The organism is Shewanella mangrovisoli (assembly GCF_019457635.1).
GTDB lineage: Bacteria > Pseudomonadota > Gammaproteobacteria > Enterobacterales > Shewanellaceae > Shewanella > Shewanella mangrovisoli.
In genome coordinates this window covers 288358-403700 of the sequence record NZ_CP080412.1, presented here as the reverse complement: position 1 = coordinate 403700, position 115343 = coordinate 288358, and the positions used below count along the sequence as shown (strand labels likewise).

The window sequence follows — 115343 nt, the reverse complement described above, 5'->3', positions numbered from 1 at the left end:
CATAAAAACGGTTCATCAGAATACGGTCAATCCCCGCTGCATTCATGCTGGGTTCGAGCATAAAGTCATTATTGCCAAACTGCACCGCAACCTTATCTGCCCCGACTTTGGTGGCTAAATAGTTGGCATTGAGCAAGGCCTGATACAAGGTATCGGCGGCGGCCTCGTTGGTCATTCCCGCCAATTGCACCACTTTAGGCGCCACGGGAGCGCGCGCCTCGGCCGACTCGACCACAGAAAATGAGGATTGAGACTCTGGGGTGGAAGATGAGGTGGCCGCGCAGGCAGTTAATCCCAAAATGGCGGTAATGATAACGGCTAATTTCATGCTAGCTCCTGTCGCTTTATCCAAGCCCACATGGCTTGGATCTCGAGTGTGACGGCAAGTGAGAGTATGTCACTATTCAGCGAATGCCCACCATCGACAATGGTATGAATTTGTATCCTAGGGTTGTCGATTTTTGCCAAAAATGCGGCTAATAAACGTGCCGGACAGACAGCATCCTGCGTGCCTTGTAATAGCAGGGTACGCGTTGTGACTTGCGATGTCACCCGCTGTAATACTCTGAACATATTGAAGTAATCGTTTTTTGCGTAGTGCAGCTCGATTTGAGCCAAGGCCAATAGCGGCGCAGCAAGCCGCTTCGGCAAGCCTGTTGGTACGCCCGCTAAGGTTAATTCCCATTGGATCCAACGGCGGGCAAATTCATGACGGGTTGCTTCATCTTGGGCGTTAAATCCTAGCTGATAGTGCGTAAATAAATCCGCCAAACCAATAGAAGGTGCAGCAAATTCACGGTAAGCCTGCGGATATAACTGCGCTGCACCCGAGGATGCATAAAGCCATTCAATACCCGCCTTGGAGGGAATAAACACTGCCCACAGCACTTGGGCAATCACTCGATGGGGAAATAAACCACTGTAAATTAAGGCTAAGGTAGCGCCAAATGAGCCCCCCGCGAGGCACCAACGCTCTATGCCTAAGTGAATTCGAATCGCCTCAATATCGCTGATAAGTCCATTTAAATGATTATGCTCCAACTCGCCAGTAGGCAGTGATTGCCCCGCACCACGTTGATCTAACAGTAAAATCCAGTAGTGCTCGGGGTTAAATAAACTCACTTCACTGACCGAAGCTCCCGCCCCTGGACCGCCATGCAAATACAGCAGCGGAATACCCTGCGGATTACCATATTGGGCAAGATGCAACTGCTGCCCATTGCCCATCATCAACCAATCACGGCGGATAAAAGGAGCAAGCTGATGGGCGTCAGTGATCATAGGTGGGATAAGGCTCGTTGAATGTCTTGGTGGATGACAACTTGGCTACGGCTTATCCAGTGTAGTCGATTGCGGCGCGTTTGCGGCAAGTTCACCCGTCGTATCAACCTCTTGGCTTGATTGGGCAGATATGGTTTCGGGCTTCACGGTGGGTGTATCCTGCGCCGCTAAGGGCTCACCATCGAGATTGGTTTCATTAATATCGCTGCTGGACTCATAGTCCAAATACTCAGGCATGGCCGCGGTAATTTCGGCGCCAAGCAGCACTATCATCCAAGATAAATAGACCCAAACGAACAGAATAGGAATGGTCGCCAATGCGCCGTAAATGGCCTCATAACTTGGGAATTTAGTCACATACAGCGCAAAGCCCTTTTTCCCCAACTCGAATAACAAGGCTGCCACGACAGCACCCAATAGTGCGTGCCAAAACTTCACCTTCTGATTCGGCACCACCATATAGAGCAGTAAGAACGCTGCCACCGAAAACAGCATAGGCAAACGTTCGATAAATAACGGCATAACCCCAGATAAGGTATTGCCCTCAAACAGTTTTAACGACACTACATAGGAGGTCGCGACTAGGCTTGCGCCCACCAGCACTGGGCCTAAGGTAATCACCATCCAATACATGGAAAAGGCCACGACTACAGAACGTTTTTCCTTAGTTCGCCAGATATTATTCAGCGACTTATCGATGGCGGAGATCAACATAATCGCCACCACCACGAGAGCCGCGATCCCCACGGCCGTGCCCTTAGAGGCATTGCCAACAAATTCATTGATATAGACTTGTACCGTATTGCCCGCCGCGGGCAGAAAATTCTCGTAAACGAAGGCTTCGATTTGGCCACGGATCCCCTTAAACACAGGGAAAGCCGACAACATGGACATAGTCACAGCCACCATAGGCACAAGGGATAACAGGGTGACATAGGCCAAGTGGCCGGCGCGAATATTGATTTGATCTTCCACTAAACGCTGACGTAAATGCAGCAGGAAGCGCCAGATCCCGAGGAATAAGACTTGAATTTGTGCCAGTTCTATCTTCTTAGTCACGGGTTTCTCTTGATTCTGTTGGTATTGACTCGTTATCTTCGTACAATAAACACTTAATTTACAAGTCTAAGGAGTGAATTGATGTCACAACAAGGATCTGCGGGCAACGTTATCGCCGCTATCGCCAGTCTGTTCTTTCCCGGCCTAGGTCAACTGGTACAGGGACGAATTATGGCTGCATTGCTGTTTTTCGTGGTCACTGTGGTTGGCTATGCCCTCTGGTGGTTAGTGGTCCCAGCGGTAATTGGTGCTATCTTTCACCTCTGGAGCATTATCGATGCGGCGCGTTTTAAGGCCGACTAACTTCATCTGACTCAGTGACGGAATACCCAATGAAAAGATTGATCACCTCTAGCCTGATAGCCGCAACGCTATTGCTGACGGGCTGCCAGAGCGCCTATTACGGCGCCATGGAAAAAGTGGGCTACCACAAGCGCGACATTATGGTCGACAGAGTGAAAGCCGCAAAAGAATCCCAAGAGGATGCCCAAAAAGAGTTCAGCTCAGCACTCGAGGAGATGCAAGCCCTGCTCAACCACGATGGTGGCAACCTCGAAAAGGCCTATAACAAGGCCAAAGATGAATACGAGTCAGCCCAAAGTGCCGCCGATGACGTGAGTAATCGCATCAATAAAGTCGAAGATGTCGCCGAGGCGCTATTCGATGAATGGCAAGCCGAAATCGGCGAGATCAGCAAAGCCAGCCTGCGCCGCAACAGTGAAACCAAGCTCAAGGAAACCCGCCGTTCCTACGAGCAACTGATGAAAACCATGCGCCGCGCCGAATCTAAAATGCCACCCATCCTTACCGCCATGAAAGACAACATGCTGTATTTAAAGCATAACTTGAATGCGCAAGCGATTGGCGCGATTAAAGGGGAATTTGCAAGCTTACAGACGGATATTTCAGGCCTAATCAAAGAGATGAACAAGTCGATCAACGAGTCGACCAAGTTTATCGAGGCCCTCGAAAACTCGAAAGGTTAACGCTCGCCGTCATCTTACCTTGTCAGCCTCAAAGGCTGGCAAGGTCGATACTCTCTTTAACCTTTCACAACTTCTACTGTTTGCCGCTTGCTTTACCACGACTGCCATTCTTATTCAGCGCCATCGCTTCCGCTTTATTCAACTCGATAAAATCCCCTAATCTCGCTGATTTTTTTTCATTCTCAGTACGCTATTGATACTTTATGGCATACTTGTTAGCTCAACGTTAATCAAGAGAATCTGTATGGGCCGAGCGACATGGATGGGTTTACTCACATTGGGAGCATTGCTGCTCATCTGCGTGACATTCACGACCAAGGCCGCAACGGCAGAGATATCCTGGCAGGATAATACGACCAGTCTCACCGACTTTCCGATGAGCTATTTTGTCGATACCTCGGAAAACATGCCCTTTACTGAAGTCACGCAGCAAACCTTTATCGACTCCAGCAATCGCGTATCCCTTGGCACAGCCGCCATCAAAACCTGGGCAAAAATCCCCTTAGTAAATACCAGCGATAGCCCACAAACCCTTTATCTACACCATCCCTACGCCTATCACAATCGCCAGGTTGGCCTCTATGAAACAGTCGAGGGGCAGGAGACGCAGCGCCGAATACTCGACCTCGACGACCCTAGCACCTATGGCTGGCTCTATGGCGGTGCGGCAGTATTTGAAGTCACACTCGCGCCACTGCAAAAGAAAACCCTATACGTCGAGAGCGTGTCCTTTTCACACCAATGGTTCTCAATCGATTTATACAACAAGGAACAATCCCAACGGGAATTGCTCGGCAGTTTTACCGATATCGCCGTGATGGTGGGCATGCTGCTGGCGCTGATTATCTACAACCTATTGTTATTTATGTATTCCCGCCAGCGGGACAATCTGTTTTACGCCTGTTACTTAATCTCAGGCGGGATCTGGATTGCCCTCTCCTACGGGCTGGTCGCCGAAGTATTCGCGTTTTACGGCTCAGCTAGCCTGTATTGGCACCTTACCCTGATGACCATGCCCATCTTTTTGATTTTGTTTATGATGGATATTTTCGAGACTCGGCAACATTATCGCTTCGAGCATTATGCCCTCGTCTTTGTGCTCGCCCTGTTAGTGGCCGAATTTTGTTACGGCGTGGTGGATATCGTTGGTGCGCTGCGCTATTCCAGCAGCTTGGCTGCCTTGATGATGTTAACTACCCTCTCGGTCACGATTTCGCTGGTGATAAAACGACATCCCATCGCGAAATACTTTCTCCTCGGTCATTGTCTTTTCGTCGGTTTTAGTGGTCTTGCGGTGATGTTTTACAAAGGCCGCGCCGAGTTTAGCTATCTCTCAAGCCACGGTGTCGGCGTGGGCATTATGCTAGAAGCGCTAGTGCTTGCCCTTATCATCGCCTATCGCATCCGTCTGCTCGAAGAAATTAAAGCGTCGCAGGAAGAGCTTAAATATCAAGCGGCGACTGATTCACTCACTCATTTGTTTAATCGCCGTCATTTCCACAAAGAAGCGCAGCGGATCTTCATGCAGGCGAGCGTGACACAACAACCCATGGCGGTGATTATCTGTGATATCGACCTGTTCAAACGAGTAAACGACAAATACGGCCACCTGATGGGCGATCAGGTCATTATCGATATTGCCACCACCCTCAAACAGCATGCGCGTAAATGTGACATAGTGGCGCGCTACGGCGGCGAAGAATTTATTATGCTGCTACATGACGTGTCCCTCACCGAGGCACACCAGTGCGCCGAACGCATTCGCAGCGCCGTAGCCGAGTTAAGCTTTATAGCCGAGACGCAAGAAGTGTTTACTGTCACCCTCAGTCTTGGGGTGGCGGCCGTTGATTTTGCCCATCCCCTAGAGCATGCCATCAAGCTGGCGGACGATGCCCTGTATCGTGCTAAACATCAGGGCCGTAACAATGTGCAATCCAGTGAAATCAATCTATTAGAGATGCAGGAAGGCATAAACTAACACGGCAAACCAAAGCGAGTGCCATCTCCTACTCTACAAAATCGACTCGGTCTATAGGGTGCTGTGTCGGCTTTGTGAGCTATAACTCGCTTTTACCACGGCATACTGTAAATATCGGATCTGCCGCACAATTTCGCTTTAGGCTCAAAAACTTATCCAACGAAAGCCACTCAGATGGAATACGTGTATTCTATTTGCAGTATTAACATGACTTTTATTGAATCTCTTACCCTGATGCTGGCCCTGATGTATATCGCATCCTTAAGTTATTGGAGCGGTAAAAAATGGGGCGCCGTTGCCACCTTACTCTTAAGTGTTGGCGCCGTAGCGATTAGCCTCTACTGGCCTTTGGCGCTCGCCCTAGCCATTGCCTTGCCGTTGTGCCTGATAGCCAACAAGTTCGCCCCTGAGGAATTAAAGGGCGAGATAAAAATCAACACCCTGCGCGAAGGCTGTCAGCATCTGCTCGCGCTCTCGCTGTTTATCGTCGCCATCCAATACTGCATCAATGCTATCCAGCTTAAACAAGGCATAGTGCCTTGGTTGATGCGCCCCGATGTCGCCGACGCCTTCTTGCCTATCGCGGGCGGAATTGAATTAAAAGCCATTTTGGCGCTCAACCTGTGGGACCAAACGCACCCTGCCGCAGCCGTCATGCTCTTCGCCGTGCTGCTCACGGGCTTACTCTGCAAACGCGCCTTTTGTGGCTGGGCCTGCCCATTAGGGCTTGCCGGCGAATACCTCTACGCCTTGCGCAAACGCTTTATCAAAGCAGAACTTGCGCCACCCGCATGGTTAGACTGGCCACTGCGGATGCTGAAATACTTATTGCTGCTGGGGCTGTTTTACATCGTCATCGGTATGCCTAGCGAATCGATCCCCTATTATCTACAGGGTAACTACCACAAGATTGCCGACCTTAAGATGGCGCTGTTTTTTGTCACGCCAGGGCTCATTACCTTAGCCTGCTTTGCTCTTATCCTCGCCTTAGCTGCGTGGCGTCGCCAAGGTTTTTGCCGCTACTTGTGTCCCTATGGTGCCATGCTTGGGATCTTAAGTTTTGCCAGCCCACTCAAGATCCGTCGCGATACTCAGCATTGCCTGATCGAAGCCAAAGGCATGAAATGCGATAAATGCACCCGCGCCTGCCCAGCCAACATCATAGTGCACACCAAAACCACGGTACGCAGCGACGAATGCCAAGCCTGTATGCGCTGTGTGGCCACTTGCCCTAAATCGGCGGCGCTCGGTTTTGGCCTCAAGTCGGGCCACAGAGTTAGCCATAAGGGCTTGTTAGTCCTGTTATTATTGGCACTCTTTGCCCTGCCGCTGGGCGCCTATTTATCCGGGTTCTGGCATAGCCAAACACCGGATAGTATCCGCATGGAGCTTATCCAAGTGATTGACCGCGTGGGCCATTAACTCTCTGATTTATTGATAAATAGATATAAAAAAGGTGCAGTCCAAGCTGCACCTTTTATGTTCACGCTAAGCTTAAGCACAAGAGATTAGGCAAGGTCGAACCTATCGGCATTCATCACCTTAGTCCAAGCGGCCACAAAGTCATGCACAAACTTTTCTTTGGCATCATCCTGCGCATATACCTCGGCATAAGAGCGCAAAATCGAGTTAGAGCCAAACACCAGATCGACGCGGGTTGCGGTCCACTTCACTGCGCCAGTTTTACGCTCGACTATCTCATAAAGGTTGCTGCCCGCAGGCTTCCAGTTGTAGGCCATGTCGGTGAGATTCACAAAGAAATCATTGCTTAACACACCCACTTTGTCGGTAAACACACCGTGACGCGTGCCGCCATAGTTAGTGCCTAACACCCGCATACCCCCAATCAGCACAGTCATCTCATGGGCGGTTAACCCCATCAATTGAGTGCGATCGAGCATCATCTCCTCGGGCTGAACCACATAATCCTTTTTCTGCCAATTGCGATACGCATCGTGCAAGGGCTCGAGTACGGCAAAGGATTCCACATCTGTCATTTCCTGCGTCGCATCGCCACGGCCGGGGATAAAGGGCACTGTGATTTTGACTCCCGCAGCGTGGGCAGCCTTTTCAATCGCTGCGGCGCCGCCTAGTACGATTAAGTCGGCAATGCTGACTTTTTTACTTAGGCTTGCCTGCAGCTCAGTCAATACTTTAAGCACCTTTTGCAGCCGCTCGGGTTCGTTGGCCTGCCAATCCTTTTGCGGTGCTAAGCGGATCCGCGCGCCATTGGCGCCACCACGGAAATCCGAGCAGCGGAAGGTGCGGGCACTGTCCCACGCCGTTGCCACTAACTCGGATACGCTGAGCCCCGAGGCTAATAATTTCGCCTTCAGCTCAACAATCTCACTGGCATCTAAACGGTAATCGACGCTTGGGATGGGGTCTTGCCAAAGCAAATCCTCATTCGGCACTTCTGGCCCCAAGTAGCGGCTCTTAGGCCCGAGATCGCGGTGGGTTAACTTAAACCAAGCGCGAGCGAACACCTCGGAGAAATAGGCGGGGTCTTGATAAAACTTCTCGGAGATTTTGCGATACTCAGGATCCATCTTCATCGCCATATCCGCATCCGTCATGATGGGATTAAACTTGCGATTCGGATCGCCCACAGAAACAACTTTATCTTCCTCTTTGATATTTATGGGTTCCCACTGTGAGGCGCCTGCTGGGCTTTTTTTCAATTCCCAGTCGTAATTTAACAGTAAGTGAAAATAACCGTTATCCCACTGGGTGGGATGAGTTGTCCAAGCGCCTTCGAGGCCACTGGTCACGGCATTCGCACCCGTGCCCGGGCCTTTTTTATTGAGCCAGCCCAAACCTTGGGCCTCAAGTTCTTCGCCCTCAGGCTCGGGGCCAAGATCCTGCGCCTTACCATTACCATGGCACTTACCGACAGTGTGGCCGCCGGCGGTTAAGGCCACGGTTTCCTCATCATTCATCGCCATTCGCGCAAAGGTGACACGCACATCTTGGGCGGTACGCAGGGGATCGGGTTTGCCATCGACCCCTTCAGGATTCACATAGATCAGCCCCATCATCACGGCAGCCAAAGGGTTTTCAAGGTCGCGCTCGCCAGAATAACGACTGTTGGGATTTTCCGTCGGCGCTAACCATTGTTTTTCAGAGCCCCAATAAATGTCCTTCTCGGGATGCCAGATATCCTCTCGGCCACCGGCGAATCCATAGGTTTTTAAGCCCATAGACTCGTAGGCCACATTGCCCGCGAGGATCATTAAATCCGCCCACGAGAGCTTGTTGCCGTATTTTTTCTTAATCGGCCAGAGTAAACGGCGCGCCTTGTCCAAGTTGGCGTTATCGGGCCAGCTATTGAGTGGCGCAAAGCGTTGATTGCCCGCTCCCGCGCCGCCACGGCCATCGGCAACTCTGTAGGTTCCAGCCGAGTGCCATGCCATACGGATCATCAGGCCGCCATAGTGTCCCCAGTCGGCGGGCCACCAATCTTGGCTATCGGTCATTAAAGCATTGAGGTCGCGCTTCACCGCGGCGAGATCTAAGCTGTTGAAGGCGTCGCGATAGTTAAACTTAGGATCCATAGGATCCGTCTTCTTATCGTGCTGGTGCAAAATATCGAGATTAAGTGCCTTAGGCCACCAGTCCATATTGTTGCTGGCGACCGCTGAATTCGCCCCATGCATCACGGGGCATTTACCTTGGGAGCTTTGCGTCTTGTCCATTGAATATTCCTTTCCTTAGCTTGCACTAACGGGAGTAGCGCGCCCTAAAACTCTTGCTAGACACACTACGGTCGAAACGAGAGCCTTCACAGTTTGCCAAGGCTTATTGGCAATCTTGTGACAGCAAAAAAGACAAATTTAGTAACAAAGACAATGCCATCACTAGGGATTGGCCTAACCATTAACCCTAGGCTAGATTCAACAAAACACAATCGAAATCGGTCAAAAGTCGCTATTTTGTGAACCAGTTCAGGATTAAAAATTAGCCAATTGAGGATAACAAAAATAGCAACAATGAACAAAAAAGCCGCTAAACGAGTTAGCGGCTTAATTTGATTGAGCGCTTTGAACGATTAGTTGAGCGTCTCCAACTCGCCGTTACGCCAAGGTTCAATCACAACCTTAATATGTGGATTCGGTTTCATTAATTGCTTGAATGCCCCCGATACCCCATCCATGCCCACTTTACCCGTGAGCAGCTTACTCCAAGGAATAGTGCCCTGGGCTAATTCCGCTAAACAGGCAGCAAATTCATCTGGCTGATAGTAGTAAGAGAAACGCATATCCAGCTCTTTCACTGTGGCATAGGCGTAGTTGATATTCGCTTCTGCGGTGTGAATACCCGTCACAACGATAGTTGCCTTAGCTGGCGCACGCTTCACAAAGCCTTCGATCAACTTGTGAATACCCACGCATTCGAAAATCACCACACGATGGCCTGCGGCAACTTCGGCGGCATAGGCGACTTCGTCCTGCTCACCTGGGTTAACAGTGTGAGTCGCACCAAATTCACGGGCTAATTGCAGTTTTTCGCCCTGTAGGTCGGCCGCAATAATATTGCGTACTCCGCGTAGATGCAGTGCAGAAATGGCTGCTAAACCAATTGGGCCACAACCCACCACTAATGCCGTATCTTCTGCGCCGACGTTCCCCCGATTTACGGCATGTAACCCTACGGCTAAGGGTTCGGTTAGCGCCACGGCTTCTGGTGGTAAATGGTCAGGCACAGGGATTAACAGCGCTTCATCGAGAATAAAGTACTCTGAATAGGCCCCATTAATACCGGGAGTCACCCCCACACCCGCACAATTTTGGCTCATCAGAATGGGAACAGACGTCACCCGAGTGCCAAGCGCTAAGGCTTGTTGGGTCTGTGGACCAAACTCGACAATTTCAGCACAAAACTCGTGACCTAACATCACTGGAGCGTGGTTATCAATCCCCTCAGGCATTACCCCGAGTTTACGATAGAAATCGAACACTTCGTTGTAGTGGCGGGTAATGTGAATATCTGAGCCACAGATCCCACAGGCGAGACTACGTACTAACACTTGGCCGGCCTGTGGCTTAGGCAGTTCAACCTGTTGCAGGCTGACTTCACCATCCTGCATCACTATTGCCTTCATTGTGGGTGCATTCATCATGCTCATTACGGGATCCTTATTCAGCATCGCTCATGCGCGCTAACGCACCGGGTTTGATGTAACGCGGCTTAATTCCCTGCGCTTTTGCAGCCGCCAAGAGCGCCTGCTCAATCCAGCCTGCATCCATAATAAACATGAAGTTACCATCGGCATCGAAGTTAACGTTCACCCCAGTAATCACCATCACCCCATCGGCACCTTCAGAATCCGCTGGGCAATGGAAAGTGTGGATAGAACCGCCTGGCTCATACAAGTAGCTGCCCGCGGTTTGCGGTTGGTCTGGGTATTCAAGGTAGTTCCAACGACCCGCTAAGGTATAGAAATGCACCACACCCGTGTGGAAATGCTTAGGTAAGGTAATACCCGGCTTAAACTTAGCGCGGATCACCCAAACCCCGTTTTCAGGGTCTAAAAATAATGGGTACACATCAACGCCCGGCAGCGCATCTTTGATGATCTGCTCTTCGTTGGTATTGAGGGTTAATAAAAAGTCTTGATGATTAATCACTTCTGGTAGAGCCATGTTTGCATTCCTCATTGTTGTTATTGTGTTTTTGGTCGAGCGACCACTACCCCAGCAGTGGATATTTAAAATTTTCAAAGCCGTCGGAGGCGTTCACTGTGCAGCCATTGATGCAGTTTGCCTCGTCACTGACGAGAAACGCCACCACATCGGCAATCTCATTCGGTTGGGTAAATTCTTGACGCATTTGCTCTTTACGAATGTGTTCCCACAACCCGAGCGCCTCGTACTGACGCAGCATAGGCGTGTCGACACGGCCCGGCGCCACGGCGCAAACCCGCACACCAAGGGGCGCCAATTCAAGCGCGGCGCATTTGGTCATCATGTCGACGGCGGCTTTACTGACGTTGTAGGTGAAGGTCATTTCTGAGGCGATCTGCGCGTAAACCGACGAAGTATTTAAAATCACGCCCCGAGTACCTTGGGCTTGGAATTGACGGCCACCGGCGAGGATGCCGTGGTACACGCCTTTTTGGTTTACATTGGTGACAGGTTCAAAATCATTAATAGGATCATGCTGTAACAGCGGCTTAGCCAAGCCTATGCCGGCATTATTGATCAGAATATCGAGCTGACCGAACTGGTCAGCCGCATGCTTGACCATGGCTTCAACTTGCTTGTAGTCGGTCACATCGACGCTAAAAATCACCAACTTATCGGCGGGAAAATCGCTAAATACTTTGAGCGCCTCGGCCGACAGATCGGCGGCAACAACGCGAGCCCCCTCGGCGAGTAGTTTACGGATGATAGCTTGCCCTATGCCCCCGGCAGCCCCCGTCACCACAGCGGTTTTATTCAGTAAACGCATAGCTGTCCTCTTTTTATATTTATCAACTTCATTATTAAGACGTTGTTAATTTAGATGGTTAATTGCACATCTTCTTGACTTATTACGAGCCAAATTTGATATATTGCGAGTCTTATAACAAAGTGAACTAAGCGTCCCATGTACCTAGTCCGAAGTGGTGCCGTTGCTCAATTCGAGCAACTGGTCCTAGAATTGGGGGAAAACCCCATAGAAATGATCCATCAGGCTGGATTGCGTCAGGCGCAGTTTCGCGATCCCAACACCTATATCGCTTATCCGCGGCTAGCCGAGTTATTGGAAATTGCCGCTCAGCGCTGCCAGCACCCCTTGTTTGGGTTAATGTTGGCCCAGCGACAGACTTTGCATGTATTGGGTGATTTACCTATGCTGGTTTCCCGCGCGGCCACTGTGGCCGATGCGCTGGCCCGCGTGAATGACTATCTGTATCTGCACGCCTCCGGCGTATCATTACAACTGCAATCTCAGGGTGAGATTGTCCGCCTTGCACTATCGATGAATGTTCACAGCCCTAGGGGCATAGAACAACTGATGCAAATGAGCGTGGCGCAACTGGCGATGTTTGTCTCGAGCCTGCTGAATATCAATATCAGCAACATTCCTTTGTATTTATGCCAGAACAAACCCAGCGAACTGGAATCTCAGCGCCTTTCCCACTCGCTGCGTTTTCGCGAGCCCTTTAATGGCGTAGTGCTTAAAAGCTCACAACTCTTGGGGCGTAACTATCACGATGAAGAGGCGCTTAACCGCCATCTCCAGTCGCACCTGCAATATTTACAGAGCCGCTACCCCGACAACCTTGCCGACCAAGCACGGGACTTAATCCATCGGCTGCTGCCCACGGGAGAATGCTGCATCGAACGGGTATCGACGGCGCTGGGTTTACACGAACGCACCCTACAAACGAGGCTGCAAGAGACGGGGCAAAGCTATCGACAATTACTACAGGATGTTCGGCAAAATATCGCCCAACAGCAACTCAGCTACGGCACGCAAACCATCACCGAACTCGCACTGCAACTCGGTTATGCCGAAGTCGCCGTGTTTAGTCGCCACTTTAAAACTTGGACAGGATTGTCCCCAAAACAATGGCAACAACAGTATCGTAAGGGGCGAATTGAGGATTGAAGGCTGATAAAAAAGCCCCGCTAAGTTGCCTTAGCGGGGCTTTATTCACGGTGTAGTCACTTTACGCGACGACACAACCACCATTAGCCGCGGCTAGCGCGCTTACGGTCGTTTTCAGTTAAGTGTTTCTTACGAACACGGATGCTCTTAGGTGTTACTTCAACTAATTCGTCATCATCGATAAACTCAAGAGCTTGCTCAAGAGTTAAAGTGATTGGCGTAGTCAGTACTTGAGCTTCGTCAGTACCAGAAGCACGCATGTTAGTTAGCTGCTTACCTTTCAGACAGTTAACTGTCAGGTCGTTAGAACGTGAGTGGATACCCACAACTTGACCTTCGTAAACTTCGGCAGCGTGGCCAATAAACAGACGACCGCGATCCTGCAGACCGAACAGTGCGAATGTTAGCGCCTTACCAGTCGCGTTAGAGATCAATACGCCGTTCGCGCGTTGACCGATATCGCCACCTTTGTGCGGGCCGTAGTGATCGAATGAGTGGTAAATCAGACCAGTACCAGAAGTTGCAGTTAAGAACTCAGTTTGGAAACCGATTAAACCACGGCTTGGGATGATAAAGTCAACGCGCACACGGCCTTTACCGTCAAGCTGCATGTCTTTCATCTCAGCCTTACGTACACCCAGCTTCTCGATGACAGTACCTTGATGCTCTTCTTCAACGTCAACGGTCAGAGTTTCGTATGGCTCACACAGTTCGCCATCGATGGTTTTTAAGATTACTTCTGGACGAGAAACCGCTAATTCGTAACCTTCACGACGCATGTTTTCGATCAGGATAGATAAGTGTAATTCACCACGGCCAGATACCGCGAAACGGTCTGGGCTGTCGGTTTCTTCAACACGCAGTGCCACGTTGTGCACTAATTCTTGTTGCAGACGCTCAAGAATGTTACGTGAAGTCACGTACTTACCTTCTTTACCTGCGAAAGGTGAAGTGTTGACTTGGAAAGTCATGGTCAGTGTTGGTTCGTCAACTGACAGTGGTGGCAGCGCTTCAACATTACCTGCGGCACACACAGTGTCAGAAATCTTCAGCTCACCTAAACCGGTAATCGCTACGATGTCGCCAGCGTTTGCTACGTCAACTTCGGTACGCTCTAAGCCCATGTAACCTAATACTTGGCCCATTTTACCGTTACGAGTCTTACCATCGGCGCCGATCACGGTCACTTGTTGGTTAGTCTTGATGCTACCACGCTTGATGCGGCCAACACCGATAACACCCACGTATGAGTTGTAATCGAGCTGAGAAATTTGCATCTGGAATGGACCTTCAGCGTCAGCTGCAGGTGAAGATACTTTTTCAACGATAGTTTGGAACAGTGGCGTCATATCTGTGCCAACTTCATCCGGATCTAAGGTTGCGAAGCCGTTTAACGCAGAAGCGTAAACCACTGGGAAATCTAATTGCTCGTCAGTCGCACCTAAGTTGTCGAACAGGTCGAATACTTGGTCGATAACCCAATCAGGGCGAGCACCAGGACGGTCAATCTTGTTGATAACAACGATTGGCTTTAAGCCTTGGGCAAACGCTTTCTTGGTTACGAAGCGAGTCTGTGGCATTGGACCGTCAACGGCGTCAACCAGCAGTAATACTGAGTCCACCATAGACAGTACGCGCTCAACCTCACCACCGAAGTCGGCGTGGCCAGGGGTGTCTACGATGTTAATGCGGTAGTCGTTCCACTTGATGGCAGTATTCTTTGCCAGAATCGTGATCCCACGTTCCTTTTCAAGATCGTTGGAGTCCATCACCCGCTCAGTAGCTTCTCCCCGGGTTGCAAGGGTTCCTGATTGCGACAGCAGCTTGTCAACCAGGGTCGTTTTGCCATGGTCAACGTGCGCAATAATGGCGATGTTACGTAAATTCTCTAGCACGGATAAACCTCTTACCATCAAACAAAAATAGGGATATTTCAATATTCGTTATAGCAATCTACGTTGAGTCGCCATAAAAAAGCGTGACATTCTACTCCAGAGCGGCCTCGCCGCACAGGATTATTTTTGAACACTTATAAAACAATTTTTTGAGCACTGTGCTCAAAAGGTACTCTCTCGCCCGAGTCAAATAGCCTAAATGCACCGTTAATGCGCAGGCAATTCGCCAGTTTATCTTGTCATCAACTAAGCTAAGCAGCTGAATTCACTGTTTTTCACTCTGCGCTACTTTTGCCGCTCGGCCCAAAGCCGCCATAAGTATAGTCAATCCACGCCATCAAGCCGTGACGCGCCAGAGTGAGCAGCGAAATAAGCCCGGCTGGCGCCATTTAGCGATTTCAGCGGATAACTTTGGCCTCAGTTTCAACAAACTCTATTCCCCATTGCGAACAACGATTTTAATGCTTTGATAATTAAAAGTTATTCAATATATCCAACCATAACTGTCTCGCGAAAAACAGCTTAGGTTGCCACAGTTTTGTGACATTATTGCGTGCGATTGAAATAGTGAGCTTGCACGGTTATCTCACCTCACTAATGTGCTAGATTCATGTGCTTTGTTTGGTTTCGAACGCTGTCAAAAGCCAGAATTGAGATATCAATCCAGCTTGTCCATGAGCTTAATGGGCCGACGAGTTCGGGATAAATGGGCGTAGCGAGATTGCACTCAAATACCGTGCACTAAAATGGTGTTGTAACGGTGCGCACCAAAATGGATTAATGCACCAAAATGCCACATACAAACGCACCAATATAGTGCAGAACTGAGTAAATTGTTGTGTACTAAAATATATAGCCTTTTATTATCAACATCTTAAATTGTTGGCATAGATATCGCTATATAGCTTGTAAGTTTGGCTCAAGCGCGACTTGAGTTAAAAGATTATAGAAGGGACATCCCTTTACCCTACCGGAGACTTGAGAATGTCAGTTGAATCAGTTTTAAAGCAACTTGAAGAATTAGAAGTTAAGTTTGTTGATTTACGTTTTACCGACACCAAAGGTAAAGAGCAGCACGTATCTATTCCTGCTCATCAGGTAGACGCTGATTTCTTCGAAGACGGCAAAATGTTTGACGGTTCGTCAATCGCTGGCTGGAAAGGCATTAACGAATCAGACATGGTACTGATGCCAGACCCAACCACGTTTGTATTAGACCCATTCACCGAAGAAACCACTGCACTGATCCGCTGTGACATTCTCGAGCCAGGCACTATGACTGGTTATGACCGCGACCCACGTTCTATCGCGAAAAAAGCGGAAGAATACTTACGCTCTACCGGTATCGCTGACACTGTATTAGTTGGACCAGAACCAGAATTCTTCCTGTTCGACGACGTACGTTTCGGTACTGACATGTCTGGTTGTTTCGTGAAAATCGACGCTAAAGAAGCGGCATGGAACTCTGGCACTAGCTACGAAGGTGGTAACACTGGTCACCGTCCATTCGTGAAAGGCGGTTACTTCCCAGTAGCTCCTGTTGACTCATCACAAGACTTACGTAGCGCTATGTGTTTAGTGCTCGAAGAAATGGGTCAAGTCGTTGAAGCTCACCACCATGAAGTGGCGACTGCGGGTCAAAACGAAATCGCAACTCGCTTCAACACTCTGACTAAGAAAGCGGACGAAATCCAAATTCTGAAGTACGTAGTACACAACATGGCTCACGCCTACGGTAAGACTGCGACTTTCATGCCTAAGCCAATCGTTGGCGACAACGGTAGCGGTATGCACGTTCACCAATCTCTGTCTAAAGACGGTGTGAACCTGTTCGCAGGCGACAAATACGCTGGTTTAAGTGAAACTGCACTGTACTACATCGGTGGTATCATCAAGCACGCTCGCGCGCTGAACGCTTTCACTAACCCAAGCACTAACTCTTACAAGCGTTTAGTGCCACACTTCGAAGCGCCAGTGATGTTAGCTTACTCAGCACGTAACCGCAGCGCTTCAATCCGTATTCCAGTTGTACCAAGCCCTAAAGGCCGTCGTATCGAAACTCGCTTCCCAGATCCACATGCAAACCCATACTTAGGTTTCGCAGCACTGCTGATGGCGGGTATCGACGGTATCCAAAACAAGATCCATCCAGGCGAAGCTATGGATAAAGACTTGTACGATCTGCCAGCGGAAGAAGCGGCTGAAATCCCACAAGTAGCGACTTCATTAGAAAACGCACTTGAGAACCTGCAAGCTGACCACGAGTTCTTAACTCGCGGCGGTGTATTCAGCGAAGATTTCATCCAATCTTATATTGCACTGAAATCTGCAGAAGCTGAGCGTGTAAGCCGTACAACTCACCCATTAGAGTTCGAGATGTACTACAGCCTGTAATGGCTAACGGCATCGATTAGCTGCACAACATCTAGCAGCCCCGACAGTCTTCTGTCGGGGCTTTTTTATCTCTATCGCTCTGTGATTCCTAATTATTCCCCCTGCATATTCGACACCTCTACATATAAACCCTAACCTCTCGCTGTTATTTGTCCATTTGTTATCGACTGGTGATGTAGGACGCGTAAAAAGTAAAGGCTTTGTAAATTCAATTAAGAACGATTCTTGATTACAACTATAATAATGCGTCTTTTTTGGAGCCAAACACGGAATACTCTCCATTCATATTCAGTTAGCGCATTGAATTCAAAACATTAAAAACGCTTTCTGGGTCGCGAGAAAATGTCACCACAGTGCTGTCCTTTTGGCTTCTCATGTACCTGTTGTTTTGATGGAGAATGCTATGCCTAAGTCTATGGGGCCGATAAGCCTAGTCGCCGCCGCAGTTATCTGCCAACTGGGGCTTATTAATGTGGCAACAGCCACTGAAAACGAGATGGAGCGCATGGTGGTCTCCGCAACCCGTTCACCGACCCAAATCAGCGATCTCTCCAGCACTGTGTGGATCATTGATGAAGCCAGCATTCGCGAGCAAACCGATAGCGGCAAAGGGATTAAGGAAATGCTCGCCGCCTTAGTGCCGTCGATGGATGTGTCCAGCCAAGGGCGCACCAACTTTGGCCAGAATATTCGCGGCCGCGCCATGGTGGTATTAATCGATGGCGTGTCGATGAACACCTCCCGCAGCATTAGCCGTCAGCTAGACAGTATCGATCCATTCAATATTGCGCGCATCGAAGTACTGGCTGGCGCGTCGGCTATCTATGGTGGTGGCGCACTGGGCGGTGCCATTAATATCGTCACTAAAAAAGCGGCGGACAGCAGTGATACCTTCGAAGCCGAAGCAGGATTTAAGTCCGGCTTTAATAGCAGTGATGATTTAGATTATCGCACCGCGCTGGCGGTTACCGGGGGCAGCGATTCTGTTAAGGGGCGCTTCAGCGCCGCTTGGCAGGAAAACGGCCAGTGGTTTGATGGCAGTGACAATCCTGTGATGCTGGATATTTCCCAAACCGGAATGCAGTACACCCAAGGTTATGATTTGATGGCGAATATGGATTGGCAGCTTGCCAATGACGCCAGCCTCAGCGCCATGGCGCAATACTATCGAAATGGTTCAGACGAAGAACATGGCCTGTATATGGGTGAGAACTTCTCCGGTGTCACGGGCGATGCCTCAGTGCTGGAAACCCGTAAAGGATTGGACGCTGACCGCAGCCCCGCCACCGAGCGCACTTTACTGAATCTGTCCTACTCCCAGGATGAGTTTCTGGGTCAAACCCTGTATTTACAAGGCTTTTATCGCAAAGAGAATCTGGATTTCCACCCGTTCCCCTATGTCAATGAAACCAGCGGCGTCTACAACTTCTCAGCATCGGCCCAAAACACCAGCATCTATGGTTTGAAGGCGGTCGTTGAATCCAAACCCGTCGATAGCCTCACACTCACTTGGGGACTAGATTGGGATAAAGAAAGTTTTGATTCGAACCAAATGAGCTTCGACCTCGATGCTGCCAACCAACACGGCGGCTTAGTGATGCGCGAGCTGTTCACTACCGGCCGTTATGTCGACTTTACCGTCGAGTCTATTGCGGCATTTATCCAAAGCAGTTGGGAGATGAATAGCTTTTTGGTGCTAAACGCTGGCTATCGTTATCAACACATGGAAAACAGTGTTGATGATTTTATCGGTTATAACCAACAGGTGGCGATCGCCTCTGGCAAAGCCACGGGAGCCGATGCCATTAAAGGCGGCAGCACCGACTATAACATAGGCTTAGTCAACCTCGGCTTGGTGGCCAAGTTAAGCCAAGACCAACAACTCTGGCTTGCCTATTCCCAAGGCTTTGAACTGCCAGACCTATCGAAATACTATGGCCGCGGCACCTACAAGGCCGATGCCGACGGTTACTTACAGCTGCAAAACAGCATCAATATCAATGATACTCGCCTTGATGGGATCAAGACCGACTCCATGGAACTGGGATGGCGTTATCTTGCAGACCGTTGGCAGGCGCAGGCCAGCGTCTACTACGCCGTGTCTGACAAGGTCATTGAGGTTAACAGCAAAGATCTGACCATCAATGTCAAAGACCAAGATAAACGCAGCTATGGCCTAGAGGCACAACTGAACTTTGACATCAGCTCCGACTGGCAAATCGGCACCAACCTGCATTTGGTGCGCAGTGAAGTGAAGGATGAGAATAATTGGGTCGATGAAACCGTCACTTACGCCTCACCCTCTAAAGCCACTGCCTTTATTGGCTGGCGCGGCGAGACACAGAAGATCCGTTTACAGGCAGAGCACAGTTTTAGCGCCGAATCTGACTATCGCTTCAAAACCAATGATGGCCTAGCGAGTGAGCTTGATAGCTACACGACGCTGGATTTACTGGGCTCTATCGATTTACCCGTCGGTACCCTGAGCTACGGCATCGAAAACCTGCTCGATAAAGACTACAGCACCCTATGGGGCCAACGAGCGGTGTACTTCTACAGCCCGACCTACGGTCCTGAGTCTATGTTCGACTACCACGGCCGTGGCCGCACCTTTGCCCTCAATTATCAACTAAGCTGGTGATAACAGGCTAAAAGGTATCAATCACTTGCGTTCAGTCTTCCGCTAAGGTGGTTGAGTAATAGCAAATGCCACAAACAAAAAACGGTCCCCAAGTGGACCGTTTTTTTATGCTGATACATGCAGGATCAAGCTGATTATCTGCAACGACCAAGGCGTGAACCCGTGGTAGTGATTTTGTCGCAATCTTTTTTGGTGACTTTCTTCTCGGCGCTGCTTGCCACCGTCGAATCGGCGTCAGTATCACTGACCGATGCGCAGCCACTCAAACCTAATACGGCAACGGGTAACAGTATCGCAATCCATTTTTTTAGCATTTTATTCATCCTGATTAACTGGTGATATTGGCCTTGGGTATTTGCATGTAACCCAGAGTGCGTAAGCTAATCAATAAACGCTCGTGGCACAACGCAATAGAGGAGCCAATCAAGGTAAATACACCTTTCTACTGACGTGCATTCGCCGTGGCTAATACGTCTCAACAGAAGCTGTCGCGTTAACAAGAGCCGCATCGTCCGAAATCAGATGAAGAAAAGACTCAAGCACGCTGGTTACCCGTTAGCCCACAACCAAGCCAAAGCCAAAAAACAGTTTATTTCCAATCCCTTCTTGCACTTATGTGAATGACTCGCTAGCTTGAACATGTCCATGCTGCATGATTGATCCCTTTCATTTGGGCGCTCCTAATGACTCACCGAAACAATGATAAAAATAACAATAGGCGCTTAGCTATGTGGCAAAAACTCAAACCCTATCAAGACTCTATTGTGCTGCTCAGCGCATTATTACTCGGCGGCATTATCGGCATCTATTGGCCATCCTTGGCACTCAAGCTCAAGCCATTAGGGCAAATCTTTTTAAATCTGTTGTTTATGATTATCGTGCCCTTAGTGGCGATCAGCGTAACTTCGTCGATAGCCCGCATGACGGACTTAAAAAAGCTCGGGGCAATTTTAGTGTCGATTATGGGCGTCTCGATTCTGATGGCGATTATTCCCGCCGTCGGCATCACCTTACTGGCACTGATGTTTGATCCAGCCCAAGGTGTTACTCTCGATCTTAATCAAACCATTAGCGACACCTCGGGGAAGATGGATTTTGTGGCGCTGCTGACCACCAATGACTTTTCTGGATTGCTCTCCAAATCCAATATCTTGGCGCTTATCATCATGTCGGTGATTGCCGGCATCGCCATAGGTCAATCGGGTGAAGATGGCCGTAAAGTCTCGGCACTGCTCGACAGTTTTAATACCGTCATCATGAAGATTGTCAGCATTATTATGCTGGCTGCCCCCGTCGGCCTTGGCGCTTACTTTGCCTCCACCATGGCGAGTCAAGATCCACAGCTTGTGGTGACCTTTGCCCGCGCCGTGGGATTATTTTTAGTGGCCTGCTTTATCTACCTTACCGTCGGCTCCACCTTTTATGCCTGGCTTGGCGGCGGCATGCACGGGATTAGACAATTTTGGCGCCACGCCCTAGAACCCGCAGTGACCGCATTAGGCACCACTTCCTCCCTCGCGACGCTGCCCGTCACCTTAAGGGCGGCGCTGAAGATGGGGATAAAACCCGAAATCGCCGATATCAGCCTGCCGCTGCTGGTGAATTTAAATAAGGGCGGCGCATCCATTATCACCGCCTTGAAGATTGTATTTATTTACTCTCTGCTCGGTTTAGATTTTACGGTCGATGTGTTTATGGTGACCATACTCATTTCCGTCCTGTCCGCCTTCATCATTGGCGGCGTGCCGGGCGGCGCCTTCCTTGGGGAGATTTTTATCGTCACCACCTTAGGGTTACCGATGGAAACCATCCCCATTTTAGTGGTGATAGGCGCCATTACCGACGCACCTTCCACCGTTATAAACGTCGTCCATGACCTGAATGCCAGCCAGATTGTTGAACGCCTCAACCGCAAACGGATTGAGTCATAACAGGGCAATTGCCGAATAATTGACAACGAAACTCATCTGATTAGAATGCCAAACCATTGAAACAGAGCACATTTGTGCCGAGTAAAATCCGCTATGCTGCCACAGTAGCAGAATGCTGAGTCGATCAAACGAGTCTGCCACATGGAAGCAATGCGGTTTTTTATACATAAACAATGGAGTGGTTATGCGTTGGTTGGCTTGGTTAGTTGTGTGCGGGCATCTCACCGGATGCGCAGCGGTAACGTCGAGAATGGGAGCAGATTCAACCTGGGGTCACTCTTTTTCGAGTGTGCAAACGGCTGTCGATAATGGCGAGGAGTGTGTGGTGATATCCGCGATATCCGCTCCGCCTCTGCTGCTGTTTACTATCCCACTGACACTGGTGGATATGGGCGGCTCACTGGTAGTCGATGCAGTGTTGCTACCCGTCGATTTGGCAATTACCCCAAGCAATCCAGAGCTTCGCACCCCGCGGTCTATGTTCTGTCGCTATAACTACAGCATTTAAACACACCCATAAATGACCTTAGCCTCAACCAGTGAGGCTAAGGGTTAATGTCCCATCGACATCGGGGACAACAAGATCGCCTTAGCGCACCCCATTCATAGCCGCTTCGAGCAAGCCCTGTTCAATCCATTAACGATGGGCTTTTATCACCTCCAGCAACTTCGCGATATCGGCCTCATCGTTATAGATATGCGGCGATACGCGTATTCCTAAACTGCGGGCATCGACACTGATATTCGCCTCCGCCAACGCCGCCATGATGGGTGCTTGGCGCTCGCCAAATTGTAGGATCAAGGTGCCACTGCGTTTATCGGCTTCCCGTGGCGAGACCAACTCACATTCCAGTGTTTGGACGACCGTCTCCATCAACTGCAAGTTATGTTCACGCATCGCCAGTGAACCAATATTGGCAAAATATTGAATGCTGTGAGCAGCAATGGCATAGGGCGCGATAGAAGGCGTACCGCCCCAAAACCGCAGCGCAGTTGGGTGATAGCGGAAATCATGGATATCAAACTCGAAGGGGTTTTCATGGCTAAACCAACCCACATCCTGCGGCTGACACTGGGGCAAAATCGCCGGATTGACCCACAGATACGCAGCACCGGGGCCAGAGCATAACCATTTCACACTCGAACCAATCATAAAATCTGGCTGTAGCTTGGCTAAATCCAGCGGCAAAATCCCAGCCGATTGCGCTACATCCACGAGACTCAAGCAGCCACGCTCACGGGCAAGGGGAATGATCTGCGCCAATGGCGCCTGCTGACCCGTATTGGAATAGGCATGGCTAACAAAGACTAAATCGACATCGGCACAAATATGCGCGTCCCACACATTGGGGTCGGTGACATCTAAGCCCTTGGGAATAAAGCGCAATTCACAACTTGCGGGCAATGCCTTTTTCAGGGCAAACCCCATGCTGGGAAAATCAATCTCGCTCATCAGCACCACGGCGCCATCACGATTTAATCTATCCAGTGACATCACCAACTTGGTCAAGGCGCTCGATAGATTTACCTGCGGGCAAAAGTCCTGCGGCTGACCATTGAATAGGCTCGCCAGCGCCGCGGTAAAGTTATCGATGACGCCCAACCATTGGCCCCATGGCTCGCGGCCAGACTCTTGCCAAGGCGCAAAAAACGCCTGCTTAAACGCCTGTTCGGTCGATTTGAGTGGTCGTCCCACCGAATGGTTAAGCAGATAACCAGGGCCTGCGAGGCAAAAGTCCTGTTTTACATTTAGCAGCATGGCCTTACCTTAAACTGTCTTTGAGTTTTTTCAGATCGTAATAACGGGTGCGAATATCGTTGCGTAATACCGCGGCGCGCCTGTCCCTTAAACGCTCGAGGGAGCCAAGCAGCACATGCAATGGTGGGCCACTGGCGGTGACCTTGGCTAAATGTTGCTGCTCCATATTCACCGAAGGCTCGGCAATGTATTTAGTCACCAACTCATTGTGGTGTTGAATGGCGGTTTCGCCATGTAATTCACAAACTTCGATAAACAGCTTGAGATTTTCTTGATACCAATCCTGCTGCACGCAGGCCTTTGACTGTAAAAAATCATCCATCAAATTCGGGCGGCGCATACACTCCCGCAGGATTTGTTGGTCCTCTGGCATCATGTATAAAAACTTATCCACCAGCATTTGCGAATAGGCCGATTCGTTTGCAAAACAGAGACCTAGGGTTAAATCGATGACGTTAATCCCGGCAAAGTCGCCAGCATTGGCGCCGCGATATACCACAGAGCCAACTCGATAGGGTTTGTAATAGGGACGCACACAATAGAAAAAGCGGTCGGTATCTAAACGTTTGAATAACTGCTGATTTGACTCAATCACATCCTGCAATGCCTGCTTGGCGACCCGCAGTAAATCGTGGCTAATCGGATGAGAAATCCCCAAGGGCTGAATTTTTAATAAGGCATCGCTGGCACGCTTATAGGCCAAAATGCCCTTAGTGTTGTAATCCACAAACAGCTTCTCGTCGGGCAGATCGGTAAAGCGTTTGTAGATACCATTGTGGGCACGGTTATGGGTGGTCAAATGAGCAGTAGCAAAGCGTGGCGTCACGCCGATGGAGGCGCCGATATGCATAGCGAGCGCCGAAGCTTCTACCAGTGGCGAAGTGGTTTCCCGTGTCGGTTCGGTAATTTCATGGCGACGACAGGCGGCCATATACAGGCCGACATTCCCCAACAGGTCGAAGGCACTGTCAAACCCTTCATCGGTATTGCCTTCATCGAGCAGCGCCTTAATCAGTTCGCGCCCTTCACTTTCTAGTGTTTGTTTAGGCTCGGTGCCGATATCTTGCACATTGGCACGATCGCTCTGCTGGTAATAAAGCTGTTCGAGCTGGGAATTGAGTTCCACAAAGCGACTGCGGATCCACTCATCGAAGGCTTCGGTGTTATAGGTGGCAGGTTTCACTTGGACATCCTTGGAAATTGTTATGGTTATTTTTACCGGAGCAAGTACTGATAGACGCGTTTTTACTTGGCGACTGGCGTCTTTAGCGTATCCGAGTTAACAAGAATGCAACTTCTGCTCGCGCGTTTCTAGCGCTAGCTCAAATTTATGAAAAATCCAATGCCACTTTTTATTTACACCTTGCGCCAGCGCAAGTTCTCAAATCCATTCCCCTCGCACAATAGCGCCAAATACAGCTAGTTCTAATGCAAATCGCGCGGCAGGTTCCGCAGGGGTGAGTCAAATGATTTTAATGGAGTTTATTGTCGTACTCGGCTGTTTACTGCTCGGTACCCGTTACGGTGGTATGGGGCTCGGGTTGATAAGTGGTATTGGCTTATTTTTACTGACATTTGTGTTTGGTCTCGCCCCCGGACAACCGCCAGTACAAGTGATGCTCACCATTCTTGCGGTGATAGGCTGCGCCTCAGTACTGCAAACCGCAGGCGGTTTAAATGTGATGATGCAGTTTGCCGAGCGGTTACTGCGCCGCCACCCACAATACATCACCATTCTGGCGCCGCTCACCACCTGGACCTTAACCTTTTTATGCGGAACCGGCCACGTGGTTTACACCATGTTCCCGATCATCTCTGATATCGCCCTGAAGAAAAACATTCGTCCAGAACGCCCGATGGCGGTGGCCTCGGTCGCCTCGCAAATGGCGATTTGTGCCTCTCCGGTGTCGGTCGCCGTGGTTTCCATGGTATCGATTTTGGCGGCGCAGCACGGCGTCGGCCATGCCTATAGCATGCTGGAAATTTTAATGGTGTCCGTACCCGCTTCCCTTTGCGGCGTGTTAGTGGCGGCACTCTGGAGTCTGCGTCGTGGTAAAGATTTAGATAAGGACGAAGAGTTTCAGGCGCGAATTAAAGATCCCGAACAAAGGGCATTTATCTACGACAAGAGCGAGACTCTGCTGGATCAAACCTTTCCGAAGGAAGCCTATTGGGCAACGGGGATCTTCTTTACCGCTATCGCCGCCGTGGTGTTACTCGGCTCCTTTAGCGAACTGCGGCCTGTGTTTGAGGTAAAGGGCAAGTTGGCGCCGCTGTCGATGAACTTAGTGATCCAGATGATGATGTTGATCGCAGGGGCTTTTATCTTAATGAGCTGCAAAGTCAAACCCACAGAAATTGCCAATGGCCCAGTGTTTAAGGCTGGCATGGTGGCGATTTTCTCGGTATTTGGCGTAGCTTGGATGAGTGATACTTACTTTATCAGCCATATGGATGTACTGAAGGAAAACCTCTCCCATGTGGTGCAAAACCAACCTTGGACCTATGCCTTAGTGCTGTTTTTAATCTCAAAACTGGTCAACAGCCAAGCGGCGGCGCTCACGGCTATCGCGCCCATGGGCTTGGCTTTAGGCGTCGATCCTAAGCTATTGATTGCCTTTTTACCCGCGAGCTATGGTTACTTTGTGCTACCTACTTATCCGAGCGATTTGGCCTGCATCGGCTTCGACCGAACTGGCACCACCAAAATTGGCAAGTTCATCATTAACCACAGCTTTATTATTCCGGGATTGATCGGTGTGGGCACAGCATCGACCGTTGGTTATCTGCTGGCGACCACCTTACTGTAAGCACGGTTTGAAGCGATAAAACACATAAGGCCGATAATGTGAAAGCATTATCGGCCTTATTATTGATATGAAAGAAAAAACTAGGCGCGATACATGGCGAGAAACATACGGATATTGGCATCGATAATATCTTGTTGGTACTCGTCATGGCTTTTCATATGGAACAATTTAGGCCAAAAGGCGAATGCCTTAAACATGCCCCAAAATTGAGTGGCCGCTAGAGGAATATTATCGATTTTTAATGCCTTATGGGCCACGGCTCCGGCAAGCCACGCCTCTAATCCACCCTCTTGCTTGGCCAATCGTTCCATGGCCTCGGTCGCTTGGATGGGTGAACGAATAAACTCAGCCATCACCACCCTTGCCACGCGCAGGAAATCCGGTTGCTGATACAGCTCCCAGCAGCGGCGAGCGATATGTTGCAATTGAGACTCGAGGCTTTGCTCGGGATTAAATGCCAAGGTGGCCGCTTCTTTGGTGCGTGCCCACAGGTCACTTGTTGTCGCCTCGAATAACACTTCTTTGCTGGGGAAATGATTGTAAACGGTGCGCTTGGAGACATTGGCACGCTGGGCAATTCTATCCATGCTGGCGCCGGCAAAACCATTGACCATAAATTCTTCCTGTGACGCGTCGAGGATCGCTAAACGCTTCAGTTGGGAATGTGTCAGTTTTCCTGCTTTTTCTGCCATTGCGGTACGCCATCAAAATATTTGCCGATATTTTACACTATTGAGTTTACTTTTGTACAACCATGAGTAAACTACACTGTGTAGTTTACTTTTATCAAGTTTACAATGCGACTCAAAATCACCTTGGCCCTACTGCTACTCGGGAGCGTTATTATGACCTTAGATCCCAATATCATTGAAATTAGCCCATCAGAGGATCAACGCTTTCGTAATGAAGCGCCAAATACTCACAGTGGTGAAGGTAATTTACCAGCCATTTTATGGCGTTATGTCACTGAACGTATTCCCGACAAGAGTCCAAACCAGCCGCTACCGATTCAGCCCATGCGGCTGCCTGCCACGGCTGATGACACACTTATGTTGTATAAAATCAGCCACTCGACCGTGCTGTTACAGCTGAACGGCCAGTATTGGTTAACCGATCCTGTGTTTTCGAAGCGAGCCTCCCCCAGCCAATGGTTTGGTCCAAAACGCTTCCATACTCTGCCGATTGAGCTCGAAAACATTCCAGCGCTCGCAGGGATAATCTTGTCCCACGATCATTACGATCACTTAGACAAGCAGAGCGTGTTGGCACTCGCCGCGCGCACTCAAAAATTTATTGTGCCACTGGGCGTCGATAAGCATCTTATTGGTTGGGGCATTCCTAAGGAAAAAATTGTCGCCCTCAACTGGTGGCAAGCAACCGAGCACCAAGGTGTGCGCTTTACCGCCACCCCAGCGCAACATTTCTCGGGCCGTGGACTTAGGGATAAGAATCAAACCCTGTGGGCCTCTTGGGCCATTCAATCCCCTGAATTAAACATCTTTTTCAGTGGTGACTCTGGATATTTTGATGGCTTTAAAAAGATTGGCGATAAACTTGGCCCCTTCGACCTCACTTTAGTCGAAACTGGCGCCTACGATGAGATGTGGGCCGATATCCATATGCAACCTGAGCAATCGCTACGGGCGCATTTAGATCTTCAAGGTCAATACCTTATCCCAATCCACAACAGCAGTTTCGACCTAGCGCTGCACAGTTGGTATGAACCCTTAGAGCGAATTGCCGCGGCAGCGAAAGCCTATGCAGTCCCCCTGCTGACCCCTGAGTTTGGTCAAGGGATTAACCTCAATGAGTTAGCCCACAGCCCAGCGCTCAACCAAGGGTGGTGGAAGTCATACTTACCCAAGGACAGGCCCGAGTTTGAAGTGGTTCCAGTCAAACTTGCCTCCAACAAATAATCATAGCCGATACCTCCTTAGCGGTGCTTAACCATTGCGCCGCTAGGGATCTCTCCACCAATAGCCCAACGAAAGTATTAAGCTCCCTGCAAACCGCCAGTACGCCTAGACGTTTTTAGCGACATCAGCATACAATCCGACCTTGTATCCTGCTGAATCAATTTATCTTTTGAGAATGTCGTACTAAAGATGGTGAAAGGTTTTCGTTTATTGCTACTCACAGTGAGCCTAGTCTGCGGCTTGGGTTATCTCGGCTACCACGGGCTGACTCGTTATAACTTAAATACCGACTACCAAGTGGGTGATGTGCTCGACTCACTCAATGGCGTTGAGATTTATTATAACGGCGGCGTCAACACTAATGAGGGGCGAAACCTCTCCCTCGACGGCTATAACCTAGGTATCAAATACCAATGCGTAGAGTTCGTTAAACGTTACTTTTACCTGCGTTATCAGCACAAAATGCCCGACAGTTTTGGTCACGCCAAAGACTTCTTCAATGACCTGTTGCCCGATGCGAGCTGGAATGAAAAACGCGCCCTGCGGCAATATACCAATGGCAGCCAAAGCAAGCCGATGGCCGATGATTTACTGGTATTCGCGCCATGGATGTTTAATCCCTACGGCCATGTCGCCATTATCGCCAACGTCACAGAAACCAGTATCGAAATTGCCCAGCAAAATCCCGGCCCTTTTGCACCGTCACGGGAGGTTTTTCCCTTAGTGCAACGTGAAGGACTATGGTATATCGATGCCCCGCGCACCAAGGGTTGGTTACGCAGGGAAGCTCCTGCTGCCACGATTATGGAGGGAAGTACTGAGGAGAATGTGGAGGCAAATATCCAAGTTAACCAACAAGCTATTCCCCTTAAACTGTGAATGTCGTAGAGGTAAAAATGAGACTACTCGACTGGCTAAAACGACACTTCGGCACTAAGGCGGATACGGACTCACAGGCTGCGGATCTTCAAGCAATTTTTAGCAAAGCACTAGCGCCAAGCCTATCTTTACCCAGCCAGCAAGCTTATCCCATCGTCACCTCCGCCATGCAACCCGGCCTAGCCGCTTATCAAGTCCATTGTTTGTTGAACAAGCCAGATAAACAACGACTCGATGCCTTGCTCAGCGACACAGGATTTGAGCCAGAAGCCAGTTACGATGTGGTATTTAGTGGCGTCTTGCACCATGCCCAAGGGCCGAGCCATGTTTTTCTACATCAATATGCTGATTTTGCAGGGATCTGCGTACTACTGATCAGCAATGATATCTTGCTGCTGCAACAACTAATCGCCTTTAAGGCCGCGCCACCAGCTCCGTGGGAAAGCTTTCCCGAGGTCGCCCCTGATACGCTCGGCAGTCTGCAGGGCAATATTGAGTTTTGGTGCGATACGTTTTGGCGGCCTTACTGGTTATCACTCAGTGAGGCCGAGCGCAGCCAGTATCCCGCTAATTGGCGCGAATTCAGTGAGTTTCACTAACAGCGTTATACCGAGGTCAAAATGAAGCTCAAATTCATCACTCTTGTTATCGCACTTTTTATCCTCGCCGGATGTTTAGTGCCAGAACAGCCCGTCATCCCAGTCAAAGGCGCTAGCAATAAGGATTGGAATAGCCAAACCTTTTGGTATGAACCCTGGGGCAGCTCAGGCACCCACAAAGGCATTGATATTTTTGCCGCAGCCAATACGCCCGTAATCGCGCCAACGCCACTGTTACTGCTGTATAAAGGGGAGTTTTTTAAGGGTGGCAAAGTGATCGTCGGACTCGGCCCAAAATGGCAAATCCACTATTTTGCCCACCTCGATAGCATTAACACATCGGCAGGTTTATTTGCTGGGCGCGGGGATGTGCTCGGCACCGTCGGCACCACGGGGAACGCCCAAGGCAAACCACCCCATTTGCACTATTCCATTGTCAGCCTATTGCCTAGACCTTGGCTGATAGACACTTCCACCCAAGGATATAAGAAGGCGTTTTACTTAAATCCAATCGACTATTTAGACCCTAAGTAGAGGGTTGGTCGGTTAAGCATTCTCGTTAGCGACGAGCTCTGCGGATTGTTCAATGGGTTGTGTCATCTCGGTTTCTGCCGCGATGGCCTGTGCTGCACGCTCGGCTTTAGAAACATATTTAGGCTTATTGCTGCTATGCAACTTAGCATTGGCTTTTTTCGCCTTCTGTTTAAGCGTTTCGTTAATCTTCTTTTTGCGGTTCATATGGGCACCAAGGCGAGAAAAAGGTCGCCATTATAAGCTTCCTTCGACGCGGCAACAAATCGGGGCTCAGCCTACAAACAAACCCTCAATCTAAATGCACCTATTTGTTAGCCGAATCACAACTCCTAAAAATTGCCACTTTTCCCACGCATTTTATTTACAACTCGACTAGACAAGCCCAATTCACTTCCTTAAAATCGGCGACAATAAAAATCGTTATCATTTGCAATGTTGTTTAACGGAATAGTCTGATGCCAAGGATATCGGTGTAGCAAATTCACTCGCCCTTAGCAGGAAGTTATATGACGTTCAAAACCTCGTTTGTTGCCCTCGCCGTCTTTGCGGCCCTCACCCAGTCCGCCGTCGCTCAAGAAGCCCCTGATACGGGAACGAATAAGAATAAAGACATCGAAAAGATCACTGTCACCGCGAGTCGCATGGATAAATCGCCAAGCTCTATCCCTAATACAGTGACTATTATCGACCGCGTGCAACTCGAAGAGCAGTTCCGCACCACTAAAGATTTGTCGACCATTATCGGTAACTTAGCACCTAGCTTTTCACCCAGCCGTCAGAAGATGAGCAACACGGGCGAAACCCTGCGTGGCCGTCCGCCCTTAATCATGATCGATGGTGTACCCCAATCCAACCCACTGCGTAGTGGTGGCCGTTCGGGGCAAACTATCGATCCTGCGATGATCGAGCGTATCGAAATTATTCACGGCGCCAATGCGATGCACGGCTTAGGCGCGCAGGGCGGTATCATCAACTACATCACCAAAAAACCAACGGGCGATAACCAGCACGTGGTTAGCTTCGATGCCACTGTGCCCGATTCGCTCAAATCTAACGGTGTGAGTTTTGGTGCCAGCTATGCGTTTTCGGGCGAATCCGATCTGATCGATATGTTGGGTTCGGTGAGCTATCGCAATAACGGCGTGTACTACGATGCAAATCACGATGTGATTGGTGTGGACACAACGCAAGGCGAGTCCATGGACAGCCAGAGCAAGGACTTCTTTATCAAACTCGGCCACAACTTTGCCGAGTCGCGCTTAGAGCTGATGGTTAACCATTACAACATGGAGAACAATGGCGATTGGATGCCAGTGAAAGGCGATATCACCACAGGCAAGCCCACGGGCGCAATCGAAGAAAAACAACCTTGGGAAGCGGCGAACAACCAAGTCACGACGACTAGCCTCACTTACACCCACGAGAACATTGCCGGCCAACAGCTGAGTGTCCAGCTATTCAATCAGGACTTCGAGGCAGTGTATGGCGGTGGCTGTAACAAGACCTTCTACGATCCTGCATTGGCAAACAACAGTAATTTAGTGCAATGCGAAGGCCCTAAAGGTGAGAGCTGGTACTATGAGCAATCGCGCAACTCTTCGGTCAAATGGGGCTTAAAGACCTCGTTGATTGCTAAAAATATTGCTGATACGGGTATTGATGCCGCCTACGGTATCGACCTGTTCCGCGATACCACAGAGCAGGCTTTAGTGCAGACGGGTTTATCGTGGGTGCCTGAAAGCACCTATGACAACTTCGCACCTTATTTGCAGTTAGATTATGATTTAATTACCGATCTTACCCTATCGACCGGCGTACGCTACGAGCACGCTAAGCTCAATGTCGATGACTACAAGACGCTCTACGGCGCGGGAAATAAAGAAATCCAAGGGGGCGAAGCAAGTTTCGACGAGACCCTATTCAACATAGGTATCTCCTACAAGATCACTCCAGATATCCGCGTTTACACTAGCTATAACCAAGGCTTTGGTATGCCTGATATCGGCCGTATTCTACGCGACGGTAACAGCTTCCCTGGAGCAAACCCAAGTATCAGCGACTCCCTATCCCTTGCACCTATTGTGACGGATAACGTGGAGTTTGGCGCCGATTACCAAGGTGAATACTTAAGCGCAAAAATTTCGTACTACCGCTCAGCCACCGATTACGGCGCCCGTTTAGCCTTAAACAGCGATGGCTTCTACGACGTTAAACGTGAGAAGAGCGTGATCGATGGTATCGAAGCCAATATCACCGCTTACCTGACCAGCAACGACGATCTGGGCATGAATCTGGCGATCCAGCGCGGTGAATACGATTCGAATGATGACAACAAAACAGATACCGATCTCGATGGTGCCAACATTTCACCGAATCGTATCAACCTGTTCTGGACCCATAATTTCGATAACGAGATGTCGACGCGCGTACAGGCAAACTACTTTATGGACCGTGACTTCGAAGATGCCACAGGCGAGAAATATGCCGAGTTTGATGGCTACACGACTGTCGATGCGTCATTCTCTATGCCGCTCTACACTGGCACCTTAACCTTAGGCGTGCAAAACCTGTTTAATAAGGATTATTTCAACTACTACTCACAAACCATGGGTACAAATGATCGTTATTTCAAAGGCATGGGCCGCACTGCGACTATCGGCTATACAGTGGCATTCTAATTAGTACGCTAAATTTACCGTATAAAAAAGCGCAACCTAGGTTGCGCTTTTTTATTGGATTACTGGAATCACTAATCTTTAGTGACCACCCAGAGGGCGTGTAATAAACCGGGAAGCCAGAAAAATAAACACAGCACAATGTTAATTAATAGGTCTTTGCCTGCGCCCGCCTTTAAAAATACCGCAACGGGTGGCAAGAGAATCGCAATAATAACTAAAAGTAATTTGTTGGTATCCATAACGAGCTTGCTCCTATACAAGGAAAATCATCACACTGCTAACTTCGCAGGAAGACTCAGGATTTGCAAATATTTTATCCCGCAACACACGCATTCAATGCTAACACGACGCAACAAAACTAATCCTTAGAAGGCCAGTCGAGCGAGTCTGGCTCACGCCACGCAGCCAATGCCGCGCTTACCGTCTCCTCTGCAAACGCCTCACCCTGCTCAGGCATATCGAGATACGCATAATCCTGCCAGTGACCATCCTCATGTTGATAGCGAAAATGCAGACAATAGGCGTGCAGATAACAGCGGTCGGCGACATCCGAGCCATAGAGGGCATCGCCTAAAATGGGTACCCCAAGGCTAGCAAGCGCGACCCGTAACTGATGGGTTTTACCCGAGTGGGGTTTGAGTAAATAAAGCCTAAGCCCTTCGCCAACACTGGTGGAGAAGAATTGGGTTATCGCAGGATTTTCTTTGGTTCGCATCAACTTAAACATGCTGCGGCGGGATTTAGCCATATCGCCAATCACCCAGCCTTGCTTCTTCTTCGGCTTACCTTTCGCGAGCGCAAGATAGTATTTCTGCACTTGATGGGCGCTAAAAAGCTCAGTCAACTGCCGCGCCGCCGCTGGATGTTTGGCTAACAGTAACAGCCCTGAAGTCGGCGTATCGAGCCGATGCACGGCAAAGAGTTTTATCCCTAAATCCTGCTCCAGCTGCGCAACGACACCCGCAGTGCCATCTTGACTGTGAAAATGCACATTCGGCGATTTAGAAATAACAAGAAAATCAGCCTCATCGGCGATGATTCGGTACATGGGGTTCTCAACACTGTCACGCGGATATAGGCCTAAAACTGAATGGTCACCACTAGGCCCGGATGATTATCCGAAAGAGTAATTTGCGCATTGTGCCGCGACATAATCGCTTTGACCATAGATAATCCTAAACCCGTGCCCTGCAAATGCCGGCTTGGGTCGAGACGCACTAATCGCTCAAACACCCTTTCCTTGCTGTCATCGGGGATCCCTGGGCCGTTATCGCAAATCTTAATTTGGGCGCCGGATTGAATAATATCGATGCGAGCGCCTTGGCCTGAGTATTTCATCGCATTGTCAACCAAGTTATATAGGGCTTGGAACAACAAGTACTTGTCACCATAAATCTTATGATCCGATAGGAGCGACAGACTCAAGGTTTGCTCATTCGACTCGGCAACCGCGTCGGCCATGTCCAACAAATCGGTACATAGCTGTGCCAAACTCAGCTCCTGCAAGTCTAAGGTTTGCTGCCCTTCCTCGATGCGTGTCAGCGAGAGCATGGCATCGAAGGTTGCAAGACAGTGGTCGAGCTCTTCGGTCAAAATAGCGCACCCTTCGCTGATTTCCTCGGGGGATTTGGCCGCTAATTCCTCAAGACCAATGCGAATATGGGATAGGGGCGTCCGCAAATCGTGGGCAATATTATCTGTCACCCCGCGCACTGCCATCAGGTTATTCTCAAGAATATCCAGCACGTTATTAAACTGCAGCGCCAACATATCGAACTCGTCCTGACGCCAACTGAGCGGCAGACGCGTATCGTAATGCCCCCGCTCAATTTGCTCACTCAAGCGGTTGTACTGCACTAAGCGGCGCAAAATCGCCTTAGAAAACAAATAGCCCAATGCCAAGGTTAACACTATGGTCAACATCACAGCCGTGGCCGCCGCACTGATAAATTTATCAATCAAGGTGGCTAAGTTATCGGTACGGGTGGCGATGAGCACAGGGCCATAGCGGGTCATCACTAGGCCGCCGGTAAGGATATGCAGCTTATCAGGGCCGCCAGTTAAAATCGGGAAATCCCGAGTTTGCGGCAGCATGGGCATGCCTTCAGGCATAAAGCTTAAGGCACCAACCATGTCATAACTGTTGCGCCAAGCGATGAGCGCAGTCTGCGGATCGGCTGCACGAATTTGCGCCGCAAAACTACGACGGTCCACAGTAAGAGCAAGCTGCTGATAGCGTTGGGTTTCTGACTCGAGATACTGAGTCACTTGGTACTGCTGTTCGATAATGAGTTGCCGATAAAGGGCAAACAGCAAAGCACCTATGATCACAGTCACTAAGGTCGAGAAGATAATAGTGATGCGCCAGGCGCTGCTTTGGTAAGGCTTAATGCCTTTGGCGTAAGCGATAACCCGCTCCCCTTACGGTTTCAATCAATTCACCGTGGCCTAACTCTTCAAACTTACGGCGTAACTTGGCGATATGCACGTCGATCACATTGGTACGGGGATCGAAGTGATAATCCCATACTGCTTCGAATAATAGTGTGCGGCTAATGACCTGATTAGCGTGTTCCATCAGATACTTAAGCAGTTGGAATTCTTTGGGTTGCAGCATTAAATCGTGACCATCTAAAGTCACATTGCGGGTGAGCAGCTCCATTTTTAAGCCGCCGACCACTAAATCAGTGGTAATAGGGATGGATTGACCCCGTTGCATCAACTTTTCGGCGCGCACGAGCAGCTCCGAAAAGGCAAAGGGCTTAGTCATATAATCATCGCCACCCGCACGCAGGCCTTTCACCCTTTCATCCACATGGGCCAGCGCCGACAGGATAAGCACAGGGGTTTGGTTACCCGTGGCTCTGAGGGCGGCCAGCAGTTTCAAACCATCGAGTTGGGGCAACATGCGGTCGAGAATCAAGAGGTCATACTGACCACTGGTGGCTTGCAGCAGGCCTTGATGCCCGTCGCTGGCGGTCTCAATATTATGCCCCTGCTCAAGAAATCCTTTAACGATGTAGTCGATCGTTGTCGCATCATCTTCAACTAAAAGTATTTTCATCTGTATGCTGCGCTCCCCTGTCTTCACTTAGCGGTGATGCTCAGTGTTAATCCCACTTAAGTAAAGGTAGTTGCCGTAAATTTTCAATATCGAATGCCAATTTATACTTACCAGTATCATCCAGCAACTTTAACTCTAAGTAGCTGATACCTAAGTCATGATCTAACTTCGCATCGGTCAAAAAGGCCTTATGGTCCTTAGTCGCCATCGCAATAATGCCGGAAAAAGTTTGATGCTTAGTGCTGATAAGGCGTGCGGCCTCCACTTCGCCAACATCGTCGGCGGTGACTTTACCCGCTTTTTGTTTCAATAACTTACCATCTCGCGCCCGATATTCGAAACGGGTAATCGCATTCGCCAGCGGATTAATCAACTCAAATTGGTAGACCAACTCACCTTCCTGCATTTCCATTTCAAACTCGGCAATCACGCCAGGAAAATCCTTCTCAATTTGCTGCATCACACTTAACGGCGGCAGATATTCACCGCTCGAAAGCATCGAATACATGCTCTGGGCTGCGGTGGCAATCCCAGATACCAACATGAATCCTAGCAACCATAGTCTCATGGCTCCTCCATAAAAATCGGCTAAGTTTGTATCTTATGAGACAATCAGTTAGATGTCGATGGCGTGCAAAAACCCCATCGTTTTTATCCCTGTTTGCCCATGATGGCGCCTAGTTCATCACCCATGTGGATTGCTCAATCCGATTGATTCAGGCTCGGCAAGCACTGACGAATGTATTGAGTTTACCTAATACCTACTGAAACACCGATGGAAACAAGATTAAGCTTTGATCATCTAGGGATTTTGCCGCATGACATTTACCGTAAAAAAACCATCATTTAGCCATTTAAAATCACACTAAATGAATTTCAGCAGGTATTTTAGCGCATCTGTGTCGTCAAAAAGTACGATTGGCAATGCAATCCAGTTGTTCTAGAGTCAACTAAAAGGCCATTTGAATCGGAGTGCATATGAAACCAATTACACGCTGGATTAGCTTAAGCTTGCTACTGGTAGCAGCATTAAGCGCTTACGCCTATGGCAATGCTACCGGTGCAATTACGTTCATATTATTTGGCATGCTGCTGGAAGGAACATTTTGGATTGCTAGGTAAAAAACGTCATTAACTTACTCTAAAATATGAATTTGTTCAGATTTGAGCGCAACCGTAGTTTGCATTCCTTTAGTTAAGCCAAGTTTCTGCGCGAGATGGAGCGACACTTCCGTATTAAGTTGCAACTCAGTCCCAGTGGCATAACAGACCACCCGTACCGACTCGCCCATCACCAGCAAGGAGTCGATGGTGACATCTAACTTATTAAAACTGCGGCATAAACGTCCATTTGAGATGGCGTTAAATCTGATGCCTTGATTCGGGATCACCCAACGCACTTTACTGCCCACACTGCGGTCTTTGCCAAAATCACTGGCGATCAGCTGCTCGCCAAATTTGAGCCAAGTAATGTCCTTAGTACGGTCTTGGAACACCACTTCGCCATCGAAAATATTTCTTAAGCCCATCTGCCGCGCAACCGCCTCGTTACGTGGACGCGATAACACCTCAAACGGCGCGCCCTGCTGCAACATCTGACCTTGGCTAATCAAGATCATCGAATCGGCCAGCAACAGCGCTTCATTTAAATCGTGGGTCACCATAATCACGGGGCAAAGCAGCTGCTCTTTTAGGCGAGCAAGTTCGAGGTATAAACGCTCGCGGGTTTCTCTGTCCACCGCCGAAAAGGGCTCATCGAGTAACAACACTGACGGTTCACGGGCAAGGGCGCGGGCAAGCGCAACCCGTTGCCGCTGACCGCCAGAGAGGTGCATAGGCAGTCTATCGGGTAAACCATGCAGATTGACCCGCTCTAACCAGTCCTTCGCCCTAGCAACACGCTCCGATTTGGGAATATGGTCAAGCCCTGCAACCACGTTCTCGAGCGCGGTGAGATTAGGAAAAAGCCCAAAATGCTGTGGCATGTAGCCGATATGGCGCTGCTGCGGCGTGAGTGCGGTGCGGCTTTTATTGTCGAACCATGGCGTTTCACCAAACACAATGCTGCCCGCATCGGGATGATTCAGTCCTGCGATCATCCTCAGTAACGTTGTCTTACCGCCACCCGAAGGCCCGACGACTGCCAGCACCTCACCCGCCTTACAGCTAAATTCGGCGCTCAGTTTAATATGCTTATGGTTTTGGATCTGGCAATGCAGATCAGCGATGATTTGCGCCACGCTGACCTCCTAAACGCCGCGATAAACTGGTGGTGAGCGCCAATGCGGTAATCGCAAATAACAACAGCACCAATGACATAGTGCCTGCTGCGCCAAAATCGAAGGCCTGAACACTGTCGTAGATGGAAATCGAGATAGTTTTGGTCTCGCCGGCAATATTCCCGCCCATCATCAACACTACCCCAAACTCACCGAGTACATGGGAGAAACACAGCACTAAGGCGGTCAATACCCCAGGCCAAACCATAGGCAATTCAATTTTCAGCAGAATTTTAAGTTTGCTCATGCCGCAACAGGCCGCAGCATCGCGCACATCGTGGGGAACAGCCTCAAAGGCGCGTTGTATCGGTTGCAACGCAAAGGGAATATTCACCAGCACGGACGCCAGCACTAACCCCGAGAAATGAAATACTAGTTGCTGCCCGGTTAGGCGCTCTAACCATTGCCCTAACCAGCTTTGGCTGCCCAGCCCCACCAGCAAGTAATAGCCAATCACAGTCGGCGGCAAGACTAAGGGCACCATGATGAAGGCCTCAACCCAAGACTTACCCACAAACTGACGATAGGCTAAGGCTCGCCCCGCCAGAATCGCCAGCGGGATCAACACCAATACCGTGATGCTACTGAGCTTGACCGATAACCAGAGTGCCTGCCAATCCATGTCTGGCCCTACCGAGCGGGTAGACCAAATCCGTATTGCAGGAATACGGCTCTAGCGGCATCAGATTGAAGATATTGATAAAAGCGCTCCGCTGTTGCTCCCGCTTTGGGCATCAAGGCCATGCGTTGATTGAGTGGACCATGCAATTCTTCGGGCAAGGCAATCGCCTGACCTAAGGCCTTAAACTGTGGCGCTAAGGCAAGGGATAACGGAATAATCCCGCCTTGAGTGGAGCCACTCACGGCAAATTGCGCCGCTTGGGAAGCATTTTCACCCAAGATTAACTTAGTTTGTAGACCGTCCCACAAACCTAATTTTTGCAGGAGTTCGCGAGCGCGCTCCCCATAAGGCGCATGTTCAGGGTTTGCAATCGCAAAGCGCTCCAACTTGCCTGCGGCGAGCAAGTTTTTTACGCCATTCAGCTCGGCATCTAAGGTTAAGGGAGACTTATTTGGAGCCACTAAGGATAGGCGACCGACCGCGTATTGCACTCCAGCATCGCGAGTAAAGCCAGCTTTGTGCAGCTCATGGATATAACGCTCATCGGCGCTGAGCAAGAGTTCAAACGGCGCACCATGTTGAATTTGCGCCACAAAATTACCCGACGAGCCATAGGATACTCGCACCTTAAGCCCGGTTTCGGCGCTGAAGTTTTTAACAATATCATCGAGGGCAAACTTGATATTGGCGGCGGCCGCAATAGCAGGCACAGTCTCGGCGCGGCTAACGGCAGGCATCAAAGCGACACAGCACGACAAGCCGAGAGCAAATACTAAACTCCAGATTTTGCCTAACCCTGTCACACTGTGCATAAACTCACCCTCCCCCTCACTCTCGCCTACTACTGACTTAGTCTTACGTTAGTCTTTGTGTTGCCACAATTGCGCCGCTTGCTCATCGGCGTCCTTGGCTTCGACCCAATTCTTACCTTTATCCCCGGCTTCTAATTTCCAGAAAGGGGCTTTGGTTTTCAAAAAGTCGATTAAGAATTCGCAGGCCGCAAACGCCGCCTTACGATGGGCACTGGTGACGCCGATAAACACAATTTGCTCACCCAAAGCCATAGTACCGACACGGTGGATAACAGTGACTTTATTGAGCGGCCAACGCTCACGCGCCTCGGCCACAATTTGCTCGAGCACACGCTCCGTCATGCCGGGATAGTGCTCTAAGGTCAGGTCGGTCACCACTGAGCCGTCGTTAAAATCGCGCACCTTGCCCACAAAGGTGACAACGGCGCCATCGCTATTGTCTTGGGCTAATTGGTGATACTCATCGGCCACATTAAAATCGACGGTTTGCACCCGCACATTTGGCAGTAAACGCATATCAACCTCCGGTCACAGGCGGGAAGAAGGCGACTTCATCACCATCACTCACTCGGGTATCCCACTGGCTGATAGTTTGATTCACCGCCACCAGCAATTTGTCCGAGGCTAACACTTTGGCCCATTTATCGTCGGTGGCCGCGAGTGTTGCGCGTAATCCTTCTGCGGTTTGTGTCTGCTCACTCGCTTCAACACTCAGTTGGGCAGTCCCTAAAAGCTCACGAACTTGGGCAAAAAACAACACGTTAATCATATTCTTATCTCGCTTTACGTTATTCAGCTTTAAAGTGTCCCGACTTGCCGCCGCGTTTTTCGAGCAGGCGCACCTGTGAAATCACCATGTCTTTCTGCACGGCTTTGCACATGTCGTAAATCGTCAGCGCTGCGACAGAGGCCGCCGTGAGCGCCTCCATTTCGACACCAGTTTTGCCGGATAATTTACACAGGCTAGTGATGCGCACGCGATTATGTTCAGGCTGAGCCTCGAGCTCGACTTCGACCTTAGTTAGCATTAGTGGATGGCATAACGGAATTAAATCTGAAGTCTTTTTCGCCGCTTGGATCCCCGCGATACGCGCGGTGGCGAACACATCGCCCTTATGGTGGCTGCCGCTCATGATCATCTCGAGTGTCGTGCTCGCCATCTCAATAAAGGCTTCGGCGCGGGCCTCGCGTTCGGTCACGGCTTTCTCGGTCACATCGACCATATGGGCATTGCCGTCGGCGTTAATATGGGTAAATACATTGCTCATTGAAGCGATCCTTTAAACTGATGCCAAATTCAAGCATAGGGAAGTTGAGCTCCATCGCGAAATCTAACTTAATGAAAGATAACGCGATAAGCAGACTAAAACCTAAGTTAGATTAACCGCCAATCGAGGCCAGATGTTGCGTCACGCCAGTAATGCCCTGATGCAGATAATGAGTTTCCTTCTTCTGCGCCAGTTGACCGTGTAACCGCTCGATTAATTCCGCTTGCTGACTCGGGTGTTGCAGTAGATCACGCAAATCGATGCCAGACTCGGTAAAGAGGCATAAGTGCAACTTACCCTTGGCCGAGACCCGCAAGCGATTACAGCTCGCGCAGAAGTTAGTGGCGTAGGGCATGATCAAGCCGATACGGCCCTTAAAGTCACTGTGGCTGAAGTTTTGCGCAGGGCCATCGTCGGCACGGGGCGTATCTAATTGCCAGCCCTCAGCTTGCAGTTGCGCTTTGATATCGGCCCCCGCCAAATGGTGAGCTTGGAAATACTCGCGGCCAAGGCCAGTTTCCATCAGCTCAATAAAACGCAGATCGATGGGCGTGTGCTTAATCCAATTCAAAAAACGCGGTAAATCTTTATCGTTCATCCCCTTGAGCAATACCGCATTGACCTTGACGCGCTCAAAACCCGCAGATAAGGCGGCATCGATACCACGCATCACCTCGTCGAACTTATTCTCGCCAGTGATCTGGTAAAACATCTTAGGATCTAAGCTGTCTACCGACACATTGATACGGCGTAGTCCCGCGTCGAACCACTCTTGGGCATGCTTCTCGAGCCTATACCCATTAGTGGTAGTGGCTACGGTATGAATACGAGGATTGTCGGCGACCACTCGAATGATATCGGTAAAATCTTTACGCAGCGTGGGTTCGCCGCCAGTAATACGGATTTTTTGAGTGCCAACCTGGCTAAATGCGGACACAAGGTTTTCTATCTCACTGAGAGATAAAAACTGTTGTTTGCCATTCGGATGATAACCATCGGGGAGGCAATAACTGCATTTGAAGTTACAAACGTCAGTGACTGACATTCGTAAGTAATGAAATTTACGACCAAAATTGTCTTGCAATTGAGACATGATCACCTTTCCAAGTGTGGGAGGCGAGTGCATTTCTTTACTCACCCCAGTGGCCTTATTACCACGGCTACACCCCCATATCTGTCGACTTAGGTAGGCAAGCTCGGAGAACCGTCATTCGTGATTATAAGCCGAAAGTACTGCCTAGCTATACCCCTAAACAGGTATTTCTTGATCCGCTTCAAGTGAGCGTGAACAATCTGTGACAGTGCTCACCCAAAGATTTGTCATTCTTTAGGCTAAACAGCCCGCTTAGCCCCTGTGCCCTGCGATGATTTTGAGGTAAGGTGGACATCAGCAATAAAACGCCCGTTTACAAACAAACTACAACACCCGGTAAAAATCGGGGATATGCGAAGGAAGAGGTGAACTGATGGAACGCGAATCAATGGAATTCGATGTTGTTATCGTCGGCGCAGGCCCAGCTGGCTTGGCCACTGCGTGTCGATTGATGCAGATATCACAGAGTTCAGGTAAAGAGATTACCGTCTGCGTGGTAGAAAAAGGCTCCGAAGTGGGTGCGCACATTCTATCTGGTGCCGTATTCGAACCACGTGTGTTAGATGAGCTCTTCAGCGACTGGCGCGATTCAGGCGCTCCCGTCACCACAGCCGTGACCCACGATGAAATCTATCTGCTCAATTCCGCCACCGACAGCAAGCTGATGCCCAATGCGTTTGTGCCTAAAACCATGCACAACGAAGGCAACTATATTGTCAGCGTAGGTAACCTCTGCCGTTGGCTCGCAACCCGCGCCGAAGCGCTCGGCGTAGAAATCTTCCCAGGCTTTGCTGCCAGCGAATTACTCTTCAATGAAGATAACAGCGTGAAGGGTATCCTGATTGGTGACATGGGCGTCGGTGCCGACGGCCAACCGAAAGACAGCTTTATGCCCGGCATGGAACTGCACGCTAAATATACTGTGTTCTCAGAAGGTTGCCGTGGTCACTTAGGTAAACAGCTGATCGCGAAATACCACTTAGATAATGGCAAGACACCACAGCATTACGGCCTAGGCTTTAAGGAAATCTGGAAAGTCCCCGCCGAACAACACGAGCAGGGTAAAGTGGTGCACACAGGTGGTTGGCCATTAACCGATGGCGCATCGGGTGGCGGCTTCCTCTACCATATGGAAGACAACCAAATTGCCGTGGGTCTGATTATCGACCTCAACTACAAGAATCCCCATTTAAGCCCGTTCGATGAGTTCCAACGTTATAAGACTCACCCAGTTATCGCCAAATACTTAACCGGCGGCGAGCGTTTGACCTATGGTGCTCGCGCAATCACTAAGGGCGGCCTGAACTCACTGCCCAAGATGAGTTTCCCCGGCGGTCTGTTGATTGGTTGCGATGCGGGGACCTTAAACTTTGCCAAGATCAAAGGCACACACACCGCCATGAAGAGCGGTATTGTCGCGGCTGAAACCTTGGCCAAAGCGATGCTGGCCGAGGTTGAAGGCGGTAAAGATCTGGATTGTTTCCAAACCCATCTGGAAGAAAGCTGGTTACACGAAGAGTTGTATAAGTCGCGCAACTTTGGCCCAGCAATGCACAAGTTTGGCACTTTCCTCGGCGGCGCATTTAACTACGTAGATCAAAACTGGTTCGGCGGTAAGTTCCCCATCACTCTGCGTGATGAACACCCAGACTATGCACAAATGGCTCCAGTCAGCGCCTACAACAAGATTGATTACCCCAAACCCGATGGCAAACTCAGCTTCGATAAGCTCTCTTCAGTCTACCTGTCGAGCACTTATCATGAGGAAGACCAGCCTTGCCATCTGCGCTTAAAAGATAACAGCATCCCGCTCGGGATAAACCTGACGCAATTTAACGAGCCAGCCCAGCGTTACTGCCCTGCTGGCGTGTACGAAATCGTTGAAGAAGCAGGCCAGCCTAAGTTTGTGATCAATGCGCAAAACTGCATCCACTGCAAAACCTGCGACATTAAAGACCCTAGCCAAAATATTACTTGGGTCACGCCCGAGGGCGGCGGTGGTCCAAACTACCCGAATATGTAACTTAAACGGAATAAGGCGCTCATTGAGCGCCTTATTTTTGCTTGCCTTCACGCCACACTTTGGTCACAATTGCGCCATAAAAATCACATGCTTCAAATCAGCAACTCATTTCCATCTATACTCTACATAACAAGATCTACCGCAAGAGCAACAGGTTAGGCCCAATAAATGTCTTGTACGCTGTTTTATTCGGCATTCGACCTAAACAAAGGTTAACTTTTAACATTTCTGTCCGATACTTGTTATTGGCTAGAAAACGTCGACCGATATTTCTAAACGTCTAACACAGGCATATTGATATTTATGATATTGAATAACCTTACTATTAAGCAGAAAATCCTGCTGACAGTGACATTTGCTGTGCTGCTGTCGACCATACTCGTGGGCGTCCTCAGCCAACGTAGTGCGAAAAGCGTGGTACAGCAGCGTATGCTCGGGTCGGAAATGCCCAGCCTAATGATGCAGATCCGCAATAAGATTGAGCTAGATATTTCGAGCTTAATGAATGCCGCCGAACAACTCGCCAGCAGTCGTATGTTACTGCAATGGCTTGAAAACGGTCGTCCACAAGAGCAAGAGCCCCAAGTCGTTGCCCAGCTGAAGGACATCACCCGCCAATATCATTTGGCCCAAGCCTCCTACGCCGATAGACAAACCGCCGCCTACTACACTCAGGATGGTTTTTTACGTGTACTCACCCCAGCGCAGGATGGTTGGTTTTTCGGTTATCGCGACAGCGGCCAAGAGCGGATGCTTAACGTGTTTACCGAAGCCAATGGCGAGGTAAAACTCTTTATCAACTATCAGCAACCTAATGGCCGCGGACTCGTTGGCCTCGCCAAATCCCTCGATGATATGGTGCGTCTACTGGGTTCCTTTAAGATTGAAGAAACCGGCTTTGTTTACTTAGTCGATGCCAAAGGTGAGGTAAAGCTGCATCCCGACGCCAGTCAAATTGGCAAGAGCAGCCTCAAGAGCTTGTACTCGAGTGCGAATATCAGCTCATTGCTCAATCGTAGTGACTTCAACCTGATCGATACCCAAATCCAAGGTGAAAACACCTTCGTAGCCAGCAGCTATATTCCCTCCATGGATTGGTATCTCGTGGCACAAGTGCCCGAAGCCGAAGTGTTCGCCCTACTGACGGATGCCGCCTACCAGATCTTAATTTGGACCTTAATCATTGCTGCGGGCTTTATCATGCTGGCGATTGTGGTGGCTGGTTCAGTAAGCCGCCCTATCGCACAAGTCGCGGCCATGTTCCGTGATATCGGTGAAGGAGAAGGCGATTTACGTCAGCGCCTCCCCGTTAAAGGCGAAGATGAAATTGCCCAGCTGGCGCAAGGGTTTAATAGCTTTATCAGCAAAATCCAAGACTCTGTGATTGAAGTTGCACAGACCAGCGAACAACTCGGCTTCTCGGCGAAGGATGTGTCGAATCAGGCGCAGCAAACCCTTGAAGACAGCCATGAGCAAAAAGATCGCACTATGATGGTTGTGACCGCCATCAATGAGATGGGCGCAACGGTGAATGAAATCGCCAGCAATGCCGCCCAAGCAGCTGTTGCGGCGAAGGATGCAGATACTGAATCCAATAGCGGCCAAGTGGTGGTGACCCGTGCCCGGGATACCATCAATCAGCTCTCCCAAGATGTGGAACAAGTCGGTGAAGTGATTGAATCCCTTGCGACTCATACCAAGTCTATCGGCGGCATTCTCGATGTGATCCGCGCGATTTCGGAGCAAACCAACCTGTTAGCCCTCAACGCCGCGATTGAAGCCGCCCGTGCCGGTGAAGCGGGGCGAGGCTTTGCCGTGGTAGCCGATGAAGTCCGTAATCTGGCATCGCGCACCGCCGCATCCACCAACGAAGTCCAAGGTATGATCGACAAGTTGCAATCCGAGGCCAGCCGAGCGGTGAATGCCATGGCCCAAAGCCGTGCGCGCTCCCACGAAGGGGTGGCCGCCGTCGATGAGGCGAGCCAATCTCTGGTAGGCATTAGCGACCGTATTGGCCTGATCAGCGATATGAACATTCAAGTAGCAGCGGCGACGGAAGAACAATCAACCGTAGTGGAAGACATCAACCGTAACGTGACCGAAATTAACGAAATCACCCAGCGCACCGCCAGTACGGCACAGGCTGCGGCACAGGCGAGCTTAGCGCTAAATCAACTCGCCCACCGCTTAGACACCTTAGTGGCGAAGTTTAAGGTGTAAGCCCGAGATAGATTGAAACCAAACAAAAACGCCTTAGCGAGTTCTCCCTAAGGCGTTTTTTTATTACTCAGCGTAAAAAGCAATTAGTTATCGGAAAGGAACTTAATCGTCAGCGGATAACGATACACTTGCCCTTCACTCGCCTTAATGATCCCAAGGATAGTGCAAACTAAGTCGAGAATACCGAGGATAATCAAAAAGATAAACCCAATGCCCACAAAGGCTAACAGCCCGCTGATAATCACATAGATCAACAGGCTTAATTTAAAGTTCAAGCAACTACGGCCGCATTGGTCGACAAAAGCCGACTCTTCACGCTTCATCAACCACATAATCAGTGGTCCGAGAATCGAGCCTAATGGCACTAAATAACCGATTAAACTAGAGGCATACACCAGTAAGCCAAAATCTCTTTCACTCTTAGTCACTGACTCTATCATTACACTTTCCCTGTATTATCGTTTGAAAAATAAAGTTTATTTACCTTTTGGCCCATACAAGCGCATCTGCCAATCTTCGACTTGTTGTGTCGCTAAGCGACGCTGCAGGCTATTCACCCAGCTTTGTGCCAACCCTTCACAGGAGGCGAGTCTATCATAGGCTTTGGCATCGTATTCGGGTGAGAAGTACAGCGCCATGGCCTCGGCGACACTGATATCGGTTTTACGCTCGACTAATTCTATCCTGTCGTTTAGATGAATCACACCAGGGGTTAATACTCTGTAAAACCAACCGCATAGCTGACTCTGCTGCATGGCAAGGGCAAAGTCTCTATGTCCAAATTGCAGGTTCAATTTAAAGCAAGGTGAGCGCGGCTGAGTCACCTGCACTGTGACGGCACCGATTTGCAGGATATCGCCGATATTGACCTCGGTTTCATTCAAACCAACAGTGCTGATGTTTTCACCCATGCTCGGCGCATCTTCGAGTTGGGTGATTAAATCCCAGCGACGGTACTGACCATAATGCTCACGGGGGAAATGATGCAGCACTCGGTCGAGCCCGCCATGGTGCTTAGGGTCAGCCTGCGCATCGCCTTCGACACGGTCGACATTCACTCGTAACTGCTGCGCCGATTTTTTACCGTCGATACCAGTAGAAACACCGTCAATCTCTTGCAGAACCGCCCCTAAATACAAACCCGATAATCTATTTACCAACAAGGTCGACATTTGTTACTCCTACATCATCGCTATCCTTCACCTACCTCTGCCCGAACTGCTCAGTCACTCAAACGCGGCAGTGAGCCCAAACAATCCCATTGGCAGATTCGGCCATCATAACAGCATACTACTGATTGAGAACCACTTGATTGCGCCCCGCTTCTTTCGCCTGATACAGGGCGAGATCCGCTCGCTTAATCAAATCTTCCGCAGGCTCGAGTTTCTGGTATTCGGCAACTCCAATACTCACAGTAATAGCAATGTGCACGCCATTCACTTTAAGCTCCCGTTGGGAGATTAAATCGCGAAATTGTTCTGCCAGTTCAGCAGCCTGACTTAAATCCTGCTCTGGCACTAATATCAAGAATTCCTCACCGCCCCAACGACACAGCACATCCTGGGTTTTTAGTTGACTCCTTAGTAGGTTAGCCACTGTTTTTAATACTAAGTCACCAATGCTATGACCATAGCTATCGTTTACTTTCTTAAAATGATCGATATCGACAAGCAGAATGGAAATCGGTGCTTGGGATAACTTGGCCTTCTCTAATGCCTGATGGAAATACTCTTCAAACACCTGGCGATTAGCGGCGCCAGTGAGTTTATCGGTTGAAGCCATGACCTCAAGTTTGCGCTGATAACGACCTAAGGTCATGTTTGAAATAAGTAAAATCCCAATCGTCACCAGTAAACTTAAGGCTAAGTTACCCCAAAAGGTATTGAGCAGCTCTTGCTCCTGCGGCGCATCCTCCTGCTCAACGATAAGATACCATTTAAATTCAGGTACCAAACGGCTGTTCAAATAAGCGGTTTTACCGTTGCGTTGGTAACTAAAGGCCGCACTCGGACTGGTTAAAATCCGCGTAGCGAGTTGCTCAAGCCCAGCGCTGGTTTGCAGTGAATCGGCACCATCATACTCATCGCCATGGAGCGTGACACGACCTTGTCTATCGGTGAAGAACACCCGACGGTTGTAGCGCTTCTGATAGAGTTCAATCAATGCCTTGACCTTCTCAACCGCAAGGCCAACGCCAGTAACGCCAATAAACTTCCCTTCAAAATCAAATACTTTATAGTTCACAAATACGGTTGTCTTAGTGCGATCCGCGGTGTCTGAATCGATATTGATTTCGTAATGCTCTGACTCAGGTAAAGAACGTACGCGAAAATACCAGGCATCATTTGGGTCGATATCTTGGATTTTCTTCAATATGCCCGTCGAATGGTAATAGTTGCGACTCTGCTCAGAGACAAAAAAGCTGGTGACTGTATCGTATTTTTCTTGAATTTCTTTGAGGTAACGGACCAGTTTTTCGGGGTCTTGCTCGTGATTCAACATCCAGTCACGCACAAAGGTATCCTGCGCCATCAGCGAGGAAATAAAGATGGGGCGCAGCAGATCCTGTTGAATTTCTGAATAAATATTATCGCTGGTTAGGGGTAAAGTATTGCTCTCAATCTGCTGACTCAAGGAGTCGTGGGCCACTTTATAACTAATGCCACTGGTGACTAAAAAGGCCACCAGCAACAGCACTGACAGTAGCCAAATAAACTTCTTTTTATCATTCCAAACGTGATTGCCCATTTCCAACTCCAACAACGGCAGGCTTATTATTTTATTTCAACGAGATGCGTTGTCTGAATGTTAACGTAATCCCTTGCCGACCGCACAATATTTCCACAATATGAACGTTCGGTAACGGAATAACATTATTCGAGCTAAAAAAATGCCCCGTTGGGGAAACGGGGCAAACATGCGAACCAACAAATGGGAGAAAAGCACAAGAAAACGTTAAGGGACAAGAGCTATTCGTCACTGAGCACACTCTATCAAGCCCAGATGACAGAAAGATGACTCCCTTTAATTCCCTGCTATTTATCGCCCAACTTATGCTTCTAAATACTGCTTCAATGCATCGCCTGGGATAGAACTGTTGGTGGCCACAGCAAATGCCGCCCAAGTCGCACCTTCGGCCATGGCTTGGGTAATGGTTTTTCCCGCGCATAATCCATGAATAAGCCCTGCGGCATAGGCATCTCCCGCCCCAGTGGTATCGACAACCTCAGCAGGCACAGCCGGGACATGCTGTACATCATCTCGGGTATACACCTTAGCGCCACGCACACCGTCGGTGACGACAAAATAACGTAATGATTCTCCGCCAATGCTTACGCCGTAATCCCAAGATGCGACATCACAGCGGCCTTGCATATCACTCACGGAAGCTAGCAACACGTGGCAAGGACGAGGTCTGTCATCCTTCGCTAGTTGCGCGATCACAAGGCAGTGATCCAGTGCGGTTTTCGCCCAACTAACCGTGCCCTCCGCCGAAGTATTAAAATACAGCGCATCCCAATGTTGCCATTTAGGCGGCACGGATAACTCAAAAATAGGCCGCTGCGGACGAATGATGGTGCGCTCACCATCGGGTGTCATCACCAATAACATTTCACAGGTATTTCCCGCGCGGCGCTGCACTAAACGACAATCGAGCCCTTGAGTACTCGCTTCAGCGATGACCCAGTCGCCCATTTCATCCCGCCCGACTTGGCTCACGAGGGCAACCCTATGGCCCGCCCATACCAGTCCAAGCCCAGTATTGGCGCCACCACCACCGAGCCTTTGTCCGCCATCTTGATAATGAAAGCGACCGCCTGTTTTCAATGGTTTATCAAGGATCAACACTCGGTCACAGTTAAGATTGGCCACCAGCAAAATATTTGCCATGACAGAACTCCATAATGAAAGAACAGACCGCACTAAATCTAGGCGAAGACTCGGTTAAAAGAGCCCTCAATCTAGACCAAAACACAGGATGGCACAATCTCATCAGCCAATAAGCCGTACCAGCGCATGACAGCTTAAACAGGCTTTGGCTGTAAGACTTTGACTATAATCAAATTCAGTAAAGGAACACTGAAACACTAATAAGCTCAAACAAACAAAATATAAGCACATGAAAAATAATAAAAATATTTATTAAAATATCTATTTCAGAGGCTAAGTCATAAAAATGTCATCAAGATTCAACCTTTTCTTAGATTTGCAAAAGGTTAAACTGGTGCTTCAAGGATGAAAAACTGAAGGAATTTGTATGCTAATGGAATGGCTACATAGGGACATTGATGGTGAAGAACAACTCCGCCGCTATCGCGAATGCTTAGAGGAATTTAACGAGTTGGAATTTCATGATGCGTATGTCGCGAAGATCCAGCATGAATATCAGTTATTAAAGGCGTTATTTGAGGAGCAGTCGGTTCAACACTTTGAGCCTAACTGCTCCGAAAAGTAGGATTGACGTTAATCGACCATCTTAAAGGGTGAAAGCGAGGTAAACTTTACATCCAGTTGCCAATCTTGGATCACCATTTCCGAAGGTTGCCAACTGTCGTCCACCCATTCGTAAATGAGGCCAGGATCTTCCTCTGCGTTCACCAATAAACGACGACCATCTTTTAACACAACCGTATAATCAAGCCCTTGAGCATCAACACTTTCAATATCCCCCAATACTTTGTGATGAATGCTTGAAATCGCGCCTGTCGCTTTCACTGCGCCAGTTTCTTTCGCGCCGCTGTAAAATCTCAGTGCCTCATTGGTAGCGGGTTTATGAAATACAAACTCTTCAGTCACGCCCACAACGATCGACGGATCAAGCTCATACCAAGCGGGTATCCATAATGCGTTCATTGCCATCCCGTTATATCCTGCATAATAATTTTACGGACGAGAACATTCTGCCTTAACCTTGGCAGATAAAATACTGGTCAGGGATAAAATAATTTTAACCTTCTGCAGACAATTCCCCTCAGGCTGTAACCCACATTACTGCAATAAAAATAACGCCGCTAAGGTCATATGCTGTACTTCGAGTTAATGATTGGAGCCATGCAGACTTTCTGTTAGCTTGAAAAAATAGCTCAATAACTGCCACATTTTGTTGATAGAGTGATCCAATAAACCCGCGCCACGTATTGAGCCTGACAACCCATAGCCACCACTATGGCACCAGCTTGCCCTATGGAGAAATCGAATATGCCAGTTTTGCAAACACTCAAACTTACGGGTGAGAATGAGGCGCTGAAACGTCAAGAGCTTAAACAATACTTCAATCAAACCTGGGCACTCTATGAATCCCTCTTCGAACTGATAAAACACGACCAGGCTTATTACGTCAAAGCCGAGCCACTGCGCCATCCGCTAATTTTTTACTTTGGCCATACCGCCACTTTCTATATCAATAAACTCAAGCTGGGTAAGTATCTCGATGAACGAGTGAATGATCACTTTGAATCAATGTTTGCCATCGGTGTGGACGAAATGTCTTGGGATGATCTCGACGAAACCCACTATCAATGGCCAAGTGTCGCTGGGGTAAAAACGTATAGGGATCAAGTCAAACAGGTCGTCAATCAACTGATTGATACCATGCCCATCACTCTACCGATCAGCCAAGACAGCCCCGCTTGGGTCATCTTAATGGGCATAGAACACGAGCGCATTCACCTAGAGACCTCTTCCGCCATTATTCGCCAGCTTCCATTAGAGGACGTGTGTGCCAATGCTCAGTGGCCAGAGTGTCAGGATGTTGGCAGCGCCGAGCCAAATCAACTACTTGCCGTGGCGGGTAAAAAAATCACCTTAGGTAAAAAAGAGCAAGACAACACCTATGGCTGGGATAACGAATACGGTAACAAGAGTTTTAAAGTCGCCGACTTTAAAGCCTCAAAGTACTTAGTGAGTAATCAAGAATACCTAGCCTTTGTCGAAGCGGGGGGCTATCAAACTCAAGATTATTGGAATGAGGAAGGCCAAGCTTGGCTGGCGTATACCCAAGCTCAAATGCCACGCTTTTGGCGCCGCCGCGATGATAAATGGTGGCAACGTAACCTCACCAGCGAAATCCCTTTGCCGCTCAATTGGCCCGTCGAAGTCAATCAACTCGAAGCTAAGGCCTTTTGTAATTGGAAGGCGCGCCAAAGTCAGAGCAATATTCGCCTGCTCACCGAGGCAGAATGGTATATCTTGCGGGAAAATGTGCCGAGCGATGCCCCCGATTGGCATGAAGTCCCTGGCAATATCTCGCTGGCTTACCACGCCTCTTCCTGCCCGGTAAACCGCTTTAAACACAATGATTTTTATGACATTGTCGGCAATGTCTGGCAATGGACCGAAACCGCTATCGACGGTTTTAATGGTTTTGCCGTACATCCGCTCTACGATGATTTTTCAACGCCTACCTTCGATGGCAAGCACAATCTAATTAAGGGTGGCTCATGGATTTCAACGGGCAATGAAGCTATTGCAGCCTCACGCTATGCCTTCAGACGTCACTTTTATCAACACGCTGGATTCCGTTACGTCGAGTCGTTGCAAAATCCTGAACAGATGGCCGAGGTCAATGTGTACGAAACCGATGAACTGATTTCCCAGTATTTAGAATTCCACTATGGCGCCGAGTACTTTGGTGTACCGAATTTTTGCGTTAATGGGGTACAACAAGCACTCAACGAGATCCAACTCGAGCACACCACCAAGGCCTTAGATATAGGTTGCTCTGTCGGACGCGCCAGTTTTGAGTTAGCCAAAGTGTTCGACCATGTGGATGGCATCGACTTTTCGGCACGCTTTATCCAACAGGCCTACGCTTTGACAGAGCAAGGCGAAAAACGCTACACCATTCGCACAGAGGGAGACTTACAGGAATTCAAGAGCGCCAGCCTTGCTAAACTGGGATACCTTGGCGAAGCTAAAAAAGTCAATTTTATCCAAGGGGATGCCTGCAATCTCAAGCCAATCTACACAGGATACGATTTGGTCTACGCCTCAAATCTAATCGACAGATTGAACGACCCGCAACACTTCCTCACCAATATTGGGCAACGCATCAATCAAGGGGGATATCTGGTTATCGCCTCACCTTATACTTGGCTCGAAGACTACACGCCAAAGGAGAAATGGCTTGGGGGGATTAAAGTCAAAGGAGAAAACTTCACAACTTTAGATGGGTTAACCGAAACCTTGATAGGCCAATTTGAACTGGTTGCGGTGAAAGAAATCCCCTTCGTTATTCGCGAAACCAAGCGTAAATTCCAGCATTCGATTTCAGAGATGACGATCTGGCGTAAGCGTTAGTTTTGCAAGATTAATAGCCGCCCTAAAGAAAAATCCGCCAGATAATCCTTTCTGGCGGATGCATAACAAACGGCGCAGTAATAACAGTCATCCAGTTGCAAGAACGGCGAATGCTCGGCACTGCTTACTCATGCCTTGCACAGCGTCCTAGACCTTAAACTGAGCCGTTGTTAAACCAAGTTGATTCGCTAGCCCTAACAGGCTGCGGGTACTGGCGGCTACTTGACTGATGGCCGCGCTATTTTCCTCCGCCGCCGCACTGAGCCCTGCAATGCCCTGAGCAATCGTCGCCGACACTGTGGTTTGTTCCTCCGCAGCCGTTGCCGTTTGGATCATTAAGGCTTTGAGTGTTTCGAGCCGCTTGGCAATATCATCCACCGCCGCTTGCATACCCTCAGCATCATCGGCGGTTTTAGATGCCTCAGATGAACAAGTCACACTATGCTGCGCCAACACAGCCGATTGCTGCTGAATGCCTTGTAATACCTTTCCAATATCCTGCGTCGCCTCTTGCACCTTCACGGCGAGTTGCCGCACTTCATCGGCGACTACGGCAAAGCCACGGCCATGCTCGCCCGCTCGGGCAGCTTCAATCGCCGCATTGAGGGCTAATAGATTGGTTTGCTCGGCAATCGCATTAATCACATCCAGAACACTTCCTATCTTCTGGCTATCGGCCTCGAGATTACTCACCTGCTGATGAATGGCGGCGAAACTTGCTAGCGTCACCTGTAAACTTTGGCGGGTACTCGCCAGATTCTGCGAGAGAATGCCACTCGATTGAGTACAGGAAGAAACCTCATCGGAAGATTTCATGGTATTAGTGCTGATCTCTGCGGCGGCATAACTCATTTCCTCCACGGCCGTGGCTAACATATCGGTTTCTCTGGCCTGCATCTGAATACTGCTGTCGGCTTGGCTCATTGCCGCCGAGTTTTGCTCTGCGGCGGATTCCAACTCATGGCCCATCCCCACCAATTGGCTAATAATTTCCTTTAATTTGGTCTGCATCCTCGCAAGCCAGCTCATTAAATGATTATCGGCATGGGCGTGGGAGAGACTATGGGTTAAGTCCCCGGAGGCGATAAGGCTGGTCAAATGGCACATATCCTCGGGCTCACCGCCCAGAGGTTTAAGCACGAAGCTGGTCACTAGTTTTGCCGCCGCAATCGCCAGCACTATCGATAGCCCGCACACCACGAGTCCGATATACATAATATGGTAGGCAGGCGCGGCGATTTCACTCACATCAATCTCGGCCATTAAGCCCCACTTGAGCCCCATTTCAATAACAGGCGAGTAGGCTGATAGCACTAGATTATGATTGTAATCATATATCTGCATAACCCCCTCTTGCCCAGCTAACGCGGCCTTGACCGCCAAGGTATCAACCCCATTTTGGGCGATTGTGCCCGCAAAGGAGGCCGATACGGTGCGATTTTTAGGATCTAAAAAGGAGTCGGAACGCATTCGATTATCGGGGCCGATGAGATAAGTTTCACCAGAATCCCCCATCCCTTCACGGATCTGCATCACGCGGTTTATTCGCTCGATAGAAACCTGTGCCGCCACCACAATATGCTGCCCATGGTATTGAATGCCTTGGCCAATAAAGGCGGCCGCTTGTCCGTTTGATGGTGCATAGGCGGAGAAATCCTGTAAAAACACGGTATCCGAAGTTGCAGAGGCCTTATCGAACAGTTGAGCCAGCCCTGAAGTTCGGTAAGGGCCGGTACGCAGATTAGTGCCATAGTCTGGTTCTTTCGCCACTGTGTAAAAAACCGAACCGTCATCGGAGATGATAAACAAATCATAAAAACCCAGCAGTTTGTTAAGGGATTTGAGCGTTGAGTCTAAATCGCTCAGGGTTTCTAGGTTCGGCTGGCTGGCGATCACCGCACTGACAGACTGTAAGTTATCGGAGAAATCTTGGAACATGCCATTGATCTGTCGCTGCTTAATTTCCCGCACAGCCACTAAACGTGACTGAGCCTCGGCAAAGAGTTCATTTTTAGCAAGATAAGTGACTATCGCCGTCGCAAGAACAAGCGGCAAGAGGACAATCAGTAAACTGATCAATTGAATTTTACGCGTAAATCCCATGGAGACACTCCTTGTCGCACTCAAGATTCCATAATTGCAGGCAAAACAACTCCCGTTAAAACTATAGGTGAAGATTGAAACCTCGACCAAGTAAGGCCATTTTTTTATTCAGTACGTAACTCCCTAATTGAGTAGCCATTAACCTTACTCAGACGCTTTTATGCACACCATCCAAGATGCGAATAACACGCGATGAAGCAGAACCGTTAAGTGATATATGAAAATAACGATGAAAATTTTCACATTGACGACAGCATAAAAATCACATTGAATTGAATACAAATTCAAATTGCACACTATGGGAGCGTAAAATGGAGTTAATCGAGCAAGTCTCAGTCGCGAAAAAAGCCAATATTTACTTTGAGGGTAAAGTTGCCAGCCGCAGCGTATTCTTCAGCGATGGCAGCAAAAAGACCTTAGGCGTGGTCCTCCCTGGAGAATATGAGTTTTCCACCTCTCAGGGGGAAATTATGCAGGTCACCAGTGGCAGTTTCGAGGTGTTACTGCCCAATAGCACAACTTGGCAAACCTTTAGCGAAGGTAGCCAATTCGAACTTGCAGCCAACGTCAGTTTCAAAATCCGTAACAATGCAATAGCCGAGTATTGCTGCAGCTACCTGTAATACCCTTACCGAGGAATGCTTAATCGACTTAGGCATTCCTCAATCAGTTGCTCTCTACTATTGATGCAAACTCGACCACTAGACGACTGGTCTAATATGTTTTATGATCCTTCGCCATGAAAACAGAAACCCAATCGACACGTCAGCATATTCTCGACGTTGGATACTCACTGATCCTCAAACAAGGCTTTTCGTGCCTAGGCTTAGCCCAATTACTCAAGGCTGCCCAAGTACCTAAAGGCTCGTTTTATCATTATTTTAAATCGAAAGAGCAATTCGGTGAGGCCTTGTTAGCGGGGTATTTTGAGCAATACCAAGCTGAGCTTGATGGCCTGTTCAACGAGACTCAACTCTCAGGCTTTGAGCGCCAAATGCAGTACTGGCAAAAATGGTTGCACGTGCAGCAGGACGGTTGTGTCGATCAAAAATGCCTTGTCGTTAAGTTAAGTGCTGAGGTTGCCGATCTGTCTGAGGCCATGCGCCTTGTGCTTTTAAAAGGTTCGGCTGGCATCATCGAGCGCCTAACCCAGAGCATTCAAGCGGGGATTGCCGATAAATCCATCTGTGAACAGGATGCCCAAGCAACGGCAGAGTTGCTGTACCACATGTGGCTCGGCGCCAGTTTGATGAATAAACTCGGCCACAGCCATGCCGCTTTAGCGCGCGCCCTTGCAATGACCGAATCTATTTTAAAGACCAAAACCATGGGTTAATGCCAGCAACGCTGGCACACCAATGCATCACCAACCCGTTAATGAACAATGAAATATAGCCTTATCGGCTTGATTTATCATTTAGTAGCCAACCAATCTAGACGACTGGTCTACTAAAATCATTTTCCAACCATAGGACACATAGCAGTATGTTCAATTTCGCCTACTACAACCCAACCCGAATCCACTTTGGTAAAAACACCATAGCTGAAATCGACACCTTAGTGCCTCGCGATGCCAGAGTCATGGTGTTATTTGGCGGCAGCAGCGCCAGACGAACTGGCACCTTAGCCGAAGTAAAACAAGCGCTTGGAAACCGTTTTGTGGTCGAGTTTGAAGGAATCGAGCCGAACCCAACCTACGAAACCCTGATGCAGGCTGTCGAGCAAGTTCGTGAATTAAACATCGACTTTTTACTCGCGGTCGGCGGTGGTTCAGTGATCGATGGTACCAAGTTTGTTGCTGCGGCAGCGGTATTTGAAGGCGAGCCTTGGGATATTCTCACCAACTGGGGCGCGAATGTGACTCAAGCCATGCCATTTGGCTCGGTATTAACCTTGCCTGCGACGGGTTCAGAGATGAACAACGCCAGCGTGGTGACCCGTAAATCGTTGAAAGCTAAACTGCCATTTCGTAACGACTTGGTTTATCCGCAATTCTCAATCCTCGACCCTACTAAGACCTTCACCCTGCCAGAAAGACAAGTGGCGAACGGCGTGGTCGATGCTTTTGTGCATATCACGGAGCAGTACCTCACCTACCCGGTCAATGCAGCGGTGCAGGACAGATTCGCCGAAGGCTTACTGCAAATTTTGATTGAACTAGGGCCACAGGCACTCACACAGCCCGAAGATTACGATATTCGCGCTAACTTGATGTGGGTCGCGACCATGGCACTCAATGGCACGATTGCGACAGGTGTACCCCACGACTGGGCAACACATATGATCGGCCATGAACTCACAGCCTTGTATGATATTGATCATGCCCGCACCTTAGCCATTGTATTACCATCATTATTGCGCTGCACTAAAGCCGCTAAGCGTGAAAAGCTGCTGCAGTTTGCAGACAGAGTGTGGCATATCAACACTGGCTCTGAAGACGAACGTATTGAGGCCGCCATTGCGAAAACCCAAGCCTTCTTCGAAGCTATGGGTATTGCAACCCATTTATCTGCCTACGATTTAGGTAAAGAAGCCGTCGATGCTGTCGTCAATCAGCTTGAGCAGCATGGCATGGTTGCCCTAGGCGAACATGGCAATATCGATCCCGCCATGAGCCGCGATATTTTAACCCTAGCGCTCTAAGCTTTCGTCACCGCCGTCAACGCACCATAGTGGTGCGTTGACACTCCCCCAAAAGAGGCAAACTCGCCTGCGCCTCAACATCAAAGCCGCTTTCACCTTCCCCGTCCAAGATATTTGCTCTCAGAACCACACTCGCTACAGATTTGAAGGCATAAAAACAAACCCGCGTTTATTCCCACGCTAAACCTTAAGTTAGCTGAATAAACACCATGATTTTTGATGAAAAAACGACTAATCTTGTAGAACTTCATCTCCAAGGCAAAAGGACTTTCGCATGCGTGCATTAACCCTCATCAGCTTATTGCTGCTCAGCCTGTTCGCCCAAGCAACAGTGTACAAATGGGTCGATAAGGATGGAAAAGTCCATTACTCAGATGAACCACATCCCAATGCCGAGGTTGTTGAGTTAAAAGAGAAAACCCTCAATCAAATTGCACTGCCCCCCGTAAAAAATGATGCGGACGACTCGCAAGTGATCCAACAAATCCAGTATCAAGTCGTCATCACTTCCCCTACGGAAGAGGAAACCGTGAGAGACAATAACGGAGACTTTCAAGTCACCGCCACTGTCACCCCAGAGATCAAAAGCCAGTATCTGATGGCACTCAAACTCGACGGTCAAACGGTCGGACAGCCTCAAGTGGGCGGCATCTTCCAACTTAAGAACATCGACCGAGGTGAACATACCATTGTTGTCGATGCCATGACTCAAAACGGCAAAGTCTTTGCATCTAGCTCTCCACGAAAGATATTTCTTCATCAAGCGGCGATGAATCCAGTCCCGAAAAAACAACCAAAATCAAATTAAACTATTTAATAACAATTGATTAGGTCGTTTTTGTTCAATCTAGCCCTTTGATGAAGTCGAGTTGCAGCCCGCACCATATCGGTGCAACATAATGGTGCAACCCTATTTCAGGAACGGTAGATGGATAAAGAGACTCTGCTTAATCATTTAGTCACCGCGGTACTTGTCATCGATAAGGATCTTAAGCCTTGTTATGCCAACGCCGCAGCAGAGCAACTGTTAGGTGTCGGCAGCCATAGGTTAGTCGAGCAAGCCCTGCCGGAGCATTATCAAGCACTTGGCGTTGAAGCGCAGATCCTGAGCGATGCGGTGAAAGCCGGCCAAGGTCTCACGGTAAACACCGCCACCTTAGTGACCTTAGATGCCCAACATCATACCGTCGATCTAACGCTGATCCCGCTCGAAGATGAAGCGCAACTGAGCCTACTTGAACTAAGACAGGTCGACCAACAACGTCGGATCCACCAGCAACTCAGCCAAGATGCCCAGCAACAGGCGGCGCAATTCCTGGTTCGTAACTTAGCCCATGAGATCAAAAATCCCTTGGGAGGCCTGCGTGGCGCGGCGCAATTGCTTTCGCGGGAATTAGACGATCCGGCACAAAAGGAATTTACCAATTTGATCATTGAGCAGGCCGACCGCCTGCGCAGCCTTGTGGACAGATTGCTCGGCCCGCAGCGACCGACCCAACATAGCCTGCACAACATTCATCAAGTGGTGCAGAAGGTCTATAAACTGGTGGAAATGGCTCTGCCCGCCAATATTCAGCTAAAGCGCGACTACGATCCCTCAATCCCCGATATCGAGATGGATCCCGACCAAATGCAACAAGCCGTGCTGAATATTTTGCAGAATGCGGTGCAAGCCCTTGAGCATACAGGTGGCGAAATCCTGCTCCGCACCCGCACACAACATCAGGTCACTATCGGTTCGCAGCGCCACAAGCTCGTACTGACCCTGTCGATTATCGACAATGGCCCAGGCATACCACCAGAGCTGATGGACACACTGTTTTATCCCATGGTCACTAGTCGTGAGCAAGGTTCGGGGCTGGGCCTATCGATTGCCCATAACATTGCCAGATTACACTCGGGCAGAATCGATTGTGTATCCAGCCCTGGGCATACCGAATTTATCATTTCGTTACCGATTTTAAGCGCCAAATAATCAAGACAAACCAACACATACCGTATGAGGAAGCAAAATGCGAATGAGTGAACAAGTGTGGATCCTCGACGATGACAGTTCGATACGTTGGGTGCTCGAAAAGGCGCTCCAAGGCGCGAAACTCAGCACCGCCAGCTTTGCCGCGGCCGAATCACTCTGGCAAGCATTAGAGATTTCCCAGCCACGGGTCATAGTCTCAGATATTCGTATGCCGGGCACCGATGGTTTAACCCTGTTAGAAAGACTGCAAATCCACTACCCGCATATTCCCGTCATCATCATGACTGCGCATTCGGATTTAGACAGTGCGGTCAGCGCCTATCAGGCAGGGGCATTTGAGTATTTACCCAAGCCATTCGATATTGATGAAGCGATATCCTTAGTCGAGCGCGCCCTAACCCATGCGACCGAGCAAAGCCCAGCACCAGCGGCGCAGGAGACGCAAGTCAAAACGCCCGAAATCATAGGTGAAGCGCCCGCCATGCAGGAGGTATTTCGCGCCATCGGCCGGTTATCACGCTCCTCAATCAGCGTGCTGATCAACGGCCAATCGGGTACGGGTAAAGAGCTGGTTGCAGGCGCATTGCACAAACACAGTCCGCGCAAAGACAAACCCTTTATCGCCTTGAATATGGCGGCAATTCCCAAAGATTTAATCGAATCGGAGCTCTTCGGCCATGAAAAAGGCGCCTTTACCGGCGCGGCCAACGTGCGCCAAGGACGCTTCGAGCAAGCCAATGGCGGCACCCTGTTTTTAGATGAAATCGGCGATATGCCGCTGGACGTACAAACCCGCCTACTGCGGGTGCTTGCCGATGGGCAATTTTATCGCGTCGGCGGCCATAGCGCCGTTCAGGTAGATGTGCGGATTATTGCCGCAACTCACCAAGATCTGGAGCAGCTCGTGCTCAAAGGCGGCTTTAGGGAAGATCTATTCCATCGGCTCAATGTTATCCGTGTTCACTTGCCACCGCTGTCACAACGCCGTGAGGATATTCCCCAACTGGCGACCCACTTTTTAGCATCCGCCGCTAAGGAGATTGGTGTCGAGGCAAAAATCCTCACCAAAGAGACCGCCGCCAAGCTATCGCAACTGCCTTGGCCAGGGAACGTCAGGCAACTCGAGAATACCTGTCGCTGGCTCACGGTAATGGCCTCAGGACAAGAAATCCTGCCCCAGGATTTACCGCCAGAGCTACTTAAAGAACCCGCTAGCATTAATCCTATGGCAAAAGGCAGCCAAGATTGGCAATCGGCACTCACCGAGTGGATTGACCAAAAACTGTCTGAGGGAAATAGCGATTTATTAACCGAAGTTCAGCCGGCCTTTGAACGTATTTTGCTCGAAACCGCATTACGCCATACCCAAGGGCATAAACAAGAAGCGGCAAAACGTTTAGGTTGGGGAAGAAATACCTTAACGCGAAAACTCAAAGAATTGTCTATGGATTAAGCATCCATTAAAAAGCAAAAAAGGGATATCACTATCCCTTTTTTATTATTTAGATTAACTCTAAATCATTAGAACTGGTAATGTACACCAATCGCCAGTTGCTTCATATCGGTGTCGATATCTTTCATATTCAAATAGCTGTGGTCAGCATCTAAATCACCTGTGGTGACATCGTAGCTAAAGCGCACATTTAAACGTTCGGTCACGGCAGCATTAATACCTACGCCATATGTCCAACCAAAACCGGTGAAATCTTCATCGAAACCAAAACCGTCAAAATTCATAGCCATAGATGCAACACCAACTTTTGCATAAGCTGAGAACATATCATTGATTTGCAGAGTAAACTTAGGCGTGAAGGTTAATGCGCCCGCTGTGACATCCGTATCTCTGTCGCCCAAATCGGCCGTCGCAAATAAATTAGCTTCTAAACCAAACCACTCGTTGAAGTTGTAACCACCGTAAACACCGAAACCTGTGCCAGTATCTGAATCATCAACAACATCCACAGCTACGCGGTTTAGTGCGCCACCCACATAAAAACCAGTAGTATCGGCTGCCGCAGAAGCTTGGCCGGCCACTAATGCAGATAATAAAGATACCGCAACTAAAGATAGTTTTTTCATTATATTTTCCTAATGAGTTAACTTGAGTAGTAAACGCGGCGGATATTACAACAAACAAATAATAAGAGTGACAGTTTGTAAAAACTAAATACGTTTCATACAGGAAGTATTCAGCTTTAAATTAAAAAATAACAAACTTGATATACTTAAGTATTAAATAACATACTCAATATTAAATACTAAGTACTAACTGACTATACGCAATAAATTCATTATGCCGAAATAACACCAACGAATTATCGAACGGCGTTTTCGTTCATCGAGACATTCAATAATCACCACCTTTCCCGACTGCGCGCAGATCACACGGCTGCGCCACATCAACAAAGGCCAAATATGCAGTCGGTAGTCCCGCTGTGCAATATTAAATGGAATCGTTCTCGGCCAATAATATAAAGGTTGGCGCAGGATAAGCTCGCTCCAAACGCCCATAGGAGGGTAGCCTAAGTTGTGCTCATTGAAATTTGAACCTGGCCCCGCGCTCACGGCGAGGGCATGTTCGGCAATCAACTCAAAGCGGGTCGATAATCTATGATAACGGCAGATGAGCCGAGTCTGTTCGGCTAAGGGGTGAACCTGTTGCTGCGTCCATGACATAACCATTCCTTTGGCTGTTTAATAACGATTCAAACTTATTATGATGAGGCCGCAGCACTAGGTTCCACCTGCACAGGATCTTGGTGAATAATCACCTCGGCATCTTCAAAGGCGGCTTTCACCCTGAGTCCCGTGGTATCGGCAATACTGTGGGCTTCGTTCAGACTCAAATTGCCATCCAACTCTAAATGGAATTGAATAAAGATAGTCTTACCCGCTTGGCGTGTGCGCAAATCATGCAGCCCTTGGACTCGGGAGTCTTCCTTAGCGATTTGTTTAATCCGTTGACGAGTGTCCTCATCCAGCTCACGGTCGAGCAGTGCTTGAATAGAGCGGTAACCTAGATCAAATGCCTGTTGGCCGATATAGCAAGCGATAAGCACAGCAAAAAGCCCATCGGCCCACCACCAGCCATATTGGGACAAGACGAGTGCGAGCAACACGGCACCATTAAGGAATAAATCCGACTTATAGTGCAACGAATCGGCCTCGACTACCGTACTATTGGTTGCCGCCAGCGCCCGCTTTTGCAACATCACTAATGCTAATGTCAACACAATCGCGACGACTGAGACCACCACACCTAAAGTTGCGTGCTCAACTGGAGCGGGATTGAGTAACCGCTCTCCCCCATAAAACAGCAGCAGGAATGCCGAGCCCATAATAAAGGCCGATTGTGCCAACGACGCTAATGGCTCCGCTTTACCGTGGCCGTATCTGTGGTCATGGTCGGCGGGGACGATGGCATAACGAATGGCGATAAAGTTGATGATTGAGGCGAGCGCATCGGCAAAGGAGTCCGTTAAGGACGCCAGCATACTGGCCGAGCCAGAATATAACCAAGCTAACAGCTTGATAAGAATAAGGGTCAAAGCGGTAGCCACGGAAGCGCGACTAGCCAGTTTGACCCAAAAATCGTATTGGGAAGTCTGAGTCATAGGGGTCTATATCGGGAAGCTATGACCCTATTGTATATCAGCTTACAAGCTTAACCGCGAGGTTCTTTACCAGCTTGTGCTTCAAATCGCGCTTTAAACTTAGCTTGCTGTTCAGGTGTCAGCAGATTGTAGATTTGATTCTGCATCTTCATCCGTTCAATCGCTTGGGCTTGACGTTTTTCCTGCTGTGCACTCATCAGCGCCTTAGCTTGCGCCTCATCGAAGGTAGCGGAGGTGATCAATGCCTGCATTTCAGCACGATGCGCTAAACGCTCCTCCTTGCTCGGTCTGTCGTCGCTACGTGCGGCGCGTTGCTCAGCAAACAGCTTTTTAATGTCGGCCTTCTGTGCATCGGTTAAATCCAAGCCCTCAAACATTCTGTGCATACCATCATGGGCCATACGCTCGCCGTGTTTGTGGAACTCGCCGCGAGGATGGTCACAACCTTGGCTTGGCTCGGCATTAACTGTCGTCGCGAATACCGCAGAGCTTGCTAGGATGGCAAATAGGCCTGCTTTAAAAGGAGATAATGTTTTCATCATGTTAACCTCAATAGTTCAACGTTATGTTGTTAAAGACAAGATACAGTGACGACCCTTTTAAAAGCCGAATCACTTCCGACGATTACAGTCTAAAGCGTCATATGTAAGTGAGGGCGTGACCTGAGTAAATCAGTGTAAAGTTGCGACAAGAACTAACAAATTCCCTATTCTTTACTTTGGCTTACATTGCTACACAGCAATTGACATCAAAAGAGGTATACTCAGGCAAAATGCTAAAAGTGCCTGCGGTTTAGCACGACTATTAGGGCGTGTTGACGTTTCGAGATTAGATTTTGTTCGTTCTGGCAAGCTCGTGCTCGCGAAACGAGGAATGATGTGTAGTTATTCTACTCAAATGACGAGTGACAAAGAGCAAGTGCTTGCCAGACGAACCCTTCGGGCAGCATTTGGCTGATTTTCTGCTGCGTTATCGTCCGTTTATGTAGAATAACTACACCGCACGGACTTTGCCTTGCATAAACGCCAGCCAAATTGCTGCAAAAATAACCCTGAAACGTCAACACGCCCTAGTCTTTCGCACCGTTCACCCAGATTAAGGAACACTATGAGTCGGATATTATTAATCGATGATGACCTTGGTTTATCAGAACTCCTCGGACAATTACTCGAGCTCGAAGGGTTTAAACTCACGCTGGCCTATGATGGCAAGCAAGGCCTAGAACTGGCCCTAGCGGGGGATTACGATCTGATCTTACTCGATGTGATGTTACCTAAATTAAACGGTTTTGAAGTGCTACGCGCCCTGCGCCAACACAAGCAAACACCGGTGCTGATGCTCACCGCCAGAGGTGATGAAATTGACCGTGTGGTTGGGCTTGAGATCGGTGCCGATGACTATTTACCTAAACCCTTCAATGACAGGGAGCTTATCGCTCGGATTCGCGCCATCATTCGCCGTTCACACTTAACCGCCCAAGAGATCCACGCCACCCCGGCGCAGGAGTTTGGTGATTTACGTTTAGATCCCTCACGCCAAGAAGCCTACTGCAATGAGCAGCTGATTATTCTGACGGGAACCGAGTTTACCCTGCTACACACGCTGGCGCTTCATGCGGGTGAATTGATGAATAAAGAAGAGCTTAACGAGATAGTGCTCGGCAAAAAACTCATGCCCTTCGACCGCAGCCTAGATATGCACCTCTCGAATCTACGCAAAAAACTCCCCGAGCGTAGCGATGGCAGACCTAGGGTGAAAACCATCCGTGGCAAAGGCTATATCTGGCTACCATAACGGCGGGAACAACTGTGCCTAATCGCTTATTTATCAAATTACTCCTAGGATTTTGGATCTGTAGCTCGCTGATTATCGCTTTGGTGGGCCTGCTGCCATTGCTGCAGCAAAACCATGACCGCGCCCCAATTCCGCCGCATCTGCAAAAAGTGCTGGCAAGCATAGCGCAGCGTATTCAAGACAATCCCGAGCTAGTCACGTCTGATTTTCTGCGCCGCTGGGAAAGACGTGGCGATATGGAAGGCAAACCCCTTCGACTCTATCTGGCCAACAGCCAAGGCCAAGTGATTAATACCAGTCGAGTGAGCCGTGGCGTACGCAGCTTTATGCTGATGACAGATGAGGAAAAACAGCCGATTAGTCATCAATTTAAAGATGAATTGGTCTTCGGCCCACACCAGTTTACCCTTCAGGGTGAAACCTACTATCTCTATGGTCGCTTGCCGGATATTCACCCTCGCCCCTGGTTCTTCTTCTTTATCGAAAACAAGCTGCTCACCCTAAGCCTAGCCATAGTGCTCTCGGGATTACTGTGCGCCATTCTCGCTTGGCATTTAGGTAAACCATTAAACTCGCTCAAGAAAAGTGCCGACGCCCTCGCCGAAGGTGATCTCAGTAACCGCGTCGATAAGGCGACCACTCAACGTAACGATGAAATCGGTCAGCTCGCCACCGCCTTTAATAGCATGGCTGATTCGATTGAAGCCATGGTGAAGAATCAGCAACGTTTGATGGGAGATATTTCCCACGAACTGCGCACCCCACTAACTCGCCTACAATTGTCACTGGCACTGGCCCGCAAAAAAGGCCAACAGACTACGGAAACCGACCGTATCGCCTACGAGGCAGAGCAACTAGAGAAATTGATCGCAGAGCTCTTGGAGTTGTCGCGGGTCAAACTCAGCACCAATGAGACTAAGGTGCGCCTCGGATTGGCCGAGTCCCTCAGCCAAGTGCTAGATGACGCCGAATTTGAGGCCGATCAACAGGGCAAAAAAATCACTATCGATATCGATGAAGCTATCGAGCTCAGCCATTATCCGAAATCCCTGTCCCGTGCGATAGAAAACCTGCTACGCAACGCGATTCGTTATGCCCAGAGCGATATTCATCTGCTAGCGAGCCAAGCCAACGGCCAAGTACAGATCACCATTAAAGACGATGGTCCAGGGATTGATCCTGCGGAGCTTGAAGCGATTTTCAAACCCTTCTATCGCCCCGATTCGGCAAGGCAGCGAGAAAGCGGTGGTTGGGGTCTAGGACTCGCCATTACCGAAGCCGCCATTAGCGCCCATAAAGGTAAAATCAGGGCCGAGAATCGCCAGCCCCACGGCCTCGAAGTCAATATCAGTTTGCCAACCTAAAAACATAAGGCCCGCTAACACAGTTAGCGGGCCTTATATCATCAACAGTCAACTGCCGTTAACCCTTAATCCCTAGCTGTTTTAACTTACGATACAGGGCATTACGACTAATCCCCAAACGCTTAGCGCATTGGCTCACATTGCCATCGCAAGCACGGTAAGCCTGCAACACGTTCAGATTAATGGTTCCGTGGAGCGAGTCGATGGTGGCGGAGCTAGACTCAGCCAGCTCGTACGGATGTGCCGTTGCTTCTGCTTCGACAACCTCAGTTAAGGTCTGCGACTCACACGCCAAGTTCATTAGCTTTTGAGCAAGGTAATCGGGGAGATGATTGATCTCGAGTACAGCTTCACCTTCGGCCATCAAACAAGCCACCTGCATTAGGTTATCCAGCTCCCTTAGGTTACCGGGCCAATCGTAGCGCATTAGCTGCGCCAACAGCTCAGTACACAAGGTTTGCGCGCTGCTGCGGTGACGGCGGTGCAACTTATGGATGATGCGCTCAATATCCTGCCGCTCACGCAGCGCAGGCAGCCGCACCTGCAATCCATTCAGGCGATAAAACAAATCCTGACGGAACAGCCCCTGCGCCACCAGCGACTCTAAGTCCATATGGGTCGCGGCGATGATCTGAATATCGACCTTAAAACTTTGATTACTGCCGACGGGAACGACCTCGCGCTCCTGCAACACCCGAAGTAAACGACTCTGCGCCGCCAGTGGCATCTCGCCAATTTCATCGAGGAACAAAAAGCCGCCGTGTGCCTGACGGATCTTACCGATAAAACCAGTTCGATTGGCGCCAGTAAAGGCCCCCGCCTGATAACCAAATAACTCAGACTCAACCAGCTCTGCGGGCAAGGCGGCGCAGTTCACCGCCACCAAGGGCTGTGCGCGGCGGGTACTCTGGGCGTGAAGCTTTTTCACAAATTGCTCTTTGCCGACACCCGTTTCGCCAAGCACAAGTAAAGGAATTTGCTTAGTGATCACCTTGTTCGCCTGCTGCCAGGCACGCTCAAGTAACGGGTCACGAAACCTGACACCCAATTGGTTCAAGGGTTTATCTTGAAGGGTTCTGGTACTTTTCGTCTGCGTCAGTGCCAATGCTTGCGTCTGCACATGCAGCGCCGAATCGCGGTGAAAGCCCCCCGCTCGCGCCCAATTATCGCCGAGGTGTTGCTCTAAACTGTCACCCAGTTTGGCCTGACTCAGCAGCTGTTTCGCCATGGGATTACAACCCACAATCCGCCCATCACTGCTGGCGATAACTATGCCTTGCCAGCCGGAATTCAATAGACTCGGCTGCACCGCGAAATCGATTCGATAATGACTATCGGGCAGATGACACAGCAGCGCCGTTTCGACCTGCTGCGCCAGACTCGACACTAGCATTAAGGTTTGCTGCGAATGCCGTTGCTGCTCACTGGTAATATCAAGCACTCCGAGCATCTCGCCTTGGGGTGAAAAAATCGGGCAAGCGGTGCAACTCATAAAGCGGTTTTGGCGGATAAAATGCTGCTCGCCGACCACTGACACCGCCTGCTTGGCCGTGAGCGCCGTGCCTATTGCATTGGTGCCCTTATACTTTTCGAGCCAGTTGACCCCAATATCGAGCGCCACATCAGCCAGCTTGCTGGAATAGCGGCTCACCCCCCAATGTTTCAGCACATAACCATCGGCATCGGAGAGCAATAATCGACTATTAGAGTGCGCCATCAGTTGATTAAATAGCGGTAAGGCATGGGATTGTACTAATTCGATGAGCTGCTGATATTGTTCATGCTTATGTTTGAGCTCCGAACGCGTGAGCCTGAGATCCTCACCGGCATGAAACTCTGACAAGCCAGCACCTAAACTGCGTTGCCATGAATCGGTTAACCATGCCTGTGTGGTTGGAAAATGCGGTTTTACTGTCATAGCCAAGCTCCCCGAGCGCTGTTCCATTTCGGCACACCCATGGTGTGTCGCTGGATGACAAAATGACCACAGGGCACCTTTCCTTCCGTGAGCGCCCCTATTGTTTGGGATCTGCAAAATTAGCTTTTCATCATACTGTTAGCTCAACAAGTGTACAACTCCTGCCAGTTTGGCACTGTCCTTGCGATGTCTGTTTGTACGCAGTGCTCAAGTGTTGCGTAAGAGAACACTAACTTAATCAATAGCTTTGTCAGTCAACTCGATTGGCAAAGGATAAAAATAACAACAGTGCTTAAACCTATTTCAATAAGACCCATTGCTGAGACGCTGCACATTTAGCGTATTCGGCAGCCACAGAAGGAAAACACTATGATTTATGCTCAACCCGGAACCGCTGGTGCCATCGTTAACTTTAAAGAAAAATACGCCAACTTTATCGGTGGCAAATGGGTCGCCCCAGTCAACGGCGAATACTTTGATAATCGCTCCCCCGTCAATGGTCAAAACTTCTGTAAAATTCCCCGCTCCGACTACCGCGATATCGAACTGGCGCTCGATGCTGCCCACGCAGCTAAGGATGCCTGGGGCAAAACCTCGGTCACCGAGCGTGCAAATTTACTGCTGCGTATCGCCGATCGCGTTGAGCAAAATCTCGAATACTTAGCCGTTGCCGAAACCTGGGAAAACGGTAAAGCAGTGCGTGAAACCCTCAACGCCGACTTACCTCTGTTTGTCGATCATTTCCGTTACTTCGCCGGCTGTATTCGAGCACAGGAAGGCAGCGCCGCCGATATCGATGGCAACACCGTCAGCTATCACTTCCCCGAGCCTTTAGGTGTCGTCGGGCAAATCATTCCGTGGAACTTCCCGCTGTTGATGGCTGCGTGGAAAATCGCCCCCGCACTCGCTGCAGGTAACTGCGTGGTACTCAAACCCGCCGAGCAAACGCCTGTATCTATCCTTGTGCTACTCGAGCTAATTGAAGATCTGCTGCCGCCCGGCATCCTTAACGTCGTCAACGGTTTTGGCGCCGAAGCGGGCCAAGCCCTCGCCACCAGCAAACGTATCGCGAAACTGGCCTTTACTGGCTCCACCGAAGTCGGTTACCACATCTTAAAATGTGCCGCCGAATCACTGATCCCATCGACAGTCGAACTCGGCGGTAAATCGCCTAACCTGTATTTCGCCGATGTAATGGACCACGAAGACGAGTATTTAGATAAGGCCGTCGAAGGCATGTTGCTGGCCTTCTTCAACCAAGGTGAAGTCTGTACTTGCCCATCAAGGGTGTTAATCCAAGAGTCGATTTACGATCGCTTTATCGAAAAAGTGCTCGCCCGTGCGCAAACCATCAAGCAGGGCAACCCGCTGGATACCGCCACCCAAGTGGGCGCACAGGCCTCCCAAGAACAGTTCGATAAGATCTTAAGCTATCTCGCAATTGGTAAAGATGAAGGCGCGCAGGTGCTCTTAGGCGGCTCGCTCTGCCAGCTTGAAGGCGAGCAAAGCAAAGGCTATTACATCAGCCCAACGATCATGAAAGGCCATAATAAAATGCGGATTTTCCAAGAGGAAATCTTCGGTCCGGTTATTTCGGTCACCACCTTCAAGGATGAGGCCGAAGCCTTGGCAATTGCCAACGATACCGAATACGGCCTTGGGGCGGGTGTATGGACTCGGGACATGAACCGCGCCCAGCGTCTAGGTCGAGGCATTCAAGCGGGTCGCGTTTGGATTAACTGCTACCACGCCTATCCGGCCCACGCGGCCTTTGGCGGTTATAAAAAGTCGGGCATCGGCCGTGAAACCCACAAAATGATGCTCAATCACTATCAAAACACCAAAAACCTATTAGTGAGTTACGATATCAATCCGCTCGGGTTCTTCTAACCAAACTGAAACTATGCCTTAATAACAAGAAAGGGCCACAGGCCCTTTCTTTGTTTTTCTCGCATTGAACTATAAAAACATACCGCCAGAAGCTTCGATACGTTGGGCGTTTATCCACGCCGCGGCGGGTGACAACAAGACACTGATTGCGCCACCAATATCCTCGGGTAATCCCACCCGCCCCAAAGCCGTTTGCTGCGCTAAAAACTCATTCATTTGTGGATTATCCCGCACCGCACCACCGCCAAAGTCCGTTTCAATTGCACCGGGAGCCAGCACATTAACGCGAATGCCACGCGGCCCCAGCTCCTTAGCCCAGTATTTGGTCATGGTTTCGACCGCGCCTTTCATGGTGGCGTAGGCACCAAACCCCGGGACAGCAAAGCGTGTTAACCCAGTAGAGACATTGATAATACTGCCGTTATCGGCAAGCAGAGGCAGCAACGCCTGAGTTAAAAAGAAGGGGCCTTTGACATGGATATTCATCAAAGTATCGAACTGCTCCACGCTGGTTTCAGCCATAGGCACATGGATACCAATACCAGCATTATTAACTAGATAGTCAAAACTATCCCGCTGCCAAGTCTGTTCGAGTGCGGCTTTTACGCGCAGCGAAAAATCGTTAAAAGATTGGCTATCACCCACATCTAACGGTAAAGCGACAGCCTTGCGCCCGTGCCATTCAATTTCCGCAACCACCTCGGCGGCCGCAGCGGCATTACTTTGGTAAGTTAGAATAATATCAACACCTTGTGCAGCTAAGGTCAGGGCCGCATTTTTACCTAAGCCACGGCTTGCACCAGTGATCAGCGCGATGGGAGTTGTGTTCATTGTGTATCCTCTTCATTCATCTATGTTAATGCCGCCGCACAGCATGGCGATTCCACAGCACACAGCTTATTACTTGCACAAAGAGTGATAAACACACTATAAATGGCAAGACTGTTAGCTATTAGAGAACAATTGCGATGCAAGATAGACTACAAGCCATGCAAATTTTTATGCGGGTAGCTGAATTAGAGAGTTTTACTCAAGCCAGTATCAGCCTAGGTCTATCGAAAACCCATGTATCGAATGTCGTAGCTCAGTTCGAAACCGCACTAGGGGCACGCTTACTACAACGCACCACCCGCACGGTGCGCCTCACTCAAGATGGCATAAGTTGTTATGAGCGCTGTAAAAACTTGCTCACCGACTATCAAGAGTTAGAAAGCCTTTTCCAACTGCAGGCAGTGCAAATTTCCGGTCGCTTAAGAGTCGATATGTCCACGGGGATAGCACGAAACTTAGTGCTTCCCCATCTTCCTGACTTTATTGAACAATATCCCCAGATTGAGTTGGAGCTGAGCAGTACCGATCGCAAAGTCGATATCGTGGCCGAAGGTTTTGACTGCGTGATCCGCGTTGGCAGCGTGCAGCAAGAAGGCGTTATCGCTAAAAAGATTGGCCACTTTAAGATGCTGAACTGCGTTAGCCCAAGCTACATCGCAAAATACGGTAAACCATCGAATATAGAAGAACTTAGCCAAGGGCATAAGCTTATCCACTACGTTGGCCAGTTAGGCGGCAGCGATTCAGGATTTGAGTATCTGAGTCAAGATAATTACGAACTATGCGCCCTAGCCTTACCTAAGCTAATCACAGTCAATAATGCCGATGCCTACAGCGCGGCCTGTCTGGCGGGATTAGGGATTATTCAAGCGCCGAATATTGGGGTGGCTAAATATCTCCAAACCGGAGAACTGATTGAGATCCTGCCAGATTACCCTGCGCCCTCAATGCCGGTGAGCCTGCTCTATCCCCATAGACGACATCTTTCTAAACGACTTCAGGTATTTATGGCTTGGTTAACCGAGCTGCTAACGCCTTTTTTAGTATCGCGTTAACGGCCAGTCTCGATATTCGCTAACCGCTGCGACAGTTCCGCCATCGAGCTTGCCGTGCGGGGATCGCACTCAGGGTTGGCTACGGGGTTAAATGCGAGACGAGGCCCGCCGAACCTACCTAGACGGCTTGGCAGAATATGCAAATCCCAAACTAACTGATCGTAGTAATGCAGCCGCAGGCCATTATCCGCAACTGGCCAATGGGCATAGAGTAAAAACGAATGATAGCTCTGCGAGAGGGAGCGACTCGCCACTAATTTAAAAGATGCATCAAGCAGGCTGCACTCGGTCGATTCTTCAAAGGGACAATCGTAGGAGGTCAGCAGTAAATAGCCTTGGGTGCCATTGGGTAACGAGCAGCGGTACTGGGCCTCAAGCTGTCTTCCCGCGATGTTGGCGCCAGTAGCTTGCTGATTGAAATACAAAGGCTGAGTGAGCGCCTCGGTATCGGACACTCGCAGTGTGAAGGCTGTTATCGGCTGCATGTTGTATCCTTCCTGTGCCTTGAAATCGCTAATTTCGCTTCCAATACAAGCCCATTAAAATCAGGTATCCGACAAAATACGCTAGCAAGTCGAGTGGATCGAAATGGCTACCAATCACGATTCGCGCCAAGCGATTGCCGCCCAACCCCAGCTTGTCCACTAAGCCCCAATATTGGCCAAATTCGATAGCGAAGGCAAACAGCAACACCGCCAGTGCCAACCATGGCGTGTGCCATAACCGGTTAATTGACTCCCCTTTTACATTCACCACGGGCACTAGCGTGCGCGCCATGCAAAACAACAGGATCACCACTAACACGTCACCGACAAAACCGCGAATAAACCCCGGAGGCGCAAAACGCGCGATCAACACTTCGATGATAAACAGCAACACCGCATAAATTAAAAAAGATTTTCGATCGGGCCGACGGCTAAAAAGATGGACAGGCATAAACGGTTAATCCCTTACCTCTCGAAGATGAAGCGGAAAAATCTAGCTGAATACCAATAGCTTAACAAGCTTAGTTCGATGGATTTTTCACTTATTTACCCAGTTAGCTCATCAGAACACCGGGCAAGTTCACTCCGCAAAATTTAAGCGCCGTTTAAGTTTGGCTTTAGTAGCCTGCAAGCACACCACCTTAGGAGCAACAGATCATGTCCTCAAATATGCAGCAAAACATCAAAGTCTGGGATCCCTTGATCCGTACCTTTCACTGGTCATTGGTGGGCTTTTTTACCTTAGCCTACCTCACCGAAGGTGAAGACGAATGGATGAACATCCACAGTTACGCTGGCTACAGCATCTTAACCCTACTGGTATTTCGTCTGTTATGGGGTGTGATTGGCACTCACCATGCGCGTTTTATCAACTTTGTTACCCGCCCGAGCATCGCATTGGCTTACCTGAAAGAACTCTTCACGGGCAAGGCTAAGGATTACATCGGCCACAATCCCGCAGGTGCACTGATGATAGTCGCCCTGGTCCTCAGCATAGGGTTCACGGGCTTCTCCGGTATGGCGCTTTATGCCACCGATGGCCAGGGTCCACTGGCCACAAGCTTTTTCGCCTCTTGGCCCGAGGGCGCACTGAAGGAAGTGCATGAGTTTTTCGCCAACTTCAGCCTGTTTCTTATCGTCACCCATGTCGGCGGCGTGATCATCAGCAGCCTGCTACATAAGGAAAACCTCGTCAAAGCCATGCTGACAGGTAAAAAACAGCGCCCGTTGATCCAACAAGATGAACATCAATAACCGTCACAATCCGACCGCTCAAAGGAGTCGACATGAACAACAACCTGAATAAAAGCCTGATGGGATTGGCACTCACTGTGGTACTGCTCAGCAGTGTTAATGCCAGCGCCGCCAATACCAAGGTCGCCAGCTTGCCGCTCAGCGCCGAGCGAATCGGCTTACAACTGCAACAATATCAGGCACAAGGTGCTGGCCCCTTTAGCGCAGCGGCAGGACAAGCACTGTGGCTACAGCAGAGTGAGGACCGCAGCTGTGCCAGCTGCCACACCGCCAAAGTGACAGACTCAGGTATGCATCAAAACACCCGAAAGCCCATCGAGGCCATGGCGCCGTCGCTCACCAGTAACCGTTTAACCGATGCGGCCAAGATTGAGAAATGGTTTACCCGCAACTGTAACTGGACCTTTAAACGCGAGTGCACGCCTCAAGAAAAAGGCGACGTACTGCTGTGGCTGAGTTTGCAATAACGGCGTTATTCACATCCATTTTAATCATTAAAACCTAAGGAAATATCATGACTAAACAAGCCCATCCCCTAAGCTGGATTGTAGGTTCAACACTCACCGTCCTCGCCCTTGCGATAGGCGCCGTAGGGCTCAGCTTGACCTTTACCAGCACAGGTTATGCCGACGATGGTCGCGAGCTTAATCAAGCTATCCCACAAAATGCAGAATACTCGGCAGAATGCGGTAGCTGCCATATGGCGTATCCCGCAAATTTACAGCCCGCCGAAAAATGGCAGGCAATTACCAGCAACCTAAGCAATCACTTTGGTGATGATGCCAGCATGGCGCCTGAAGCAGCGGCTAGAATTGAGCAATATCTCGTTCAACATGCTGCGCAAAATGGTAAGGTGATGAAAAATAGCAAACCTTTGATTGCCGGAATGGGGCCGCAAAAAATTACCGAGCAGGCATTTTTTATCCGTAAGCACGATGAGATCCCAAGACGCATGGTGCAAGATAACCCCAAAGTCGGCTCATTCAGCCAATGCAGCAATTGCCATAACCTCGCAGAGAAGGGCATATTCGATGAAGATACCGTTAATATTCCTAGCTTTGGTCGCTGGGATGATTAACAGCCCAAGCTGTCTAGCCCATGATGAAGACCTCTCCAACAAAGTGGTCGAATGGGTGAAGGAGGGTAAAGTATTACCCTTCGACACCATCATGCAACGCTATGAGTCGCGCCTTAAGGGGCGCTTGCTCGACCTCGAGGTCGAGCAAAAACACGGGCGCATCATCTATGAACTCGAAATCCTGCGCGACGATGGCGTCGTCTACGAGATTAAGATCGATGCCAAGACGGGTGAATGGCTTAAGGAGAAGGTCGACTAATGCGCTTACTCTTGATTGAAGACGATACTGACTTAGTGGCTCGCCTCATCCCCGCCCTTAACAAAGCGGGCTATACCGTTGAACATGCCAATAATGGTATCGATGGCGCTTTTCTTGGCGAGGAAGAAGCCTTCGAGGCGGTGATCCTCGATTTAGGCTTGCCCGGTAAGCCGGGCTTAAGCGTACTGAGCCAATGGCGCCAAAAGGGCTTGCTGATGCCAGTATTAATTCTTACGGCTCGCGATGCTTGGCACGAACGCGTCGATGGCCTAAAGGCTGGCGCCGATGATTATCTCGGTAAACCTTTCCATGTTGAGGAGCTGCTCGCCAGATTAGAAGCGCTGATCCGCCGCCACTTTGGCCGCGCCGATAACCTGCTGCAACATGCGGGTGTCTCCCTCGATGTGGATAAACAAGCGGTGACCAATGCCGAAGGGGACGTTATCGAGCTCACTAAGATTGAGTATCGCCTGTTGCATTATTTAATGGCCAACCCAACTAAGATTGTCTCCAAATCCGAGTTGAGTGAACGCATTTACGAAGAGGAACAAATCAAAGACAGCAATGTGATTGAAGTATACGTCAACCGACTCCGCCAACGCCTAGGCAAAGACTATATCGAAACGCGACGCGGCCAAGGTTATCGACTCAAGGATGCCTAAGCGTGTATTCACTCAAAGCCTACCTCACCCGCAATCTGCTTATCACCCTCACCTGCGCCATGGTGCTATTGTTGTATTTACTGTTTCAAGGCATTCAAATCTTAACCCAAGACTTTGTCGCCTCGCGCCTGCAACACGATGCCGATAGCCTGATCTCCGCCCTCGAACCACAAGCCGATGGCACTTGGGCACTGAGTACAGACAGGCTCCCCAATGTGTATCACAGGGTCAATTCGGGCCACTACTTTGTGATTAACATCGGTGAGCAGCTATTACGTTCGCGCTCGCTTTTCGATCATGCCGTTTCACTCCCCAATCTTAACGTTGGCGAGCAACAACAAGCCACTCAATACGTGGGCCAGGAACACTGGCTGATGTTCAGCCAGACGATAGTCAAGAATGAGCAAACCATTACCCTGTGGGTGACGGAAGACATAAGCTCGCTCGAGCAAACCCAATTACGCTTTCTAGGCTTTGCGGCGGTAGTGGTACTGCTGACCATTATGATCTTGCTATTTGCGCAGCATCTGTTGCTCAAACGGGGCTTTAAACCGCTAGAGCAAATGCCAGATGCCATCAGGCAACTGCGACTCCAAGGGCAAGAAATCGATACCCAGTACACGCCAACAGAGATTAGCCCTTTGATTGAGGAAATCGAACGTCTCATGAATCAACTGGGGCAAAGGGTACAACGCTCACGCAATGCCTTGGGTAATCTTGCCCACGAAATGAAACGTCCTCTGCAAGGGCTACAATCCTACCTCGATAGCCTAGCGCCTGATCAAAGACGCGAAGGCAGTAAGGTGCTCGCGGATCTGCACCATATTATTGAGCGAGAGCTTAAACGCACTAAAATCGTCGGACTTTCAACCCCTGGGCGTTTCACCGTGCTCAATGACGATCTGCCGCCACTTATCCAAGTGATGCAGCGCATCTATCCAGAACGTCAAATTGATTGTCAGTTTGATAAGAAACTTGTGCTGCCCTTCGATCGGGACGACTTGCTGGAACTGCTTGGAAATCTACTCGACAACGCCTGTAAGCATGCGCATCAACACATACAGCTTCGTATTAAGCAGACGAATACCAGCAATCAAGCGTATCAAATAGAGGTCAGCGACGATGGCGAAGGTGTATCGGATAGCGATTTAACGGTGATTACGGAGCGTGGGATTCGGCTCGATGAGAGCATTCAAGGCCATGGCTTAGGCCTGTCGATTTGCAAAGATATTGTCGAGAGTTATCAGGGGGAACTTAGCTTTACGCATTCAACACTTGGCGGGCTAAAGGTTAGCGTGATATTGCCTCAGTCGCATTAAGCGCACAGCAAAGCAAATACTCTGCTGTGCGATGGGGATTACGCCTTGTAAGGCATAGGGCCAAGATAATCTTTCTTACCCACATCCACACCGTTGTGGCGCAGAATCGCATAGGCCGTCGTCACATGGAAATATAAGTTTGGGATGGCATGCTCAATCGCAAACTCATACCCCGTCAAATACTTACCTTCCCAACGCGGTTGAGAAACATGGATAGTCGCCGCATCGGCAAAATCTGCCTCAGTAAATTGAGCTAAGTACTCGATAACAGAAGCAATACGCGCTTGCAGCTCAGGTAGCGTCGTTTCAGTATCATCATGCTTAGGCACAGTTTCTAAATTACCCGTCAGACGTGCGACCCCAATCTTAGCGGTATCACAGGCAATCTGGATCTGACGGATCAGATTAAATTGATCGGGTGCTAAGCGGGAATTCAATAATACCGCCATATCCACCTTCTTCAAGTTGGCAAAAACCTCACCCTTTTCCAGAATAAGACTCAAATTTTTCAGCATCTTGCTAAATTGAACAGCCGTTAAATCATAAAGCATGACATAAACTCCTGTGATAAACGCCACTAGATTGCAGCACTTCAGAATATCTTGGGGCAAAAGAGGCGATTTCAACAAGACGAGATAAAGATTTATTTCACTATTAGCTAAAACATCAACGCTAATGGATATAAAACAGGGCTGGAAAGTAATTTTTTAAACAGTCTAAACGAAAAAAGCCTCATCTTTCGATGAGGCTTATCTCTATGTGTTGGCGGAGCGGACGGGACTCGAACCCGCGACCCCCGGCGTGACAGGCCGGTATTCTAACCAACTGAACTACCGCTCCAACTCTGTCTGGTGCTACTTGTTTCAAGTAGAGACCAAATTAGGCGCTTGGCGATGACCTACTCTCACATGGGGAGACCCCACACTACCATCGGCGCGATTGCGTTTCACTTCTGAGTTCGGGATGGGATCAGGTGGGACCACAATGCTATTGTCACCAAGCAAATTTGTTATTCACTTACCCGTCTTATCTCATGCAGGCAGTAAATTAATTCGGAAAGCTGGTTTGAGTTACACTTCTTAAGTGTTTGTATTCAAGCTAAGTACTCTTAGCAAAACCCATCTGGGTTGTATGGTTAAGCCTCTCGAGTCATTAGTATCAGTTAGCTCAACGCCTCACAACGCTTACACACCTGACCTATCAACGTCCTAGTCTCGAACGGCTCTTTAGTGGACTTAAAGTCCAAGGGATGACTCATCTTGGGGCTCGCTTCCCGCTTAGATGCTTTCAGCGGTTATCGATTCCGAACATAGCTACCGGGCAATGCCATTGGCATGACAACCCGAACACCAGCGGTTCGTTCTCCGGTCCTCTCGTACTAGGAGCAACTCCCTCAATCATCCAACGCCCACGGCGAGATAGGGACCGAACTGTCTCACGACGTTCTGAACCCAGCTCGCGTACCACTTTAAATGGCGAACAGCCATACCCTTGGGACCGACTTCAGCCCCAGGATGTGATGAGCCGACATCGAGGTGCCAAACACCGCCGTCGATATGAACTCTTGGGCGGTATCAGCCTGTTATCCCCGGAGTACCTTTTATCCGTTGAGCGATGGCCCTTCCATTCAGAACCACCGGATCACTATGACCTACTTTCGTACCTGCTCGACGTGTCTGTCTCGCAGTTAAGCTGGCTTATGCCATTGCACTAACCGTACGATGTCCGACCGTACTTAGCCAACCTTCGTGCTCCTCCGTTACTCTTTGGGAGGAGACCGCCCCAGTCAAACTACCCACCAGGCACTGTCCTTAACCCCGATTAGGGGCCCAAGTTAGAACATCAACACTACAAGGGTGGTATTTCAAGGACGACTCCACGAGAACTAGCGTTCCCGCTTCAAAGTCTCCCACCTATCCTACACATGTAGGGTCAATGTTCAGTGCCAAGCTATAGTAAAGGTTCACGGGGTCTTTCCGTCTAGCCGCGGGTATACGGCATCTTCACCGCAATTTCAACTTCACTGAGTCTCGGCTGGAGACAGCGTGGCCATCATTACGCCATTCGTGCAGGTCGGAACTTACCCGACAAGGAATTTCGCTACCTTAGGACCGTTATAGTTACGGCCGCCGTTTACCGGGGCTTCGATCATGAGCTTCTCTTGCGATAACCCAATCAATTAACCTTCCGGCACCGGGCAGGCGTCACACCGTATACGTCATCTTGCGATTTTGCACAGTGCTGTGTTTTTGATAAACAGTTGCAGCCACCTGGTATCTGCGACTGCCGTCAGCTTAGGGAGCAAGTCCCATCACCAACAGCAGCGTACCTTCTCCCGAAGTTACGGTACCATTTTGCCTAGTTCCTTCAGCCGAGTTCTCTCAAGCGCCTTGGTATTCTCTACCCGACCACCTGTGTCGGTTTGGGGTACGATTCCCGCTAACCTGAAGCTTAGAAGATTTTCCTGGAAGCATGGCATCAACTACTTCAGTCCCTTAGGACCTCGTCATCAGCTCTCAGTGTATAGTGACCCGGATTTGCCTAAGTCACCCACCTACCACCTTAAACGCGGACTACCAACGCCGCGCTAGCCTAGCCTTCTCCGTCTCTCCATCGCAGTTAGCGGAAGTACAGAAATATTAATCTGTTTCCCATCGACTACGCCTTTCGGCCTCGCCTTAGGGGTCGACTCACCCTGCCCCGATTAACGTTGGACAGGAACCCTTGGTCTTTCGGCGAGGGGTTTTTCACCCCCTTTATCGTTACTCATGTCAGCATTCGCACTTCTGATACCTCCAGTGTGGGTTACCCCTTCACCTTCAACGGCTTACAGAACGCTCCTCTACCGCGCAACTCTAATGAATTGCACCCGTAGCTTCGGTGGTATGTTTAGCCCCGTTACATCTTCCGCGCAGGCCGACTCGACTAGTGAGCTATTACGCTTTCTTTAAATGATGGCTGCTTCTAAGCCAACATCCTAGCTGTCTAAGCCTTCCCACATCGTTTCCCACTTAACATACACTTTGGGACCTTAGCTGACGGTCTGGGTTGTTTCCCTTTTGACGACGGACGTTAGCACCCGCCGTCTGTCTCCCGGATAGCACTCTTTGGTATTCGGAGTTTGCAAAGGGTTGGTAAGTCGGGATGACCCCCTAGCCTTAACAGTGCTCTACCCCCAAAGGTGTTCGTCCGAGGCGCTACCTAAATAGCTTTCGAGGAGAACCAGATATCTCCCGGTTTGATTGGCCTTTCACCCCCAGCCACAAGTCATCCGCTAATTTTTCAACATTAGTCGGTTCGGTCCTCCAGTTGATGTTACTCAACCTTCAACCTGCCCATGGCTAGATCACCGGGTTTCGGGTCTACGCCTTGCAACTAAACGCGCAGTTAACACTCGGTTTCCCTACGGCTCCGCTATTCGCTTAACCTCGCTACAAAACGTAAGTCGCTGACCCATTATACAAAAGGTACGCAGTCACGGTCTCAAGAACCGCTCCCACTGCTTGTACGTATACGGTTTCAGGTTCTATTTCACTCCCCTCACAGGGGTTCTTTTCGCCTTTCCCTCACGGTACTGGTTCACTATCGGTCAGTCAGGAGTATTTAGCCTTGGAGGATGGTCCCCCCATATTCAAACAGGATATCACGTGTCCCGCCTTACTCGTTTTCATCAAAGGTTAGTTTTCGTGTACGGGGCTATCACCCTGTGCCGCTGGACTTTCCAGACCATTCCACTAACACCCCTCTGACTTAAGGGCTAATCCCCGTTCGCTCGCCGCTACTAGGGGAATCTCGGTTGATTTCTTTTCCTAAGGGTACTTAGATGTTTCAGTTCCCCTCGTTTGCCTCGCAACGCTATGTATTCACGTTACGATGACCGCTTATGCGGCCGGGTTCCCCCATTCGGACATCGTTAGCTCAAATGCTTGTTACTAGCTCGCCAACGCTTTTCGCAAGTTACTACGTCCTTCATCGCCTCTGACTGCCAAGGCATCCACCGTATACGCTTAGTCGCTTAACCATACAACCCAAATGAGTTTCACATCACTTGAGCCGTTGCGACCAGCTGGTTTTACTTGTCTCATCTTCGACCAAGAAGATGGACTCGCCTTAGACTTGAATATTCAAGACACTTAAAAAGTGTTTTAAGAACTCAATTTTTCGTATTAACACAACGACAGACATCATTGTATTAATTACTATCAGCTTTCCAAATTGTTAAAGAACAATGCTTACCGGCAAGCGGTGCATTTCGCTCTCCCTTCCCTTTCGAGAAGTTCAACAAGCCATCTGTGTGAACACTCAACAAACATCGAGTTAGTCGTATAGGTAAGGAGGTGATCCAGCCCCAGGTTCCCCTAGGGCTACCTTGTTACGACTTCACCCCAGTCATGAACCACAAAGTGGTGAGCGCCCTCCCGAAGGTTAAGCTACCCACTTCTTTTGCAGCCCACTCCCATGGTGTGACGGGCGGTGTGTACAAGGCCCGGGAACGTATTCACCGTGGCATTCTGATCCACGATTACTAGCGATTCCGACTTCATGGAGTCGAGTTGCAGACTCCAATCCGGACTACGACGAGCTTTGTGAGATTAGCTCCACCTCGCGGCTTTGCAACCCTCTGTACTCGCCATTGTAGCACGTGTGTAGCCCTACTCGTAAGGGCCATGATGACTTGACGTCGTCCCCACCTTCCTCCGGTTTATCACCGGCAGTCTCCCTAGAGTTCCCGCCATTACGCGCTGGCAAATAAGGATAGGGGTTGCGCTCGTTGCGGGACTTAACCCAACATTTCACAACACGAGCTGACGACAGCCATGCAGCACCTGTCTCAGAGTTCCCGAAGGCACTAAGCTATCTCTAGCGAATTCTCTGGATGTCAAGAGTAGGTAAGGTTCTTCGCGTTGCATCGAATTAAACCACATGCTCCACCGCTTGTGCGGGCCCCCGTCAATTCATTTGAGTTTTAACCTTGCGGCCGTACTCCCCAGGCGGTCTACTTAATGCGTTAGCTTGAGAGCCCAGTGTTCAAGACACCAAACTCCGAGTAGACATCGTTTACGGCGTGGACTACCAGGGTATCTAATCCTGTTTGCTCCCCACGCTTTCGTGCCTGAGCGTCAGTCTTTGTCCAGGGGCCGCCTTCGCCACCGGTATTCCTCCAGATCTCTACGCATTTCACCGCTACACCTGGAATTCTACCCCCCTCTACAAGACTCTAGTTTGCCAGTTCGAAATGCAATTCCCAGGTTGAGCCCGGGGCTTTCACATCTCGCTTAACAAACCGCCTGCGCACGCTTTACGCCCAGTAATTCCGATTAACGCTTGGACCCTCCGTATTACCGCGGCTGCTGGCACGGAGTTAGCCGGTCCTTCTTCTGTAGGTAACGTCACAGCTGCAAGGTATTAACTTACAACCTTTCCTCCCTACTGAAAGTGCTTTACAACCCGAAGGCCTTCTTCACACACGCGGCATGGCTGCATCAGGGTTTCCCCCATTGTGCAATATTCCCCACTGCTGCCTCCCGTAGGAGTCTGGGCCGTGTCTCAGTCCCAGTGTGGCTGATCATCCTCTCAGAACAGCTAGGGATCGTCGCCTTGGTGAGCCATTACCTCACCAACTAGCTAATCCCACCTAGGTTCATCCAATCGCGGAAGGCCCGAAGGTCCCCTCCTTTCCCCCGTAGGGCGTATGCGGTATTAGCAGTCGTTTCCAACTGTTATCCCCCACGACTGGGCAGATCCCTAGGCATTACTCACCCGTCCGCCGCTCGCCACCTCAGGAGTAAACTCCCTTGTGCTGCCGCTCGACTTGCATGTGTTAGGCCTGCCGCCAGCGTTCAATCTGAGCCATGATCAAACTCTTCAATTAAAAGTTTTGTGAACCCGAAGGTTCGGCTCAATGAATTCTGAATCGACTTAACTTAATAAGTCGTTGTACATATTGCTATGAACACTCATTCATTGATTTAAATTTTGATTACTCGCCAAACGGCAGAGTAATTTCGATTAACTCAACACCTGTGAGTGTCCACACAGATTTCTTGTTTAGATTGTTAAAGAGCATTTGACCATTCACTTCACGTTACCGCTCAGCGGGTCAGGGCTGCGTATTCTACGCATTTCCCTTGTCGCGTCAAGGCGTTTTTAAAAACTTCTTGGCGCTTTCGAATCAACTGCACATTTTGCATTCGATTCGCACTGTAACCGCATTCGCTTTCGCTGTCTGCCGTGTCAGTGGATGCGCATTATAGGCACCGAAACTTTTTGTGCAAGGGCTAAAATTTTTTAAAAAAAAGATCGCATGGCGATCTTTTCTACAATAACGTTCTATTTACGCTCAATCTGCTGCTTAATTCAGCTTTTTCGCGCCTTTATCGATAAAACCTTGGATCAGCGATACGGCTTTTACGTCATCCCAATCGACAAATGATCGCACAAACGCAATCAATTGGCCGTTTTGATCGAGAATAAAGGTCGCGGGGATAGTATCTAATGGAAACACCTGCCCGAGGTTTTGCTGAGGATCATAGTAGGAATTAAAGTTCGCCATTCCTAATGAGGTTAAAAATGGCTGAACCTGCTGTTTGCCATCCGCATCGATAGAGATAGGTAATAGTGCAAACTCTTCCGCTTTAAACTTTGTCGCCAAGCGTTCAATCGCAGGTAACTCTCTGACACAGGGAGGACACCAAGTCGCCCACATGTTCACCATCACGACTTTGCCTTTGTATTGGCTGAAAGCGACAGCTTTGCCATCGACATCGCTAAAAGCGACGGGCTCGATAGGATAAGTCTTGGGTAAAACGTTAATCAGATCGACTGTCGACTCTACCGGCTTATTTGCCTGCTGCATGCCGGGGTACGCTTGGGCACCACCAGCAAAGGCAACAGACAGACTCGCAAGGATTGCAGCTAAGGCAAATGACTTCATTTATTATCACGCTTTAATAAAGCATCGAGCGCTTTTTGATCTTCGGCGCTGATCTCGGCCTCAGTGCTGCCACCGATACGTTGCTTGCGGATAAAGATGAAGCCAATGACCAGACCAAGCAGTAACAGACCCACTGGACCTAACCAAAGAATATAGGTTTTGGTTTCCATTTTAGGTTTGTAGAGAACGAACTCACCATAGCGGCTCGTCATAAACTCGATGATCTCATCATCGCCCTTGCCTTCGTCGACCATCTTGTAGACTTCAAGACGCAGATCTCGGGCAACGGGTGAGTTAGAGTCGATCAGGTTTTGGTTTTGACATTGCGGACAACGCAGTTCATGGGCCAGCGATAAACCACGTTTTTGGTTTTCTGGCGATTTAAACTCGTAGGTGTCGACGGGTGTCGCCATGGCCGCTGTTGCCATACTCAGCAACAACACTAAACCACCGATGATTTTTGTCAGTGTTCTCACGCTGCACCATCCTTCGCCGCTTCAGCTTGTAGTTGTTGGATCATGGGGTACAAGGTTTCGCTCCATACGCGCTGATCGATTGGACCGGCGTAACGGAAACGAATGATGCCTTTATGATCGACAATAAAGCTTTCTGGCGCACCATAAACTCCGAGGTCTAATCCTAAACGGCCATCCTTATCGAAGATGTTGGTATGGTACGGATCGCCTTGACGTTTTAATTCTTCCAATGCGGGAATACGCTCGTCGCGGTAGTTGATCCCATAGATAGGCAGAATATTTTGGCGTTTCAGCATGACTAAGAAAGGATGCTCATACTTACAAGATGGACACCAAGTGGCCCATACGTTGAGTAGTGAGACTTTGCCTTTCAGTTGCTCATTGGTAATCATCTCGCTTGGTGTTTCGAGACGTTCCAGTTGGAAAGCCGGGATCGGCTTTCCTTCCAGAGCTGAATCCAGTTTCTGTGGATTTAAAAACAATCCTTTGTATAAAAATACCCCCATGCCAAGAAAGATGACTAATGGGATAAACAGAACCAACTTCTTCATATATTCCCCAACTATTGCGCGGTAGCTAATTTCGCTTTTTCAGCTTGTGGCTTAACCGTAGCCGCCACTTTTGAGCGATAGCGTTTATCCGATGCGGCAAAGAAACCACCGACCATCATGAATATTGCTCCAAACCATAACCAGCGAACAAATGGCTTGTAGTTCAAACGCACAGCAAACTCGGTGCTGCTGATTGGGTCGCCCATGGTGACATATAAGTCACGGAACAGACCCCAATCGATACCCGCTTCGGTCATGTCCATAGTACGCACATTGTATTGGCGACGATCAGGCTTGAGTAACGTCAGCAGTTTATCGCCTTTGTAGATCTCAATTTGACCTTGTTGCGCGGTGTAGTTAGGACCGACGACGTTCTTAGTCTCGAGATACTTAAAGGTATAACCCGCAAGCTCTTGGCTCACGCCTGGGCCCATACGCACACTCTTCTCAACCGAGTAGTTCGATACCATAGTGGCACCAATCACCGACACGGCAATACCTAAGTGGGCTAAGATCATCCCTAGTTCGCTGCGGCCCATACGTGCCACGCTCACTTCGCCTTCTTTTGGCTTAACAATGTTATACGCGGCTCTTGCCGTCGCTAACACAATCCAAGACGCAGCGGCGATACCACAGGCAACCCAAGCGTTGAACGCACCATCCACAATAAACGGTGTCACGATACCAATCGCTGCTGAGACTAAAGCTGGCACCAGTAATTGGCGCTTGAGCTCACCGGCTTTGGATTTCTTCCAACGGATGATTGGACCGACACCCATAAAGCCAAACAGTACAAGGACGATAGGCACAAACACAGCGTTGAAGTATGGAGGTCCAACAGAAATCTTACCCATGCCTAAGGCATCGATCAGCAGTGGATATAGAGTTCCTAACAACACAGTACCCGCTGCAACCGTGAGTAACACGTTACAGACTAACAGCATGGTTTCTTTTGATTTCAGCTCGAAACGTGCTGGGCTGCTCATTTCACTGGCGCGGAAGGCGAACAGCGTGAGTGAACCACCAATCGCTAGACCCAGTAATAACAGAATGAACATACCGCGGCTTGGATCGGCTGCAAAGGAGTGTACTGAGGTCAATACACCCGAACGCACGATAAAGGTGCCGAGTAAGCTTAAAGAGAACGCGAAGATAGACAGTAATACGGTCCAGTTACGGAACGCACCACGTTTTTCGGTCACGATCAGCGAGTGCACTAATGCAGTACCCACTAACCAAGGCATAAAGGAAGCGTTTTCTACGGGATCCCAGAACCACCAGCCGCCCCAGCCTAATTCGTAGTATGCCCACCAAGAACCTAATGCAATACCGCCTGTGAGGAAAATCCAAGCGGCTAAGGTCCAAGGACGTGACCAACGTGCCCAAGCAGAGTCAAGGTGACCACTCATGAGAGCGGCAATCGCAAATGCGAAGCTCACCGAGAAGCCCACATAACCTAAGTACAGCATAGGTGGATGGAAGATTAAGCCCACGTCCTGCAGCATTGGGTTTAAGTCACGACCTTCGGCTGGCATTGGAAATAGGCGTTCAAATGGGCTAGAGGTGAGTAGCATAAATAAGCTGAAGCCAATCACGATCAGCGCCAGTACCGCTAAAACCCTAGCGGTGAACACTTCTTCTAAGCCTTTACTGAATAAGGCAACCGAAGCCGCCCAGGTCGATAGCGCAAACACCCAGAACAGCAGTGACCCTTCATGACCGCCCCATACGGCCGCAATCTTAAAGAAGATAGGTAACTGGGAGTTCGAGTGATGTGCCACATAGGCAACGGAGAAGTCATCAACGGCGAAGCTGTAACCAAGAGATACTACGGATAAAGCGATAAAAAAGAACATTCCGTAGGTTAACGGCCAAGCATACCTCACTAGATATTGGTCTTTACGGGCAACACCTATAAGGGGAACGCTGACTAATAAGAAGGCGAATGCCACTCCTATAATCAGCGAAAAGTGTCCAAGTTCTGGGATCATGGGTTTTCCTCAGTCTCTAATAATATGTTGATTTAGAAAGACTCTAGACCAACGCACAACATGCTGTTCACACAAATGCACGAAATTTTGTTCATTTTAGTATTTGCTATTGTTCCTGTCTGCCTCTTTCATACAAAACTGGGTGACTTGTCTCATTCTCGATTTTTGTCGAAATGGAGCCATCACAGGCCTACAGTTTTGCATGTGACAGATAAATGAGCCTTAAGTTTCATACAAAATTTACCTGATGGATCAATTTGTGAACCAGTGCCCAACTCTCAGTTTTCACTGCATTGAAGGTCTTATATTACTGTTCAATGAATAATCTTTACGTATAATCTTGCTTCCAAGCCGGCGGTAACAACCGCTTTTATGCAAACTAAAGTGAATATAGAAACAATGACGACATTTTGGATTTTTATTGCGCTTGTTGTGTTGGTCAGCTTAACGCTGATCTGGATCCCGCATTTCAGACAGCAAAAGTTGTTACGCACTGAAGAAGCCGGCGTTCGCAGACAAACTAACCTTGAATTGTTCAATGAACGTCTTGCCACTCTTGAGAAAGAACTCAATGAAGAACTGCTCGACCAAGCTGAATTTGATGCACTGAAGAAAGAGCTAGAAATCAGCCTGCTTCAAGACATCAAACAAGCGAGCGATGATTCACTCGTCAACCAGATCAAACCTAAGAGCATTTTATGGCCATCGGTCATGTCGGTCTGCTTGATTGCGATTTCAGGTTACCTCTATCAGCACTTGGGTGCCTTTGAGAATATCGGCAACACTCAACCTGCTAACCCACATGCGGGTATGGACGCGGCGCAAATCATGGCGCAGCGCGTACAGATGATGGAAGCTCAAATACAAGCCGAACCTGAAAACAGCCAAGCTTGGTTCAGCCTAGGTCACGCCTATATCTCTGCTAACCAATTCGATAAAGCTGTAGCGGCCTTCGATAAGGTGATGGAATTAGTCGGTAAACACGCTGAATTAATTGGTCCAAAAGCAACGGCTATGTACTACAAAGCGGGTCAGCAAATGACACCGCAAATTCAAGCCTTAATCGATGAATCTTTAGCATTAGATCCACAGGATCCATCAACCTTACTGCTCGTCGGTATGGATGCTTTCTTCACCGCTAACTATCAAAAAGCCATTGATTCATGGCAAACCATTCTCAATAGCGACCGCACCGATGTAGACCGCGCCGCGCTGATGAATGCCATTGAAACAGCAAACCTGCGTATGCAAGGCGAAACCGCTGGCATGCCAAACGATGATGTCCACAAGCAGGCAAAAGTTGCGACTAAGTCTGTAAGTATTGCGATTTCAATTTCACCCGAACTGGCCGCACAAGCAGGCCCTGATGACACTATCTTCGTCTTCGCCCGTGCGACCGAAGGTCCTAAAGTACCATTAGCGGCAACTAAGGTGAGCGCAAAATCTTTACCGGTAACAGTAACGCTCGATGACAGCACAGGTATGGGTGGCGATGTGAAACTGAGCCAAACTGCGAGTGTTGAAGTGATTGCGGTGTTGTCTAAGCATGGCAATATCAAACCTCAAGCAGGTGATATTCAAGGCAAGGTCAGCAAAGTGAATGTGGGTGACACAGCAAGCTTAGTGTTAGATACCCAAGTGCAATAAGTTGTCCGCACCTAGCGCTAAGTTTCGGCTTAGCGCAGACATAAAAAACCGGCTGATGCCGGTTTTTTTAACACTGCAAAAATTACTGAGCTTTAGACATAAACTCGATAGCTGCTTTGTAATCTTCGTCAGTACAATCAGTACACATACCACCTGGTGGCATTGCGTTTAAGCCAGTTTTTACACTGTGTAACAGAGTGTCCATACCTTTTGCTAAGCGTGGTTCCCACTCAGCAGCGTTGTGCGCCTTTGGAGCACCAGCAACACCCATGCTGTGGCATACGGTACATGCCTTGTTGAAAATAGCTTCAGCATCTTGAGCTGAAACGTTGACTGACATAGTCAAAGCAGCGACTGCAGTCATTGCTAACAGTTTTTTCATGTTCAATGTTCCTAATGCAAATACGTACAAAGCTCTCGCTGCCCTTTGAGGCAGACTCATTATAGCGGACTAAGATTACTACAAACTTCAATAAATCTCATCTTTTTGTGATTAGAATCTCAGCACAAATGATATAAGGCGACAAGCGTGACAAATTCGTTAATATATTAGCAAGTATTAAAAAAGTTCGATTAGTTCGAGAAATATTGCGGTTATTGGAACCACATCAAATTGCTGACATCTAGTATTAAGCAAGTGTAAACCCCGCAATATCGTTTGTGTTAGAATCACTTGTGTTTCCTTCCGGCTTGAGATAGAGGGTTCAGTGACAAATATAACTTCAGTAAACACACTGGTATCGGCGAGCAAGCTGACATGTATCCGCGAAGAACGCATCCTGTTTGATGAATTAAGTTTTGATATTAATGCTGGCGATATCGTCCAGATCGAAGGCCCAAATGGCGCCGGCAAAACCAGTTTATTACGTATATTGGCAGGCTTATCTCGTCCCTACGCTGGACAAACTTTTTATCTCAATGAAGATATTAACCGTTGCCGCGACGAATATAACGAAGACCTATTGTATTTAGGCCATCTTGCCGGGGTGAAATCCGAATTAACCGCTGAAGAAAACCTTAACTTCAATTTAAGAATCAGTGGCTATGATGATTTCGATACTTCCGCCATTCTCGCTAAAGTGAATTTAGCTGGGTTTGAGGAAGCACTCGCCGGGCATTTATCCGCTGGTCAACACCGCCGTACAGCATTAGCCAGACTCTGGCACAATGACTGTAAAGTGTGGATCCTCGATGAGCCTTTTACCGCAATCGATAAAAGAGGTGTCGAAGAGCTTGAACAGTTATTTATTCAACATGCGGATAATGGTGGCTGCGTGATCCTCACCACTCACCAAGATATGGGCATTATCAAAGATGATAGGCTTCGTAAAATTCGTCTAGATTATCGCTTCGTATAAGGTTTGGCATAATGAAAAGAGGCATCAGCTTTACCCAAGCGTTTTTAACATTACTGCAGCGGGATCTAAAAATCGCTATTCGTCATCGCGGTGATATCTTTAATCCCTTGTTATTCTTTATTATGGTTGTGACTCTATTCCCTCTGGGGATTGGTCCTGAACCACAAATGCTAGCCCGTATTGCTCCAGGGATTATTTGGGTTGCGGCATTACTCGCGTCTATGCTTTCACTCGAGCGCCTATTTAAAGCCGACTTTAGCGATGGCAGCTTAGAGCAAATGCTACTCAGCCCACAGCCACTCTCGGTATTGGTATTGGCCAAAGTATTAGCCCACTGGCTACTGACTGGCGTGCCACTGATTATAATCGCGCCCCTGCTGGCGGTGCTGCTCAACTTAGACGCCAACAGCTATGGTGCGCTGATTGCAACACTCGCACTGGGTACGCCAGTATTGTCCCTCTTAGGCGCAATTGGTGTGGCCCTTACCGTGGGTCTGCGTAAAGGCGGCGTGTTACTGAGCCTGCTTATTTTACCACTTTATATTCCTGTGCTGATTTTCGCGACCAGCGCCATAGATGCTGCAGGAATGAATTTACCCTATGATGGTCAGCTCGCTATAATTGGCGCCATGTTGATCGGTTCGTTAACCTTAGCACCCTTTGCAATTGGTGCATCTCTGCGAGTGAGTACTAACTAAAATGTGGAAATGGTTACACCCTTACGCGGATCCTGAGCGCGCTTACAAATTATCAGGAACATTATTTCCATGGTTTGCCACCTTAGCCTGTCTTTTTATTGCCGTCGGCACGGTATGGGGATTAATGTTTGCTCCAACAGATTATCAACAGGGCGACAGCTACCGGATTATCTTTATCCATGTTCCAGCAGCCTCAATGTCAATGGCTGCCTACATGGGTATGGCGACAGCCGCATTTATCGGCCTCGTATGGCAAATTAAACTGGCTGATTGGGCCGCCGCATCCATTGCACCGATTGGCGCCGTGATTACCTTTATCGCCCTCTTTACTGGCGCGACATGGGGTAAACCCATGTGGGGTACTTGGTGGGTATGGGATGCACGTCTAACGTCTGAATTAGTTCTGCTATTCCTCTATTTAGGCGTGATCTCGCTCTATGCTTCCTTCGAAGACAAAGTACTGGCAGCACGTGCAGCGGGGATCTTAGCGATCGTCGGCGTGATCAACATTCCGATCATCAAATACTCGGTTGAATGGTGGAGCTCTCTGCATCAACCATCAACGATCAAAATTACCTCTAAATCGACTATGTCGAGCGAAATGTTATACCCACTTTTAATCAATATTTTAGGTTTCGGCCTTATGATAGGGGCTATCACAATTGTGAGATTTAGAGCAGAAATCTTAGCAAGAAACGGCATGCGCCCTTGGGTGCGTGAACTTGCTAAAGCTGAGGAGGTCAAATAATGCAATTCGATTCTATCAGTGATTTTTTCAACATGGGTGGCTATGCCTTTTATGTGTGGCTTGCCTATGGCGTGACCTTCTTCTGTTTATCGACGCTGATCATCACTAGTGCGCGCCAAAAGCGCAAAGTACTGATTGAAATCGCGAAGAAGATGAACCGCGAAGAACGCCTTAAAGAGACTAGGAGTACCAAATCGTGAACCCAAGACGCAAAAAGAGACTGACGTTAGCTGTAGCATTAATCGGTGGCGTAGCCGCGATTGCTTCGCTTCTGCTGTATGCGCTGAACTCCAACTTAAACTTATTCTACACACCGTCAGAGATCGTACACGGTAAAACCGATACCGGTGTTAAACCCGAAGCGGGCCAACGTATTCGCGTAGGTGGTATGGTAACGGTTGGTTCTATGGTGCGCGATCCAAACAGCCTGCACGTGCAGTTTGCCGTGCATGACTCATTAGGTGGCGAAATTCTCGTGACCTATGACGATCTGCTGCCGGATCTGTTCCGTGAAGGCCAAGGTATTGTGGCACAAGGCGTATTAGGTGAAGACGGCAAATTGGCCGCAACCGAAGTACTGGCGAAGCATGATGAAAATTACATGCCGCCAGAAGTGGCCGAAGCCATGGGCCAAAAGCATGAGAAGTTAGATTACAGCCAGCAAAAATCGGCGGCGCAATAATCGCCATGCTGTAAATGTTGATAAACAAAGAGCCTCTTCGGAGGCTTTTTTATTGTCCATTCACAATTAACGGCTGAACTATACTCAAGACAGTATTCCGGCAGGACGCTGTCTATGAATGTGATTAAGCCATTTAACAAAAGATGGCGACTGTTGCTACTCCTAATGCTCACCAGTCACCCACTGATGCTCTACGCTGCTAAAGTGGTGGTTATCGAAAGTTACCATCAAGGCTATCAGTGGGATAAAGAATACTATCAAGCCATTGTCGATAAACTGGCCCCACAACATCAAGTTAGCCACTTTGAGATGGACACCAAGCGCTTAGCTAAAGAGCGCTACGCAGAACGTGCAGAACTCGCTTGGCAGTTCATTGTCGAGCAACAACCACAACTGGTGATCCTTGCCGATGACAACGCCATTCATTATCTCCATCAGCGTCTCAATGGCATCCAAATTCCCGTGGTTTACCTCGGGGTGAATATGAATCCTCGGGAATACCATTTAAATGAGCATGAGCGCTTCACAGGCGTGCTAGAGCGCCCGTTACTCAAGCGTTCCTTACTGTTACTCGAGAGATTATTGCCACAAGCCAAGCATCGTAAAATCCTAGTGCTCTTCGATGGCAGCAATACTTCGAAAATCGCGGCCGAGTACATCAGTAAGCAACCATCGAGCATGTTAAGTGATATCGAAGTTCACATTCTCCAACTAACCCAATTAGCAGAGTGGCAACAACAAGTCAGAGCAGCAAAGGATAATGGTTATAGTGCAATTGTGGTGGCGCTGTATCACGCTGTCAGAGATGAAGACGATCAATCAGTGGATGCCGATAACTTACTCGAATGGATTACCAACCACACACCGGTGCCGAATTTCGGCTTTTGGGGATTTAGCATCTATGCCAATGGCAATCTAGGTGGCTATGTGCTCGATGGCTATCATCATGGCTCAATCGCAGCCAACATAGCCCTTAGAATACTTGCAGGAGAAAAGCCTGAGAACATCTTCCCTATCACGGATGATCTTGGCCAATATCGATTTAGCCGTGCAGCGATAAAGAGATGGCAACTCAAACTGCCAAAGGAAATTGAGAAACAAGCGACTTGGGTAGATTAACGAAGAAGCGCTAAAAACAAAAAAACCGGGCTTAGAGCCCGGTTTTTCAATCTTTGTAGCCTTAATTACTCAGCAGCTTCAACTTCAACAGCTTGAGCAGCTTCTGGACGACCTACTAGCTCGATGTAAGCCATTGGGGCTTTATCACCAGCACGTAAACCGCACTTAAGGATACGGGTGTAGCCACCAGGACGTTCCTGGTAACGTGGACCCAATTCAGTGAATAACTTACCTACGACTTCAGCGTCGCGAGTACGTGCAAACGCTAAACGACGGTTTGCAACGCTGTCACTCTTAGCAAGTGTTATCAGAGGCTCAACTACGCGACGCAGTTCTTTCGCTTTAGCTACGGTTGTCTTGATGATCTCATGACGAACCAGTGAGCTTGCCATGTTACGGAACATAGCTTGGCGGTGGCTGCTGTTGCGGTTAAGTTGACGACCACTCTTACGATGGCGCATGACCTAATCCTTATAACCTAAATCTGTACAAACCTGAGACTTATAGGTCGTCTGCTAAACTAGCTGGAGGCCAGTTTTCCAGACGCATACCTAACGACAGTCCGCGAGAAGCTAAAACGTCCTTAATTTCAGTAAGAGACTTCTTACCTAAGTTAGGGGTCTTCAGCAGCTCAACTTCAGTACGCTGTACCAGATCTCCGATGTAATGAATCGCTTCGGCTTTCAAACAGTTAGCCGAACGTACAGTTAGCTCTAAATCGTCGACAGGACGCAACAGAATCGGATCGAACTCCGGCTTCTCTTCTTTCATTTCTGGCTCAGTCACGTCGCGCAGCTCAACAAACGCATCCAGCTGTTCAGCTAAGATGGTTGCAGAACGACGGATAGCTTCCTCAGGATCGATAGTACCGTTAGTGGTCATATCGATAACGAGTTTATCCAAGTCAGTACGCTGTTCAACACGAGCTGCTTCTACATTGTAGGCAATACGTGCAACTGGCGAGAAAGAAGCATCAACCAGCAAACGGCCGATTGGGCGATCATCGTCTTCAGTCTGTGCACGAGCAGATGCTGGCACATAACCACGACCACGCTCAACGCGAATACGCATGCTGATATCATTGTTACCTGTTAAATGACAGATAACATGATCAGGATTCACGATAGTGACATCACCATCATGCGTGATATCTGCTGCGATGACAGGGCCTGCGCCGGACTTGCTTAATGTAAGCATAGCCTCGTCTTTACCCTCGATAGTCACTGCTAACCCTTTCAGGTTCAGCAAGATTTCAAGGATATCTTCTTGTACGCCTTCCTTACTGCTGTATTCGTGCAGTACGCCGTCAATCTCGACTTCGGTAACCGCGCAGCCGGGCATAGACGACAATAGGATGCGACGCAACGCGTTACCTAAAGTGTGGCCGAAACCACGCTCAAGCGGTTCCAAAGTAACCTTGGCACGTGTTGAGTTAACCTGCTCGATATCAACGAGACGCGGTTTAAGAAATTCTGTAACAGAACCCTGCATTGTGTCCTCTCTTGTTTGTTAGCCTTACTTAGAGTAAAGCTCGACGATCAGCTGTTCGTTAATTTCCGCAGACAAATCGCTACGTTCTGGAATACGCTTGAAAGCACCTTCCATTTTCGCGCTGTCGACTTCAACCCATGTAGGCTTCTCGCGTTGAGCTGCCACTTCTAAAGCCGCTTTGATACGAGCTTGAGTGCGTGACTTTTCACGGATGCTTACAACATCATTCGCAGACACTTTGAATGACGGAATGTTAACAACACGACCGTTAACCATAATTGATTTATGGCTTACTAGCTGACGTGATTCTGCACGAGTCGCACCGAAACCCATACGATAAACAACGTTATCTAAACGAGTTTCTAAAAGTTGCAACAGGTTCTCACCAGTGTTGCCTTTCAGACGTGCAGCCTCTTTGTAGTAGTTACGGAATTGCTTTTCTAACACACCGTAAATACGACGAACTTTTTGTTTTTCGCGTAACTGTAAACCGTACTCTGACAGACGTGGCTTACGAGCGCCATGCTGTCCTGGTGCAGATTCCAGTTTACACTTTGAATCGATTGCTCTCACACCGCTTTTTAAGAAAAGGTCAGTACCTTCTCGGCGGCTGAGCTTGAGCTTGGGACCCAAGTATCTTGCCATGATCTTTCTCCAACTATCCTAATGAAACGCGTTATACACGACGCTTTTTAGGAGGACGACAACCATTATGAGGGATCGGCGTCACATCGGTAATGTTGGTAATTTTATAACCAACAGCGTTCAGCGCACGAATGGCTGATTCACGACCTGGACCTGGACCCTTCACAAACACTTCAAGGTTTTTTAAACCGTAGTCTTGAGCAGCAGCACCTGCACGCTCAGCAGCTACCTGTGCAGCAAATGGCGTAGATTTACGTGAACCACGGAAACCTGAACCACCTGAAGTAGCCCATGACAACGCATTACCTTGACGATCTGTAATGGTGACAATTGTGTTGTTGAAAGAAGCATGGATATGAGCCATGCCATCTGCAACCTGTTTACGTACGCGCTTACGCGGAGAACGTGACGGAACTTTAGCCATTGTCTACCTTCCCGTTACTTCTTGATTGGTTTACGTGGACCTTTACGCGTACGCGCATTGGTCTTAGTACGTTGCCCACGAAGAGGCAGGCTACGACGATGGCGGAGACCACGATAGCAACCAAGGTCCATCAGACGCTTGATGTTCATGGAAATCTCACGACGTAAGTCACCTTCTACTAAGTATTTGGCAACTTCTTCGCGTAGGGTGTCGATTTGAGCTTCGCTCAATTCCTTGATCTTAGCAGTTTCAGCAATTGACGTAGCTGCGCAGATTGCTCTAGCGCGAGTACGGCCGATGCCGAAAATTGCAGTCAATGCGATGACTGTATGCTTTTGATCAGGAATGTTAATGCCAGCGATACGGGCCACTATGCACTCCTTAAGTTAAAGGCCAACTGCGAAAAGCCCGAAAGGATACTCGACAGTTGACAGATTTGCAAACAATATTTTGTTCAGCCCAAAACTGGGCTGAACAATCTTTCAATTAGCCTTGACGCTGTTTGTGTTTTGGTTCAACACAGATAACGCGTACAACGCCACTACGCTTGACGATCTTGCAGTTACGGCAGATCTTCTTCACGGAAGCTCGAACTTTCATTTCATCACTCCGTAAAGCTACTTAGCGACCAAAGCGATCTAAGTTCGCTTTGTTTACTAGGTTAGCTTTCTTCATCACAGACTCATACTGATGTGACATCATATGGGTCTGAACCTGAGCCATGAAGTCCATGATTACGACTACCATAATTAGTAGTGAAGTACCGCCAAAATAGAACTGTACTTTCCACGCAATTAACATGAACTCCGGAATTAAACAGATAAAGGTAATGTATAACGCGCCAGCTAATGTCAGGCGAGTCATTACTTTATCAATGTAACGCGAAGTCTGTTCTCCAGGACGGATCCCAGGGATGAATGCACCACTCTTCTTCAGGTTATCTGCTGTTTCACGTGGGTTAAATACCAACGCAGTATAGAAGAAACAGAAGAAGATAATCGCTGCTGCATACAATAATGAGTAAAGCGGTTGTCCTGGTGACACGGCCAGTGAAAAATCACTTAACCATGACATAGACTCATTTTGACCAAACCACTGAGCCAGTGTGCCTGGGAACAAAATGATGCTTGACGCAAAAATTGGAGGAATTACACCCGCCATGTTTATTTTCAGCGGCAAGTGAGTAGATTGCGCAGCGAATACCTTACGGCCTTGCTGGCGCTTAGCGTAGTTAACAACGATACGACGTTGACCACGTTCTACAAACACCACGAAATAAGTCACAGCAAAAATAATTACCGCGAGCAACAACAATACTAACACATTCAGGTCACCTTGACGCGCCTGCTCAGCCGTTTGGCCGATAGCGGAAGGTAATCCAGCAACAATACCTGCGAAAATTAAAATCGAGATACCGTTACCTATACCTCGTTCGGTAATTTGCTCACCTAGCCACATCAGGAACATAGTTCCTGTTACTAAGCTCACAACCGCAACAAAGTAGAAACCGAATCCAATGTTGACCACTAGGCCAGGGACTAAGTTTGGTAACCCTGTTGCAATACCGATCGACTGGAATGTACCCAGCACCAACGTACCCCAACGTGTGTACTGACTGATTTTTTTACGTCCAGACTCGCCTTCTTTTTTCAATTCAGCGAGTGCAGGATGCACCACAGTCAATAACTGCATGATAATCGATGCCGAAATGTACGGCATGATACCTAATGCAAAGATAGAAGCACGGGAAAGAGCACCACCCGAGAACATGTTAAACATGCCAAGGATGGTACCTTTTTGCTGAGCAAACAGCTCTGCTAATACAGCTGCGTCAATACCAGGAATTGGCACAAACGAACCGGCTCTAAAGACGATAATCGCACCAATCACGAACAGGAGGCGAGCTTTCAATTCAGAAAGTCCACCTTTCGCGCTTTTTAAATCAAGTCCTGGTTTTGCCATCGACGTATTATTCCTCGATCTTACCGCCAGCAGCTTCAATCGCTGCACGTGCACCTTTGGTTACCTTCAGACCTTTTACGGTCACTGGGCGCTCAATGGTACCTGAAAGAACGATTTTCGCAAACTGGATGTTGCGAGTAATAACGTTCGCATCTTTCAGAGCGTTTAAGTCGATAACATCACCGTTAACTTTAGCCAGTTCGAGTACACGAACTTCAGCTGTTACCATAGCGCGACGCGAGGTAAAACCAAATTTAGGTAAACGGATCTTAAGTGGCATTTGACCACCCTCGAAGCCTGGGCGTACACCGCCACCGCTACGAGATTTTTGGCCTTTGTGACCACGACCAGCAGTTTTACCTAAGCCTGAACCCATACCACGGCCTACACGCTTTGGTGCATGCTTAGCGCCTGCAGCTGGAGATAGAGTATTTAAACGCATCTATTAATCCTCCACCTTAACCATGTAGTAGACCTTGTTGATCATACCGCGAACTGAAGGAGTATCTTCTAATTCAACAGTGTGACCAATGCGACGCAGACCAAGACCAGTTAAGGTCGCACGGTGCTTTGGTAAACGACCGATAGCACTTTTAGTCTGAGTAACTTTTACAGTTTTAGTTGCCATGGTGCATTACCCCCGAATTTCGTCAACATTCAGGCCACGCTTAGCTGCGATTTGCGAAGGTGACTTCATGTGCACCAGAGCATCTACAGTCGCGCGAACGATGTTGATCGGGTTAGTAGAACCGTATGCTTTTGACAGAACGTTATGAACGCCTGCTACTTCCAATACGGCACGCATTGCGCCACCGGCGATAATACCGGTACCCTGTGATGCTGGTTGCATGTATACACGTGAACCAGTATGACGACCTTTAACTGGGTGATGCAGAGTGCCTGCATTCAACTCAACGGTCACCATGTTACGACGGGCTTTTTCCATAGCTTTTTGAATCGCTGCTGGAACTTCGCGCGCTTTACCATAGCCATAGCCGACCTTACCGTTACCATCACCCACTACTGTTAGTGCAGTGAAGCTAAAGATACGACCGCCCTTAACTACTTTAGAAACACGATTAACTGCAATTAATTTCTCTTGCAGATCGTCTTTTTGCTGAGCTTCTAATTTAGCCATTTTTATAACCCCTTAGAACTGGAGGCCAGCTTCACGAGCAGCATCTGCCAGAGCAGCTACACGACCGTGATACTTGAAACCAGAACGATCGAACGCAACAGTAGTTACGCCTTTCTCGATCGCGCGTTCAGCAATAAATTTACCTACTGCTTTAGCCGCGTCTACGTTACCGGTACTCTTCAGTTGCTCTTTAACCGCTTTTTCCACGGTTGAAGCAGCTGCCACCACCTGAGCTTCAGGATTGATCACCTGAGCATAAATGTGACGCGGTGTACGATGTACAACCAGACGGTTCACGCCCAGCTCTTGGATCTTCTTACGAGCGCGAATAGCGCGACGTAAGCGAGATGTTTTCTTATCCATATCGCGTTACCTACTTCTTCTTAGCCTCTTTACGGCGTACTTCTTCGTCGTCATAGCGAACACCCTTGCCTTTGTATGGCTCTGGTGGACGGTATCCGCGAATCTCAGCAGCGACTTGGCCAATTAACTGCTTATCAACGCCACGTAGGACGATGTCAGTTTGGCTTGGACACTCTGCAGTAACGCCTGCGGGCAGTTTGTGTACTAACGGATGAGAGAAACCTAAAGTCAGGTCAATGTCAGAACCGACGAGCTTCGCACGGTAACCAACGCCAACTAACTTTAACTTACGCTCAAAACCTTGAGATACACCAACAACCATGTTGTTTACTAATGCACGTGTGGTACCAGCCTGTGCCCAAGCGCCAACAGCGCCTTCAACAGGTAGGAACTTGATCACGCCATCTTCAATAACAACATTGACCGCATTGTTGATCACTCGAGTCAGACTTCCTTTCGCGCCTTTGACGGTCAGGGTCTGTTCGTTTAAGGTCACCTCTACGCCAGCTGGAATAGATACTGGTGCTTTTGCTACACGAGACATTCCTAGCTCCTTATGCTACGTAGCAGATAACCTCGCCACCCATGCCTGCAAGGCGGGCGGCACGATCAGTCATCAGGCCTTTAGAAGTGGACACAATTGCGACACCCAGTCCGCCCATCACTTTTGGTAACTCGTTTTTACCTTTGTAAATACGAAGACCAGGACGGCTTACGCGCTGGATAGTCTCAACGACTGGTTGGCCTTGGAAATACTTTAAAGTGATTTCCAGTTCAGGCTTGGCTTCATCTGCTACGGCGTAATCAGCGATGTAACCTTCTTCTTTAAGCAGTTTCGCGATAGCGACTTTCAGCTTAGCAGAAGGCATCTTCACAGATACTTTGTTAGCAGCTTGGCCGTTACGAATACGGGTTAACATATCCGCAATAGGATCTTGCATGCTCATATTAGCTTACTCCGTGACAAGTGCTTACCAGCTAGCCTTACGCAGGCCAGGAACTTCACCACGCATGGTTGCTTCACGTAACTTGATACGGCTTAAACCGAACTTACGCAGGAAACCATGTGGGCGACCAGTTTGATTACAACGATTGCGTTGACGCGATGCGCTGGAATCACGTGGTAGAGCTTGCAGCTTTAATACTGCGTCCCAACGGTCTTCGTCAGAAGAAGCTGGATTTGCAATAATTGCTTTCAGAGCAGCGCGCTTTTCAGCGAACTTAGCTACGAGCTGTGCACGCTTTGCTTCACGTGCTTTCATTGATGTTTTTGCCATTACGCTACCCTTATTTCTTGAATGGGAAGTTAAAAGCGTCTAACAAAGCACGACCTTCTTCGTCAGAATTCGCAGAGGTAGTGATAACAATATCCATACCGCGAATTTTATCGATTTTATCGTAATCGATTTCTGGGAAAATGATCTGCTCACGCACGCCCATTGCGTAGTTACCACGGCCGTCGAACGCTTTAGCGCTCAGACCACGGAAGTCACGAATACGTGGGATTGCGATGTCAACTAAACGCTCTAAGAATTCCCACATACGCTCACCGCGCAGGGTCACTTTACAGCCAATAGGGTAGCCTTCACGGATTTTAAAACCAGCAACTGATTTACGAGCAACAGTCACTACTGGTTTTTGACCAGCGATTGCAGTCATGTCACGAACAGCATGTTCCATAACTTTTTTGTCTGCAACGGCTTCGCCAACACCCATGTTCAGGGTGATTTTCTCAATCCGAGGGACTTGCATGACACTGGTATAACCGAACTTTTTAGTCAGTTCAGCGACAACAGTCTCTTGATATTTATCATGCAGTTTCGCCATCGTTTACTCCAGTTACTTAACGAGTTCACTGTTCGATTTAAAGAAACGAACTTTTTTGCCGTCTTCAAATCGGAAACCAACACGATCCGCCTTGCCAGTGACAGGGTTAAAGATCGCAACATTTGATGCTTGAATCGGTGCTTCTTTCTCAACAATACCACCGGCTACACCCAGTTGTGGGTTTGGCTTTTGGTGTTTCTTGACAAGATTGATGCCTTCAACAATTAACTTACCAGTAGGTAAAACTTGAGCAACTTTAGCGCGTTTGCCCTTGTCTTTACCTGCTAATACGATTACTTCGTCTTGACGACGGATTTTAGCTGCCATTTTGAAGCTCCTTACAGTACTTCTGGTGCCAGCGAGACAATCTTCATGAACTGCTCAGAGCGCAATTCACGTGTCACTGGTCCAAAGATACGAGTGCCAATCGGCTGCAGGTTGTTGTTCAGAAGAACTGCTGCATTCCGATCGAAGCGAATGACAGAACCGTCTGGACGACGTACGCCTTTCTTAGTACGGACTACCACCGCGTTATACACATCACCTTTCTTCGCTTTAGCGCGAGGAATTGCTTCTTTAACAGAAACCTTGATGATGTCGCCGATACCGGCATAACGACGATGAGAGCCACCCAAGACCTTAATACACTGAACTCTGCGTGCGCCGCTGTTACATGCGACGTCAAGAGTCGATTGCATTTGGATCATTTTAAGTGCTCCGCTATCGTTACTACACAATTCCCACAATTGGGACTATAAACACCATTTTTGCTTTGAATTTAGTCAAAAATGGCGCGCAAATATAACACCATAAATATGGAATGTATAGTATTAAAAAACAAACGGCCCCAAATACTGGAGCCGTTTACCTAAATACCTAATATAATTAGGCCTTTGATACTACTTCAACCAGAGTCCAAGATTTAGTCTTAGACAGAGGACGACATTCGCGGATCGCTACTACATCGCCTTCGTTGCACTGATTAGCTTCATCGTGTGCATGGATCTTAGTCGTACGCTTAATGTACTTCCCATAGATTGGGTGTTTCACTTGGCGTTCGATAGCTACAGTAATGGTTTTATCCATTTTGTTGCTTGTCACACGACCTTGCAAAGTACGGATTTTATCAGACATTATGCACCCGCCTTAGAAGTAATAATGGTCTTAACGCGCGCAATGTTACGGCGCACTAATTTCAGTTGATGAGTCTGAGTCAACTGACCAGTGGCGTGTTGCATACGCAGGTTGAACTGCTCACGCAGCAGACCAAGTAGTTCAGCGTTCAGTTCTTCAACGCTCTTTTCTCTTAGTTCGCTCGCTTTCATTACATCACCGTCTTAGTTACGAAGGTAGTCTTAATTGGAAGCTTGGCAGCAGCTAAAGCAAACGCTTCACGAGCGATCACTTCAGAAACACCATTCATCTCATAAAGAACCTTACCAGGTTGAATCTGACATACCCAGTATTCAACGTTACCTTTACCTTTACCCATACGCACTTCAAGAGGCTTAGAGGTAATTGGTTTGTCCGGGAAAACTCGAATCCAAATTTGTCCCTGACGCTTAATGTGACGTGTCATGGCACGACGTGCAGATTCGATCTGACGAGCAGTTAAACGACCACGGCCGACTGCTTTCAGACCAAAAGTACCAAAGCTAACTTCGGTACCGTTCGCTAGACCGCGGTTGCGGCCTTTGAACATCTTGCGAAACTTCATACGTTTAGGTTGCAGCATTGCCGGCTCTCCTATTTACCACGAGGCTTGCGCTTAGGTTGCTGCTGTTTCGGCTCTTCAATCTGTGGCAGCATTCCGTCCAGAACTTCACCTTTGAAGATCCAAACTTTAATACCAATCACACCGTATTGAGTGTGACTTTCAGAGGTTGAATAGTCGATATCAGCACGCAGTGTATGCAAAGGTACACGACCTTCACGGTACCACTCAGAGCGCGCAATCTCAGCACCGCCTAAACGGCCACTAACTTCAACTTTGATACCTTGAGCACCAATACGCATTGCGTTTTGTACTGCACGCTTCATAGCGCGACGGAACATAACACGACGCTCTAATTGCTGTGCAATTGAGTCAGCAACTAACTTGGCATCTAGCTCAGGTTTACGGATCTCAGCGATGTTAATTTGAGCAGGAGTGCCAGCCAGTTTTGAAACTGCAGCACGCAATACTTCAACGTCTTCACCTTTCTTACCGATCACAACGCCTGGACGGGCAGTGTGAATAGTAACGCGGATGCTTTTCGCTGGGCGTTCGATAACAATCTTAGATACTGATGCAGCTTGCAGTTTGTCTGCAAGATACTTACGCACTTCCCAGTCGCTGTTCAGGTTATTTGCATAATCTGACTTATCTGCGTACCAGGTAGAGATCCAAGGCTTGGTGATACCCAGACGGATACCATTAGGATGTACTTTCTGTCCCATTGCTCTCTCCTAGCGATCTGATACAACCACAGTGATGTGGCTGGTACGCTTCATGATACGATCAGCGCGGCCTTTAGCACGTGGCATGATACGCTTCATAGTTGGACCCTCGTCAACGAAGACGGCGCCTACTTTTAGCTCATCAATGTCAGCGCCTTCGTTGTGTTCGGCGTTTGCGATAGCTGAGTCAAGTACTTTTTTAACCAGTACGGCGGCTTTCTTTGGGCTGAAAGTCAGAATTTCGAGGGCCTTAGCAACAGGCAAACCACGAATTTGATCAGCAACTAGACGAGCCTTCTGCGCAGACGTACGGGCAAAACGATGTTTAGCTAAAACTTCCATCTTATTCCTCCCGTATTAACGCTTCTTCGCTTTCTTATCAGCAGCATGGCCGCGATAAGTGCGAGTTGGTGAGAATTCACCAAGTTTGTGGCCGATCATTTCGTCAGTTACGAACACAGGAACGTGCTGACGACCATTATGGACAGCGATGGTCAAACCAATCATATTTGGAATGATCATAGAGCGACGTGACCAAGTCTTAATAGGCTTCTTGTCACCTGCTTCCATCGCTTTCTCTACCTTCTTCAGCAAGTGCAGGTCAATGAAGGGACCTTTCTTGAGAGAACGTGGCATGGCGAATCCTCTTACTATTTATTACGACGACGTACGATGTACTTGTCAGTGCGCTTGTTACTACGAGTCTTATAACCCTTAGTTGGCACACCCCATGGAGTCACTGGGTGACGACCACCAGAAGTACGGCCTTCACCACCACCGTGTGGATGGTCTACCGGGTTCATTGCAACACCGCGAACTGTTGGGCGAACGCCTCTCCAGCGCTTAGCACCTGCTTTACCTAACTGGCGTAGCATGTGTTCGGCATTACCAACTTCACCAAATGTTGCGCGGCAATCAACTGGCACTTTGCGCATTTCGCCAGAGCGAAGACGTAAAGTGGCATATGCGCCATCACGAGCAACAACTTGTACATAAGCACCCGCTGAACGCGCGATCTGAGCACCTTTACCAGGCTTCATTTCAACAGCGTGCACAACAGAACCTACTGGAATGTTGCGCAGTGGCATTGCGTTACCGGTTTTGATTTCGGCTTCAACACCAGACTGGATCTTGTCGCCAGCTTGCATGCCTTTAGCTGCAAGGATGTAACGACGCTCACCATCCGCATACAGTACTAACGCGATGTGCGCAGTACGGTTTGGATCGTATTCCAGACGCTCAATTTTTGCAGGGATACCGTCTTTATCGCGTTTGAAGTCGATTAAACGGTAGTGCTGCTTGTGACCGCCACCAACGTGACGAACAGTGATACGGCCAGTGTTGTTACGGCCACCACTTTTAGATTTTTTCGCCAACAGGCCAGCAAAAGGTTTACCCTTGTGCAGGTCAGAGTTCACCACTTTAACAACGTGGCGACGACCTGGAGAGGTTGGCTTACACTTAATAACTGCCATGATAATTCTCCTTTGCTTACTCAGCGCCGCCGACGAAATCGATGTCAGCACCAGCAGCTAAAGTCACGTAGGCTTTTTTCCAATCGCTACGACGGCCAGCACGGCCACCAGTACGTTTAGTTTTGCCTTTGCTCACTAAAGTGCGAACTGATTCGACTTCAACTTCAAATAGCTTAGCAACAGCAGCTTTGATTTCAGCTTTAGTTGCATCGATAGCTACGCGGAAAACAACAGTGTTGTGCTTCTCAGCATTCACAGTGCTCTTTTCAGAGATGTGAGGTGCAAGAATTACTTTTAGCAAACGTTCTTCGCGGATCATCATGCTAGCATCTCCTCGATTTGCTTAACTGCATCAGCAGTCACAAGCACTGTGTTGAACGCGATCAGACTTACTGGGTCTAGACCTGCAACGTCACGAACGTCAACCTTGTACAGGTTGCGAGCTGCTAAGAATAAATTCTCGTCAACTTCTGAAGTCACAATTAACACGTCTTCTAAGTTCATTGCTTTCAGTTTAGCTTTCAGCTCTTTAGTTTTAGGAGCTTCAACGCTGAATGATTCAACAACAACCAGACGGTCTTGACGTACCAGCTCAGACAGAATGCTTTTCAGCGCGCCGCGGTACATCTTCTTGTTAACTTTTTGGCTGTGATCTTGAGTTTTAGCAGCGAAAGTTACGCCACCGCCACGCCAGATTGGGCCCTTAACACCACCCGCACGAGCGCGGCCAGTGCCTTTTTGGCGCCATGGCTTTTTGCCAGAGCCAGTTACTTCCGCACGAGTCTTTTGAGCACGAGTGCCCTGACGTGCGTTTGCAGCGTATGCTACAACTACCTGATGAACCAGTGCCTCGTTAAAGTCACGGCCGAAGGTAGTTTCGGAAACTTCAAGAGCGCTTTGCGCGTCTTTCAATACCAATTCCATTACTATCTCCTCAGACCTTAAGCTTTAACTGCAGGCTTGATGATCAGGTCGCCGTTAGTTGCGCCCGGAACAGCACCTTTAACCAGTAGCAGGTTACGTTCAACATCTACACGTACAACGTCTAGATTTTGAGTAGTAACACGCTCGGCACCCATGTGGCCTGACATTTTCTTGCCTTTAAATACGCGACCAGGCGTTTGGTTCTGACCGATAGAACCGTTCGAACGGTGCGACAAAGAGTTACCGTGAGTCATATCTTGAGTACGGAAGTTCCAACGCTTAACACCGCCTTGGAAGCCTTTACCTTTAGATTGACCAGTAACGTCAACTTTCGCTACATCAGCGAAGATACCTACATTTAGCTCAGCACCAACTTCAATGCCTTCGCCTTCACCGTCTGCCAGACGCAATTCCCACAGTCCACGACCGGCTTCAACACCGCTCTTGGCAAAGTGACCTGCTTCTGGTTTAGTGATGCGATTGGCTTTTTTGGTACCAGTAGTAACTTGAAGAGCGCGGTAACCGTCAGTTTCTAAAGTTTTCACTTGAGTAACACGGTTGCCAGCAACTTCAATTACTGTAACAGGTATAGAAACACCATCTTCAGTGAAGATGCGAGTCATACCAACTTTACGACCAATAAGACCGATAGCCATCTCTCAAACCTCTTCTAAGGATCTCAATTAACCCAAGCTAATCTGTACGTCGACACCAGCCGCAAGATCTAAACGCATTAGAGCGTCTACAGTCTTTTCAGTTGGCTCTACGATGTCAACCAGGCGCTTGTGAGTACGTAATTCGTACTGGTCACGAGCATCTTTATTAACGTGCGGAGAGATCAAAACGGTATAACGCTCTTTGCGCGTAGGTAGTGGAATTGGACCACGTACTTGGGCGCCTGTACGCTTAGCAGTTTCAACGATTTCCGCTGTAGACTGATCAATTAAGCGATGATCAAATCCTTTTAAGCGGATACGGATTCTTTGGTTCTGCATTGACCAGAGCTCCTAAAATGGACACATAAAAAATCACCCTCTAGCTTCTTCCTTACTGGAAAAGCAGAGCGAGATGATTTAACCGTTCGACTCCCAATCGGAGCCGCTATGATAATGACAAGTTCATTGACTTATCATTTAATTCGCTAACCTAGGTTAACGAGGGGGCCATTATACTTATCTAAAATTAGATTTCAAGCCCGCTGTGTAAATAGTCATCAAAAAGACTATTCAACTTCAGAGTGGCGAGCATTTTACACAAATTTCAGAATAACACCAGCCCAAAATAAAAAAGGAAGCCGAAGCTTCCTTTTTCAGTACTATAGCAAGTTCGCGATTAAGCGAAAATCTTAGCTACAACACCAGCGCCTACTGTACGGCCACCTTCACGGATTGCGAAGCGTAAACCTTCGTCCATCGCGATTGGGCAGATCAGAGTCACTTTCATCTTGATGTTGTCGCCTGGCATTACCATCTCTACGCCTTCTGGCAGTTCGATAGTACCTGTCACGTCAGTTGTACGGAAGTAGAACTGTGGACGGTAGCCTTTGAAGAATGGAGTGTGACGACCACCTTCTTCTTTTGACAGAACGTAAACTTCTGATTCAAAAGTAGTGTGTGGGTTGATTGAACCTGGCTTAGATAATACTTGACCACGTTCTACGTCATCACGCTTAGTACCACGTAACAGGATACCACAGTTCTCACCTGCACGACCTTCGTCAAGCAGCTTACGGAACATTTCAACACCAGTACAGGTAGTCTTAGTGGTTGCACGGATACCAACGATTTCTACTTCGTCACCAACACGTACGATACCACGCTCAACACGGCCTGTTACTACTGTACCACGGCCAGAGATTGAGAAGACGTCTTCGATTGGCATCAGGAATGGCTTATCGATATCACGCTCTGGTTCTGGAATGTAAGAATCCAGTGCAGCGGCTAATTCGATGATCTTCGCTTCCCACTCTGGCTCGCCTTCAAGGGCTTTCAGAGCAGAACCTTGGATAACTGGTAAGTCATCACCTGGGAAGTCGTATTCTGATAACAGTTCACGTACTTCCATTTCTACTAATTCTAACAGCTCAGCATCGTCAACCATGTCACATTTGTTCATGAATACGATGATGAATGGTACGCCTACTTGGCGAGACAGCAGGATGTGCTCACGAGTTTGTGGCATTGGACCATCAGTAGAAGCTACTACCAGGATCGCGCCGTCCATCTGTGCAGCACCAGTGATCATGTTTTTAACATAGTCAGCGTGGCCTGGGCAGTCTACGTGTGCGTAGTGGCGAGTTGGTGTATCGTATTCGATGTGAGAGGTATTGATGGTAATACCGCGCTCACGCTCTTCTGGAGCGTTATCGATTTGAGAGAAGTCTTTAGCTTCACCACCGTAGGTCTTAGCCAGTACGTGAGAGATAGCTGCAGTCAGAGTGGTTTTACCATGGTCAACGTGACCGATGGTGCCCACGTTAACGTGAGGCTTATTACGTTCAAATTTAGCTTTTGCCACGATATATTCCTTTCTTTTCAGAATAATCCTGTATCAACAGGACCATATTACATTTATGTCGTAACTTAAAATTAGCTACGAGATTCAATAATCGCTTTCGCAATGTTTTGCGGTGCATCAGTGTACTTCAAGAACTCCATGGAGTAGGAAGCACGACCCTGAGTCGCAGAACGCAAATCAGTTGCATAACCAAACATTTCAGAAAGAGGCACTACAGCATGGACTATTTTGATGCCACCGAAGCCATCATCCATACCTTCAATCAAACCACGACGACGGTTTAAGTCACCAACCACATCGCCCATGTAGTTCTCAGGAGTAGTTACTTCTACTTTCATGCAAGGCTCGAGCAACACAGGATTCGCTTCGAGCGCACCCTTTTTGAAGCCCATAGAACCCGCAATTTTGAACGCCATTTCATTCGAGTCCACATCGTGATATGAACCGTCGAACAGAGTGACCTTCACGTCCAACACAGGGAAGCCGGCGAGAACACCGTTCTTCATCTGCTCTTGGATACCTTTATCAACCGCAGGAATGAATTCACGTGGAACTACACCCCCAACGATCGCGTTGATAAATTCGTAACCAGCGCCTTCTTCATTAGGCTCTAGTTTTAACCAAACATGACCGAATTGTCCACGGCCACCTGATTGGCGTACAAATTTACCTTCAGCCTCGACTGATGCGCGAATGGTTTCGCGGTAGGCCACTTGTGGCTTACCAACGTTACACTCAACACCAAATTCGCGACGCATACGGTCAACGATAATGTCTAAGTGTAACTCACCCATTCCAGAAATCAGTGTTTGTGATGATTCTTCGTCAGTCTCAACCCGGAAAGATGGATCTTCCGCTGCAAGTTTTTGCAGCGCGATACCCATTTTATCTTGGTCCGCTTTAGACTTAGGCTCAACGGCAATGGTAATTACTGGCTCAGGGAACTCCATGCGTTCCAAGATCACCTTATGATCAGGATCACAAAGTGTATCACCCGTGGTGACTTCTTTCAGACCGATAGCCGCAGCGATATCACCTGCACGTACTTCTTTCAGTTCGGTACGGTCATTAGCGTGCATTTGCACGATACGGCCGATACGTTCACGCTTCTGTTTAACAGAGTTATAAACGCCAGAACCTGATTCGAGTACGCCAGAGTACACGCGAATAAAGGTCAAAGTGCCCACGAACGGGTCTGTAGCAATCTTAAATGCCAACGCCGCAAAAGGGGCATTGTCATCTGATGGGCGCTCAACTTCTTGCTCATCGTCATCAATGCCCTTAATTGGAGGCACATCGACAGGGGCTGGCAAGAATTCCACAACCGCATCAAGAACCGCTTGAACGCCTTTGTTCTTAAATGCAGAACCACAGGTCGCTAAAACGATTTCATTATTAATAGTACGCTGACGCAGTGCCTTTTTGATCTCGTCTTCTGACAGTGTGCCTTCTTCAAGGTACTTGTCCATCAGTTCATCCGAGGCCTCGGCTGCTGCCTCAACCAGATACTCATGCATCTCAGCCGCTTTATCGGCTAACTCTGCAGGGATCTCTTCATAAGAGAAAGTCATACCCTGGTCCGCTTCGTTCCAGTTAATGGCTTTCATCTTGATTAAGTCGATCACGCCAGTGAAGTTTTCTTCTGCGCCAATATTCAGCTGAATAGGCACACAAGTCGCTCCTAGGCGAGTTCTGATTTGCTTCACTACACGTTCAAAGTCCGCACCTGCGCGGTCCATCTTGTTAACAAACACTAAGCGTGGAACGCGGTATTTGTCAGCTTGACGCCAAACGGTTTCTGATTGAGGTTCAACACCTGAAGAACCACAGAAAACCACGACAGCGCCGTCGAGAACGCGCAAAGAACGTTCAACTTCAATAGTGAAGTCAACGTGACCAGGGGTATCGATGATATTGATGCGGTGTTCAGTGAATTGAGCATCCATACCACGCCAGAATGTAGTGACAGCAGCCGAGGTGATAGTAATACCACGCTCTTGCTCTTGTACCATCCAGTCAGTGGTCGCGGCGCCGTCATGCACCTCACCGATTTTATGAGACAAACCGGTATAGAACAGAACACGTTCTGTTGTGGTGGTTTTACCTGCATCCACATGAGCACAAATACCGATATTACGATAACGCTCAATTGGGGTTGTACGAGCCACTATTATACCCTCTCCACCAAGACAGTTGCCTTGGCAATATCAACAACAATGGTGTGGGCCTAAGCCCACACCATCAGATTACCAACGGTAATGAGCAAAGGCCTTGTTAGCTTCAGCCATGCGGTGCACGTCTTCACGCTTCTTAACAGCAGTACCTTTGTTTTCAGACGCATCTAGCATTTCACCTGCTAGACGTAAAGCCATAGATTTTTCACCACGCTTACGAGCAGCTTCAACTAACCAGCGCATCGCCAGTGCGTTACGACGCACAGGACGAACTTCACATGGTACCTGGTAAGTAGAACCACCAACGCGACGAGATTTAACTTCGACTGATGGGCGTACGTTGTCCAGGGCTGCTTCAAGAACGTCTAAATGGTTAGCGCCTTTCTTTTCAGCGATAACATCTAGCGCCTTGTAAATGATTTTTTCTGCAGTCGACTTTTTGCCGTCTTGCATAATGACGTTGATGAACTTAGCCAGCAACTCACTGTGAAACTTTGGATCTGGTAGGATTTTACGTTGTCCTACAACGCGACGTCTTGGCATAACAATTCTCCGTATGCTTCAGGGATTTCCAAAACTGGAATTCTCAAAATAAAACTAGCTTGGCCTTACTTAACGGATTGCGTTAAGACTTAGGACGCTTAGCACCGTACTTAGAACGACCTTGGCGACGAGTGTTCACGCCAGCACAGTCTAGGGCGCCACGAACAGTGTGATAGCGCACACCTGGTAAGTCTTTAACACGACCACCACGGATTAAGATCACGCTGTGTTCCTGCAGGTTGTGGCCTTCACCGCCGATGTACGAAGTAACTTCGAAACCGTTAGTTAAGCGCACACGAGCTACTTTACGTAGTGCAGAGTTAGGTTTTTTAGGGGTAGTAGTGTACACACGTGTACATACACCACGTTTTTGTGGGCACGCGTTCAACGCAGGCACGTTAGTCTTGTCGACTTTAGGTGCGCGTGGCTTACGTACCAACTGGTTTACAGTTGCCATGTATAGCTCCGAAACAGTTGAATCAAACTCAACGATAAGGTGTGAAAAATCTATATCCCACAATGGTGGGACGCGGAATTTTAGAAAGGTAATGCCTGACTGTCAAGAAATAGCCAACTTTTGCGGCATTTTACAATAAAAAAGGCGCCATAGGCGCCTTTTTGTTACAAACTGATTACTTAATCTTGGCTACCAGCCAGGTTTAAGAGGTCTGCAAGGTTTTGTTCTGCTTCACTTGCAGTGATCTTATTCACTACAACTGGCTCGTCTTTCTTAGCACGGGCATCGTTACGGGTCTTGTGATAAGCATAACCAGTACCAGCTGGGATCAGACGGCCAACGATTACGTTCTCTTTCAGACCACGTAAGTTATCAGACTTACCACCTACGGCAGCTTCTGTCAGTACGCGAGTGGTTTCTTGGAACGATGCTGCAGAGATAAACGATTCTGTTGCCAGAGACGCTTTGGTAATACCCAGCAGTTCACGCTCGAAGGTCGCAGGCACTTTGCCTTGTTCGATCAGGTCGCGGTTAGCGATCTTCACGCGAGACACTTCAACTTGTTCGCCTTCTAAGAACTCACTGTCACCCGCAGAGGTGATCACGCACTTACGCAGCATTTGACGGATGATCACTTCGATATGCTTATCGTTGATCTTCACGCCTTGTAGACGGTATACGTCTTGTACTTCGTTCACAATGTAGTTTGCTACGTTGTGGATGCCACGTAGACGCAGAATGTCGTGCGCCGCTTCTGGACCGTCAGCAATAACTTCACCACGTTCGACTTTTTCACCTTCGAACACGTTTAAGTTACGCCATTTCGGGATCATCTCTTCGTACTGTTCACCACCATCCGCTGGTGTAATCACCAGACGACGCTTGCCTTTAGTCTCTTTACCAAACGAGATGGTACCAGAGATTTCCGCCAGAATAGCTGGCTCTTTTGGCTTACGAGCTTCGAACAGGTCAGCAACGCGTGGTAGACCACCCGTGATGTCGCGTGTTTTAGACGATTCTTGTGGAATACGTGCTAACGCGTCACCCACTGCGATTTGCGCGTTGTCGTCGAGGTTAACGATCGCACTGCCTGGTAAGAAGTATTGTGCAGGTACTTCAGTACCTGGGATCATCAGGTCGCTACCGTCAGCACCAACCAGACGGATCATTGGGCGCATTTCTTTACCCGCTGAACCACGTTGACCCACGTCGAGGATCACGATTGAAGACAGACCAGTCAGTTCGTCTGTTTGACGAGTCATGGTCACGCCGTCGATCATGTCAACGAACTTAATACTACCCGCCACTTCAGTGATGATTGGGTGAGTATGTGGATCCCAGTTAGCGATGATATCGCCCGCTTCTACCGCAGCTTCTTCTAACTTCTCGAGCACAGTACCGTAAGGCACTTTATAACGCTCTTTCTCACGACCTAACTCGTCGATGATCGCCAGTTCAGAAGAACGAGAAACGATAACCAGCTTGCCGTCAGTGTTAGTTACGTACTTAGCGTTGTGCAGTTTCAACGAACCAGAGTTCTTCACTTGAACGTTGTTTTCTGCAGACGCTCTCGATGCCGCACCACCGATGTGGAACGTACGCATCGTTAACTGTGTACCTGGTTCACCGATTGATTGCGCCGCGACAACACCGATGGCTTCGCCGTGGTTAATCAGGTGACCACGAGCTAAGTCACGGCCATAACATGCCGCACACACACCGAAGTCGGTATCACAGGTAATTACTGAACGTACAATCACTTCGTCGATTGAGTGTTCTTCTAACTTGTCACACCATGCTTCATCGAGCAGAGTGTTACGTGGCGCAAGCACATCTTCAGTACCTGGGTACAGAACATCAACCGCAACCACACGACCCAGTACGCGTTCACGTAATGGCTCAACAACGTCACCACCTTCGATCAGCGGCTTCATTGTCAGACCTTCGTGAGTACCACAATCGTCTTCGATGACCACTAAGTCTTGAGCAACGTCAACCAGACGACGAGTCAGGTAACCCGAGTTCGCTGTCTTCAATGCGGTATCGGCAAGACCTTTACGCGCACCGTGGGTTGAGATGAAGTACTGAAGAACGTTCAGACCTTCACGGAAGTTCGCCACGATTGGGGTTTCGATGATCGAACCGTCTGGTTTCGCCATCAGACCACGCATACCCGCTAACTGACGGATCTGTGCGGCACTACCACGAGCGCCCGAGTCGGCCATCATGTAAATGCTGTTGAACGATGCTTGTTTCTCTTCAACGCCATCACGGTTAATCACTGTCTCAGTTGACAGGTTTTCCATCATCGCTTTAGAAACTTTTTCGTTCGCACTTGCCCAGATGTCGATTACTTTGTTGTAACGCTCACCCGCGGTTACCAGACCTGATTGGAACTGCTCTTGAATTTCGAGCACTTCTGCTTCAGCGTCAGCAACTAAGGTGTACTTCTCAGCTGGGATCACCATGTCGTCGATACCGACAGATGCACCAGAGATAGTGGCGTAACGGAAACCTGTGTACATCAGTTGGTCAGCGAAGATAACAGTATCTTTCAGACCTAATTGACGGTAACAAGTGTTCAATAGTTTAGAAATCTGCTTTTTGCCCATGTTCTGGTTAACCAGATCAAATGACAAACCTGCTGGCAGAATTTGTGACAGCAGAGCACGACCCACAGTTGTATCTACGATACGACGTTGCTCAGTACGCTCACCATTGTCACCGATAACGGTTTCAGTGATACGCACTTTCACGCGGGCATGCAGTTCAGCAGCGCCAGTTGCGTAAGCTTTTTCAACTTCAGCAACAGACATAAAGTACATACCTTCACCACGGCCGTTGATACGCTCACGGCTGGTGTAGTACAGACCTAATACCACGTCTTGAGATGGAGTGAT

Annotated in this window: 121 protein-coding genes, 1 tRNA gene, 3 rRNA genes and 1 riboswitch (2 of these 126 only partly in view); of the genes, 43 read left to right on the top strand and 82 right to left on the bottom strand. The window is 48.9% G+C overall.

Going from position 1 to position 115343, the window contains the following annotated elements; genetic code table 11:
* The 3 genes in view from K0H60_RS01885 to K0H60_RS01875 are tightly spaced (at most 45 nt apart) and all read right to left on the bottom strand, a layout consistent with a single transcriptional unit that may run on beyond the window.
* Positions 1-328, bottom strand: partial view of a hypothetical protein gene (locus tag K0H60_RS01885; RefSeq protein ID WP_220057077.1) — the 5' portion only. It extends 275 nt beyond the left edge of the window; the window shows 328 of its 603 coding nt (coding positions 1-328); it begins with the start codon at positions 326-328; the stop codon falls past the left edge of the window.
* Positions 325-1281 (bottom strand): alpha/beta fold hydrolase, encoded by a 957-nt coding sequence (locus K0H60_RS01880; protein WP_220057076.1) that lies wholly within the window; start codon positions 1279-1281, stop codon positions 325-327. Before K0H60_RS01880 ends, K0H60_RS01885 begins: the two co-directional genes overlap by 4 nt.
* 45 nt (positions 1282-1326) lie before the next feature.
* Entirely contained in the window at positions 1327-2340 is a 1014-nt protein-coding gene (locus K0H60_RS01875; RefSeq protein WP_220057075.1) for a virulence factor BrkB family protein, read from the bottom strand.
* Between the two features lie 81 nt (positions 2341-2421).
* Here K0H60_RS01875 and K0H60_RS01870 point away from each other — a divergent pair, with 81 nt between their 5' ends.
* The 4 genes from K0H60_RS01870 (at position 2422) to K0H60_RS01855 (ending at position 6726) form a co-directional block, all read left to right on the top strand.
* Positions 2422-2643, top strand: coding sequence for a hypothetical protein (locus tag K0H60_RS01870; protein ID WP_088212584.1), 222 nt, complete (start codon positions 2422-2424; stop codon positions 2641-2643).
* Between the two features lie 29 nt (positions 2644-2672).
* Complete coding sequence (locus K0H60_RS01865; protein WP_220057074.1) at positions 2673-3326, top strand: DUF2959 domain-containing protein; 654 nt, start codon at positions 2673-2675, stop codon at positions 3324-3326.
* 244 nt (positions 3327-3570) lie between these two features.
* The gene (locus tag K0H60_RS01860; protein ID WP_220057073.1) at positions 3571-5304 is read left to right on the top strand and encodes a GGDEF domain-containing protein; all 1734 of its coding nucleotides are present in this window, start codon (positions 3571-3573) and stop codon (positions 5302-5304) included.
* Positions 5305-5511: 207 nt separating this feature from the next.
* Positions 5512-6726, top strand: a complete 1215-nt coding sequence (locus tag K0H60_RS01855) for a 4Fe-4S binding protein (RefSeq protein WP_220057072.1) — start codon at positions 5512-5514, stop codon at positions 6724-6726.
* 86 nt (positions 6727-6812) lie between these two features.
* Here the strand turns inward: K0H60_RS01855 and katG are convergent, their stop codons facing one another.
* The 4 genes from katG to K0H60_RS01835 all read right to left on the bottom strand — a co-directional run bounded on the left by katG (position 6813) and on the right by K0H60_RS01835 (position 11754).
* On the bottom strand, positions 6813-8999 hold the full coding sequence (katG, locus tag K0H60_RS01850) for a catalase/peroxidase HPI (RefSeq protein WP_220057071.1): 2187 nt from the start codon (positions 8997-8999) through the stop codon (positions 6813-6815).
* 353 nt (positions 9000-9352) lie between these two features.
* On the bottom strand, positions 9353-10429 hold the full coding sequence (locus K0H60_RS01845) for a zinc-binding dehydrogenase (protein ID WP_220057070.1): 1077 nt from the start codon (positions 10427-10429) through the stop codon (positions 9353-9355).
* 10 nt (positions 10430-10439) lie between these two features.
* The gene (locus K0H60_RS01840; protein WP_089068692.1) at positions 10440-10946 is read right to left on the bottom strand and encodes a 2,4'-dihydroxyacetophenone dioxygenase family protein; all 507 of its coding nucleotides are present in this window, start codon (positions 10944-10946) and stop codon (positions 10440-10442) included.
* Positions 10947-10992: 46 nt separating this feature from the next.
* Positions 10993-11754, bottom strand: coding sequence for an SDR family NAD(P)-dependent oxidoreductase (locus K0H60_RS01835; protein ID WP_220057069.1), 762 nt, complete (start codon positions 11752-11754; stop codon positions 10993-10995).
* 138 nt (positions 11755-11892) lie between these two features.
* Between K0H60_RS01835 and K0H60_RS01830 the strand changes: the two genes are divergently transcribed.
* Positions 11893-12900 (top strand): AraC family transcriptional regulator, encoded by a 1008-nt coding sequence (locus K0H60_RS01830; RefSeq protein WP_220057068.1) that lies wholly within the window; start codon positions 11893-11895, stop codon positions 12898-12900.
* 83 nt (positions 12901-12983) lie between these two features.
* On the opposite strand, the gene typA is transcribed toward K0H60_RS01830, so the two are convergent.
* Positions 12984-14795, bottom strand: a complete 1812-nt coding sequence (gene typA, locus K0H60_RS01825) for a translational GTPase TypA (RefSeq protein ID WP_011715535.1) — start codon at positions 14793-14795, stop codon at positions 12984-12986.
* 984 nt (positions 14796-15779) lie between these two features.
* Here typA and glnA point away from each other — a divergent pair.
* Together glnA and K0H60_RS01815 are read left to right on the top strand one after the other, a co-directional pair.
* Entirely contained in the window at positions 15780-17189 is a 1410-nt protein-coding gene (gene glnA, locus K0H60_RS01820; protein ID WP_011715534.1) for a glutamate--ammonia ligase, read from the top strand.
* A gap of 403 nt (positions 17190-17592) precedes the next feature.
* Entirely contained in the window at positions 17593-19830 is a 2238-nt protein-coding gene (locus tag K0H60_RS01815) for a TonB-dependent receptor (protein WP_220057067.1), read from the top strand.
* Between the two features lie 134 nt (positions 19831-19964).
* Here the strand turns inward: K0H60_RS01815 and K0H60_RS01810 are convergent, their stop codons facing one another.
* A complete protein-coding gene (locus tag K0H60_RS01810; RefSeq protein WP_220057066.1) occupies positions 19965-20144 on the bottom strand; it encodes a hypothetical protein in 180 nt (59 codons plus the stop codon).
* Positions 20145-20558: 414 nt separating this feature from the next.
* On the opposite strand from K0H60_RS01810, the gene K0H60_RS01805 reads away from it, so the two are divergent.
* Both K0H60_RS01805 and K0H60_RS01800 read left to right on the top strand, forming a co-directional pair.
* Positions 20559-21761: a dicarboxylate/amino acid:cation symporter gene (locus K0H60_RS01805; RefSeq protein ID WP_220057065.1), complete on the top strand. Its 1203-nt coding sequence runs from the start codon at positions 20559-20561 to the stop codon at positions 21759-21761.
* Between the two features lie 250 nt (positions 21762-22011).
* Positions 22012-22269, top strand: coding sequence for a YceK/YidQ family lipoprotein (locus K0H60_RS01800; RefSeq protein WP_258405781.1), 258 nt, complete (start codon positions 22012-22014; stop codon positions 22267-22269).
* Between the two features lie 129 nt (positions 22270-22398).
* Here K0H60_RS01800 and K0H60_RS01795 read toward each other — a convergent pair whose 3' ends face one another.
* Both K0H60_RS01795 and K0H60_RS01790 read right to left on the bottom strand, forming a co-directional pair.
* Positions 22399-23520 carry an aminotransferase class V-fold PLP-dependent enzyme gene (locus K0H60_RS01795; protein WP_220057063.1) on the bottom strand — a complete coding sequence of 374 codons (1122 nt, stop codon included), beginning with the start codon at positions 23518-23520 and terminating at the stop codon, positions 22399-22401.
* 4 nt (positions 23521-23524) lie between these two features.
* Positions 23525-24703: a PrnB family protein gene (locus K0H60_RS01790; protein WP_220057062.1), complete on the bottom strand. Its 1179-nt coding sequence runs from the start codon at positions 24701-24703 to the stop codon at positions 23525-23527.
* A gap of 283 nt (positions 24704-24986) precedes the next feature.
* On the opposite strand from K0H60_RS01790, the gene K0H60_RS01785 reads away from it, so the two are divergent.
* Complete coding sequence (locus K0H60_RS01785; protein ID WP_011621099.1) at positions 24987-26330, top strand: anaerobic C4-dicarboxylate transporter; 1344 nt, start codon at positions 24987-24989, stop codon at positions 26328-26330.
* 80 nt (positions 26331-26410) lie between these two features.
* On the opposite strand, the gene K0H60_RS01780 is transcribed toward K0H60_RS01785, so the two are convergent.
* Positions 26411-27022: a TetR/AcrR family transcriptional regulator gene (locus tag K0H60_RS01780; protein ID WP_220057061.1), complete on the bottom strand. Its 612-nt coding sequence runs from the start codon at positions 27020-27022 to the stop codon at positions 26411-26413.
* Between the two features lie 153 nt (positions 27023-27175).
* Between K0H60_RS01780 and K0H60_RS01775 the strand changes: the two genes are divergently transcribed.
* The 4 genes from K0H60_RS01775 (at position 27176) to K0H60_RS01760 (ending at position 30258) form a co-directional block, all read left to right on the top strand.
* Entirely contained in the window at positions 27176-28246 is a 1071-nt protein-coding gene (locus K0H60_RS01775; protein WP_220057060.1) for an MBL fold metallo-hydrolase, read from the top strand.
* Positions 28247-28435: 189 nt separating this feature from the next.
* On the top strand, positions 28436-29125 hold the full coding sequence (locus K0H60_RS01770) for a CHAP domain-containing protein (RefSeq protein ID WP_220057059.1): 690 nt from the start codon (positions 28436-28438) through the stop codon (positions 29123-29125).
* A gap of 17 nt (positions 29126-29142) precedes the next feature.
* Positions 29143-29724: a hypothetical protein gene (locus tag K0H60_RS01765; protein ID WP_220057058.1), complete on the top strand. Its 582-nt coding sequence runs from the start codon at positions 29143-29145 to the stop codon at positions 29722-29724.
* A 21-nt stretch (positions 29725-29745) separates the two neighbouring features.
* Complete coding sequence (locus tag K0H60_RS01760; RefSeq protein ID WP_011715522.1) at positions 29746-30258, top strand: M23 family metallopeptidase; 513 nt, start codon at positions 29746-29748, stop codon at positions 30256-30258.
* A 12-nt stretch (positions 30259-30270) separates the two neighbouring features.
* On the opposite strand, the gene K0H60_RS01755 is transcribed toward K0H60_RS01760, so the two are convergent.
* Positions 30271-30462: a DUF2986 domain-containing protein gene (locus tag K0H60_RS01755; RefSeq protein ID WP_088212567.1), complete on the bottom strand. Its 192-nt coding sequence runs from the start codon at positions 30460-30462 to the stop codon at positions 30271-30273.
* 302 nt (positions 30463-30764) lie between these two features.
* Here K0H60_RS01755 and K0H60_RS01750 point away from each other — a divergent pair, with 302 nt between their 5' ends.
* Positions 30765-32936, top strand: a complete 2172-nt coding sequence (locus K0H60_RS01750) for a TonB-dependent receptor (protein WP_220057057.1) — start codon at positions 30765-30767, stop codon at positions 32934-32936.
* Between the two features lie 71 nt (positions 32937-33007).
* On the opposite strand, the gene K0H60_RS01745 is transcribed toward K0H60_RS01750, so the two are convergent.
* The 5 genes from K0H60_RS01745 to K0H60_RS01725 form a co-directional block, all read right to left on the bottom strand.
* A complete protein-coding gene (locus K0H60_RS01745) occupies positions 33008-33175 on the bottom strand; it encodes a YqaE/Pmp3 family membrane protein (RefSeq protein WP_011621091.1) in 168 nt (55 codons plus the stop codon).
* Positions 33176-33294: 119 nt separating this feature from the next.
* Positions 33295-33984, bottom strand: a complete 690-nt coding sequence (locus K0H60_RS01740; RefSeq protein ID WP_220057056.1) for a TIGR01621 family pseudouridine synthase — start codon at positions 33982-33984, stop codon at positions 33295-33297.
* 32 nt (positions 33985-34016) lie between these two features.
* The gene (locus K0H60_RS01735) at positions 34017-35273 is read right to left on the bottom strand and encodes a sensor histidine kinase (RefSeq protein WP_220057055.1); all 1257 of its coding nucleotides are present in this window, start codon (positions 35271-35273) and stop codon (positions 34017-34019) included.
* A 49-nt stretch (positions 35274-35322) separates the two neighbouring features.
* Positions 35323-36000, bottom strand: coding sequence for a response regulator transcription factor (locus tag K0H60_RS01730; RefSeq protein WP_089068706.1), 678 nt, complete (start codon positions 35998-36000; stop codon positions 35323-35325).
* Positions 36001-36046: 46 nt separating this feature from the next.
* The gene (locus tag K0H60_RS01725; RefSeq protein WP_011715517.1) at positions 36047-36568 is read right to left on the bottom strand and encodes a hypothetical protein; all 522 of its coding nucleotides are present in this window, start codon (positions 36566-36568) and stop codon (positions 36047-36049) included.
* Positions 36569-36978: 410 nt separating this feature from the next.
* On the opposite strand from K0H60_RS01725, the gene K0H60_RS01720 reads away from it, so the two are divergent.
* Positions 36979-37122: a hypothetical protein gene (locus tag K0H60_RS01720; protein ID WP_220058216.1), complete on the top strand. Its 144-nt coding sequence runs from the start codon at positions 36979-36981 to the stop codon at positions 37120-37122.
* 14 nt (positions 37123-37136) lie between these two features.
* Here the strand turns inward: K0H60_RS01720 and K0H60_RS01715 are convergent, their stop codons facing one another.
* The 7 genes from K0H60_RS01715 to moaA all read right to left on the bottom strand — a co-directional run bounded on the left by K0H60_RS01715 (position 37137) and on the right by moaA (position 42074).
* Positions 37137-38240, bottom strand: coding sequence for an ABC transporter ATP-binding protein (locus K0H60_RS01715; protein WP_220057054.1), 1104 nt, complete (start codon positions 38238-38240; stop codon positions 37137-37139).
* Positions 38221-38901 (bottom strand): molybdate ABC transporter permease subunit, encoded by a 681-nt coding sequence (modB, locus tag K0H60_RS01710; RefSeq protein ID WP_011715515.1) that lies wholly within the window; start codon positions 38899-38901, stop codon positions 38221-38223. The genes K0H60_RS01715 and modB overlap by 20 nt, the downstream gene beginning before the upstream one ends.
* An 8-nt stretch (positions 38902-38909) precedes the next feature.
* A complete protein-coding gene (gene modA, locus K0H60_RS01705; protein WP_220057053.1) occupies positions 38910-39713 on the bottom strand; it encodes a molybdate ABC transporter substrate-binding protein in 804 nt (267 codons plus the stop codon).
* Between the two features lie 48 nt (positions 39714-39761).
* On the bottom strand, positions 39762-40229 hold the full coding sequence (gene moaE, locus K0H60_RS01700; RefSeq protein ID WP_023265973.1) for a molybdopterin synthase catalytic subunit MoaE: 468 nt from the start codon (positions 40227-40229) through the stop codon (positions 39762-39764).
* Position 40230: 1 nt separating this feature from the next.
* The gene (gene moaD / locus K0H60_RS01695) at positions 40231-40482 is read right to left on the bottom strand and encodes a molybdopterin synthase sulfur carrier subunit (RefSeq protein WP_011621081.1); all 252 of its coding nucleotides are present in this window, start codon (positions 40480-40482) and stop codon (positions 40231-40233) included.
* Between the two features lie 19 nt (positions 40483-40501).
* Positions 40502-40981, bottom strand: coding sequence for a cyclic pyranopterin monophosphate synthase MoaC (moaC, locus tag K0H60_RS01690; RefSeq protein WP_011074083.1), 480 nt, complete (start codon positions 40979-40981; stop codon positions 40502-40504).
* A 112-nt stretch (positions 40982-41093) separates the two neighbouring features.
* Positions 41094-42074: a GTP 3',8-cyclase MoaA gene (moaA, locus tag K0H60_RS01685; protein WP_041412503.1), complete on the bottom strand. Its 981-nt coding sequence runs from the start codon at positions 42072-42074 to the stop codon at positions 41094-41096.
* Positions 42062-42195, bottom strand: a riboswitch (molybdenum cofactor riboswitch). It overlaps the preceding gene by 13 nt.
* A gap of 252 nt (positions 42196-42447) precedes the next feature.
* Between moaA and K0H60_RS01680 the strand changes: the two genes are divergently transcribed.
* Together K0H60_RS01680 and K0H60_RS01675 are read left to right on the top strand one after the other, a co-directional pair.
* Positions 42448-44097, top strand: coding sequence for an electron transfer flavoprotein-ubiquinone oxidoreductase (locus K0H60_RS01680; RefSeq protein WP_220057052.1), 1650 nt, complete (start codon positions 42448-42450; stop codon positions 44095-44097).
* Between the two features lie 303 nt (positions 44098-44400).
* The gene (locus tag K0H60_RS01675) at positions 44401-46317 is read left to right on the top strand and encodes a methyl-accepting chemotaxis protein (RefSeq protein WP_220057051.1); all 1917 of its coding nucleotides are present in this window, start codon (positions 44401-44403) and stop codon (positions 46315-46317) included.
* Between the two features lie 83 nt (positions 46318-46400).
* Here K0H60_RS01675 and K0H60_RS01670 read toward each other — a convergent pair whose 3' ends face one another.
* The 4 genes from K0H60_RS01670 to K0H60_RS01655 form a co-directional block, all read right to left on the bottom strand.
* Entirely contained in the window at positions 46401-46757 is a 357-nt protein-coding gene (locus K0H60_RS01670) for a DUF4870 domain-containing protein (protein WP_011621077.1), read from the bottom strand.
* Positions 46758-46793: 36 nt separating this feature from the next.
* Positions 46794-47489: an MOSC domain-containing protein gene (locus K0H60_RS01665; protein ID WP_220057050.1), complete on the bottom strand. Its 696-nt coding sequence runs from the start codon at positions 47487-47489 to the stop codon at positions 46794-46796.
* A gap of 118 nt (positions 47490-47607) precedes the next feature.
* Entirely contained in the window at positions 47608-49065 is a 1458-nt protein-coding gene (locus K0H60_RS01660) for a sensor domain-containing diguanylate cyclase (protein WP_220057049.1), read from the bottom strand.
* A gap of 303 nt (positions 49066-49368) precedes the next feature.
* Positions 49369-50208 carry a PfkB family carbohydrate kinase gene (locus K0H60_RS01655; protein ID WP_220057048.1) on the bottom strand — a complete coding sequence of 280 codons (840 nt, stop codon included), beginning with the start codon at positions 50206-50208 and terminating at the stop codon, positions 49369-49371.
* 367 nt (positions 50209-50575) lie between these two features.
* On the opposite strand from K0H60_RS01655, the gene K0H60_RS01650 reads away from it, so the two are divergent.
* Positions 50576-50773, top strand: a complete 198-nt coding sequence (locus K0H60_RS01650) for a hypothetical protein (protein ID WP_220057047.1) — start codon at positions 50576-50578, stop codon at positions 50771-50773.
* Positions 50774-50781: 8 nt separating this feature from the next.
* Here K0H60_RS01650 and K0H60_RS01645 read toward each other — a convergent pair whose 3' ends face one another.
* On the bottom strand, positions 50782-51177 hold the full coding sequence (locus K0H60_RS01645) for a hypothetical protein (RefSeq protein ID WP_220057046.1): 396 nt from the start codon (positions 51175-51177) through the stop codon (positions 50782-50784).
* A 339-nt stretch (positions 51178-51516) separates the two neighbouring features.
* Between K0H60_RS01645 and ovoA the strand changes: the two genes are divergently transcribed.
* Entirely contained in the window at positions 51517-53616 is a 2100-nt protein-coding gene (ovoA, locus tag K0H60_RS01640; protein ID WP_220057045.1) for a 5-histidylcysteine sulfoxide synthase, read from the top strand.
* A 147-nt stretch (positions 53617-53763) separates the two neighbouring features.
* On the opposite strand, the gene K0H60_RS01635 is transcribed toward ovoA, so the two are convergent.
* Positions 53764-55719, bottom strand: coding sequence for a methyl-accepting chemotaxis protein (locus tag K0H60_RS01635; RefSeq protein WP_220057044.1), 1956 nt, complete (start codon positions 55717-55719; stop codon positions 53764-53766).
* Positions 55720-56030: 311 nt separating this feature from the next.
* On the opposite strand from K0H60_RS01635, the gene ppnP reads away from it, so the two are divergent.
* From ppnP to glnG, 6 genes are all read left to right on the top strand, one after another.
* A complete protein-coding gene (ppnP, locus tag K0H60_RS01630) occupies positions 56031-56342 on the top strand; it encodes a pyrimidine/purine nucleoside phosphorylase (RefSeq protein ID WP_011715502.1) in 312 nt (103 codons plus the stop codon).
* A gap of 116 nt (positions 56343-56458) precedes the next feature.
* Positions 56459-57055 (top strand): TetR/AcrR family transcriptional regulator, encoded by a 597-nt coding sequence (locus tag K0H60_RS01625; protein WP_220057043.1) that lies wholly within the window; start codon positions 56459-56461, stop codon positions 57053-57055.
* Between the two features lie 149 nt (positions 57056-57204).
* The gene (locus K0H60_RS01620) at positions 57205-58362 is read left to right on the top strand and encodes an iron-containing alcohol dehydrogenase (RefSeq protein ID WP_220057042.1); all 1158 of its coding nucleotides are present in this window, start codon (positions 57205-57207) and stop codon (positions 58360-58362) included.
* 274 nt (positions 58363-58636) lie between these two features.
* Entirely contained in the window at positions 58637-59170 is a 534-nt protein-coding gene (locus tag K0H60_RS01615; protein WP_011715499.1) for a DUF4124 domain-containing protein, read from the top strand.
* A 120-nt stretch (positions 59171-59290) separates the two neighbouring features.
* Positions 59291-60337, top strand: coding sequence for a nitrogen regulation protein NR(II) (gene glnL / locus K0H60_RS01610; RefSeq protein ID WP_088212551.1), 1047 nt, complete (start codon positions 59291-59293; stop codon positions 60335-60337).
* 37 nt (positions 60338-60374) lie between these two features.
* A complete protein-coding gene (gene glnG, locus K0H60_RS01605) occupies positions 60375-61790 on the top strand; it encodes a nitrogen regulation protein NR(I) (protein ID WP_088212550.1) in 1416 nt (471 codons plus the stop codon).
* Between the two features lie 68 nt (positions 61791-61858).
* Here the strand turns inward: glnG and K0H60_RS01600 are convergent, their stop codons facing one another.
* From K0H60_RS01600 to K0H60_RS01585, 4 genes are all read right to left on the bottom strand, one after another.
* Positions 61859-62416, bottom strand: a complete 558-nt coding sequence (locus tag K0H60_RS01600) for a porin family protein (protein WP_088212549.1) — start codon at positions 62414-62416, stop codon at positions 61859-61861.
* A gap of 186 nt (positions 62417-62602) precedes the next feature.
* Positions 62603-63013: a hypothetical protein gene (locus tag K0H60_RS01595; RefSeq protein WP_220057041.1), complete on the bottom strand. Its 411-nt coding sequence runs from the start codon at positions 63011-63013 to the stop codon at positions 62603-62605.
* Between the two features lie 38 nt (positions 63014-63051).
* Positions 63052-63951, bottom strand: coding sequence for a cation efflux pump FieF (fieF, locus tag K0H60_RS01590; RefSeq protein WP_011715494.1), 900 nt, complete (start codon positions 63949-63951; stop codon positions 63052-63054).
* A 50-nt stretch (positions 63952-64001) separates the two neighbouring features.
* On the bottom strand, positions 64002-64490 hold the full coding sequence (locus K0H60_RS01585) for a Spy/CpxP family protein refolding chaperone (RefSeq protein ID WP_220057040.1): 489 nt from the start codon (positions 64488-64490) through the stop codon (positions 64002-64004).
* A gap of 568 nt (positions 64491-65058) precedes the next feature.
* Between K0H60_RS01585 and K0H60_RS01580 the strand changes: the two genes are divergently transcribed.
* Together K0H60_RS01580 and K0H60_RS01575 are read left to right on the top strand one after the other, a co-directional pair.
* Complete coding sequence (locus tag K0H60_RS01580) at positions 65059-65745, top strand: response regulator (RefSeq protein WP_011621060.1); 687 nt, start codon at positions 65059-65061, stop codon at positions 65743-65745.
* A 14-nt stretch (positions 65746-65759) separates the two neighbouring features.
* Positions 65760-67109 carry an ATP-binding protein gene (locus K0H60_RS01575; protein ID WP_011715492.1) on the top strand — a complete coding sequence of 450 codons (1350 nt, stop codon included), beginning with the start codon at positions 65760-65762 and terminating at the stop codon, positions 67107-67109.
* A gap of 58 nt (positions 67110-67167) precedes the next feature.
* Here the strand turns inward: K0H60_RS01575 and K0H60_RS01570 are convergent, their stop codons facing one another.
* Entirely contained in the window at positions 67168-69027 is a 1860-nt protein-coding gene (locus K0H60_RS01570; protein ID WP_220057039.1) for a sigma-54-dependent Fis family transcriptional regulator, read from the bottom strand.
* 369 nt (positions 69028-69396) lie between these two features.
* Here K0H60_RS01570 and exaC point away from each other — a divergent pair, with 369 nt between their 5' ends.
* Positions 69397-70917, top strand: a complete 1521-nt coding sequence (gene exaC / locus K0H60_RS01565; RefSeq protein ID WP_011621057.1) for an acetaldehyde dehydrogenase ExaC — start codon at positions 69397-69399, stop codon at positions 70915-70917.
* 69 nt (positions 70918-70986) lie between these two features.
* Here the strand turns inward: exaC and K0H60_RS01560 are convergent, their stop codons facing one another.
* A complete protein-coding gene (locus K0H60_RS01560; RefSeq protein ID WP_220057038.1) occupies positions 70987-71748 on the bottom strand; it encodes an SDR family NAD(P)-dependent oxidoreductase in 762 nt (253 codons plus the stop codon).
* A gap of 137 nt (positions 71749-71885) precedes the next feature.
* On the opposite strand from K0H60_RS01560, the gene K0H60_RS01555 reads away from it, so the two are divergent.
* Positions 71886-72803 (top strand): LysR family transcriptional regulator, encoded by a 918-nt coding sequence (locus tag K0H60_RS01555; RefSeq protein ID WP_220057037.1) that lies wholly within the window; start codon positions 71886-71888, stop codon positions 72801-72803.
* Here K0H60_RS01555 and K0H60_RS01550 read toward each other — a convergent pair.
* Both K0H60_RS01550 and K0H60_RS01545 read right to left on the bottom strand, forming a co-directional pair.
* Positions 72800-73288: a hypothetical protein gene (locus K0H60_RS01550; protein WP_220057036.1), complete on the bottom strand. Its 489-nt coding sequence runs from the start codon at positions 73286-73288 to the stop codon at positions 72800-72802. The genes K0H60_RS01555 and K0H60_RS01550 overlap by 4 nt on opposite strands.
* A gap of 28 nt (positions 73289-73316) precedes the next feature.
* Positions 73317-73739: a ribosomal maturation YjgA family protein gene (locus tag K0H60_RS01545; RefSeq protein ID WP_220057035.1), complete on the bottom strand. Its 423-nt coding sequence runs from the start codon at positions 73737-73739 to the stop codon at positions 73317-73319.
* A gap of 206 nt (positions 73740-73945) precedes the next feature.
* On the opposite strand from K0H60_RS01545, the gene K0H60_RS01540 reads away from it, so the two are divergent.
* The 6 genes from K0H60_RS01540 to K0H60_RS01515 are packed head-to-tail and all read left to right on the top strand — an operon-like array spanning position 73946 to position 77860.
* Entirely contained in the window at positions 73946-74542 is a 597-nt protein-coding gene (locus tag K0H60_RS01540; RefSeq protein ID WP_220057034.1) for a cytochrome b/b6 domain-containing protein, read from the top strand.
* 32 nt (positions 74543-74574) lie between these two features.
* On the top strand, positions 74575-75009 hold the full coding sequence (locus tag K0H60_RS01535) for a DUF1924 domain-containing protein (RefSeq protein WP_220057033.1): 435 nt from the start codon (positions 74575-74577) through the stop codon (positions 75007-75009).
* Positions 75010-75056: 47 nt separating this feature from the next.
* Positions 75057-75620 (top strand): diheme cytochrome c, encoded by a 564-nt coding sequence (locus tag K0H60_RS01530; protein WP_220057032.1) that lies wholly within the window; start codon positions 75057-75059, stop codon positions 75618-75620.
* Positions 75613-75879 carry a PepSY domain-containing protein gene (locus K0H60_RS01525; RefSeq protein WP_011621049.1) on the top strand — a complete coding sequence of 89 codons (267 nt, stop codon included), beginning with the start codon at positions 75613-75615 and terminating at the stop codon, positions 75877-75879. Before K0H60_RS01530 ends, K0H60_RS01525 begins: the two co-directional genes overlap by 8 nt.
* Positions 75879-76541, top strand: a complete 663-nt coding sequence (locus tag K0H60_RS01520) for a winged helix-turn-helix domain-containing protein (RefSeq protein ID WP_011621048.1) — start codon at positions 75879-75881, stop codon at positions 76539-76541. The genes K0H60_RS01525 and K0H60_RS01520 overlap by 1 nt, the downstream gene beginning before the upstream one ends.
* Before the next feature lie 2 nt (positions 76542-76543).
* Positions 76544-77860 (top strand): sensor histidine kinase, encoded by a 1317-nt coding sequence (locus K0H60_RS01515; protein WP_220057031.1) that lies wholly within the window; start codon positions 76544-76546, stop codon positions 77858-77860.
* Between the two features lie 38 nt (positions 77861-77898).
* Here K0H60_RS01515 and K0H60_RS01510 read toward each other — a convergent pair whose 3' ends face one another.
* The 9 genes from K0H60_RS01510 to K0H60_RS01470 all read right to left on the bottom strand — a co-directional run bounded on the left by K0H60_RS01510 (position 77899) and on the right by K0H60_RS01470 (position 87812).
* Positions 77899-78411, bottom strand: coding sequence for a DUF1993 domain-containing protein (locus tag K0H60_RS01510; protein ID WP_220054402.1), 513 nt, complete (start codon positions 78409-78411; stop codon positions 77899-77901).
* A 212-nt stretch (positions 78412-78623) separates the two neighbouring features.
* Positions 78624-78700 (bottom strand) — tRNA-Asp (locus K0H60_RS01505).
* Positions 78701-78745: 45 nt separating this feature from the next.
* Positions 78746-78861: ribosomal RNA gene (rrf, locus tag K0H60_RS01500) — 5S ribosomal RNA — on the bottom strand.
* Positions 78862-78991: 130 nt separating this feature from the next.
* Positions 78992-81881, bottom strand: a 23S ribosomal RNA gene (locus tag K0H60_RS01495).
* A 309-nt stretch (positions 81882-82190) separates the two neighbouring features.
* Positions 82191-83732: ribosomal RNA gene (locus K0H60_RS01490) — 16S ribosomal RNA — on the bottom strand.
* The 16S, 23S and 5S rRNA genes sit together here with 1 tRNA gene alongside, the layout of an rRNA operon.
* A 480-nt stretch (positions 83733-84212) precedes the next feature.
* Complete coding sequence (locus tag K0H60_RS01485; RefSeq protein ID WP_220057030.1) at positions 84213-84794, bottom strand: TlpA disulfide reductase family protein; 582 nt, start codon at positions 84792-84794, stop codon at positions 84213-84215.
* Positions 84791-85270 (bottom strand): heme lyase NrfEFG subunit NrfF, encoded by a 480-nt coding sequence (nrfF, locus tag K0H60_RS01480; RefSeq protein ID WP_220057029.1) that lies wholly within the window; start codon positions 85268-85270, stop codon positions 84791-84793. Before nrfF ends, K0H60_RS01485 begins: the two co-directional genes overlap by 4 nt.
* Positions 85267-85821 carry a DsbE family thiol:disulfide interchange protein gene (locus K0H60_RS01475; RefSeq protein ID WP_011715476.1) on the bottom strand — a complete coding sequence of 185 codons (555 nt, stop codon included), beginning with the start codon at positions 85819-85821 and terminating at the stop codon, positions 85267-85269. The genes nrfF and K0H60_RS01475 overlap by 4 nt, the downstream gene beginning before the upstream one ends.
* 11 nt (positions 85822-85832) lie before the next feature.
* Positions 85833-87812, bottom strand: coding sequence for a heme lyase CcmF/NrfE family subunit (locus tag K0H60_RS01470; protein ID WP_011715475.1), 1980 nt, complete (start codon positions 87810-87812; stop codon positions 85833-85835).
* Positions 87813-88211: 399 nt separating this feature from the next.
* Between K0H60_RS01470 and ccmI the strand changes: the two genes are divergently transcribed.
* Entirely contained in the window at positions 88212-89459 is a 1248-nt protein-coding gene (ccmI, locus tag K0H60_RS01465) for a c-type cytochrome biogenesis protein CcmI (protein ID WP_220058098.1), read from the top strand.
* Positions 89460-89541: 82 nt separating this feature from the next.
* Here ccmI and K0H60_RS01460 read toward each other — a convergent pair whose 3' ends face one another.
* Complete coding sequence (locus tag K0H60_RS01460; protein WP_011621040.1) at positions 89542-89841, bottom strand: c-type cytochrome; 300 nt, start codon at positions 89839-89841, stop codon at positions 89542-89544.
* A 325-nt stretch (positions 89842-90166) separates the two neighbouring features.
* Here K0H60_RS01460 and ccmA point away from each other — a divergent pair, with 325 nt between their 5' ends.
* From ccmA to K0H60_RS01430, 6 genes are all read left to right on the top strand, one after another.
* Positions 90167-90817, top strand: coding sequence for a cytochrome c biogenesis heme-transporting ATPase CcmA (gene ccmA, locus K0H60_RS01455; protein WP_086904164.1), 651 nt, complete (start codon positions 90167-90169; stop codon positions 90815-90817).
* 11 nt (positions 90818-90828) lie between these two features.
* On the top strand, positions 90829-91515 hold the full coding sequence (ccmB, locus tag K0H60_RS01450) for a heme exporter protein CcmB (protein ID WP_011715472.1): 687 nt from the start codon (positions 90829-90831) through the stop codon (positions 91513-91515).
* Between the two features lies 1 nt (position 91516).
* Complete coding sequence (locus K0H60_RS01445) at positions 91517-92263, top strand: heme ABC transporter permease (RefSeq protein ID WP_011715471.1); 747 nt, start codon at positions 91517-91519, stop codon at positions 92261-92263.
* Positions 92263-92463, top strand: coding sequence for a heme exporter protein CcmD (ccmD, locus tag K0H60_RS01440; RefSeq protein ID WP_011621036.1), 201 nt, complete (start codon positions 92263-92265; stop codon positions 92461-92463). The genes K0H60_RS01445 and ccmD overlap by 1 nt, the downstream gene beginning before the upstream one ends.
* Entirely contained in the window at positions 92460-92945 is a 486-nt protein-coding gene (gene ccmE / locus K0H60_RS01435) for a cytochrome c maturation protein CcmE (protein ID WP_011715470.1), read from the top strand. Before ccmD ends, ccmE begins: the two co-directional genes overlap by 4 nt.
* A gap of 114 nt (positions 92946-93059) precedes the next feature.
* Positions 93060-94064, top strand: a complete 1005-nt coding sequence (locus K0H60_RS01430; protein WP_220057028.1) for an ABC transporter substrate-binding protein — start codon at positions 93060-93062, stop codon at positions 94062-94064.
* 65 nt (positions 94065-94129) lie between these two features.
* Here the strand turns inward: K0H60_RS01430 and rplQ are convergent, their stop codons facing one another.
* From rplQ to rpoC, 33 genes are all read right to left on the bottom strand, one after another.
* Positions 94130-94525, bottom strand: a complete 396-nt coding sequence (gene rplQ / locus K0H60_RS01425; protein WP_011621033.1) for a 50S ribosomal protein L17 — start codon at positions 94523-94525, stop codon at positions 94130-94132.
* A 40-nt stretch (positions 94526-94565) separates the two neighbouring features.
* Entirely contained in the window at positions 94566-95555 is a 990-nt protein-coding gene (locus K0H60_RS01420) for a DNA-directed RNA polymerase subunit alpha (RefSeq protein WP_011070632.1), read from the bottom strand.
* Positions 95556-95579: 24 nt separating this feature from the next.
* Positions 95580-96200, bottom strand: coding sequence for a 30S ribosomal protein S4 (gene rpsD / locus K0H60_RS01415; protein WP_011715468.1), 621 nt, complete (start codon positions 96198-96200; stop codon positions 95580-95582).
* 31 nt (positions 96201-96231) lie between these two features.
* On the bottom strand, positions 96232-96624 hold the full coding sequence (rpsK, locus tag K0H60_RS01410; RefSeq protein ID WP_006083577.1) for a 30S ribosomal protein S11: 393 nt from the start codon (positions 96622-96624) through the stop codon (positions 96232-96234).
* Between the two features lie 14 nt (positions 96625-96638).
* Positions 96639-96995: a 30S ribosomal protein S13 gene (gene rpsM, locus K0H60_RS01405; protein ID WP_011070630.1), complete on the bottom strand. Its 357-nt coding sequence runs from the start codon at positions 96993-96995 to the stop codon at positions 96639-96641.
* Between the two features lie 115 nt (positions 96996-97110).
* Positions 97111-97224 (bottom strand): 50S ribosomal protein L36, encoded by a 114-nt coding sequence (rpmJ, locus tag K0H60_RS01400; protein ID WP_006083579.1) that lies wholly within the window; start codon positions 97222-97224, stop codon positions 97111-97113.
* Between the two features lie 21 nt (positions 97225-97245).
* On the bottom strand, positions 97246-98586 hold the full coding sequence (gene secY / locus K0H60_RS01395; protein ID WP_011621032.1) for a preprotein translocase subunit SecY: 1341 nt from the start codon (positions 98584-98586) through the stop codon (positions 97246-97248).
* A gap of 7 nt (positions 98587-98593) precedes the next feature.
* Positions 98594-99028, bottom strand: coding sequence for a 50S ribosomal protein L15 (gene rplO / locus K0H60_RS01390; protein ID WP_011070628.1), 435 nt, complete (start codon positions 99026-99028; stop codon positions 98594-98596).
* A gap of 3 nt (positions 99029-99031) precedes the next feature.
* A complete protein-coding gene (gene rpmD, locus K0H60_RS01385) occupies positions 99032-99214 on the bottom strand; it encodes a 50S ribosomal protein L30 (RefSeq protein WP_007644440.1) in 183 nt (60 codons plus the stop codon).
* A 6-nt stretch (positions 99215-99220) separates the two neighbouring features.
* Positions 99221-99724, bottom strand: a complete 504-nt coding sequence (rpsE, locus tag K0H60_RS01380; protein ID WP_007644438.1) for a 30S ribosomal protein S5 — start codon at positions 99722-99724, stop codon at positions 99221-99223.
* A gap of 12 nt (positions 99725-99736) precedes the next feature.
* A complete protein-coding gene (rplR, locus tag K0H60_RS01375; RefSeq protein WP_011715467.1) occupies positions 99737-100087 on the bottom strand; it encodes a 50S ribosomal protein L18 in 351 nt (116 codons plus the stop codon).
* Positions 100088-100097: 10 nt separating this feature from the next.
* A complete protein-coding gene (gene rplF / locus K0H60_RS01370) occupies positions 100098-100631 on the bottom strand; it encodes a 50S ribosomal protein L6 (RefSeq protein WP_011715466.1) in 534 nt (177 codons plus the stop codon).
* Positions 100632-100641: 10 nt separating this feature from the next.
* Complete coding sequence (rpsH, locus tag K0H60_RS01365) at positions 100642-101034, bottom strand: 30S ribosomal protein S8 (RefSeq protein WP_007644434.1); 393 nt, start codon at positions 101032-101034, stop codon at positions 100642-100644.
* Between the two features lie 24 nt (positions 101035-101058).
* Positions 101059-101364 carry a 30S ribosomal protein S14 gene (gene rpsN / locus K0H60_RS01360; RefSeq protein WP_011621030.1) on the bottom strand — a complete coding sequence of 102 codons (306 nt, stop codon included), beginning with the start codon at positions 101362-101364 and terminating at the stop codon, positions 101059-101061.
* Between the two features lie 10 nt (positions 101365-101374).
* The gene (rplE, locus tag K0H60_RS01355) at positions 101375-101914 is read right to left on the bottom strand and encodes a 50S ribosomal protein L5 (RefSeq protein ID WP_011715464.1); all 540 of its coding nucleotides are present in this window, start codon (positions 101912-101914) and stop codon (positions 101375-101377) included.
* A 12-nt stretch (positions 101915-101926) separates the two neighbouring features.
* Positions 101927-102241: a 50S ribosomal protein L24 gene (rplX, locus tag K0H60_RS01350; protein WP_011070623.1), complete on the bottom strand. Its 315-nt coding sequence runs from the start codon at positions 102239-102241 to the stop codon at positions 101927-101929.
* Between the two features lie 11 nt (positions 102242-102252).
* Positions 102253-102621 (bottom strand): 50S ribosomal protein L14, encoded by a 369-nt coding sequence (gene rplN, locus K0H60_RS01345; RefSeq protein WP_011715463.1) that lies wholly within the window; start codon positions 102619-102621, stop codon positions 102253-102255.
* Between the two features lie 178 nt (positions 102622-102799).
* The gene (gene rpsQ, locus K0H60_RS01340) at positions 102800-103048 is read right to left on the bottom strand and encodes a 30S ribosomal protein S17 (RefSeq protein WP_011070622.1); all 249 of its coding nucleotides are present in this window, start codon (positions 103046-103048) and stop codon (positions 102800-102802) included.
* The gene (gene rpmC / locus K0H60_RS01335) at positions 103048-103239 is read right to left on the bottom strand and encodes a 50S ribosomal protein L29 (RefSeq protein WP_007644429.1); all 192 of its coding nucleotides are present in this window, start codon (positions 103237-103239) and stop codon (positions 103048-103050) included. The genes rpsQ and rpmC overlap by 1 nt, the downstream gene beginning before the upstream one ends.
* The gene (gene rplP / locus K0H60_RS01330; RefSeq protein ID WP_006083593.1) at positions 103239-103649 is read right to left on the bottom strand and encodes a 50S ribosomal protein L16; all 411 of its coding nucleotides are present in this window, start codon (positions 103647-103649) and stop codon (positions 103239-103241) included. Before rplP ends, rpmC begins: the two co-directional genes overlap by 1 nt.
* Before the next feature lie 11 nt (positions 103650-103660).
* Positions 103661-104353, bottom strand: coding sequence for a 30S ribosomal protein S3 (gene rpsC / locus K0H60_RS01325; protein ID WP_011070621.1), 693 nt, complete (start codon positions 104351-104353; stop codon positions 103661-103663).
* 9 nt (positions 104354-104362) lie between these two features.
* Entirely contained in the window at positions 104363-104695 is a 333-nt protein-coding gene (rplV, locus tag K0H60_RS01320; protein ID WP_006083595.1) for a 50S ribosomal protein L22, read from the bottom strand.
* A 15-nt stretch (positions 104696-104710) separates the two neighbouring features.
* The gene (gene rpsS / locus K0H60_RS01315; protein WP_006083596.1) at positions 104711-104989 is read right to left on the bottom strand and encodes a 30S ribosomal protein S19; all 279 of its coding nucleotides are present in this window, start codon (positions 104987-104989) and stop codon (positions 104711-104713) included.
* 14 nt (positions 104990-105003) lie between these two features.
* Positions 105004-105828 carry a 50S ribosomal protein L2 gene (gene rplB / locus K0H60_RS01310; RefSeq protein WP_011621028.1) on the bottom strand — a complete coding sequence of 275 codons (825 nt, stop codon included), beginning with the start codon at positions 105826-105828 and terminating at the stop codon, positions 105004-105006.
* Positions 105829-105844: 16 nt separating this feature from the next.
* Positions 105845-106147 (bottom strand): 50S ribosomal protein L23, encoded by a 303-nt coding sequence (gene rplW / locus K0H60_RS01305; RefSeq protein ID WP_039977607.1) that lies wholly within the window; start codon positions 106145-106147, stop codon positions 105845-105847.
* A complete protein-coding gene (gene rplD / locus K0H60_RS01300) occupies positions 106147-106752 on the bottom strand; it encodes a 50S ribosomal protein L4 (RefSeq protein ID WP_011070618.1) in 606 nt (201 codons plus the stop codon). Before rplD ends, rplW begins: the two co-directional genes overlap by 1 nt.
* Before the next feature lie 17 nt (positions 106753-106769).
* Positions 106770-107408 carry a 50S ribosomal protein L3 gene (gene rplC / locus K0H60_RS01295; RefSeq protein WP_011070617.1) on the bottom strand — a complete coding sequence of 213 codons (639 nt, stop codon included), beginning with the start codon at positions 107406-107408 and terminating at the stop codon, positions 106770-106772.
* 27 nt (positions 107409-107435) lie between these two features.
* Positions 107436-107747 (bottom strand): 30S ribosomal protein S10, encoded by a 312-nt coding sequence (rpsJ, locus tag K0H60_RS01290; RefSeq protein ID WP_011070616.1) that lies wholly within the window; start codon positions 107745-107747, stop codon positions 107436-107438.
* 337 nt (positions 107748-108084) lie between these two features.
* The gene (gene tuf / locus K0H60_RS01285; protein WP_011715454.1) at positions 108085-109269 is read right to left on the bottom strand and encodes an elongation factor Tu; all 1185 of its coding nucleotides are present in this window, start codon (positions 109267-109269) and stop codon (positions 108085-108087) included.
* Between the two features lie 71 nt (positions 109270-109340).
* Positions 109341-111437, bottom strand: a complete 2097-nt coding sequence (fusA, locus tag K0H60_RS01280) for an elongation factor G (RefSeq protein WP_086904167.1) — start codon at positions 111435-111437, stop codon at positions 109341-109343.
* A 78-nt stretch (positions 111438-111515) separates the two neighbouring features.
* Positions 111516-111986 (bottom strand): 30S ribosomal protein S7, encoded by a 471-nt coding sequence (gene rpsG, locus K0H60_RS01275; RefSeq protein WP_011715460.1) that lies wholly within the window; start codon positions 111984-111986, stop codon positions 111516-111518.
* 82 nt (positions 111987-112068) lie between these two features.
* Positions 112069-112443, bottom strand: coding sequence for a 30S ribosomal protein S12 (rpsL, locus tag K0H60_RS01270; RefSeq protein WP_011715459.1), 375 nt, complete (start codon positions 112441-112443; stop codon positions 112069-112071).
* Positions 112444-112622: 179 nt separating this feature from the next.
* Positions 112623-115343, bottom strand: the 3' portion of a protein-coding gene (rpoC, locus tag K0H60_RS01265; RefSeq protein WP_011715458.1) for a DNA-directed RNA polymerase subunit beta'. 1497 nt of this gene lie beyond the right edge of the window; 2721 of the gene's 4218 nt are visible here — the last part of the coding sequence; its start codon lies off the right edge, out of view — the gene reads right to left on this strand; it ends in the stop codon at positions 112623-112625.

Excerpts from the sequence above, each read along its gene's own strand:
- K0H60_RS01555 (WP_220057037.1), top strand. The coding sequence starts at position 71,886 with ATGCAAGATAGACTACAAGCCATGCAAATTTTTATGCGGGTAGCTGAA.
- K0H60_RS01675 (WP_220057051.1), top strand. The coding sequence starts at position 44,401 with ATGATATTGAATAACCTTACTATTAAGCAGAAAATCCTGCTGACAGTG.
- K0H60_RS01430 (WP_220057028.1), top strand. The coding sequence starts at position 93,060 with ATGAATGTGATTAAGCCATTTAACAAAAGATGGCGACTGTTGCTACTC.
- K0H60_RS01805 (WP_220057065.1), top strand. The coding sequence starts at position 20,559 with ATGTGGCAAAAACTCAAACCCTATCAAGACTCTATTGTGCTGCTCAGC.
- rpmC (WP_007644429.1), bottom strand. The coding sequence starts at position 103,239 with ATGAAAGCGAGCGAACTAAGAGAAAAGAGCGTTGAAGAACTGAACGCT.
- ccmI (WP_220058098.1), top strand. The coding sequence starts at position 88,212 with ATGACGACATTTTGGATTTTTATTGCGCTTGTTGTGTTGGTCAGCTTA.
- K0H60_RS01880 (WP_220057076.1), bottom strand. The coding sequence starts at position 1,281 with ATGATCACTGACGCCCATCAGCTTGCTCCTTTTATCCGCCGTGATTGG.
- rpsE (WP_007644438.1), bottom strand. The coding sequence starts at position 99,724 with ATGGCTAAATTAGAAGCTCAGCAAAAAGACGATCTGCAAGAGAAATTA.
- K0H60_RS01520 (WP_011621048.1), top strand. The coding sequence starts at position 75,879 with ATGCGCTTACTCTTGATTGAAGACGATACTGACTTAGTGGCTCGCCTC.
- K0H60_RS01760 (WP_011715522.1), top strand. The coding sequence starts at position 29,746 with ATGAAGCTCAAATTCATCACTCTTGTTATCGCACTTTTTATCCTCGCC.
- rplD (WP_011070618.1), bottom strand. The coding sequence starts at position 106,752 with ATGGAATTGGTATTGAAAGACGCGCAAAGCGCTCTTGAAGTTTCCGAA.
- K0H60_RS01540 (WP_220057034.1), top strand. The coding sequence starts at position 73,946 with ATGTCCTCAAATATGCAGCAAAACATCAAAGTCTGGGATCCCTTGATC.
- K0H60_RS01815 (WP_220057067.1), top strand. The coding sequence starts at position 17,593 with ATGCCTAAGTCTATGGGGCCGATAAGCCTAGTCGCCGCCGCAGTTATC.
- rpsD (WP_011715468.1), bottom strand. The coding sequence starts at position 96,200 with ATGGCAAGATACTTGGGTCCCAAGCTCAAGCTCAGCCGCCGAGAAGGT.
- K0H60_RS01745 (WP_011621091.1), bottom strand. The coding sequence starts at position 33,175 with ATGGATACCAACAAATTACTTTTAGTTATTATTGCGATTCTCTTGCCA.
- K0H60_RS01800 (WP_258405781.1), top strand. The coding sequence starts at position 22,012 with ATGGGAGCAGATTCAACCTGGGGTCACTCTTTTTCGAGTGTGCAAACG.
- K0H60_RS01860 (WP_220057073.1), top strand. The coding sequence starts at position 3,571 with ATGGGCCGAGCGACATGGATGGGTTTACTCACATTGGGAGCATTGCTG.
- rplN (WP_011715463.1), bottom strand. The coding sequence starts at position 102,621 with ATGATCCAAATGCAATCGACTCTTGACGTCGCATGTAACAGCGGCGCA.
- rpsH (WP_007644434.1), bottom strand. The coding sequence starts at position 101,034 with ATGAGCATGCAAGATCCTATTGCGGATATGTTAACCCGTATTCGTAAC.
- rpsQ (WP_011070622.1), bottom strand. The coding sequence starts at position 103,048 with ATGTCTGATAAAATCCGTACTTTGCAAGGTCGTGTGACAAGCAACAAA.
- katG (WP_220057071.1), bottom strand. The coding sequence starts at position 8,999 with ATGGACAAGACGCAAAGCTCCCAAGGTAAATGCCCCGTGATGCATGGG.
- K0H60_RS01600 (WP_088212549.1), bottom strand. The coding sequence starts at position 62,416 with ATGAAAAAACTATCTTTAGTTGCGGTATCTTTATTATCTGCATTAGTG.
- ovoA (WP_220057045.1), top strand. The coding sequence starts at position 51,517 with ATGCCAGTTTTGCAAACACTCAAACTTACGGGTGAGAATGAGGCGCTG.
- glnG (WP_088212550.1), top strand. The coding sequence starts at position 60,375 with ATGCGAATGAGTGAACAAGTGTGGATCCTCGACGATGACAGTTCGATA.
- K0H60_RS01460 (WP_011621040.1), bottom strand. The coding sequence starts at position 89,841 with ATGAAAAAACTGTTAGCAATGACTGCAGTCGCTGCTTTGACTATGTCA.
- K0H60_RS01635 (WP_220057044.1), bottom strand. The coding sequence starts at position 55,719 with ATGGGATTTACGCGTAAAATTCAATTGATCAGTTTACTGATTGTCCTC.
- K0H60_RS01615 (WP_011715499.1), top strand. The coding sequence starts at position 58,637 with ATGCGTGCATTAACCCTCATCAGCTTATTGCTGCTCAGCCTGTTCGCC.
- rpsK (WP_006083577.1), bottom strand. The coding sequence starts at position 96,624 with ATGGCTAAAGTTCCGTCACGTTCTCCGCGTAAGCGCGTACGTAAACAG.
- secY (WP_011621032.1), bottom strand. The coding sequence starts at position 98,586 with ATGGCAAAACCAGGACTTGATTTAAAAAGCGCGAAAGGTGGACTTTCT.
- rplC (WP_011070617.1), bottom strand. The coding sequence starts at position 107,408 with ATGGCTATCGGTCTTATTGGTCGTAAAGTTGGTATGACTCGCATCTTC.
- rplV (WP_006083595.1), bottom strand. The coding sequence starts at position 104,695 with ATGGAAGTTTTAGCTAAACATCGTTTTGCCCGTACGTCTGCGCAGAAG.
- rplW (WP_039977607.1), bottom strand. The coding sequence starts at position 106,147 with ATGATCCGCGAAGAACGTTTGCTAAAAGTAATTCTTGCACCTCACATC.
- K0H60_RS01780 (WP_220057061.1), bottom strand. The coding sequence starts at position 27,022 with ATGGCAGAAAAAGCAGGAAAACTGACACATTCCCAACTGAAGCGTTTA.
- K0H60_RS01740 (WP_220057056.1), bottom strand. The coding sequence starts at position 33,984 with ATGTACCGAATCATCGCCGATGAGGCTGATTTTCTTGTTATTTCTAAA.
- moaA (WP_041412503.1), bottom strand. The coding sequence starts at position 42,074 with ATGTCTCAATTGCAAGACAATTTTGGTCGTAAATTTCATTACTTACGA.
- ccmB (WP_011715472.1), top strand. The coding sequence starts at position 90,829 with ATGAAAAGAGGCATCAGCTTTACCCAAGCGTTTTTAACATTACTGCAG.
- K0H60_RS01795 (WP_220057063.1), bottom strand. The coding sequence starts at position 23,520 with ATGCTGCTAAATGTAAAACAGGACTTTTGCCTCGCAGGCCCTGGTTAT.
- rplQ (WP_011621033.1), bottom strand. The coding sequence starts at position 94,525 with ATGCGCCATCGTAAGAGTGGTCGTCAACTTAACCGCAACAGCAGCCAC.
- moaE (WP_023265973.1), bottom strand. The coding sequence starts at position 40,229 with ATGCGTTTACTGCCAAATGTGCGGGTGCAAACCGTCGATTTTAATGTG.
- K0H60_RS01810 (WP_220057066.1), bottom strand. The coding sequence starts at position 20,144 with ATGCTAAAAAAATGGATTGCGATACTGTTACCCGTTGCCGTATTAGGT.
- K0H60_RS01475 (WP_011715476.1), bottom strand. The coding sequence starts at position 85,821 with ATGAAGAAGTTGGTTCTGTTTATCCCATTAGTCATCTTTCTTGGCATG.
- rpmD (WP_007644440.1), bottom strand. The coding sequence starts at position 99,214 with ATGGCAACTAAAACTGTAAAAGTTACTCAGACTAAAAGTGCTATCGGT.
- K0H60_RS01645 (WP_220057046.1), bottom strand. The coding sequence starts at position 51,177 with ATGGCAATGAACGCATTATGGATACCCGCTTGGTATGAGCTTGATCCG.
- K0H60_RS01445 (WP_011715471.1), top strand. The coding sequence starts at position 91,517 with ATGTGGAAATGGTTACACCCTTACGCGGATCCTGAGCGCGCTTACAAA.
- K0H60_RS01650 (WP_220057047.1), top strand. The coding sequence starts at position 50,576 with ATGCTAATGGAATGGCTACATAGGGACATTGATGGTGAAGAACAACTC.
- K0H60_RS01655 (WP_220057048.1), bottom strand. The coding sequence starts at position 50,208 with ATGGCAAATATTTTGCTGGTGGCCAATCTTAACTGTGACCGAGTGTTG.
- rplP (WP_006083593.1), bottom strand. The coding sequence starts at position 103,649 with ATGCTGCAACCTAAACGTATGAAGTTTCGCAAGATGTTCAAAGGCCGC.
- rplF (WP_011715466.1), bottom strand. The coding sequence starts at position 100,631 with ATGTCTCGTGTAGCAAAAGCACCAGTATCTATTCCAGCTGGCGTAGAG.
- K0H60_RS01840 (WP_089068692.1), bottom strand. The coding sequence starts at position 10,946 with ATGGCTCTACCAGAAGTGATTAATCATCAAGACTTTTTATTAACCCTC.
- K0H60_RS01570 (WP_220057039.1), bottom strand. The coding sequence starts at position 69,027 with ATGACAGTAAAACCGCATTTTCCAACCACACAGGCATGGTTAACCGAT.
- K0H60_RS01620 (WP_220057042.1), top strand. The coding sequence starts at position 57,205 with ATGTTCAATTTCGCCTACTACAACCCAACCCGAATCCACTTTGGTAAA.
- K0H60_RS01485 (WP_220057030.1), bottom strand. The coding sequence starts at position 84,794 with ATGAAGTCATTTGCCTTAGCTGCAATCCTTGCGAGTCTGTCTGTTGCC.
- fieF (WP_011715494.1), bottom strand. The coding sequence starts at position 63,951 with ATGACTCAGACTTCCCAATACGATTTTTGGGTCAAACTGGCTAGTCGC.
- K0H60_RS01585 (WP_220057040.1), bottom strand. The coding sequence starts at position 64,490 with ATGAAAACATTATCTCCTTTTAAAGCAGGCCTATTTGCCATCCTAGCA.
- K0H60_RS01830 (WP_220057068.1), top strand. The coding sequence starts at position 11,893 with ATGTACCTAGTCCGAAGTGGTGCCGTTGCTCAATTCGAGCAACTGGTC.
- glnA (WP_011715534.1), top strand. The coding sequence starts at position 15,780 with ATGTCAGTTGAATCAGTTTTAAAGCAACTTGAAGAATTAGAAGTTAAG.
- K0H60_RS01525 (WP_011621049.1), top strand. The coding sequence starts at position 75,613 with ATGATTAACAGCCCAAGCTGTCTAGCCCATGATGAAGACCTCTCCAAC.
- K0H60_RS01775 (WP_220057060.1), top strand. The coding sequence starts at position 27,176 with ATGACCTTAGATCCCAATATCATTGAAATTAGCCCATCAGAGGATCAA.
- K0H60_RS01855 (WP_220057072.1), top strand. The coding sequence starts at position 5,512 with ATGACTTTTATTGAATCTCTTACCCTGATGCTGGCCCTGATGTATATC.
- rplE (WP_011715464.1), bottom strand. The coding sequence starts at position 101,914 with ATGGCGAAACTGCATGATAAATATCAAGAGACTGTTGTCGCTGAACTG.
- rpsN (WP_011621030.1), bottom strand. The coding sequence starts at position 101,364 with ATGGCAAAAACATCAATGAAAGCACGTGAAGCAAAGCGTGCACAGCTC.
- moaD (WP_011621081.1), bottom strand. The coding sequence starts at position 40,482 with ATGATTAACGTGTTGTTTTTTGCCCAAGTTCGTGAGCTTTTAGGGACT.
- K0H60_RS01530 (WP_220057032.1), top strand. The coding sequence starts at position 75,057 with ATGACTAAACAAGCCCATCCCCTAAGCTGGATTGTAGGTTCAACACTC.
- exaC (WP_011621057.1), top strand. The coding sequence starts at position 69,397 with ATGATTTATGCTCAACCCGGAACCGCTGGTGCCATCGTTAACTTTAAA.
- rpsC (WP_011070621.1), bottom strand. The coding sequence starts at position 104,353 with ATGGGACAGAAAGTACATCCTAATGGTATCCGTCTGGGTATCACCAAG.
- K0H60_RS01670 (WP_011621077.1), bottom strand. The coding sequence starts at position 46,757 with ATGATAGAGTCAGTGACTAAGAGTGAAAGAGATTTTGGCTTACTGGTG.
- K0H60_RS01470 (WP_011715475.1), bottom strand. The coding sequence starts at position 87,812 with ATGATCCCAGAACTTGGACACTTTTCGCTGATTATAGGAGTGGCATTC.
- K0H60_RS01595 (WP_220057041.1), bottom strand. The coding sequence starts at position 63,013 with ATGTCATGGACGCAGCAACAGGTTCACCCCTTAGCCGAACAGACTCGG.
- rplO (WP_011070628.1), bottom strand. The coding sequence starts at position 99,028 with ATGCGTTTAAATACTCTATCTCCAGCTGCAGGCGCTAAGCATGCACCA.
- K0H60_RS01870 (WP_088212584.1), top strand. The coding sequence starts at position 2,422 with ATGTCACAACAAGGATCTGCGGGCAACGTTATCGCCGCTATCGCCAGT.
- modA (WP_220057053.1), bottom strand. The coding sequence starts at position 39,713 with ATGCACAGTGTGACAGGGTTAGGCAAAATCTGGAGTTTAGTATTTGCT.
- K0H60_RS01725 (WP_011715517.1), bottom strand. The coding sequence starts at position 36,568 with ATGAGACTATGGTTGCTAGGATTCATGTTGGTATCTGGGATTGCCACC.
- rpsJ (WP_011070616.1), bottom strand. The coding sequence starts at position 107,747 with ATGCAGAACCAAAGAATCCGTATCCGCTTAAAAGGATTTGATCATCGC.
- K0H60_RS01765 (WP_220057058.1), top strand. The coding sequence starts at position 29,143 with ATGAGACTACTCGACTGGCTAAAACGACACTTCGGCACTAAGGCGGAT.
- K0H60_RS01420 (WP_011070632.1), bottom strand. The coding sequence starts at position 95,555 with ATGCAGGGTTCTGTTACAGAATTTCTTAAACCGCGTCTCGTTGATATC.
- K0H60_RS01545 (WP_220057035.1), bottom strand. The coding sequence starts at position 73,739 with ATGCCTGTCCATCTTTTTAGCCGTCGGCCCGATCGAAAATCTTTTTTA.
- ppnP (WP_011715502.1), top strand. The coding sequence starts at position 56,031 with ATGGAGTTAATCGAGCAAGTCTCAGTCGCGAAAAAAGCCAATATTTAC.
- K0H60_RS01755 (WP_088212567.1), bottom strand. The coding sequence starts at position 30,462 with ATGAACCGCAAAAAGAAGATTAACGAAACGCTTAAACAGAAGGCGAAA.
- K0H60_RS01660 (WP_220057049.1), bottom strand. The coding sequence starts at position 49,065 with ATGGGCAATCACGTTTGGAATGATAAAAAGAAGTTTATTTGGCTACTG.
- moaC (WP_011074083.1), bottom strand. The coding sequence starts at position 40,981 with ATGAGCAATGTATTTACCCATATTAACGCCGACGGCAATGCCCATATG.
- K0H60_RS01750 (WP_220057057.1), top strand. The coding sequence starts at position 30,765 with ATGACGTTCAAAACCTCGTTTGTTGCCCTCGCCGTCTTTGCGGCCCTC.
- rpmJ (WP_006083579.1), bottom strand. The coding sequence starts at position 97,224 with ATGAAAGTTCGAGCTTCCGTGAAGAAGATCTGCCGTAACTGCAAGATC.
- glnL (WP_088212551.1), top strand. The coding sequence starts at position 59,291 with ATGGATAAAGAGACTCTGCTTAATCATTTAGTCACCGCGGTACTTGTC.
- K0H60_RS01730 (WP_089068706.1), bottom strand. The coding sequence starts at position 36,000 with ATGAAAATACTTTTAGTTGAAGATGATGCGACAACGATCGACTACATC.
- K0H60_RS01625 (WP_220057043.1), top strand. The coding sequence starts at position 56,459 with ATGAAAACAGAAACCCAATCGACACGTCAGCATATTCTCGACGTTGGA.
- modB (WP_011715515.1), bottom strand. The coding sequence starts at position 38,901 with ATGGATTGGCAGGCACTCTGGTTATCGGTCAAGCTCAGTAGCATCACG.
- rplX (WP_011070623.1), bottom strand. The coding sequence starts at position 102,241 with ATGGCAGCTAAAATCCGTCGTCAAGACGAAGTAATCGTATTAGCAGGT.
- K0H60_RS01835 (WP_220057069.1), bottom strand. The coding sequence starts at position 11,754 with ATGCGTTTACTGAATAAAACCGCTGTGGTGACGGGGGCTGCCGGGGGC.
- K0H60_RS01680 (WP_220057052.1), top strand. The coding sequence starts at position 42,448 with ATGGAACGCGAATCAATGGAATTCGATGTTGTTATCGTCGGCGCAGGC.
- K0H60_RS01785 (WP_011621099.1), top strand. The coding sequence starts at position 24,987 with ATGATTTTAATGGAGTTTATTGTCGTACTCGGCTGTTTACTGCTCGGT.
- K0H60_RS01845 (WP_220057070.1), bottom strand. The coding sequence starts at position 10,429 with ATGAGCATGATGAATGCACCCACAATGAAGGCAATAGTGATGCAGGAT.
- rplB (WP_011621028.1), bottom strand. The coding sequence starts at position 105,828 with ATGGCAGTTATTAAGTGTAAGCCAACCTCTCCAGGTCGTCGCCACGTT.
- ccmD (WP_011621036.1), top strand. The coding sequence starts at position 92,263 with ATGCAATTCGATTCTATCAGTGATTTTTTCAACATGGGTGGCTATGCC.
- K0H60_RS01865 (WP_220057074.1), top strand. The coding sequence starts at position 2,673 with ATGAAAAGATTGATCACCTCTAGCCTGATAGCCGCAACGCTATTGCTG.
- K0H60_RS01535 (WP_220057033.1), top strand. The coding sequence starts at position 74,575 with ATGAACAACAACCTGAATAAAAGCCTGATGGGATTGGCACTCACTGTG.
- K0H60_RS01550 (WP_220057036.1), bottom strand. The coding sequence starts at position 73,288 with ATGCAGCCGATAACAGCCTTCACACTGCGAGTGTCCGATACCGAGGCG.
- rpsS (WP_006083596.1), bottom strand. The coding sequence starts at position 104,989 with ATGCCACGTTCTCTCAAGAAAGGTCCCTTCATTGACCTGCACTTGCTG.
- K0H60_RS01665 (WP_220057050.1), bottom strand. The coding sequence starts at position 47,489 with ATGTCGACCTTGTTGGTAAATAGATTATCGGGTTTGTATTTAGGGGCG.
- K0H60_RS01720 (WP_220058216.1), top strand. The coding sequence starts at position 36,979 with ATGAAACCAATTACACGCTGGATTAGCTTAAGCTTGCTACTGGTAGCA.
- K0H60_RS01510 (WP_220054402.1), bottom strand. The coding sequence starts at position 78,411 with ATGCTTTATGATTTAACGGCTGTTCAATTTAGCAAGATGCTGAAAAAT.
- K0H60_RS01560 (WP_220057038.1), bottom strand. The coding sequence starts at position 71,748 with ATGAACACAACTCCCATCGCGCTGATCACTGGTGCAAGCCGTGGCTTA.
- K0H60_RS01770 (WP_220057059.1), top strand. The coding sequence starts at position 28,436 with ATGGTGAAAGGTTTTCGTTTATTGCTACTCACAGTGAGCCTAGTCTGC.
- rpsL (WP_011715459.1), bottom strand. The coding sequence starts at position 112,443 with ATGGCAACTGTAAACCAGTTGGTACGTAAGCCACGCGCACCTAAAGTC.
- rpsG (WP_011715460.1), bottom strand. The coding sequence starts at position 111,986 with ATGCCAAGACGTCGCGTTGTAGGACAACGTAAAATCCTACCAGATCCA.
- K0H60_RS01580 (WP_011621060.1), top strand. The coding sequence starts at position 65,059 with ATGAGTCGGATATTATTAATCGATGATGACCTTGGTTTATCAGAACTC.
- rplR (WP_011715467.1), bottom strand. The coding sequence starts at position 100,087 with ATGGATAAGAAAACATCTCGCTTACGTCGCGCTATTCGCGCTCGTAAG.